Genomic DNA, 112,445 nt, shown 5'->3' on the forward strand with positions numbered 1-112,445 from the left:
GGCCACCCCGAAGTCGACCAGGACCACAGTGCCGTCGTCCTGCACCAGCAGGTTGCTCGGCTTCACGTCGCGGTGGACGATGCCGCGCCCGTGCGCCGCGTGCAGCGCCTGCGCCACCTGGGCCACGATCGACATGGTCTCGGCCACCTCGAGGCACCCGGCGTCCTCGATCCGCCGGGACAGCGGCTCACCGGCGACGAACTCCATCACCAGGTAGTCGGCCCGCCCGCCGCTGGGCAGATCGTCCTCGCCGCAGTCGAAGACCTGGACCACGCCGGGATGGCGCAGTGAGGCCATGATCCGCGCCTCGGCGCGGAACCGGGCGATGAAGTCGGGGTCGGACACCAGGGCGGGAAGCAGCACCTTCACCGCGACCGGACGGCCGAGGACCAGGTCGGTGGCACGCCAGACGTCGCCCATGCCGCCGGTGGCGACACGGTCATCCAGGCGGTACCGACCGCTGAGTACGACGTCTGAGGACAGCACCCCCATACCGTACCCACAGCGGGCGCGAAGTATTTCCCGCGAGATCCGTGCCCGGCTCCGGCTGCCCGATCGGCCGGGTGTCCGACAGCCGGTACGCCGATCGGCTGATCGTGATCGACCCGGTACGATCGGCCAGAAAGTCACCCGCCCCCGCGTGGCGGGTCCTCCCGCGGCGGCGCGGTCCGCAGCGGTGAGCGTCGCGGCCGCCCTCGGTGTTACCACGACACGCCGGAGTCGGCGCTAGACATTTCTCTCTGTTTTCCCGGCGGCCGACGCCTTGCCGACGCGCCCGCGCGGGTTCCCGCGTCGGCCCGACTCCCGGCCGCAGCCGGCCGCCGGTACGGTATGTCCCGCCGACGCCCGCTGCCGCGGGCGGTGTTCCATGGCGCACCGCACGCTCGTGCGCGTGCCTGATCAGCTCACCGGGGGGGCGAGTGCGGATGGCGGTGTGGCCACCGGCTGCCGTTGACGCCCGGCGCCGGGCCGTCAGCCGGGCCGGACGGCGCGCGTGACGGCCGAGCTGAACGAGGCGGTCGCCGCTGCCCAGGCGGGCGACGAGGAGGCGTTCCGATTCCTCTACCGCAGCCTGCAACCCGCCCTGCTGCGCTACCTGACCGCGCTCGTCGGGACCGACGCCGAGGACGTGGCCTCGGAGGCGTGGCTCCAGATCTCCCGCGACCTGCCGTCGTTCACCGGCGGCGAGTTCCGCGCCTGGGTGGTCACCATCGCCCGCAACCGCGCCATGGACCACCTGCGCCGGCAGCGGCGACGTCCCTCGGTGCCGGTGCCGGTGCAGGCGCTGAACGACCTGGCCGCCGACGTCGACACCGCCGACCGGGCCGGCGAGGCCATCGCCACCGAGAACGCGCTGGCGCTGATCCGTACGCTGCCGCCGGCGGAGGCCGAGGCGGTGATGCTGCGGGCCGTGATCGGCCTGGACGCGGAGACCGCCGGGCGGGTGCTGGGCCGGCGGGCCGGCGCGGTGCGCACCGCCGCGCACCGGGGCCTGCGCCGGCTGGCCGCGATGCTGGAGCGCTCGGCGGCGGCGCGGGCCGCGCCGGACGACGTCCGGGACGCCACCGCGCCGCGTCCCCGTACCGACCGCCAGGTGCCGCACGCGCCCGAGGCCGAGCCGGCGGAGGGCTGACGTGAGGGGAGACGGCATGCACGATCGCCGGTCCGGCGGGCCCGCCGACCGGGCGGAGTCCGACCGCCTGCTCGACGCCGCGCGCGCCGGCACGCCGCCGGCGGCCGACGCGGACCCGCTGACCCGGCTGCTGTCCGCCGCGGCCGGACCTGCGGAACCCGGCGAGGTCGCCGGGGAGGAGCAGGCGCTCGCCGCCTTCCGGGCGGCCCGGACGTCCGGGGCGTCACCGGCGGCCGGACCGGTTGCCGCGCCGCGTCCGCGCCGGCGCCTGCGGATCGCCGCCGCGCTGTCCGGGCTGGCCGCCACCGCCGTCGCCGGGGTGGCGTTCGCCGCGGTGCGCCTGGACCGCGAGCCCGAGCCGGTCCTCCCGCCCGCCACCACGGCCCGCCCCACCGGCGAGGGCCCGACCGGCGCCGGCCCCGCCGTCACCGGCCCCTCCCGGCCGGCGCCGAGCACACCGGCCGGCGACGCGTCCGACGCGACGTCACCGCCGGCTGCGACACCGAGCGTGACGCCGAGCGGCGCGACCCCGCCGTCCGCGTCCCCGACCCGCGGGAACAACAGCATGGCCGGGCACTGCCGCGCCTACCTGGCCAAGTCGGAGCGGCAGCGGGCGAAGGCGCTCACCGCACCGGGCTTCGCCGACCTGGTGACCGCGGCCGGCGGCCCCGAGCAGGTGGAGAGCTACTGCCGGAACCTGGTGGACGAGCCGGCGGAGGACCCGGACGACGAGGACGACTGAACGCCACCGCGCAATCAGATTCCGGACAATAATTCATCTCCCTGGGCAAGCGGATCTCATCTGTTAGACAGAGGATGGTGGGACGGCGTCCCGTGCCGTCCCGGCCGGGCCCGCCGCGACGACGTGGCCGCCCACCGCCGAGGAGGAGCCGTCCCATGGTGATGTCACCGGACCTGGACCGGGCAGTCGTCCTGGGGGGCGAGGAAGCGGCCCGGGGCCACCTCGCCCGGATCTGCTTCAAGACCGGTCCACCCGCACTCGTCGGCGTCGAACTGGAATGGACAGTGCACGACGCCGCGGACCCGGCTCGGCCGGTCGACCGCGAGCGACTACGCGAGGCGCTGGGGCGGCACAGCCCCGTGACCCTCGACCCCACCAGCCCGGCCGGCGAGCTCCGGCGCGGCGGCGCCGTGACCGTGGAGCCCGGCGGGCAGGTGGAGATCTCCGCGATGCCGCGCTCGTCGGTCGCCGCGCTCATCCTGGCCACCGAGGCCGACGTCGCCGAGCTGCGGGCCCGGCTGGACGCCGCCGGCCTGGTGCTCGGCCGCAGCGGGATGGACCCCTGGCGCCTGCCCCGGCCCGTCGTGGAGACCCCCCGCTACCGGGCCATGCGCCGGGCCTTCGACCGTCGCGGCCCGGCCGGACGGGCGATGATGTACAGCACCGCCGGCCTCCAGGTCTGCCTGGACGCGGGCGAGCCGCAGCACCTGGCGCAGCGCTGGGCCGCCGCGCACGCCGTCGGCCCGCCGCTGCTCGCCGCGTTCGCCACCGCCGACCGGCATGCCGGCCGCCGCACCGGCTGGGCGTCCGCCCGGATGGCAACCTGGCTGGCCATCGACCCGGCCCGGACCAGGCCGGTGTGGTCGCCGCGGCACGCCGACGAGGAGCCGGTGACGGCCTGGACCGGGTACGCGCTCGCCGCGCCGCTGCTGTGCGTACGCGGCGACGGCCCGGACTGGACCGCGCCGCCCGGTGTCACGTTCGCCGACTGGCTGGCCGGCGCGCTGCCCCGCCCGCCCACCACCGACGACCTGGAATACCACCTGAGCACGCTGTTCCCGCCGGTACGCCCGCGCGGCTACCTGGAGCTGCGCTACCTGGACACCCAGCCCGGCCCGGAGTGGACGGTGCCGCTGGCGGTGCTGGCGGCGCTCTTCGCCGACCCGGCCACCACCCGGGACGCGCTCGCCGTGGCCGGTCCGGTCGCCGACAGGTGGCACGCGGCGGCCCGGTGCGGGCTGGCCGAGCGTCCCCTGGCGAGCGCCGCGGCGGCGCTGTTCGACCTGGCCCTGACGGCCCTGCCCCGGCTCGGCCTGCCGGACGGCATCCACGACGAGACCGATCGAGCGATCCGGCGGCGCCGCGCCGCCGCGGAGAGGGGACACCGGTGACCACCACCGAGCGACTACGCGACCGGATCGCCGCGGAGCTGGAGCGGACCCGGGCCCGTACCGCCCTGCTGACCGACGCGGTGGACGACGACGACCTGGTCCGGCAGCACTCCACGCTGATGTCGCCGCTGGTCTGGGACCTGGCGCACGTCGGCAACCAGGAGGAGCTGTGGCTGGTCCGCGACGTCGGCGGCCGTGACCCGGTGCGCCACGACATCGACGACCTCTACGACGCGTTCAAGCAGCCCCGCAAGGACCGGCCGGCGCTGCCGCTGCTGCCGCCCGCCGAGGCCCGCGCCTACGTGCGGACGGTCCGGGACAAGGTGTTCGACCTGCTCGACGGCATCCGCTTCACCGAGCGTCCCCTCGTCGCCGACGGGTTCGCGTTCGGCATGATCCTGCAGCACGAGCAGCAGCACGACGAGACCATGCTCGCCACCCACCAGCTGCGCGCCGGCGCCCCGGTGCTGGACGCGCCGCCCCCGCCGGAGCCCCGGGCCCGGGTCGGCGGGGAGGTACGGGTGCCGGCCGGCCCGTTCACCATGGGCACCTCCACCGACCCGTGGGCGCTGGACAACGAGCGCCCGGCGCACACCGTCGACCTGCCCGCGTACCTCATCGACGCCGCGCCGGTGACGAACGGCCAGTACCGGGCGTTCATCGCCGACGGCGGGTACGACGAGCCACGCTGGTGGAGCGAGGCCGGCTGGCGGCACCGCGTCGAGGCGGGCCTGAGCGCGCCGATGCACTGGCGGCGCGACGGGGACGGCTGGGCGTACCGCCGGTTCGGCCGCTGGTCGGCGGTACGCGACGACGAGCCGGTGGTGCACGTCTGCTGGTACGAGGCACAGGCGTACGCGGCGTGGGCCGGCAAGCGGCTGCCCACGGAGGCGGAGTGGGAGAAGGCGGCCCGCTGGGATCCGGCGACCGGCCGGTCCCGCCGCTACCCGTGGGGTGACGAGGACCCGACCGGCGAGCACGCCAACCTGGGCCAGCGGCACCTGTGGCCGGCGCCGGTGGGCGCGTACCCGGGCGGCTCCTCGCCGCTGGGCGTGCACCAGCTCGTCGGCGACGTGTGGGAGTGGACCTCCTCGCCGTTCCGGGGGCACCCGGGCTTCACCGCGTTCCCCTACCGGGAGTACTCGGAGGTCTTCTTCGGCGACGACCACCGGGTGCTGCGGGGCGGCTCGTTCGGCACCGACCGGGCCGCCTGCCGGGGCACGTTCCGCAACTGGGACTACCCGATCCGGCGGCAGATCTTCAGCGGGTTCCGCTGCGCCCGTGACGCCGGCCCGGAGGAGTGAGCCGGCCCGATGTGCCGTCACCTCGCGTACCTCGGTCCACCGGTGCTCCTGCGCAGCCTGCTGTCCGACCCGCCGTACGGGCTGCTGCGCCAGTCGTGGGCGCCGCGTGACATGCGCGGCGGCGGCACGATAAACGCCGACGGCTTCGGCGTCGCCTGGTACCCGGACGACGGCGACCCGGTCCGCTACCGGCGGGCGCAGCCGATGTGGAGCGACACCACGCTGCCGGAGCTGGCCGCCGTGACGCGGGTGCGGGCGGTGCTGGCCGCCGTCCGCTCCGCCACCGTCGGGATGCCGCTGCACGAGACCGCCGCCGCACCCTTCGCCGAGGGGCGGTGGCTGTTCAGCCACAACGGCGTGGTGCGGGGCTGGCCGGACAGCCTGGTCCCGCTCGCCGCCGGCCTGCCCGTCCGCGACCTGATCACCCTGGACGTGCCGACCGACTCGGCGTTGCTGTGGGCGCTGGTCCGGCACCGGCTGCGCGCCGGCGCCCCGCCGGACGCGGCGGTGGCCGACACCGTCGCGGCGGTCACCGCCGCCGCTCCCGGCTCGCGGCTGAACCTGCTGCTCACCGACGGTACGACAGTGGTGGCGAACACGGCCGGGCACGCGCTGTCGGTGCGCCGCGGCCCGGGCTCGGTGCTGCTGGCATCCGAACCGTTCGACGACGACCCGGCCTGGCGGGCCGTGCCGGACGGCCGGCTCGTGGTGGCGACCACGGGCGGGCTCGACGTGCGGGAGACGACCGCCGCCTGACGATCCGTACCCACCGCAAGAGAGGACACTCGATGAGCGCGGAGCCGCTGGAGATCCACCTGGAGCAGCAGGACCTCGACCGTGGTCTGCGGGAGGACGTACGGGTCGGGCTGGCCGCGACGCCGAAGTGGCTGCCGCCGAAGTGGTTCTACGACGCCCGGGGCAGCGAGCTGTTCGAGGAGATCACCCGCCTGCCGGAGTACTACCCGACCCGGGCCGAGCGGGCGGTGCTGGCCGCGCACGCCGACGACGTGGCCACCATGACCGGCGCGAAGACGCTGATCGAGCTGGGTTCGGGCTCGTCGGAGAAGACCCGGCTGCTGCTGGACGCGTTCACCCGCCACGGCGACCTGGGCACCTTCGTGCCGCTGGACGTGTCGGTGAGCGCGTTGCGGTCGTCCACCGAGCAGATCGCCGCCGCGTACCCGGGGCTGCGGGTCCGGGGGATCGTCGGCGACTTCACCCGCCACCTGGACCGGCTGCCCACCGGCGGCCGGCGCCTGGTGGCGTTCCTCGGCGGCACGATCGGCAACCTGCTGCCGGCGGAGCGGGCCGGGTTCCTCACCGCGATGCGCGCGGCGCTGGAGACCGGCGACTGGCTGCTGGTCGGCACCGACCTGGTCAAGGACCCGGGCGTGATCGTGCCCGCCTACGACGACGCGGCGGGTGTGACCGCCGAGTTCAACCGCAACGTGCTCCGGGTGATCAACCGCGAGCTGGGTGCGGACTTCGACGTCGACGCGTTCCGCCACGTGGCCGTCTGGGATCCCGAGCGGGAGTGGATCGAGATGCGGTTGCGCGCCGAGCACCCGACCCGGGTGCGGGTCCTGGACACCGATGTGGTGTTCGCCGCCGGTGAGGAGCTGCGGACCGAGGTGTCGGCGAAGTTCCGGCCGGAGGGGATCGTCGCCGAGCTGACCGCCGCCGGGTTCGACAGGCGGGCGTTCTGGACCGATCCGGACGGGTTGTTCGGGGTGAGCCTGGCCCGGGCCGACTGAGGCTCGGGGTGGCCGACCACACCCGGTGACCGGCCGGGCCGGTGATCGGCTAGGCTGGTCGGCGCGAAGGGGAGTAGCCCCCAATGTCGTGGTCGACACACTGGTGCGTTCCGCACCCGGCCACGCGGCCCCGGTCCCCGGGGCGGGCGAGACCTTCGACTCAGGCTGTCGCAGCCGGGTCGAGGGCGCCCCCGTTCCTCCTCCCGGCTTGATCGGGAAGGTTCACATGGAGGGTTTCCTCGTCGCGCTGGTGGTCAGCTTCGGCGTCATCTTCGTGGCCGAGCTGGGCGACAAGTCCCAGCTCATGGCGCTGACGTTCGCCACGCGGTTCAAGCCGGTGCCGGTGCTCATCGGCATCACGATCGCCACCGCCGTCGTCCACCTGGCCTCGGTGGCCATCGGGTACGGCCTGGGCGCCGCCCTGCCCACCGGGTGGATCTCGCTCATCGCCGGTGTGGCGTTCCTCGGCTTCGGCGCCTGGACGCTGCGCGGCGACAAGCTGACCGAGGAGGAGAAGCGCAAGGCCGAGCGCGGCGGCAAGTCCGCCGTCATCGCCGTCGGTGTGGCGTTCTTCCTGGCCGAGCTGGGCGACAAGACAATGCTCGCCACCATCACGCTGGCCACCAAGTACGGCTGGTTCGGCACCTGGCTCGGCTCGACACTCGGCATGGTCGCCGCGGACGCGCTGGCGATCCTGGTGGGCCGGATGCTCGGCCGGCACCTGCCGGAGCGGACCATCCGCTACGGCGCGGCGGTGCTGTTCGCCATCTGCGGCCTGTGGCTGATCTTCGAGGCGGTCGCCGAGCTGAACTGACCGCAGCGACGCCGGCCGCCGTTCCCGCTGCGGGAACGGCGGCCGGCGTCGTCAGGCCGGGCCCTGCTGGTAGACGTCCGGTACGCCGTCACCGTCGGCGTCCCGGCTCTCGCGCTCACTGATCCGCCGGTAGGCCCGGTTGCGGCGGACCAGCACCACCGAGGCCAGCAGGGCGGAGGTGAGCGAGCCGAGCAGCACCGCCACCTTGACGCCGTCCTCCTCCGGGCTGCCGGGGCCGAACGCCAGCTCGCCGATGAGCAGCGACACGGTGAAGCCGATGCCGGCCAGCAGCGCGAGCCCGGCCAGGTCGGCCCAGGTGATCTCCTCGTCCAGTTCGGCCCGGGTGAACCGGGCGAGCAGGTACGTCGACCCGAACACGCCGATCACCTTGCCGAGCACCAGCCCGGCGGCGACCGCGAGCACCACCGGGCTGGTGAGCACGCCGCCCACATCCACCCCGACCAGCGTCACCCCGGCGGCGAAGAAGGCGAAGACCGGTACGGCCAGGCCGGCGGAGACGGGCCGCCAGCGGTGCTCCAGCCGCTCGGCCAGCCCGGGTGCGCCGTCGCGCCCGCGCAGCACCGGCACGGTGAACCCGAGCAGCACGCCCGCCACTGTGGCGTGCACACCGGAGGCGTGCACCAGCGCCCAGGCGGTCACCGCGAGCGGGATCAGCGCCCACCACCAGGTCCGCCGCTTCTGCACGAGCAGCCCGAACGCGGCGATCGGCAGCAGCGCGGCGAGCAGCGGCAACGGGTGGAACGCGTCGGTGTAGAAGATCGCGATGATGGTGATCGCGAAGAGGTCGTCGACCACGGCGAGGGTGAGCAGGAAGGCGCGCAGCCCCTGCGGCAGGTGGGAGCTGACCACGGCGAGCACGGCGAGTGCGAAGGCGATGTCGGTGGCGGTGGGGATGGCCCAGCCGCGCAGGCCGGTGCCGCCGGCGCTGAGCGTCACCGCCAGGTAGATCAGCGCGGGCGCGACCATGCCGCCGAGCGCGGCGATCACCGGCAACGCGGCCCGGCGGGGGTCACGCAGGTCACCGGCGACGAACTCGCGCTTGAGCTCCAGACCGACCACGAAGAAGAAGATCGCCAGCAGCCCGTCGGCGGCCCAGGTGCGCAGGTCGAGGTCCAGGTGCAGCCCGGCGCCGCCGGGCCAGGGCACCCAGTGGCTCAGTTCGGCGTACCCGGCCCGCCACGGCGAGTTGGCCCAGACCAGGGCGAGCACCGCGCCGAGCAGCAGCAGGCCGCCACCGACCGTCTCGGTGCGCAGCACGTCGGCCAGGAAGCGGGCCTCCGGCCAGGAACGGCGGGACAGCAGGCGGGGGCGGTGCGGGGTGTGCTGGCGCATGCGGGATCCGTTCGGAAGCTGGGGTCGGCGGAGTCATCGCCGACCAGGCTTCCCGGCACACCGGGACCAACCCTATCGGGCGTCCGCCACCGCCGGCGAGCCGCTCTCCGGCCGATGGGACGCCGATCCCACCTCCTGGGTACGGCGTCCCATCGGCCGCCGGGTCAGCGTTGCCCGGGCAGCGCCGGCAGGGACACACCGGCCGGCTCGCAGAAGGCGGCCATCCGCTTGACCAGCTCCTCCGGGTCGGCGTACGGGTCCAGCCCGCGCACCTCGTCCGGGTCCAGCGCGGGCACCGCGACGTGGGAGATCAACGGGTGCAGCGGACGGCTGTCCACCTCGTCGGCGCCGAACAGGTGCTCGTGCAGCTTCTCGCCCGGGCGCAGGCCGGTGAAGACGATCTCCACCGGCCCGCCCGCCTCGGCGGCCAGCCGGCGTGCCACGTCGGCGATCCGGACCGGCTCGCCCATGTCGAGCACCAGCGCCTCGCCGCCCCGGCCGATCGTCGCGGCCTGGAGCACCAGCTGCACCGCCTCCTGGACGGTCATGAAGTATCTGGTGACCTCCGGGTGGGTGACGGTGATCGGCACACCGGCCCGGATCTGCGCTTGGAACGCGGTGAGCACCGAACCGCGGCTGCTCAGCACGTTGCCGAAGCGGACGCTCAGGTATCTGCCGTCGAGCCGCTGCGCGTGGTACGCGGTCAGCCGCTCGGTGATCCGTTTGGAGTAGCCGAGGACGCTCGTCGGGTTGGCCGCCTTGTCGGTGGAGATGTTCACGAACTCGGCGACGTCCCGGCACGCCTCCAGCACGTTGAGCGTACCCAGGATGTTGCTCTTGATCGCCTCGCCGGGGTGGCGCTGGAGCAGGGTGAGGTGCTTCAGCGCCGCGGCGTGGAACACCACGTCGGGCTGCCGGTCGGCGACCACCCGGGCGATGCCCTCGGCGTCGCGGATGTCGGCCAGGATCAGCTCCGGGCCGTCCAGCAGCGCGCGCCCGTGCAGGGACATCTGCAGCGCGTGCAACGCGGACTCGTCGCGGTCGAGCATCATCAGCTCGTCGGGCTCGCAGCGGGCGATCTGCCGGCACAGTTCCGAGCCGATCGAGCCGCCCGCGCCCGTGACGAGCACGCGGCGGCCGGCCAGCCCGCCGCGTTCCACGCTCAGCTCGGCCACGCGGTGCGCGCGGCCCAGCAGATCGGTGAGCTGGAGGTCGCGTACGTCGGTGGCGGCCACCGGACGGTCGAGCACCTCGCGCACCGGCGGCAGGACCTTGAACGCCGCCCCGGCCTCCAGCGTGCGGGTGCGCACGTCGCGCAGCAGCCGCGGGTCGGAGCCGCTCATCGAGAAGATGACAGTGCTCGCCCGGGTGGCCCGGACGGCGGCGGCGATCTGCTTTCGGCCGCCGAGCACGCGCAACCCCTCCAGCCGCAGACCGCGGCTGTCGGGCGCGTCGTCGAGCAGTCCCACCGGCCGGTAGCTACTGTCCGGGTCCTGCAGCAGCACCCGGACCAGCCGCTCGCTCGCCGCGTCCACCCCGTAGACCAGGCAGCGTTCGGCGTGTCGCGCGGCGGTCGGCCGGCGGTCGGCGTGGGCCCGCCAGAGGCTACGGGCGGTCGCCATCACCACGAGCGCCACCGCGCCGCCGACCAGCGGCGTGCTGGCCGGGACCGGGTGCGGCGTCCACGGCAGCACGGTGGCGAAGCCGGCGGCCGCGACGAGCGCGACGGTGACGGCCACGCCCTGCGCGTCGCCGGCGCTGCCGATCGGATACCTGCCGTAGATCCGGAACCGCAGCAGCGTGAGCACTGCGTACAACGCCGCGCAGGCAAGCGCCAGGCCGAGGGTGCGGACGCTGACGGCGGCGGTGAGGTCGAACTCGTACCGGGTCCAGGCGGCGCCGAGAAAACCTCCGCACCACGCGGCCGTGTCCAGCGTTAACAGGGAGGAGGTGGCGGCGCGGTGGGTGATCCGGCCGGACGGTTGTGCGGCGGTGATCGCGTCACGATCCATGGGCTGCCTCTGCGTCCTATCCGTATTGAAAGGATTAGACCGTCTGTGTCTGTTCGGTCGTTTAATGTCGTCCAGTCACGTAACGTCGTGAATAGGCGATTCGATCCTGGCATGGCGACTGGGGTTTTTAGGGGGCTTTCGTGCAGTTTCATCGGCAGACCGGCGTGTCGCGAGGGGGAGCGTGATGGATGTTCTCGGCTACCTGCGCCTGGTCCGACGCCACTGGTGGATCGTGCTGGTGACCGTGATGCTCGGTCTGGGCACCGCCGCGCTGGTGACGGTCCGGACGGCGCCTCAGTACGAGGCCTCGGTGACGTTCTTCGTCACCACGCCCAGCCAGGGGGTCACCGACGCCTACCAGGGCAGCCTCTTCCTCCAGCAGCGGGTGAAGTCCTACGGTGACCTGCTCACCAGCGACCGGCTGGCGCAGAACGTGGTCGCCGACGCGCCGCTCGGCCTCACCGCCGACCAGGTGCGCAGCCGGATCAGCACCGCCACCACGACCGGCACGGTCCTGCTCAAGGCGACGATCACCGACACCGACCAGACCCGGGCGCTGAAGACCACCGAGACGCTCGCGACGAAGTTCACCGAGCTGGTACGCAAGGTCGAGACGCCACCGGACGGCAAGGCCCCGCCGATCAACATCGAGGTGGTGAGCGGACCTCGCGTCACCTCCAGCCCGGTCTCGCCGCAGCCCACCCGCAACCTGGTCCTCGGTGGTGTGCTGGGCCTGCTGCTCGGCGCCGGCCTGGCCGTGCTGCGCGGGCTGGCCGACGTCCGGATGCGCGACGGCGCCGGCCTGCAACGGGTGACCGGCAGTCCGCTGCTCGGCGAGATCCCGTACGAGACCGGCGCGCGGTCGGCGCCGCTCATCGTCGGTGACGCGGCCACCTCGGCCCGCGCCGAGGCGGTCCGCAAGCTGCGCACCAACCTGCGCTTCGTGGACGTGCACGAGCCGGCCCGGGTGATCGCGGTGACCAGCGCGCTTCAGGGCGAGGGCAAGACCACGATGGCCTGCAACACCGCCATCGCGCTCGCCGAGGCGGGCTGGCGGGTGTTGCTGATCGACGCCGACCTGCGCCGCCCCAAGGTCGCCGACTACCTCGGGCTCGACGGCGGCGTCGGCCTCACCGACGTGCTCGTCGGCGACGTGCAGGTCGGTGACGTGGTGCAGCGCTGGGGGGAGAAGTCGCTGCTGGTCCTGCCCAGCGGCGCCACCCCGCCCAACCCGAGCGAGCTGCTCGGCTCCAAGTCCATGGCGGACCTGCTGGTCGCGCTGCGGGACTCGGCGGACATCGTGGTCATCGACACCGCTCCGCTGCTGGCCGTCACCGACGGTGTGGTGGTGGCGGTGCAGGCCGACGGCGCGCTCCTGATCACCCAGCAGGGGCGTACCTCCCGCAGCCAGGTCGCCGCGGCGGCGCACGCGCTCAGCTCGGTCTCGGTGCGCCTGCTCGGCTGCGTGCTGAACATGGCCAAGGTGGGCAAGGCGGACGCCTACCAGTACGAGGCGTACAAGGTGGTCGTGCCCGCGACGCCCTCCGTACCGGCCGACCGGGCCGGCACCCGCCGGGGCGCGAAGCCCGTGGGCGACCGGACGCAGGAACTCACCCGGCTGTCGCGATGAGCGCGAGCACGGGCCGGATCGACAGCTCGATCTGCTCGGCGCACCGCCGGAAGTCGGCCGGCGAGCCGCCGATCGGATCGCGCAGGTCCTCCGCGTCGGGGGCGGCGGGTTGCAGCCGCCCCCGGGCGCGGACGGCCGCCGACACCGCCGCCCGCAACGGCGTGCCCGCCATCGCCTCCGCCTCGGCGGGGCGGGCCTCGGCCGCCAGCCGGGCGAACTGCCGCAGCGTGAACGTCCGGGCCAGCACGGCCGGGGCCAGCGCGGTACAGGCCGAGCGTTGTCGGCGGGTCGCGGTCAGCACCAGCGCCGCACCGGTCAGGTGCTCCGGGCGCAGCCGGCGGGTGCGGAAGGCCGCCGGGTCCGCGCCGTCGCGCGCGGTGACCTCGACCGCGTACGGGTGCATGGCCGCCCCGTCGATCGCGTCGGTCCCCGCGCTGGTCACCGCCAACGGCAGGCCGGTCAGCATCCGGCGGGCGATGAACTCCGCCATCGGTGACCGGCACATGTTCGCGTGGCAGACGAAGAGCACCTCGTCGACCATCTGCACCCCTCTCGTCGGCATTGTCGCGACGGAGGGTGCCGCGACGGCGTTCTTCCGGCAGTCGCGGCCGGACGCAGAGGGGATGCGGGAATGGTACGCGGTGCGGCGCCCGGCCGTCCGGAAAGCCGCGCCGGGAGCGCGGCCATGAGGGTCGGCATCCTCACCTACCACTTCCCGCCGGAGCCGGCGTTCGTCCCGGGCAGCCTGGCCGAGGAACTGGTGGCCCGGGGCCACGAGGTACGGGTGCTCACCGGGTTCCCGGACTACCCCGGCGGCCACGTCTATCCCGGCTGGCGACAGCGCTGGCGGCACCAGACGCACAGCGAGCGGCTGACCGTGCGCCGGGTGCCCCGGTACGCCGCGGGCGACGGTTCCGCCCGTGCCCGCACCGCGAGCTGGCTGTCCTTCGCCGGCAGCGCCGCGCTCGCCGGCCGGGGCCTGCTGCGCGACGTCGACGTGCTCTACGTCTACGGCCACCCGGCGGTCACGTTTGCCGCCACCGGGCTGCGACGGCTGCTCGGCCGCACGCCGACAGTCCTGCACGTGCAGGACGTGTGGACCGAGCGGGACGGGCGCGCGGAGGGGGACAGCGGGTGGCCGGCGCGGCTGGAGGCCGCCACCCGCCGCCTCTACCGGGAGGCGGCAGTGGTGGCTGTCGGTTCGCCGTCCATGGCGGATCTGGTCCGTGCCGGCGGGGCCGACCCGGGCCGGGTGCGCACCGCGCCGAACTGGACCGACGAGCGTGTCTTCCGGCCCACCCAGGCCGGTCCGGCCGTGCGGCGGCTGGTCCGCCGGGACGACCGCTGCGTGGTGATGCACGCCGGGACGATCGGCGCGCGCCAGGATCTGGAGACGGCGGTCCGCGCGGCGGCGGCCCTCGGCGACCGGATGGACCTGGTGCTCGTCGGCTCGGGTCCGCAGGAGCGGCGGGTGCGAGGGCTCGCCGCCGATCTCGGCGCGGACAACGTCCGGTTCCTGGAGCGGCGGTCCGCTGTGGACATGCCGCAGCTCTACGCCGCCGCCGACTACCAGCTCGTGGCCCAGCGCGACCTGCCGGAGCTGCGTGGCCGGGTGCCCGGCAAGCTCCAGGCCGCGCTCTCCTGCGCCGCGCCGGTGGTCGCCTCCGCCGCGGGGGAGACGGCCGAGGTGGTGGAGCGGGCCCGCGCCGGCCTGTCCTGCCCACCGGAGGACTGGGCGGCGCTGGCCGACCGCTTCTGGCTGGCCGCCGCCATCCCGCCGGCCGCCCGGCTCGACATGGGCAGGCGGGGCCGCGACGCGTACCTGCGGGACATGTCGATGCGGGCCGGTGTGGACCGGATCGAGGCGCTGCTGCACGAGGCGGCCGAGCGGACGTCGAACCGAACAAAGCTCGCACACAGCCGATAAATCGTCAGAGTGTTGAATATCGCCTCGAACATGCACTTTCCTGTGCTAAAAAGCACTCGATCGCGAATTGTGTCCGATTCGACCGACACGTAGGGGGAATCCGTGACCGGACCTGGTGCCACGCCCGGCCGGCGGCGCCGCTCGCGACGGCGCCGGCGCGCCCGGGTCCGCCGGATCCTGCTGACCGGGCTGGTCGTCGTGTCGGTGCTGCTCAGCGCCGGCGGCTGGGTCGCGTTCCGGGGCTGGCAGGCCCGCGCCCACCTGGTGAACGCCGCCGGGCTGGCCAGGGAGCTCAGCGCCCAGGTGCTCGATGGCGACGTGGCCCGGGCCCAGCGCACGCTCGCCGCGTTGCAGGAACAGGCCGCCGCCGCGCGCGGCGAGACCGGGGATCCGGTGTGGTGGGTCGGCCAGCAGACCCCGTACGCGGGGGACAACCTCGCCGCGGTACGGCAGATCTCGGTGGCGGTGGACGACCTGGCCCGGCTCGCGTTCCCCACGCTGCTGCGCGTCGACCTCGCCTCGCTGGTGCCGAAGCAGGGCAAGCTGGACCTGGCCCGCCTGCGCGCCGTCTCGGCCGAGGTCTCCGCCGCCGACCAGGCCGTACGCCGGACCGCCGACCGGCTGCGGAAGGTGCCCACCGGCGACCTCGTGACGCAGGTACGCGACGCGGTCACCGCGCTGCGGGCGGAGCTGGACCAGCTCGGCGAGCTGACCTCGGCGGCTGATCGCGGGGCGCGGCTGCTGCCGCCACTGCTCGGCGCGGACGGGCCGCGCAGCTATCTGCTGGTCTCGCAGAACCCGGCCGAGCTGCGCGCCACGGGCGGCATGTTCGGCGCGTACGCAGTCCTGCGTGCCGAGGGTGGGCGGATCCGCCTCGTGAAGCAGGGCAGTTCTTCCGACCTGCGGTTCTTCGACCCGCCACTGAAGGTCGACGCGGAGGCGAAGCGGCTTTGGGGCGATCTGCCGGGCATCTATCCGGCGGACGTGAACCTCAACCCGGACTTCCCGGCCGCCGCCGCGCTCTACCGGGACATGGTGCGCCGCCGGACCGGCACGACTGTGGACGGTGTGCTGGCGGTGGACCCGGTGGTCCTGTCCTACCTGCTCGGCGTCGTGGGCCCGGTCAACGTGTCGGACGGGCCGGCACTCGCCCCCGCCACCGCCGTCCGCACGCTCCTCAGTGACTCGTACCGGGACCTGGGCACGAAGGACCAGGACGAGTACTTCACCAAGGCGGCCTCGGGTGTCTTCGACACCCTGTTCACCAAGACGATCGACCCGCGTGCGCTTTTGACCGTTTTTATCCGTTCAATCAACGAACGTCGGATATTGTTCTGGAGTGTCCGATCTGAGGAACAGCGCGCACTGGCCGGCAGCCGGCTGGCCGGTCAACTTCCGGAGAAGGACACCGTGCCGACTGTCGGCGTGTTCCTCAACGACGGCAGCGGCGCGAAGCTCGGTTACTACCTCAGGTTCTCGGCCACCGTGACGGTCGGCGAATGCCAGCCGGACGGGCGCCGCGAGCTGCGGCTGAAGGTCACGGTGCACTCCACCGCCCCGAAGTCGGGCCTGAGCAAGTCGGTCACCGGGCTGGCCCTGTCCGGCGACAAGTACAACGCACGCACGTTCGTCTCCGTGCACACGCCCACCGGGGGCGCCGTCCTCACCGGGCGGCTCGACGGCCGGGACACCGCGATGGGCAGCGGCACCGACGGCCGCCGCCAGGTGGCGGTGGCGAAGGTCGAGGCCGGCCCCGGGCAGACCCGGACGCTCGACGTCACGGTGCTCACCGGCAAGACCGGCGCCGGGACGGCCGAGCTGGTGCACACGCCCACCGTCACCCCATGGACCACCCAAGTAGTCAACGCACCAAGCTGTGAACAGTAGGAGGGAAACCATCATGCGGCTATCCCGCATCATCATGGCGCTCACGGTGGGCCTGGCCGTAGCGGCCGTGCCGACCGCGGCCGGGGCGGCGCAGCCGCAGCCTCCGGTCTACCCGCCGGAAGTCGCCTCGCTGACCGTGTCGCCGCTGGCCGCCTGCCTCGGCGAGAAGTTCACCCTGCAGGGTTCGAACTTCGCGCCGAATGAGACGGTTCGCATCGACGTGGCGATCTCGGGCCTGCCCGTGGCCGCCCCGGCCGAGGGCACCGCGCGACGCAGCGACGGCAGCACGGTGGCGATGGCGCCCGTCGCCTACACGCCCAACCGCGCCCAGCCGCAGCCCGCGCCGACCACGTTCACCGTGACGGCCGACGCCAGCGGCAACTTCACCGTCACCTACCGGCCGACCCAGCCGGGTCGGTACACGTTCACCGCCACCGGTCTGACGTCCGGCCGGATCGCCAGCGCCACCGGCACCGTCTGTCCGCCAAAGCCGACCCGGCCGCCGCACAAGGGCGGCCTGCCGGTCACCGGTGACAGCATCGGCACGCCGCTGAAGCTCGGTGGTGGCCTGGCCGCCGCCGGTGCGGTGCTGCTGCTGGCCTCGATGGCCTGGCGTCGCCGTCGCCTCGGCTGATCCGAGGCGCGCCGGGGACGACCCGGCTCGATCGTGAGTGCCCGCCGGACCTCGTCCGGCGGGCACTCACGTGTCCGGGCGACACGACACAATGAGCCATGGACGCGACACCGTGGACCGACCAGGCCGGCCTGCTCACGCTGCCCGGGGGCGCCACCGTACGCGGGCGCCGGGTCGCCGAGCCCGGTTCGCCCGCCGACTTCGCCCTGCTGCTGGCGCCCGGTCCCGAGCCGGAGTGGCCGGTCCGGCGGGTCCGCTGGCCCGACTTCTGGATCCCGGCCGACCGCGCCGACGCCCTCGACGCGCTGCGCGAGGCGTGGCGGCGCGCGTACGCGGGCGAACGGGTCGAGGTGGCCTGTCACGGCGGCATCGGGCGGACCGGCACCGCGCTCGCCGCGTTGGCCGTGCTGGACGGGCTGCCGCCCGCGCGGGCGGTGGCCTGGGTCCGGTCCCACTATCACCGGCGCGCGGTGGAGACGCCGTGGCAGCGGTGGTGGCTGCGCGGCGTGCGCTGACACCCGGCCGGTCACCCACCGGCAGCGCCCGATCGGCGCGGCGTCACGACACCGGTGAGGCGTCCGGACCTGATCATCCGGCTCGGTAGGGTGCCTTCTCATGAGAGCCCGGGCCCTGGCCGTCGCCACCGCCGTCACCCTGCTCACCACCGGGGCACCCGCCCCGGCCGCCGCCGCCCCGGCCACCACACCCGCCGCCCCGGCCGCCGCGCCCGCACCCGCGGCGCCCTGCCCGCGCCTGCCCGCGCCGAAGGTCAGCCGGCCGCCCCGCCCGACAACGCCGGCCACGACACCCGAACAGGCGGCGGTGGGCGGCGAGGCGCTGGCCGGCACCGGCCTCGTCGTGCCACCCGGCAGCCCTGCACCCCCGGCGGTCACCGCGACCACCTGGCTCGTGGCCGACCTGGACACCGGCGCGGTCCTCGGCGCGTGCGGCGCACACGTTCCCGGCACCCCGGCGAGCACCCAGAAACTGCTGCTGGCCGCCACCATGCTGAGCCGGCTGGACCCGAAGCAGGTGGCCGTGGCGACCCGGGACGACCTGGACATCGAGCCGGGCAGCTCGGCCGTCGGCCTGCTCGTCGGCGGCCGCTACAGCGTGGCGACGCTGTGGCTGGGCCTGCTGCTCCAGTCCGGCAACGACGCCGCGAACATGCTGGCCCGCCTCGGCGCGGGCAGCGCGCAGGCCGGCGTCGCCGAGATGAACGCCGAAGCCCGCCGGCTCGGCGCCGGGCAGACGCACGCGGTCACCCCGTCCGGCCTGGACGGTCCCGGCCAGTTCACCACCGCGTACGACCTGGCGCTCATCGCGCGTGCCTGCTTCGCCGACGCCGCGTTCCGCCGGTACGCGCTCACCGAGCGCACGCAGATCCCGGCCCAGCCCGCGCTGAAGAAGGGCGGGTTCCAGATCCAGAACGAGAACCAGCTCGTCTACCGCTATCCCGGCGCGCTCGGCGGCAAGACCGGCTTCACCGAGCTGGCCCGGCACAGCTACGTCGGCGCCGCGCAGCGCGACGGTCGCCGCCTCGTGGTGACGCTGCTCGGGGCCGAGGCCCGCCCGGTACGCGGCTGGCAGCAGGGCGCCCAACTGCTCGACTGGGGCTTCCGGCTGCCCCGGGACGCCTCGGTCGGCCGCCTGGTCGAACCGGGCGGACCGGCCGCCGAGGCGGCGCGACCCGGGCCGGCGCCGGCCGCCGAGCCCACCCGTACCCCCGGCGAGCCCTGGCGCGGGCCGGGCGGTACGGCGCTGCGCCGCATCGGCGACGGGGACTGGCGGGTGATCGTGCCGGCCGCCGGCCTGCTGGCGCTGGCGGTCGGCGGGGTGGTGGCGGTCCTCGCCGCCCGTCGCGCCCGGGCCGGCCGACGCGGGCGCCGCCGCGCCTGACCCGGCCACCGGGCCGCGTGGACACCGATTCCGCGGGTATGCGCCCGGCATGGAGCACCCGGGCCGGATCGTGGTGGTCTCGGCGGACATCGGTGCCGGACACGACCGGGCCGCCGACGAACTGGCGCACCGGCTGCGTGCGCGGGGTTTCGCGGTGGACCGGCTGAACCTCCTGCACCTGCTGCCCCGCCCGGCGCACCGGGCGGTACGCGAGACCTACCGCAGGGTGCTGCACCAGCTTCCCTGGGGTTACCACGCGCTGTTCCGGCTCACCGGCAGCTCGCGGACCGCCGTGCGCGGGATCCGCGCGCTGCTGCGGCCGTTCCGCCACCGCCTGCGCCGCCGCATCCCACCCGACACGCGGGCCGTGGTCACCACCTATCCGTTCGCCAACCAGCTCCTCGGGCCGCTGCGGCGCCGCGGGCGGCTCCGTGTCCCTCTGATCACCTATGTGACTGATTTCGTGGTGCACCCGACCTGGCTCGCGCCGGGCGTGGACGTGTACTGCGCGGTCCGCCACGCCGAGACGGACGAGAACTGCGCCGCCGACGTCACTCGGGTCCAGCCGCTGGTGTCCCGCGCCTTCGCCCGGCCCGGCCCGGAGGACCGGCGGCGGGCCCGGCAGCGGTTCGGCCTCCCGGCCGACGAGGTGCTCGCGCTCGTCGTCGCGGGCGCCTGGGGGGCCGGCGAGGTGGCGGCCACGGTGGCCGAGGTCGCCGCGGCGGGCGTGCGGCCGGTGGTGGTGTGCGGGCACAACGCGGCGCTGCGCCACCGGCTGCGCGGTGCCGGCCGGCACGTGCTGGGCTGGGTGGACGACATGCCGGCGCTGATGCGCGCCGTCGACGTCCTGGTGGAGAACGCGGGCGGACTGACCTGCCAGGAGGCGCTGGCGGCCGGGCTGCCGGTGGTCACGTACCGGCCCATCGCCGGGCACGGACGCGCGAACGCGGCGATCCTGGCCCGCGCCGGCCTGAGCCGGTGGGCCGGCACACCGCAGCAGCTCGGGCCGGTGCTCGCGGCGGTGATCGGGACCGGACCGGTGGCCCCGCCCCGTGACGACGTGTCCGAGGACCCGGCCGGACTGGTCGCCGAGGCGGCCCGCCGGGCGCCGCCCGCCGGCCCGGCCGGTACGCGCCGCCCGCTGCTCGATCCGGTCGGCGACGCGGTGGCCGTCCTCGCCGCGCTGCTGCAGTCCACCGGGGGCCTGCGTTGAGACCGGCCACCCTCGCCCGGGCCGCCGCGCTGGCGCTGCCGGCGTTGCAGGCGGCACCGGCGGTGACGGCGCTGCCCGCCGTGCGGCGGCGGCTGCTGCCCGGGCTGCACGGGCTCGGGGCGCCCGGCCGGGTCGCGCTGACCTTCGACGACGGCCCGGATCCGGAATCCACCGGCCACGTCCTGGACGTGCTGGCGGCGCACCGGGTCCGTGCCACGTTCTTCGTGCTCGGCGCGATGCTGCGCCGCCATCCGGCGCTGGGCCGCCGGGTCGCCGGCGACGGCCACGAGATCGCCGTGCACGGCTGGACGCACGACAACCTGCTGCTGCGCGGCCCCGCCCGCACCGTCAGCGACCTGACCCGCGCGTACGCCCTGGTCGCCGACGTGACCGGCCGTGCCCCCCGGTTCCTGCGACCGCCGTACGGCGTGCTCACCACCGCCGCGCTCGTGGCCGCCCGGCGGCTGCGCCTGCGGCCGGTGCTGTGGAGCTGCTGGGGCCGGGACTGGACCGCCACCGCCACCGCCGACACCGTCGCGGACACCGTCCTGGCCGGGCTGGACGAGGGCGGCACGATCCTGCTGCACGACTCCTCCCGCACGGCCGCGCCGGGCGCCTGGCGGGCCGGTCTGGCCGCCCTTCCGCGCGTGCTCGCCGAGTGCCGCCGCCGGGGCTGGCACGTCGGCCCGCTGGCCGGCCACGGGCTCCGCGCGCGCTGATCGTCGAGCGGGCGAGCCTACCCGGTGGCGACAGTGCCGGGGCCCGAATCCCCGAGCCGGTGACCCGTTCGGGTCGGCGTGGCTAGCGTGCGGGTCATGAGGACCTGGGGATCCTTCGTGGCGCTGGCCGCCGCCCTGCTGCTGCCGGCGTCGGCGACGCCCGCGGTGGCCGCCGTCCGCACGCCGGTACGCCGGCTGCCGTCCGCGCCGCCCTGCCCGAACGTGCCGGCCCCGGCGACCCGGCCGCCGCAGCCGCCGCCGGCGCCCGACCCGGCCGCGCGGGCCGTCGGCGGCCCCGCGCTGGACACCGCCGGGCTGGTCGTCCCGCCCGCGTCGACCGCGCCGCCGGCGGTGACCGCCACCTCCTGGGTGGTCGCCGACCTGGACAGCGGCGCGGTGCTCGGCGGCTGCGGCCCGCACGAGTACGGGGTGCCCGCGAGCGTGCAGAAGCTGCTGCTGGCCGCCACGATGCTGCCCCGGCTGGACCCGAACCGGGAGGTGACGGTGACCGCCGGGGACCTGGCCGTCGAGCCGGGCAGCTCGACTGTCGGGCTGGTCGAGGGCGGGCGCTACCGGATCGAGACGATCTGGCTCGGCCTGCTGCTGCGCTCCGGCAACGAGGCGGCGAACGCGCTCGCCCGCCTCGGGGGCGGCCCGGACGGGCCGGCCGGCGGGATCCGGGCGATGAACGAGGAGGCGCACCGGCTCGGCGCCCGGCAGACGCACGCGGTCACCCCGTCCGGGCTGGACGGGCCGGGGCAGTTCACCAGCGCGTACGACCTGGCGCTCATCGCGCGGGCGTGCTTCGCCGACCCGGCGTTCCGGCGCTACGACACCACCCGGTCGGCGCAGATCCCGGCCCAGCCGGCGCAGCGGGCGAAGGGGTTCGCCATCTCCAACGACAACATGCTGCTGGACCACTATCCGGGCGCCCTCGGGGGCAAGACCGGCTTCACCGACCTGGCCCGGCACACGTACGTCGGTGCGGCCGAGCGCGGCGGGCGGCGCCTCGTGGTGACGCTGCTCGGCGCCGAGGTGACCACCCAGCGCGGCTGGCAGCAGGGCGCGGCGCTGCTGGACTGGGGTTTCGCGCAGCCGCGTGACGCGTCGGTCGGACGGCTGGTCGAGCCGGGGGAGCTGGACCGGTCCGCGCCACCGGCGGGCGGGGCGGCCTCGGCCCTGGCCGGGCACGCCGGCCTGCGCGGCGGCGGGGCGGCACCCGGACCACGGCCCGGCACGGGTGTGACGGTGGCGGTGGGCGCGGTGCTGACGGCCGGGGGAGCGCTGCTGCTGGCCCGGCGTCGCCGCAACGCCGCAGCCGTCGCCATGTCGACCGGGACGCCGCTGCGGGAGCCGGAAATTCCGGAACAGGACTGAAAGCGGCGGCCCGGATCAGCGGCAGGCGGGCCCGGCGGTGCTGTCCCGCACCACGAGTTCGGTGGCCAGCTCGACGCGGGGCGAGTCGATCTCCTCGCCCTGGGCCAGCCGCAGCACCGTGCGGGCGGCGAGCCGGCCCATCTCCACCAGCGGCTGGCGCACTGTGGTCAGCGGCGGTGAGGCCCACCGCGCCTCGGGCAGGTCGTCGAAGCCCACCACGCTCACGTCGTCGCAGACCCGCAGCCCGCGGCGGCGTACCGCCTCGTACACCCCGAAGGCCATCTGGTCGCTGGCGGCGAAGATGGCGGTGGGCGGGTCGTCGAGGTCGAGCAGCGCGCCACCGGCGGTGAACCCGGAGGCGTGGTAGAAGTCGCCGGGCTGCACCAGCCGGTCGTCGGCGGTGACCCCGGCGGCGGCCAGGGCGGCCCGGTAGCCGTCCAGCCGGGCCCGGCTGCACAGCAGGTGCGGCGGGCCGGCCACGAAACCGATCCGGCGGTGGCCGAGCTTGAGCAGGTGCTCGGTGGCGGCCAGGCCGCCGGTCCAGTTGGTGGCGCCGATCGCCGGCACGTCGGTGGCGGCCACGCCGGCGGCCGGGTCGACCACCACCACCGGCACGTTGAGGCGCCGCAGCTGGGCCTGCACGGCGGGGCTCAGGTGCGAGGTCACCACGATCACGCCGTCGGACGCGCGGGCGCGCAGGTTGTGCAGCCACTGCCGGGTGGAGCTGGACTCGCGGTGGATCGCCGAGACGACGGTGCCCACCCCGGCGGCATGGCTGACGTCCTCCACACCGCGGATGATCTCCACGGCCCATGGGCTGTCCAGGTCGTTGAAGACCAGGTCGACCAGGTCCGCCCGGCGCACCGTACGGCTGCCGCGACGCCGGTAGCCGTGGTGGCGCAGCAGCTCCTCGACCCGCTCCCGGGTGTCCGGCGCGACGTCGGAACGCCCGTTGAGCACCCGCGACACGGTCGGCACCGAGACGCCGGCCTCCCGTGCGATAGCGGTGATGGTCACCCTGCGCTCGTCGTCCGCGCTCACCCGTGTTCCCTTCGCCGGCTGCCGGAACCGACCGGTAGACCGTCCCGCCCCACGCACATCTTGCCGTACGGCGAGGGCTTGACGACAGGCCGGACCGGCCCTAGCGTTCGCACGAGTTGCGGAAACGTTCCGGAAACGCGCCAGTCATCTTCCGCCGGCTCGCCGTCCACCCCCGACGAACGACGAGGAATCCGAGGCGTGTTCACCGACCTGGCCGAGGCCGAACTCCGCGCCCATCGCAGCGACCTGCGCGAGCCGCCGGACTTCGACGCCTTCTGGGCTGACACTCTCGCACAGGCGCGCTCCTGCGGCGACCCCGTGTCGGCGACCCCGATGCCCACGCCGCTGGCCGGGATCGACGTGTTCGACGTGACCTTCCCCGGCTTCGCCGGCCAGCCGATCCGCGCCTGGCTGCGGGTGCCGCGCGGCGCGACGCAGCCGCTGCCCACGATCGTGCAGTACGTCGGGTACGGCGGCGGCCGCGGCCACGCGCTGGAGAACCTGCTCTGGTCCGCCGCCGGCTTCGCCCACCTCCAGATGGACACGCGCGGCCAGGGCTCGGGGTGGAGCCGGGGCGACACACCGGACGTCGCCGCCGCCGGACCGCAGGCGCCGGGCATGGCCACCCGGGGGATCGAGGACCCGAACCGGTACTACTACCGGCGCTTCCTCACCGACGCGGTCCGCGCCGTGGACGCCGCGTGCGAACTGCCCGCCGTCGACCCGGACCGGATCGCGGTCCTCGGGCACAGCCAGGGTGGCGCCGCCGCCCTCGCCGCCGCCGCGCTGGCGCCCCGGGTGCGGGCGGCTGTCGCGCTCGTGCCGTTCCTCTGCGACATCCCGCGCGCGATCACCATCACCGACGCCGCGCCGTACCGGGAGATCCGCGACTACCTGGCCGTGCACCGCGACCGCGAGGAGCAGGCGCTGCGCACGCTCGGCTACGTCGACGGCGTCGCGTTCGCCCGCCGCGCGGGCGTGCCGGCCCGCTTCTCCGTCGCGCTCATGGACGAGATCACGCCGCCGTCCACCGTCTACGCCGCCTACCACGCCTACCGGGGCGACAAGGACCTGACGGTGTGGCGGTTCAACGGCCACGAGGCGGGCGGCATCGACGACGACGCCGCCGCCGTCGACTTCCTGCGTACCGTGCTGGGCGGCTGACCACCGGTTCCGCCGATGCCGGCCCGCCCGGGCTGGTAGACACGGCGGGTGGGCACCGGCACGCGCGCGACGGCGGTCGTGGCCGTCGCGGCCACGCTGCCCGCCGCCGCCTGCCAGCGGCCCGCGCCGTCGCCGTCGCCGTCCGCGCCGCCGTCACCCACAGCGACCGGTCCCCGTGCCCCGGCGGACATCGTGGACCTCACCACCGTCGACCCCACCGTCCGCACCGACATCCGGTACGCGGGCCCGCACAACTTCGTCGGCCGCCCGATCGACGGGTACGCCGAGCCGCGCTGCCTGCTCACCCGGCCGGCGGCGGAGGCGCTGCACCGGGTGCAGACCGCCGCGCTCGCCGGTGGGCACAGCCTCAAGGTGTACGACTGCTACCGCCCGCAGCGCGCCGCCGACGACTTCGTGGCCTGGGCGAAGCTGCCCGGTGAGCAGCTGATGAAGGGGGAGTTCTATCCCGCCGTGCCGAAGGACCGGCTGTTCGCCGACGGCTACATCGGCGCGCCCACCGCGCACAGCCGGGGCAGCACCGTCGACCTGACCCTGGTGCCGGTCTCCGGGCCCTCGCAGGCCGCGTACACGCCCGGCCAGGCGCTCGTGCCCTGCACCGACCCGGCCGGACGCCGCTTCGCCGACGACTCGATCGACATGGGCACCGGGTTCGACTGCTTCGACCCGCGTTCCCACACCGCCGACGCGCGGATCAGCCGCACCGCCCGGACCAGCAGGGACCTGCTGCGCCGGCTGATGTCCGCACAGGGCTTCGAGAACTATCCGCTGGAGTGGTGGCACTACCGGTACGTCGACGAGCCGTACCCGGACACCTGGTTCGACTTCCCGGTGGCCGGTTCGTCACTGCGGTGACGCGGTCGTTCCACCATGATCGATTGTGCTAGGCTCGACGCTCATGGAGACCGGACGGATCGGCCCGCCGCTGCTGGCCGGCGAGCGGGAGTCGCTGCGCGCCTTCCTCGACTTCCACCGTGCCACGCTGGCCCTCAAGTGCGAGGGACTGACCGACGAGCAGTTGCGACGGGCGGCGGCGCCACCGTCCACGCTGTCCCTGCTCGGCCTGGTCCGGCACATGGCCGAGGTGGAACGCACCTGGTTCCGCCGGGTCATCGCCGCCGAGGACGTGCCGCTGGTGTGGTCGGACAGCGGCGACTTCCAGCAGGCGTACGACGCCCGCGACGCCGACGTGGCGGAGGCGTTCGAGGCGTGGCGGCGGGAGGTCGAGCACGCCCGGCGCGTCGAGCGGGAGGCCGCCTCGCTCGACGTGACAGGTCACCAGGCCCGCTGGGGCGAGGACGTCTCGCTGCGCCTGGTCATGCTGCACATGCTGCACGAGTACGCCCGCCACAACGGGCACGCCGACCTGATCCGCGAGGCGATCGACGGCACCGTCGGCGTCTGAGCCCGCCCGGTCAGCGCCCGCGCAGCGGCAGCCAGGCCAGCACGTCCTGAATGCGCGCGTCCCAGTACGCCCAGTCGTGGTCACCGGGACCGAAGTCGACGGTGACCGGCACGTCGCGTTCCCGGGCCACGTCGAGGAACCGCAGGTTGTCCTCGTACAGGAAGTCCTCGGTGCCGCAGGCGACGTAGAGCGCCGGCCGGTCGTCGCCGGAGCGCTCCAGCAGCCCCACCGTGTCGTCGTCGGCGGGCACCGGGTCGTCACCCCAGACGGTGTGCCACACCGCCGGGTCGACCGGACGGGTCGGATGGTGGCGGCGGCGCGTCACGTCCAGCGCGCCGGACAGGCTGGCCGCCGCCGCGAACCGGTCCGGGTGGCGCAGCGCCCACTTCATCGCCCCGTAGCCGCCCATCGACAGGCCCGCGACGAACGTGTCCTCCCGCCGGTCGGACAGCCGGAACAACGACCGGCACACCTCGGGCAGCTCCTCGCTGAGGAACGTCCAGTACCGGTTGCCGTGCGCCTCGTCGCAGTAGAAGCTCCGCTGCGCCTGCGGCATCACCACGGCCAGCCCCAGCGGCGCGACGTACCGCTCGATCGAGGTGCGCCGGGTCCACACGGTGTCGTCGTCGCTCAGCCCGTGCAGCAGGTACAGCACCTGCGGGTCACCGTCGGCGGCGGCACCCGGCACGCCGATCCCGGCCGCGCCCCGGTCGGGCAGCAGCACTGTCATCGACGTGCCCATGCCGAGCGCCTCGGAGAAGAAGTCACAGCGGATGTGCGCCATGAGGCGGCAGCGTACCCCGCAGGGGTTCGATGAGGGCGTTCCTATTGCCCCGGGACGGCCGCGCGGGAAAAGATGGCCGTGCGCGCCGGAAACGTGTTCGTAACCTGCGCGCTGCTGGTCTCTGTCACAAGGAAGTGGGAGTCAGTCATGAGCGACGTGTCGGCCGCACTGGGTGTGCGCCTCTACCCGGACCTGGTCGAGCCCGGCGGTCTCGCCCCCGCGCTCGTGGCGACAGCCGCCGCCCACCAGCTCGACGTCGGCGAGGTGACCGCGCCCGAGCAGGGGCGCAGCCGGTTCACCTGCGCCGAGATGACCTCCGCCCGCGGCGTGGTCTGCGTCAGCCTCGGCTCGCAGGCCCGCTACTTCATGATCGACCTGCGGGTGGACGGCGACGTCCAGGCCCGGGGCGACGCCACCGACCTGCTTCAGGTCGCGCAGGTGGCCGCCGCGTGGCGGGCCGGCATCACGCTCGCGGAGCTGACCGCGCGCTACCCGTTCATGGAGGAGATGCGCCGCCACCCGGTGGCACACGCCGGCTGACCACGAACGAATATCGTGTTGCCGCCCAGGTGTGGCGGCCGTACCGTGAGCGGGCAACGTCGATCTGATCCACCAGGGGAGTGCACCGTGTCGCAGCAGAACCGCACCCGCGCCGAGCGGCAAGCGCCGCGCGCCGGTGCCCTGCTGCCCGAGCCGGGCACGGGCCGCGAACGGCAGTGGCAACCAGGGTGGTGGCGCGTCTAGCGCCGGCGCGACGATCCGCGCGAACCGCCCGCCCCGAGACCGGAGCAGGGCGGTTCTCCGTTTCCGGGGCAGCTCCGCCGACGGCGTACGCCGTCCTGGGCCGTTGGAGCAACTGGCAGCTCACCCGGCTCTCAACCGGGAGGCTACGGGTTCGAGTCCCGTACGGCCTACGTCAGAAGGACATGAGCAAGGAGACGACGATGGGTTTCACCCCGCTGGCCGGTACCCGGGCGCCGGTCCGGGTCTGGACCGACCCGTACACGATCGAGGCGCAGGCGGCCCGGCAGCTGCGCAACATCGGCGCGCTGCCGTGGGTGCAGGGTGTCGCGGTGATGCCGGACGTGCACTTCGGCAAGGGCGCCACGGTCGGCTCGGTGATCGCGATGCGGCAGGCCGTGTCGCCGGCCGCGGTCGGCGTGGACATCGGTTGCGGCATGTCGGCGGTACGGACCTCGCTGACCGCCGCCGACCTGCCCGACGACCTCGCGCCGCTGCGCTCGGCGATCGAGGCGGCCATCCCGGTCGGCTTCGCGATGCGTGACGACGCTGTCGACCCGCGCCGGATCCGAGGGCTGGAGCAGTCGGGCTGGGACGACTTCTGGCGGCGGTTCGGCACGCTGGACCGGAAGGTGGCCCAGCTCCAGACGCGGGCGCAGCGGCAGCTCGGCACGCTCGGCGGCGGCAACCACTTCATCGAGGTCTGCCTGGAGCAGGGCGGCCCGGACGACGGCCGGGTCTGGCTGATGCTGCACTCCGGTTCCCGCAACATCGGCAAGGAGCTGGCCGAGCGGCACATGGCGGTGGCGCGCGGCCTGCCGCACAACACCGACCTGCCGGACCGGGACCTCGCGGTGTTCCTCGCCGGCACGCCCGAGATGGAGGCGTACCGGCGGGACCTGTGGTGGGCGCAGGAGTACGCCCGGCGCAACCGGGCGGTCATGCTCGCTCTGCTGAGCCAGGTGGTCCGGGTTGCGTTCCCGCACGTCGGCTACGACGAGCCGATCTCCTGCCACCACAACTACGTGGCGGAGGAGAGCTACGACGGGGTGGACGTGCTGGTGACCCGCAAGGGCGCGATCCGGGCCGGTAAGGGGGACCTGGGCATCATTCCCGGCTCGATGGGCACCGGGTCGTACATCGTGCGCGGCAAGGGCAACGTCGACGCGTACTGCTCGGCGTCGCACGGCGCCGGGCGGCGGATGTCGCGGGGGCAGGCGAAGCGGACGTACAGCACTGCGGATCTGGCCGCGCAGACCGCCGGGGTGGAGTGCCGCAAGGACGCCGGTGTGGTCGACGAGATCCCCGGCGCGTACAAGGACATCACCGAGGTGATGGCCCAGCAGGAGGACCTGGTCGAGGTGGTCGCCCACCTCAAGCAGGTCGTCTGCGTGAAGGGCTGAGCGGCAGGGCCGGCGTCGAGGGGGCGCCGGCCCTACCGGGTACGCCGGGCGACGCGCACGCCGACGGCGACCGCGCCGATGACGAGCAGCGCGGACAGGAGCTGGAGGCCGGGGGAGTCGTCGGCCTCCCCGTACACGAAGCCGGCGACGCCGAGCACGACGGCGAGCAGCGCCACGGCGGCGGCCAGGTGTCTCATCGTTGCGCCCCATCCTCGTCGGGGACCCATTCGAGCAGGTCGCCGGGCTGGCAGTCGAGCACCCGGCACATGGCCTCCAGGGTGCTGAACCGGACGGCCTTGGCGCGGCCGTTCTTGAGCACCGCCACGTTCGCCGGGGTGAGCCCGACGCGCTCGGCGAACTCGCCGACGCTCATCTTGCGCTTGGCCAGCTCCACGTCGATGCGCACGACGATCGGCATCAGATCACCGCTTCCATGTCGGTGCGCAGCGTGGTGGCCTGGCGCAGCAGCGCGCGCAGCACCACCATCAGCAGCCCCAGCACGCTGACGCCGGTGACCAGCAGGAACAGCAGCAGCGGCAGCCCCGGGTCGCCGGCGTTGAAGCCGACGTAGAGGAAGACGCCGACGAGCACCACCCAGGCGGCGGCGACCGCCCAGACGATGCCGTCGACCCAGCCCAGGGACGCCTCGGTGAAGATGCGGTCGCGCTTGACCAGGGTGAGCAGGTGCCAGGTGCAGACGATCACCACCTGCACGCACAGCACCCAGAAGATCGTCACCGCGGTGGCGGGCCACCGCAGGTACGCCATGTCCGGGTTCTCCCGCGCCATGTGCGCGAACTGCCCGGGCAGCGACATGGTCTGGAGCAGCACCAGGATCGCGAACAGCAGGACCAGGAAGGCACGGAGTGGTGTCACCGCGCGTTGCGCCGTAAGCATGCATCGACTATCGCGCGGAACCTATCGAAAGTCAATCGGTTCCGATCGTGGGTCGCTGTCGATAGGCTCGGTCCGGGATGCTCGCCCGGCTCCGGCCCACCCTGGGGAGGACGACATGACCGGACACCGCCGTCGCGCGGTCCGGCCGACGGCCCTTGTCCTGGCCGCCGCTCTGACCGGCGCCGCCTGCCAGCCGGGAGAGCCCGACCCGGCGGCCCCCGGCGCCGTGGTGATCGACCGCCTCACCGCGCCGGCCGAGCTGGCCGGTCTGCCCCGTCAAGACGCCGGCAGGGACCGCATACCGGCCCTGGTCGACGATCCGCCGGGTCTCGCCATGGTGATCAACGGGTACGGCGAGGCGACTCCGCCGCCACTGACCCTCGAGGCGTACTACGGCAACCGGGTGGGCATCGCGGCGGTGGGGCGGGCGTTGCAGTCGCGTCTCGGCGGAGGCACTGCCGCACCCGGCGCGGAGACCACCTGCCACAGTGGCGCCGACGGGTCTGTCACCTGCTGGCGGCGGGCGGACACGCTCGTCGTGACGGTCACCGCCCGCGACGGCCGGTCCGCCGAGCGGACGCGGGACGCCACCGAGCAGGCGTGGCGCGCCGTCACCGGCTGAGCGCCGCCGACGTCAATCGGTGCCCCTCGCTGGGCGGCCGACGGCGTAGCGGACGTGTACGGCGTACCGCGAGTGGTGCACCGCGCGGATCTCCAGGTCGACGTCCCGGTCGAAGCCCTCGAACAGCCGCTTCCCGCGGCCGAGGATCACCGGCGCGGTGGACAGGCCCAGCTCGTCGACGACGCCGGCCGCGAGCGCCTGCCGGATGACCTCGGCGCCCCCGCCTATGACCACCGCGCCGTCGCCGGCCGTACGCCGGGCCGCCGCCAGCGCCGCGTCGAACCCGTCGACCATGAGGAAACCGGCGTCCGGGTCGGGCTGGTCGGCGGTGCGGTGGGTGAGCACGACCAGAGGGGCCTGGAACGGGTTCCGGCCGCCCCAGGCGCCGGCGGCGTCGTACATGCCCCGGCCGCACAGCGCGGCACCGGCACCCGCCAGCAGCTCGTCGAAGTACGCCCGGTCCTCGTCGGTCATGCCGGCGCCGGCCTCACGCGGCGTGTCGTACGTCCACGGCCCGCCCATCACCCAGTGGTGCAGCCGTTCGCCGCCGACACCGAGCCCCTGGCCGGCCCGGTCGTCCGGGCCGGCGACGTAGCCGTCCAGGGAGACGGTGACGAACGCCCGCACCCGGCCGCGCCTTTCACTGGTGCTCATGCTTCCTCCCGGAGATCGGAACACTGACACTGGGAAGACCTCCGGCCGGTGCCGGACTCGTCGCCGCCTGGGGGCCGGCGTCAGCCGTACACCGGATGCTCGGCCTGGAACGCCAGCCGGCGGTCCGCGCCGGCGGCCAGCTCCGCGAGCACGTCGTCGAGGTCCAGGAACGTCTGCCAGCGCTCCTGGCCGGTGATGCCGGCGAGCCGGTCGACCACGAGCTGCTCCAGGTCGGTGACGCGCCGGCCCTTCCACACCTTGTCGGCCAGGCTGACCAGCAGGTCCTCCAGCTGCGCGCCGGGGGAGTGCCAGGCGGCGTGGGTGACGGCGAAGCGGGCCCGCTCCTCCGGTACGCCGAAACGCAGCAGCAACTGGTACCCGGCCTCCTCGTGCGCCGAACCGGGGCCGGTCAGCTCGGCCGGGTGCTCGACCTTGCCGAGATCGTGCACCGCCGCGCCGAACAGCACCGCCTGCCTGTCGAACGGCACCGCGCCGAAGCGGTCGGCGAACGCGGCCGTCAGGTGCCAGGCGACGTCGTGCACCAGCCGCAGGTGCGCGCCGAGGCGCGGCGGGGCGGCGAGGGCGTCCAGCAGCTCGACCGCCACGCCCGGGAGCGGGAGCAGTGGCGGGTCGCCCGCTTCGGTGAGGGCGCGGTGCAGCGCGTCGGAGGTCATCGGGGCGAGCGTACCGGTCCCCGGTGGGCTCACCGGCGGTGATGGACGAGTAGCCGAACGTGAAGCGGCCGCTCGTCCGATTCCGGTGCGTCGATCCACTCGGGAGGGTGGGGGCCACGTCTCTCACGGGGGTTGTCGAATGACCGCACTGAATCGTCGTGCCCTGCTGCGTACCGCCGCGCTGACCGGGCTCGCCGCCGCGACCGGGGTGGCCGCCGCGCCCCACGCCGCGTCCGCCGCACCGGCCGCCGCCGACGTGGTGAACGGGTCGTGGCTGGTCAGCGTCGGCTGGGGTGTGCTCCAGGTCGACCCGGGCCGCACCACGCCGCGCGAGCTGCTGCCGAACGGGGACCACGCCAAGTCCTCGCCGGACGGCCGGCACGTGGCCTGGGTCAACACGGCCCGCTCGGGCGACGGCACGCTGGAGCCGTTCGTGGCCGTGTACGACCGGGTCACCGGCCAGAAGCGCACGCTGCTCGCCGACCCGTTCGGTGTCCGCTACGGCGCGCCGACGTGGTCGCCGGACGGCACCGAGATCGCGCTCGTCACCGGGCAGGACAACGACCGGCTGATCGCTGTGGACGTGGTCACCGGCGCCACCCGCGTGCTGGTCGAGGGGCATTCCATGGCCGACCCGGACTGGTCCCGGGACGGCTCCATGATCGTCGTGCGGTGGCGCAGCCGTTCGCAGGGCTGGCAACTGCGGGTGCTGGAACTCGCGACCGGGACGGTGCGGCCCGTCTACACGCCGGTGGCGGGCGAGATGTTCATCTCGCCGGTCTTCATGCCCGACTCCGGGCGCGTCGTCTTCTGCACCAACCGCTGGCACCTGGACCGCGAGGTCTACAACCAGTCGCTCGCGTCGGTGCGCATCGGCGGCACCGGGCTGAAGAAGCTCACCGACGAGCCCCGGTTCTACCTGTCGCCGGTGTTCTCCCCGGACGGCCGCTACTGCGCCGCGCTGTCGATCCCGCCGGAGAACGAGTACCCGGACGGCGGCAACATCATCGTGTCCACCAGTGGCTTCGGCGAGCAGTGGTGGATCCCCGGCGACGAGTACGACGACAGCACCCGGCTGGACTGGGCACGGGCGATCTGACGTGCCGGGCGCGCGCATCACGGACCGGATGCGCGCCACCGGACGCCACCGGTGCGAGGCTTGGGGCGGACGTCGCCGACGGGGCCGGCGTCCGCTGTGGAGGGGTGATGGCCGAGCCGCCGACCGGGACGTCGTCGCACCGCGCGCAGGCGCACGGCAGGCACGCCAACAACCGCCGCTACCACGACGGCGCCGAGGTCGACGGGTACGTCGACGACCCGTACCACAGGGTGCGCCGCGCGGTCGCGGCCCGGCTGCTCGCCGAGGGGGTGACCGGGCGCGGGCCGGTGCTGGAGCTGGGCTGCGGGCCACGCGGCATGCTCGACCCGGCCACGCTGCCCGGCCCGGTGGTGCTCGCCGACGCGGCCGAGACGGCGCTGGGCACGGCCCGCGCGGCGGCCGGCGGGCGGGCGCTGCCGGTCTGCCTGGACGCCACCCGGGGCCTGCCGTTCCGGGCGGGCAGCTTCGCCGGGCTGCTCGCCGGGGAGCTGATCGAGCACGTGTACGACCCGCTGGCGCTGCTGCGGGAGTGTCACCGGGTGCTGGCACCCGGTGGCCTGCTGGTGCTCACCACCCCGAACCTGGCGCCGGTGCAGGACCGGCTGGCGTTCCTGGCCGGCCGGGCGCCACGCCAGATCGACCCGCTACACCCGTACCTGTGGCTGCACATCCGTCCGTTCACCGCCTCGCTGCTGCGCCGCGCCCTGCGCCGGGCCGGATTCACACCGGTGGCGCTGCGTTCCAACGAGGTCGGCTGGCGGCTGCCCGGCGGGCGGTGGGTGGCCTCGCGCCGGCTGGCCCGCGCCGCGCCCGGGCTCGGCGGCTCCCTGATCTGCGCCGCCCGCCGGCAGGGCGGGGCGTCACCGGCCCGAAACAGGGTGTGATGGCGACATTGACAGCGGGCTATCATGGAGGTTCCGTCGTCGACCGGGGGATGTCATGACGCGCCTGCTCGCCTGGGTCGTGACCAATCTCGACGCGTTCATCGGCCTGGTGCTGGCGCTCACGGTGTCCGTGCTCGGCCTCACCAACACGGTCAGCCAGGATCTGGTGAACAGCGCGATCCTGCTGGTCCTGGGTCTGCTCGCACAGGCGATGCTGCGCGACCGGCTGCGCCGGCGCACCACCGAGCGGGAGGTCCGCCAGGTCATCTCGGACACCCGCGACCGGCTGACCGACCTGGTGCCGCAGATGCAGGAGATCACCGGCCCGGAAGGCGCGCTGAACCGGGCCCGCGAGGCCATCGACAGCGTGTCCATGGTGCGGGTTCTTCACGGCAGCGAGGTCGGGCAGGCGCTCGCCGACGCGCGGCGGCACACCGACCAGTGGAGCTTCAAGGGCGGCACCGGCACCTTCCTGCGCGCGGTCACGCTGCCGGACTGCCTGGAACACGCCCGGCGGCGCAACGCCACGCTCACCGTCGCGATCGAGATCATCGACCCGACCGACGAGGAGGTCTGCGAGCGGTACGCGCGGTTCCGGCGCAGCCTCGACCCGGACGCGCCGGGCGAGCCGTGGACCGTCGACCGCACCCGCAAGGAGTCCTACGCGACGGTGCTGGCCGCCTGCTGGCACCTGCAACGCTCCGGCCTGCTCACCGTCGACGTCCGGCTCTCCGCGCAGATGACCACGTTCCGCTACGACCTCTCCTCCTCCTGCGTCGTCATCACCCAGGAGAACCCGCAGACGCCCGCGCTGCGCATCGACCGCGGCGAGGTCTACTACAACCGCTTCAACATCGAGCTGGACTACAGCCGCCGGCAGAGCCGGCGCGTGCCGATCGAGGCCGCGGCCCAGGTCAAGCTCGACGACGAGCCGTCGGTCGAGCAGGTACGGCGGTTGTTCGCCGCGCTCGGCCTCACGCTGCCCCGCTCCTTCGGCGACCGCGAGGTGGCCGACATCATCGGCAAAGCCGTCCAGGCGAGGAACCCCTACTCATGACCAGTTACACCGACCTCGAACGGGAGATCGACCGGGGCACCCGGCCGGAGCTCCTACGCGGCTGGGTGCTGGACGTGCTCGACGACGTCGCCGAGGGGCGGCGCCCGCTGCGCGCGGTCCGGCACCCGCTCGGCTTCACCTGCCTGCCGGTCGAACGCGACGGCCCCGACGGTGTCTGCGTGCACGCCTGGCCCGCCGACCCGCCACAGGTGCGCCCGACCACCTCCACCATGCACTCGCACAGCTGGGACCTGCTCAGCCACGTGCTGCACGGCACCGTCCGCAACGAGCTGATCGAGGTCGACGACGCGCCCGCCGACCCGTCCTGGCGGGTCTACGAAGTGCGCAGCCTCGGCGAGGTGGACGAGATGGCCGCCACCGACCGGCTGGTCACCGCGATGACCGCCACTGTGGAGACGCACTCGGCCGGCGACTCGTACGCGCTGCGCGCCGGCGGCTTCCACACCTCGGAGGTCGACGCCGGTGAACCGGCGGTGACAGTGGCGCTCGGCCGGACCACTCCCGGCACGTGCGACCTGAGCCTCGGCGCGGTGGACGGGCACAGCCACCGGGTACGCCGGGACCGATGCGACGCGGCCGAGACCGCGCGGATGGCGCGGGCGATCGCGCGACTTGTGGCACGGGGCTGACTGGCTGGAGGAGCCATGGACGTGGAGCCGAGCAGAGGCGGGCCCGACCTGCGCGAGGCGCACCGGTTCGCGGTGGAGGCCGCCCAGGCGGCGGGCCGGCTGCTGCGCCGGGGCACCCGGGGGGAGGTGCACGCCCGGGCCAAGAACGACACCGGTGACCTGGTCACAGACCTCGACCTGGCCGCCGAACGGCTCATCGTCGACCGGATCCGGGCCCGCTGGCCGGAGCACGGCGTGATCGCCGAGGAGGGCGGCGAGTACGCCCCGGACACCACCTGGGCGTGGCTCGTCGACCCGCTCGACGGCACAAACAACGTGGCGATCGGGCTGCCCGCGTACGTGGTCGGGATCGCCCTGTGCGACAACGGCTCGCCGGTGCTCGGCGTGGTGCACGACCCGGTCGCCGGCCGTACCTGGTCGGCGGTGCGCGGCCGGGGCGCGTTCGTGCACGCGTCCGGCCCGGCCGCGCGGCCGCTGCGCGCCGCGCACCGCCCGGTGCCGTCCGCGCCCGTGCTGGCCTGGACCCAGGGGCACGAGGTACGCCGGGACGACAGCACCGCCCGGGCGCTGAAGGTGGTGCTGGACACCAGCGCCCGCCGGGTGCTGCAACTGTGGGCGCCGCTGCTGTCCTGGGTGATGCTGGCCCGGGGCGACATCGACGGCATCGTCGGCTACCGCCCCGAGGCGGTCGACCTGCCGGCCGGGATGCTGCTCGCCGCCGAGGCCGGCATGGCGGTACGCGCCCTCGACGGCGGCACCTTCGACGACAGGTACGGCTGTCCGCCCGACCGGCGCAGCTTCGTGGCCGGGCCACCGGAGACCATCGACCGGCTGGTCAAACTGGTCACGGCGGCACAGTGGATCGAGCCGCAGGTGCGTCGCCTCACCCCCGTCGGCCTCGGCTCGGTCGGCTGGTGAGGCGCGATCCGCTAGCCTCGGCCGGATGGCCGCCAGACAGCTCAAGCTCGGGCTCCGGGTCCGCGACCTGGACCGCTCCCACCGGCTCTACCGGCGACTTGGCTTCAAGGAGATCCCGAACGCCGAGCAGACGAACCTGCGCTACCTGACCTTCGGTCACACCTGGCTGATCCTGTCCGACCTGCACCGCCACGGCCACCACAACGCGCAGCGGGAACGCGACGTCAAGGCCGGGCCGCCGGGGCTCGGTGTCGTGCTCACCGTGCCCACCGCGGACCTGGACGCCACGTACGCGCTGTGGTGCGACGAAGGGCTGCCGGTCACGCTCGAACCCGAGGACGTGGGCTGGGCGCGGATCTTCTACGGGCTCGACCCGGACGGCTACGAGGTGATGTTCGAGCAGTTCCGTCCGGCGTCGCGCTCCGCCGACGCCTGACGGGCGTCGCGGCGGGTCAGGGCCTTGACGGCGTCCGGGCGGCCAGGAAGTCCGCCCAGGTCCGCACGCCTCTCGCGGCGCCCGGCCGGGCCAGGTTCGCGCCCTGGCGGTACGCCCTGCCGGCCCGCCCGGGGATTCGGACCGGCAGTCGCGCACGGCGCTTCCCGGTGGCCGCCAGGTAGCCGGTCAGCAGCTCACCGATCCCGTACGTGTGCGGCCCGGCCAGATCCGGCACCAGCCCGGCGGGCGCGCCCAGCGTCAGCTCGGCCAGCCGCGCCGCGACCTCGGCGGCGTCGACCGGCTCCAGCCGCAGCCCGCCCGGCACCGGCGTCACCGGCAGCCGGGTCATCGCCGTCAGCATGGTCAGCACCAGGTCGTGCGCCTGCGCGGCGCGCAGCACCGTCCACGGGACGCCGGAGTCCGTCACCGCGCGCTCGGCGTCGAGCTTGGACCGGATCCAGGCCAGCGGCACCCGGTCCGCGCCGGTTACCGAGATGTGCACCAGGTGCGCCACACCGGCCCGGTGCGCGGCGCGGGCCAGGTGGGCGGTGGCGCGGTCATCGCCCTTCGCGCCGCCGGCCAGGTGCAGCACGGTTGACACCCCGCGTAGGGCGTCATCGAGGTCCGCGCCGCCGAGCAGGTCGGCGCGCACGTGGGTGACGCCGTCGCCGGACTGTCCGCCGCGCCGGCTGAGCACCCGCACCGGGTGCCCGGCGGCGCGCAGCAGCGGTACGACGTGCCGGCCGATCGTGCCGGTGCCGCCGGTGACCAGGATCTGTGGGTTCATCGTCTCGCCTTCCGTCGCCTGTGCTGCCATGTCGACCCGCGCCGGCCTGCCGACGTGACAGATGTGACGGCGGTCACTTCCGGTCACGTCGGCCGGTCGTGGCGGGTCGAGACGACGTGCGGGAGAGGGAGGCTCAGGTGATGGGGCACGGGCTGGCGGAGCGGTTCGAACGGGAGCGGCCGCGGCTGCGCGCCGTGGCGTACCGGCTGCTCGGCTCGCTCACCGACGCCGAGGACGCGGTGCAGGAGACCTGGCTGCGGCTGGCCCGTACCGACCCGGCCACCGTGGACAACCTGGACGCCTGGCTGACCACAGTGGTCGCCCGGGTCAGCCTGAACACGCTGCGGTCCCGCGTCGCCCGACGGGAGGACTCCCTCGACGTCCGCCTGCCCGACCCGGTGGTGGACACCGGCGCCGACGACCCGGCGCACGCCGCGGTCCTCGCCGACTCGGTGGGGCTGGCGCTGCTCGTGGTGCTGGACACGCTGAGCCCGGCCGAGCGGCTCGCGTTCGTGCTGCACGACATGTTCGGCGTGCCGTTCGACGAGATCGGCCCGCTCGTCGACCGCTCACCGGCAGCGGCCCGGCAGCTCGCCAGCCGGGCCCGCCGCCGGGTACGCGGACAGGCGCCCACCCCCGACCCCGACCTGACCCGGCAGCGGGCGGTGGTCGACGCCTTCCTCGCCGCCGCCCGCGACGGCGACCTCGACGCGCTGATCGCGGTGCTGCACCCGGACGTGGTGCTGCGTTCCGACGCGGGGACCGCCCGCGCCCGCCACACGGTCGTGCTCACCGGCGCGACGACTGTGGCGGCGCAGGCCACCACGTTCGGGCGGCTGTTCCCGCACGCCCGGCCGGTGCTGGTCAACGGCGCCGCCGGGGTGCTGGTGAGCGCCGGGGACCGTCCGCTGTCGGTGATGGCGTTCACCGTCACCGGCGGGCGGATCGCCGCCGTGGACGTGATCGCCGACCCGCGCCGGCTGGCCGCGCTCGGTCTCGCCGGCTGACCCGGAGCCGTCTCAGTCGACCAGAACCAGGTTGGCCATGTCGACCACCGGCCGGAAACCCAGCCCGGCATAGAGCCGGTTCGACACCGGGTTGGCCTGGTCGGTGAACAGGCACACGCGCGCGCCCTCGGCCGTGAGCAGCCGGCACACCTCGGCTACCGCGTTGCCGGCCCAGCCGCGCCCACGCTGCTCGGGTGGCGTGTAGACCGGCCCGATCCGGGCCACGCCGAACGACGGCGGGTTGGCGGCGGTCAGGTGCACCGGGACGCCCGACCCGTCGGTCCAGAACCAGACCCGCCCGTCCCGGATGCGGCGCAGCAACTCGGCGCGGTCGGGCGTCTCGTGTGCGCTGGTGCCGGGCGGGCGGCCCGCCTGCTCGTCGGCGTCGGCCGTGAACGCGCCGAACCACGCGGCGACCAGGTCGACCTCGTCGGGCCCGGCGGCCCGCAGCGCGCCGGGCACCGGGGCCGGTGGCGCCAACTGGTCCAGCACGTGCAGCCGGGTGTGCTGGCCGACCTCGACCCGGCCGCCGTCGAGGCGTGCGACCTCGTCGGCGCAGGCGCGCGCGGCGGGCAGCGCGCCGTTGACCGCGCGGATCCGTTCGCCGCGCCGGTGCCACGCCCGCGCCAGCGCCACGGCGGCCTCCGGCGGCATCGGCAGCAGGAACGCCGGCCGCGGCGGGAACGGCGCGGTACGCATCGCGGCGCCCACCACCGCCCCGGAGCCGTCGCGCACCACCAGCCACCAGTCGTCCTCGGGCAGCGCGACGCCCTCGGCGCGGCGGGCCGCCATCCGGCGCGTGACGCTGGCGACGACGGTGTTGATCACCGGGTCGGCGGCAAGGTACGCCTCGGCGGCGGCGAGGAACTCGTCCGGGTCGGTGCAGAAGTGCAGGGTGGGCGCGGCGGTCATGCGGGCACCGTAGTCACTGCCCTCGGCCGGGTCGTAGCGGTTTTCCCGCCCCCTGCTCAGGGGGCGATGCGCAGCCGGCGGATGTGGGTGTCGTCGTACTCCTCGAACCGGAACCGCAGCCCGGCGAACGGGCTGCCGGGGAAGTCGCCGCTGATCGTCGCCGTCACCACCGTGCCGGCCGGCGTCTGCTCGACGTCGGTGATTTCGTACGACACCAGCGGCGTGCCGCTGCGCCAGGCGCGGATCTCCGCGATCCCGCGGTGGGTGCGGCCCTCGTCCTCGACCACCGCGTCGTCGGCGAACAGCGCGAGGTAGGGCTCCTTGTCGGCCTGGCCGGCGAGCGCGAAGTAGCGGCGGACGATCTCGGGCGGGTTGCTCATGGGCGCGATGCTAGGCGCCGGGACCGACAAGAAGCGCCGTGACGGTGGCGGCGGTGGCCAGCACGGCGAGCACGGCGCTGGTCGCCACGAACCGGCCCAGCGGCACGGCCACCCCGGCGGCACGGCAGCGCTCGTACCAGATCAGGGTGGCCAGCGACGCCCACGGTGTGGCCAGCGGGCCCACGTTCGTGCCGATCAGCAGTGCCAGCAACTGGGTGTGCCGGTCGACGGCGATCACCGCCTCGCCGGCCAGGTACGCGGGCAGGTTGTTCACCGCGTTGCTGAACAGCGCGCCGACCGCGCCCGCCCGCAGCGCCCCCTCCGCGCCCGGGTCGGTGCCGATCAGCGTGCCCATCACCGTGTCCAGACCGTGCCGCCCGATGGTCTGCACGACCAGGAACAACCCGGTCACGAACACCAGCAGCCGCCACGGCACCAGCGCGAGCCGCAGCCGGTGCCGGGCCCGGACCGCGAAGCCCGCGACCAGGATCGCGGCGGCCACCCCGGAGGCGACGCCGATCTCCACCCCGGCGAGGATCCCGGCGACGAACAGCAGGCAGGCGGCGAGCGCGGTGCGGTAGAGCACGCGGTCCGGCGGCACGTACGGCCGCGGCGGGACGAACGGGTCGGCCCCGGCGCGCGCCGGACGCCAGTACCACCGCCACAGCAGCAGCGCGGTCACCGCGACAGCGACCAGTTGCGGCCACCACATCCGGGCCGCCCACGGCACCGGGGCCAGATCGACCCGGTCACTGGCCAGGATGTTCGTCAGGTTGGACACCGGCAGCAGCAGGCTCGCCGTGTTGGCCAGCCACACGGTGGTCATGGCCAGCGGTGTCGGCGGCACGTTCAGCGCCCGCGCCAGCGCGATCATCACCGGCGTGAGCAGCACCGCCGTGGTGTCCAGGTTGAGCGCGATGGTGGTCACCGAGGCGAAGCCGACGCAGAGCCAGAACAGCGCCCGGAAACTGCCCCGCGCGGTGACCGCCACCCGGGTCGCGAGCGCGTCGAACACCCCGGCCACGGCGGTGAGCTCGGCCAGCACCACCACCGTGCCGAGGAAGATCAGGATGGGGACGACCCGCCGCATCGTGCCCTCGGCGTCGGCGCGGGGCAGCAGCCCGGTGAGCACGCACACCACCCCGAGCACGGCCAGCCCGATCGCGATCCAGTCCAGCACGTGCAGGCGGCCCCAGCGGGAGCGGTCGGGCACGGCGTTCGGCGGATCGCCGGGGGTCTCCACGAGGGATGATCCTCGCACACGCCGGCGCGGGCGGAGGAGCCCGACGCGGCCACGATCCGAGCTGCCGACGGTGTCGATCCGTTGACCGTCGGTGGTCATAATGACCATGTGGTTGTAGGCGCGCACCCCACCCGGACCGACCGCCCCATCGATTTCTTCATCAGCTACTCGCCGGCCGACGAACGCTGGGCGACGTGGCTGGCGTGGGAGTTCGAGGCCGCCGGCTACCGCACGCTGCTGCAGGCGTGGGACTTCGTCGCCGGCACCAACTTCATCGACTTCATGGACCGCGGCGTCCGCGAGGCCGAGGTGGTGGTGGCGGTGCTGTCCGAACGCTACCTGCACTCCACCTACGGCAAGCTGGAGTGGCAGGCCGCGCTGCGCGCCGACCCGGACGGCACCGGCAACAAGCTCGTCACGGTACGCGTCGAGGACTGCCCGATCGACGGCCTGCTCGCCACCATCACCTATGTGGACCTGGTCGGTGTGGACGACCCGGCGCAGGCCCGCAACCGGGTGCTCGACCGCATCCGGGAGGCGCTGGACGGCCGGGCCAAGCCGATGCGGCAGCCGGCGTTCCCGCACCACCCGGCCGACCCGCACGGGGTGCTCGCCGCGCCCGCCACCGGAGCGCCGGCACCCCGCCGCGCCCGGCGTACCCCGATCAACCCGCCGCCGTTCCCGCCCGCCGCGACGGCCCCGCCGACGGCCCGGGACACAGTGACGGTGCTCCAGGTCGCCGGGCCGCGGTTCGGCCGGGGCGTGATCACGCCCGGTGCGCCGGTCACCCCGGGCGAGGTGCAGGAACACCTGATGGGGGACCTCACGCTGCTGATGAACGACGGCGTGCCCCGGCCGGACCTGCTCGTCGTCGCGGGCAACCTCACCGAGTCGGGCAGCCCGCGCGAGTTCTCCGACGCGCTGAGCTTCCTCACCGGCCTGCGGGTGCTGCTCGGGCTGGAGCCGCACCGCCTCGTGGTGGTCCCCGGCCCGCGCGACGTGACGATGGCGGCCTGCCGCGCGTACTTCGCCACCTGCGAGGCCGACGACGTCGACCCGCAACCGCCGTTCTGGCCGAAGTGGCGGCACTACGCGCGCCTGTTCGACGACCTCTACCAGGGCCTCGACGACCGGATCTTCGACAGCGAGCAGCCCTGGACGCTGTTCCCGGTGCCCGACCTGCGCGTGGTGGTGGCCGGGCTGAACTCCACCATCGCCATCACCCACCGTGAGGAGGACCGGTACGGCTTCCTCGGCGAGGCGCAGTCCAGCTGGTTCGCCCAGCGGCTGCGCCACTACCAGCAGTCCGGCTGGCTGCGGCTGGGCGCGATGGCGCACGCCCCCGGCGCGCGCAGCCCGTACGCCGACGAGGTGCCGCCGGACCCGGTGTCGCTGCGCGACCGGGGCTCGGTCAACCGGCTGGTCGGCCCGATGCTCAACCTGCTGCTCTCCGACGCCGCGCCGTCGGCCCGGGTCGACCCGGTGGTGCCGCTGGCCGCCGCGCCCCGCGACGGCCGGGCGCAGGTGCTGCGGCTCGGCGTCGACGGGATGACCCGCTGGGTGCTCGGCCGCGACGACCGGCTCGACGGCGGCACTGTCACCGCGGTGTCCTGGCCGCGCGCCGAGGCCACCTTCGGCGCGTCCGGTCCGGCCCAGGTGCCCGACCCGCGCCGCCCGGTCGCCGTCGAGGGGGCCACCCAGGGTGCGGCGGCCGCCGCCGCGCCGGTCGCCCCGGTGCGGCGGCTGCTCGACCGGCTCGCCGAGGTCTGCGAGGCGCGCTACGACCGGGTGGTGGTACGCCGCGTCGACACCGACCCGCCGCACCTCTACATCAGCTACCGCTCCGACGGGGTGGTCCGCCAGCAGCGCGTCGGCGCGCACGTGGGCACCCCCACCGCCGCCGACCTGGACGCCTTCGCCCGCCGGGTCCACGCCACCGACCCGGACATCGCCTCCGAACTGGTCTACGACGGCGACCGGGTGCCGCGCGGGCTGGCCGAGGAGGCGCAGCGCCGGGGCGTACGCGTGCTGCACCTGACCGAGTTCCAGGGCCTGCTCGACCTGCGCGAGTACGTCGCGGCGCAGACCGCCCGGCTCCAGGCCGACCGGCTCTACCCGCCCGGGCAGTACGTGCCGCAGCGCTACCGCCACCTGGTCGGCGCCGACCAGCGCGTGCGCGACGACGTGGTGGACGAGCTGCTGGAGACCGTCTCCGCGCCGGACGGCCGGTTCGTGCTGGTGCTGGGCGACTTCGGCCGGGGCAAGACGTTCGCCCTGCGGGAGGTGGCCCGCCGGCTGCCCACCGCCGCGCCCGACCTGATCCCGATCCTGGTCGAGCTGCGCGCGCTGGACAAGGCGCACTCCGTGGACGGCCTGGTCGCCGCGCACCTGGCCAACCACGGCGAGCAGGTGATCGACCTCAAGGCGTTCCGCTACATGCTGCGCCAGGGCCGCATCGTGCTGCTGTTCGACGGGTTCGACGAGCTGGTCGCCCGGGTGACGTACGACCGGGCGGCCGACCACCTGGAGACGCTTCTCCAGGCGGCCGAGGGCAACGCGAAGATCGTGGTGAGCAGCCGTACCCAGCACTTCAAGACCAACTCGCAGGTGCTGACCGCGCTCGGCGAGCGGGTCGGCCTGCTGCCGCACCGGCGCGTGCTGGCGGTGGAGGACTTCACCCCCGGGCAGATCGAGGCGTTCCTGCGCAACCGGTACGGCGGCGACGAGCGGGCCGCCCGCGAGCGGATGGACCTGCTCGCCGGCGTGAAGGACCTGCTCGGGCTCTCCCGCAACCCGCGCATGCTCGGCTTCATCGCCAACCTCGACGAGGGTCGGCTGGCAGCGGTGGCCGGTGCGGGCGGCACGTTCAGCGCCGCCGCGTTGTACCGGGAGATCCTGGAGTCCTGGCTGGACTTCGAGGAGCGCCGTACCCAGGGCATCCCGGGCGCCCCGGTGAGCCTGCGCCGGCCCGAGCTGTGGCAGGCGGTGAGCCGGCTGGCGTTCCAGCTGTGGGAGAGCGGCGAGGCCTACCTGCGTCTGGCCGAGCTGGCCGAGTCCACCGGTCAGCTCGCCGGGCGGGCCGACTCGCGGCTGTCCGGCCCGCAGGCGGCGCACGCCGTCGGCGCGGGCAGCCTGCTCGTCCGCACCGACGACGGCCTGTTCGGGTTCATCCACACCTCGGTGATGGAGTGGCTCGTCGCCGAGGGCGTGGCCGAGCAGATCAACAGGGGCGAGGAACCGGCCGCGCTCGCCGTACGGTCGCTGTCCGCGCTCGCCGTGGAGTTCCTCGGCGACCTCGCCGACCCGGCCCGCTGCACCGCGTGGACCGCCCGGGTGCTCGGCGACGAGTCGGCCGGGGAGACGCTGCGCGCCAACGCGCTGCGGCTGTCCGCCCGGCTGCGCCTGCCCGACCGGGCCGACCTGCGTGGCGCGGTGCTGCGTGGCGAGGACCTGTCGCACCGCGAACTCGCCGGAGCCGACCTGACCGGAGCCGACCTGACCGACGCGCGGCTGGTCGCCACCAACCTGACCGAGGCGCGGCTGGAACACGCCCGCCTGCGGGGCGCCCGCCTGGACCAGGCCCGCCTGGCCGGGGCGGACCTGCGTGACGCGGAGCTGGCCGGTGCGCGGCTGTTCCGTACCGACCTGCGCGGCGCCCGGGCCGCGGGCAGCAGCTGGCACCGCACCGCGCTGATCGACGTCAGCGCCGACGCGGCGCTGCTGCGCGCCCCGGAGCTGCGCGGCGCTGTCGTCGCGCCGGGCCGGCCGGTTGCGCCGGGCCTGGCCCCGCCCGCCGTGGGCGTCGGCTACGGCTTCGAGGTGGGCCGGCTGCCGGTGCCGGTGGCGTACAGCCCCGACGGCGCGGTGCTGGCGGTCGGTAGCGACGACGGCGGCGTGCTGCTCTGCGACACCGCCACCGGGCTGCCGGTGCGCACGCTCCAGGGACACCGGTCCCGGGTGTACGCGGTCCGCTACGACGCCGCCTCCCACCAGCTCGTCACCGGCTCGGCCGACCTGACCGTACGGCTGTGGGACGCCGACCACGGCGACGTGCGGCACGTCATCGAGGACGTCTTCGCCGGCTGGGTGTGGCCGCTGCTCACCGACGGCCGCCGGGGCCGCCTGGTGGTCGGCGACGCGGCGGGCGTGGTGCGGCTCTACGACACCCGCGGCGCCCGGCTGCGCCACGAGTGGCCCGGCCACGCCGCGCCGATCTGGGGCACCTCGTTCAGCCCGGACGGGCGGCGGGTGGTGGTCGCCGACAGTGCCGGCACCGTCCGCGGCTGGGACATCCCCACCGGCAAGCTGGCGTTCGAGGTGCAGGAGCCCGAGGTGGTCTACCGGGTGGTGCATTCGCCGGACGGCCGGCTGCTGGCCGCCGTCGGGCAGCACGGCCGGGTCTGGATCCGCCGGGCCACCGACGGGGAGTTGCTGCGCGCGCCGCGCGGCCACGAGGCCGACGTGTACGCCCTGGACATCAACCCGGACGGCACGCTGATGGCCACCGGCGACACACACGGCGCGCTGCGGCTCTGGGAGACCGAGACGGGCCGGCCGGTCCGGGTGCTGGGGCGGCAGCGGGGCGCGATCTACAGCGTCCGGTTCAACGGCGACGGCAGTCTGCTCGCCACCGCCGCCAGCGACGGCGCGATCCAGCTCTGGGACACCGACGACGGGCAGGTGCGGCACGAGCTGACCCGGCACCGCGGCTCGGTCTGGCCGGTGGTCTGGCGGCCGGACCAGAACCAGGTGGCGACCAGCAGCAACGACGGCACCACCCGGCTGTGGGACGTGCGTACCGGGCAGCTTCAGCACACGCTGCGCGGGCACGGCCGCAAGGTCACCGCGCTGTCGTTCCGCGACGACGGCGAGGTGCTGGCCGCCTGTGGCAACGACGGCGTGATCCGGCTCTGGGAGCCGCGTACCGGCCGCCTGCTGCGGCAGCTCGCCAGCCCGGCCGACCGGCTGCTGTCTGTCGTGTTCTGCCCCGAGGAGCCGCTGGTGGCCACCCCCAGCGGCGACGGCGGCGTGCACCTGTGGAACACCGACACCGGCGCCGACGAGCGCGAACTGAACGTGGACACCGACCACGTCTGGGCGGTCGCGTTCAGCCCCGACGGCGACGCCCTCGCGACCGCGAACGACGACGACACCGTACGCCTCTGGTACCGCCGTACCGGCCGGCACTTCGCCACGCTCACCCCGCACCGGGGGCGCGTGCGCACCGTCGCGTTCAGCCCCGACGGCGAGACCATCGCCACCGGCTGCGACGACCAGACGGTACGGCTCTGGGACGCCGCCACCGCCACCTGCCGGCTCACCTTGGAACACCACACCGACCGGGTCTACTCGGTCGGCTTCAACAGCGAGGGCACGCTGCTCGCCAGCGCCGGCAACGACGGCACGGCGGTGGTCTGGGACGCGGTCACCGGCGAGCGGCGCCTGGTGCTCACCGAACACGACGGCCGCCTCTGGTCCTGCGCGTTCAGCCCGGACGGCAACCTGCTCGCCACCGCCGGCGACGACCTGGTGATCCGGCTGTGGGATCCGGTCACCGGCCGCCTGCACGGCACGCTGGCCGCGCACACCCGACGCGTCTGGTCGGTGCACTTCAGCCCGGACAGCAGCCTGCTCGCCAGCGCCGGTGACGACGGCACGGTACGGCTGTGGGACGTCGCCGACCCGGAGCACGCCCAGCTGCGGACCACGCTCATCGGGCTGCCGGACGGGTGGGCGGCGGTCAGCCCGGACGGCCGGTACAAGCTGGACGGTGACCCGGGCGGCCAGTTCTGGCACGTGATCGGCACGTGCCGCTTCGAGGTGGGCGAGCTGGACCCCTACCTGACCCAGGTCCGCCGCCTGTCCGTGGACGCCCCCTTCTGACCTCGCCCGCCCCGTCGATCAAGGAGTTCGTGTCCGGATCGGACGTCGTCTCCGGCACGAACTCCTTGGTCAACTCGGGGCAGGCGGGGGAGGCGGGGCGGCAGGTCCGGTCCAGCGGATCTCGCCGTCGTGCCACACGTCGGTGGGGGCCAGGCCGCAGGCCGTGGCCACCGCGGCCGACGCGCGGTGGTCGGGATGGATGTGGGCCACGAGGGTACGCACACCGCGCCGCCCCAGCCAGCCGGCCATCCCACGGGCGGCCTCGGTGGCGATCCCGCGCCCCTGCCACTGCGTTCCCACCACCCAGGCGATCTCCGCGACCGGTCCCGCGGTGGCCGGTGCCGCCTCGTCGAGGTGCCGGTGTCCTACCGCCCGCGCGCCCGCCGTGGCGGCGTCCGTCACGGTCCCGTGTGGCTCGGTGACCGTGGCCTGGACGAAGCCGGCCAGCCGGCCGCCGTCCCGGAGCCGGATGACCCAGTTGCACCACGACTCGGCCGGGTCGGGTGAGCCGGCGACAAGCCGTTCGTAGCGGGCCCGCAACGCCGCGGGGGACGCGGGCTCGCCGCCGATGAAGGTGTGCAGCGCCGGGTCGGCGAGGACGGCGGCCATCTCCTCGGCATGCTCGACACTCAGCGGCAGCAGATTCAGCCGCGCGGTCGGGATCGGTTCCGGCGTGAACCCGCCCATCGACGCCGGCGCGCCGGTCACTTCATCCATGATCGCGCTTCCAGGAGATCGATGACCTGGTCTCGCGGCAGCGAAACGGACCTCACGGTATCCCAGCCCGCCCCGAGAAACGCAACGCCATTAGCGAACCACAGCCCCGGCCAGCCAGCCTCGATGATCTTGCAGTTTGTGCCCGGGTGAATGGGGCATTCGGGGCGCCGCTCGGGCCGAAAGTGCAAGATCGCGGGGAGAGAGGGAGGGGCGGGGGCGCCGGGGCGGGCGGGGTGCCGCCCGCCCCGGGTCGGGGCACCGGTCAGCGGCGCCACTTCTGGTTGGGGGCGCCGGTGCAGTCCCAGATCTGCAGCCGGGTGCCGTCGGCCGAGCTGGGACCGGTGGCGTCCAGGCACTTGTTGGCCTGCGGGTTGACGATGTCGCCGGCCGCGCTGAACACCCACTTCTGCGCGCCGGTGCCGTTGCAGTCGTAGAGCTGCACCTTGGCGCCGCTCGCTGTCGACCCGGCGGCCACGTCGAGGCACTTGCCGAGCGCGCGTACCGAGCCGTCGGCGTTCCAGGTCCAGCGCTGGGCGGCGGTGCCGTTGCAGGTCCAGAGCTGCACCGGGGTGCCGTTCGCGGTGTTGGCGCTCGCCACGTCGACGCACTTGTCGCCGTACCCGACGATCTGCCCGCCGGTGCCTCCGCCGCCGTTGTCCCAGGCCTGCACCCGGACGTAGTCGACGGTCATGGTCTGCGGGAACGTGGTGCCGCCGTCCGGCGAGCCGGGCCAGTTGCCGCCGACCGCCACGTTCATGATCATGAAGAACGGGTGGTCGAAGACCCAGCGGTTGCCGCCGATGTCGGCGGGCGTCTTGCGGGAGTACGCGACGCCGTCGAGGTACCAGGTGATCGAGTCCGGCGCCCAGTCCACGGCGAAGGTGTGGAAGGCATCGGCGAGCGCCTGGCCGCCGGGTAGCGAGGTGGACGCGCCAACGCCGCTGCCGCCGGAGTAGCCGGGGCCGTGCAGCGTGCCCCAGACGGTCGACGGGGCGTAGCCGACGTTCTCCATGATGTCGATCTCGCCGCTGCCGGGCCACGGGTTCGTGCCGATGTCGTTGCCGAGCATCCAGAACGCGGGCCACAGTCCCTGTCCACGGGGGACCTTGATGCGCGCCTCGAACCGCCCGTACGCCTGGGCGAACGTGCCGTTGGTGAGCAGCCGCGCCGAGGTGTACTGGCAGGTGCCGTACCAGCAGTTGTAGCCGCCGGGGTTCTCCCTGCGGGCGGTGATGACCAGGTTGCCGTTGCCGTCCAGCGCGGCGTTCCGGGTGCTGTTCGTGTAGTACTGCAGCTCGTTGTTGCCCCAGCCGCCCCCGCCGATGTCGTAGCGCCACTTGCTCGCGTCGGGGGCGGCGCCGGCCGGGCCGTTGAAGTCGTCGGACCAGGTGACCGCGCCGGGGGCGGCGATCGCGGGGGAGTCGGGGACGGCGGCGAGGGCGGCGGTGAGGCCGACCGCCGTCACCGCCAGGGCGGCGAGGGTACGGATGGTGCGCACGGGGCGCCTCCTGCGGGGGATGGTGGCCGTCACCGTCGCGGCGGCCGGCCCCGCCCAACGGTTAACAAACCATACAGATAGACTTCGATGAAGGTATGAACGAAGTCGGTCGATGTCAAGAGAGCGCTTCCCGCTGGGGCTCCGGCGTCGGCTCGGGCTCGCGCTGCCGCACCACGGTGGGCCGGCGCATGTCCCGCCACGGGCCGCCCAGCAGCGGAGTGAGCACGACCAGCAGGTAGCAGGCGCCCATCACGACGAGCGTGGACGTCGGGCCGAACCGGTCCGCGGCGAATCCCGCGCCGACCGCGCCGGCCGGCATGGCCGCCCATGCGCCCGCGCCGATCACGCCGTACACCCGGGCCCGCATGGCCGGCGGCACCCGCTCCAACTGGACCGCGCCCATCAGCGGATTGAGCGCGCCGGCGGCCAGCCCGGCCACCGCCACCACGGCGGCCACCACCGGCAGCGGCGGCGCGGCGGCGAGCGCCCACAGTGGCGGGGCACCGCACAGCACGTACGCGGTGACGAACGTGGCCCGGCGGGGCAGCCGGTGACCGATCGCGCTGAACACCAGCGAGCCGACCAGCGCCCCGCCACCCATGACGCCGACCAGCAGGCCGAACGCGGCCGGCCCGCCGAGTTCCCGTTCGGCGACCACCGGCAGCAGCACCTGGCTCTTGGCCGCGTCGAACAGGTTGGTCACCAACACCAGCAGGACCATGGCGCGCAGCAACGGCTCGCGGACCAGGAAGCGCAGCCCGGCGGCGAACTGCCGCCAGTAGCCTCCGGTCTCCGGCTCGCTCCCGTCGTCGGACGGTCGCAGGCCACGCGGGACCAGCAGCGTCACCACGAGCGCCGACACGGCGAACGTCACCGCGTCCAGCGCCAGCACCGGCACCGCCCCGAACACACCGACCAGCAGGCCGGCCAGGGGTGCGCCGATCATCCGGGCGCCGCGCGAGGTCGCGTCCTCCCACCCGGCCGCCCGCTCGATCGGCACCCCCGCCGCCGCCGCGGCCTCCGGCAGCAGCGCGGTGCGCGCCGTCTGCCCCGGCGTGTCCAGCAGGCCGCTGACGAAGACCAGGGCCAGCAGCGCCGGGAACGGCAGGCCGACCGTGGCGTGCAACAGGGGCACGGCGGCGATGGTCACGCCGGAGACCACGTCGGCGAGCACGCTGGAGCGCCGGTAGCCGATCCGGTCGACGAGCACCCCGCCGAACGCGCCGCCGAGCACCACCGGCGCGGTGGCGAACGCGCCGGCAAGCCCGGTGGCGGCCGGTGAGCCGGTCTCGGCCAGCACGTAGAGCGGCAGCGCGATGAGCGTGAGCACGTTGCCGGTCAGCGAGACGGCGTGCCCGATCAGCAGTCCGGCCAGGGGCCGGCGGTCGCGGGTCACTGCGGCCCCCGGTACGCCTGCCAGATCAGCGTGACCATCTCGGCGCCGGGCCGGCCGGGTGCGCCGCGCTCCTGCCAGCGCCGGCCCAGCGCGGACAGTTCGTCGCGCAGCTCGACCAGTTCCTCCGGCGTGAGGCGCAGCACCATGTCGCTGCTGGTGGTGCCGCGTACCCAGGCCGGGTCGAGGCTCGCCTCGGCGTCCAGGTACGCCTGGTAGCGGTCCGCGTAGCGTTGCATGGCGGCCTGGCGCAGCAGGTTGCCGGCGAGGTGGCGCTCCGGGTCGTCGAGCAGTTCGAGGGGATCCCAGTCGGTGGTGGCGTGCGCGGCCCGCCACCACCGCTCGCGCCGGTCCCGGGCCAGCTCGGGCGCCCCGGTGACGAAGCCGTGCTCGGCCAGCTTGCCGACGTGGTAGCTGACCGAGCCGACCGCCTCGCCGGTCCGCTCGCTCAGCATGCCGACCGTCTGCGGGCCGCGCAGGCGCAGCTCGCCGAGCAGTCGCAGCCGGGTGGGGTGGGCCAGTGCCCGCATGGCTCGCGGGTCGCTCACGCGCCGGTTGCCGGTTCCGTCGGTCATGCCGCCAGGCTAGACCGACAAGACATGATGTACAAGATGTCTTGTATTTATCGTGATGCCTCCGGGGTGTGGCGGTACAGGTCGCGCAGCAGGCACACCTCGGACAGGTGGTGGATCATCTCCCGGTTGATGTGCAGCACCAGCGTGGCCATCGGCACGTCGGCGAACGGCCCTTCGGCCGGGCCGCAGGGGCGGGACAGGCCCTCCTCGCCGAGCGCCTCGACCCCCGCCGTCCAGGCGGCGTACTCCTCGTCGAGCTGCGCCAGCGCCCCGGCGGCGGTCGGGGAGTAGGGGAACGAGCCGTAGTCGGTCGGCGCGCGGCCGAAGTGCGACGCGTTGCGCACGGCGAGCACGCCGACGATGACGTGGGCGAGCCGCCAGGCGATGGTGGTGAACGGCGGCGGATCGGGCTGCGGCATCGCGAAGTCGATCGCCGGGATGCCGCCGTCGCCGCGCGGGCGCACGCTCCAGCAGCCGGGGACCGGCTCCCAGAGGTATTCGTCGTCGGTCAGCCCGGCGAGGCGGTCGCGCAACTGGTGGGTCCAGTGCCAGGTGAGCTGTTCGCGGAGCAGCGGGTTCCAGGTCAGGTCGCTCATGCGCCTCAGGGTGCCACCGCCCTGGGACAGAAAGCGGCGCGCTCAGCCCCGCCGCGCCGCCGTCCGGCCCTTGAGCCGGCGGCCCATCTCCCGGGCGATCTCCCGCTTGGCGTCCCGTTCGGCAAGCGCCTGGCGCTTGTCGTACGACCGGCGGCCCCGCGCGAGGCCCAGCTCCACCTTGGCCCAGCCGTCCGCGAAGTACATCGACAGCGGCACCAGTGTGATGCCGCCGTCGCGCAGCTTCTCCAGGATCCGGGCGATCTCCACCCGGTGCAGCAACAGTTTGCGGGTGCGCCGGGGCGCGTGGTTGGTCCAGGTGCCGAAGCCGTACTCGGCGATGTGCAGGCCGTACAGCATGATCTCGCCGTCGCGCTCCTGGGCGAACGCGTCGACCAGCGACACCCGCCCCTCGCGCAGCGACTTCACCTCCGTGCCGGCCAGTACGATGCCCGCCTCGTACGTCTTGAGGATGTCGTAGTCGTGCCGTGCCTTCTTGTTCGAGGCGATCAGCTTGCGCCCGTTCTCCCTGGCCACGCGAGCAGGGTACCGGTCGGCGGCGGCTGCGGGCCGGTCGCCGGGCGCGTCGCGGCCACCCAGCCGGTGGCAATCAGCAGCAGCGCGGCACAGTAGGTGATCATCACCAGCAGGCCCCGCCCGGGCAGCTCGATCCCGGCCGCGCCCACGCCGATGAGCAGGTCGGAGACGAGGAAGAGCGCCCCGCCCACGGCGACCCGGGCGGACACCCCGGTCGCGGCGGCGGCCATCAGGCACAGCGCGAGGCTGTAACCGAGCACCGGCAGCCGCAGTGGCCCGAGCATGCCCCAGAGCAGCGCGTTCGCGCCCGCCCAGGCGAGCAGGTAGCCGGCCCACGCCACGGCCCGGGCCCGCCGGTACCGCACGAAGGCGGTGATGAACGCGATCTGGGTGACCAGGAAGAAGCCCATGCCGGCCAGGAACGCGGTGTCGCCCCGCAGGAGCAGGGCGACGTCGCCCGCGGTGGCGGCGACCAGGCCCACCGCCACCGCGTCGATGCGGCGCCGGTGCGCCAGGAGGTACGCCAGCAGCACCGGCGCCAGCAGCGGCTTGGCCAGCCACTGGAGCGGTGTCGAGTCGAGCGCGACGCCGGTCAGCTCGACGGCGGCGACCAGCCCGAACAGGGGCAGCAGCCAGGAGCGCCTCATCGGGCGGGCTGCCAGCCGGGACGGCCGAACAGGTAGCCGAGGCGGTGCCGCCAGCAGTCGGCCCGGCGTACGTCGGACCAGATGGCGGCGAACTCGTGTGTTGCCACCCGCAGCGGGTTGTAGGTGCCGATGTTCCGGGTCAGCCCGTAGCGCACGGTGGCGCGCTCGGGCTCGAAGCTGCCGAACAGCCGGTCCCAGACGATCAGGATGCCGCCGTAGTTGCGGTCCAGGTACTCGGTGTTCGAGCCGTGGTGCACCCGGTGGTGCGACGGCGTGTTGAAGATCCACTCAATCGGCCGGGGTAGCACGTTGACCCTCTCGGTGTGCAGGAAGAACTGGTAGAGCAGGCTGATCGACTGCTGCAGGAAGATCATCCACGGTGGGATGCCGAGCAGCGCCAGCGGCAGCCAGAACGGCAGCGAGGTCATCGGCGTCCAGCTCTGCCGCAACGCCGTCGACAGGTTGTAGTAGACGCTGGAGTGGTGCACGACGTGGCTGGCCCAGAGCACGCGTACCTCGTGGTGGGAGCGGTGGAACCAGTAGTAGGCCAGGTCGTCGGCGAAGAACAGGATCACCCAGGTCCACCAGTCGCCCGGGGACAGCTGCACCGGCGCCACGGTCCACAGCGCCGCGAACAGGCCGACGGTGAGCAGCTTCCACGGGAAGCCGATGATCTGGCTGCCCAGCCCCATGGACAGGCTGGTGGTGGTGTCGCGCAGCTCGTAGCCGCGTTCGTCGTCGTCGGGCAGGAAGCGGTAGGAGACCGCCTCGATCACGATCAGGAGCAGGAACGCCGGCACGGCGTACAGCACGGCGGGGATCATGCGCGCGCTTCCCTTCCGGGGGTGGGGGTGGTGGGGGTGGTGACCGGCGCGGTCAGCAGCGCCCGGGCGTGGCGGGCCGCCGCCGTGCCCTGACCGGAGGCGACGGCCGCGGCGAGACGGCGGTGCCCGGCGACGTCGAGCAGTTCGGCCGCGCGGGCGTCCGGGGGGACGTCGCCGACCGCGAAGGTGCCGGCCACCAGGCTGTTGAACGCGAGCTGGTAGGCGGTGTTGCCGCTGCCGCGCACGATCAGCCGCCAGACGGCGATGTTCGCCTCGTTCATCAGGTCCAGGTCGGGGGCGAGGTCGCCGTACTCCTCGGCGGCCCGCACCACGGCGGCGACCACAGCCGCGTCCGCGCGCTCGGCGCAGAGCCGGGCCGCGTCGATCCCGACGCAGGCCCGCATCTCCAGCATGTCACGCACCAGCGTCTCGACCGGGAGTACGTCACCGGAGCGCGCGAGGGACAGCGCCAGGTCCAGCCCGGCGTGCACCCGCCAGTCGAGCACCCTCGTCGCGCCGCCCTGGCTGACCCGGACCAGGCCGAGCTGTTGCAGGCGGCGCAGCGCCTCCCGGACCGCGTGCCGGTTGACGGCGAACGCACCGGCCAGTTCCCGCTCACCGGGCAGCGTCTCGCCCGGCGCGTAGCCGCCGGACACGATCGCGTCACGAATCCGGCCGAAGACGTGGTCGGAGACCGAGACACGAGGCGCGGGATCGAAGGCCATGCGCAGCAGTGTGGCCTCGGACACATCAACCCGTCAACTGGTTGTACCAGTTATTTCCGGTGGCCGGTGCGTGCCGTCCCGGTCACCCCTCGTATCCTTTCCGCCGTAGGCCGCCAGAGTGGAGGGGAGTCGGTGTGAGCGACCGGGTCGAGACGTTGGAGTTCCAGGCCGAGGCCCGTCAGCTGTTGCAGCTGATGGTGCACTCGATCTACTCGAACAAGGACGTCTTCCTGCGCGAACTGATCTCGAACGCGTCCGACGCGCTGGACAAGCTGCGGCTGGAGTCGCTTGTCGACAAGGAGCTGTCGGCCGACACCGCCGACCTGCACATCGAGATCGAGGTCGACAAGGACGCCCGCACGCTCACCGTGCGGGACAACGGAATCGGCATGACCCGCGACGAGGTGGTCCGCCTGATCGGCACCATCGCCAAGTCCGGCACCGCCGAACTGCTGCGCAAGCTGCGCGAGTCCTCCGACGCCGCCGCCTCCCAGGAGCTGATCGGCCAGTTCGGTGTCGGCTTCTACGCCACGTTCATGGTGGCCGACAGGGTGACGCTGCTGACCCGCCGCGCCGGGCAGGCCGGCGGCACCCGCTGGGAGTCCACCGGCGAGGGCACCTACTCGATCGAGGAGGTCGAGGAGGCGCCCCAGGGCACCTCGGTCACGCTGCACCTCAAGCCCGTCGACACCGAGGACAACCTGCACGACTACACGGCCGAGTGGACGATCCGCGAGATCGTCAAGCGGTACTCCGACTTCATCTCCTGGCCGATCCGGATGACTGTCGACAAGCCGGGCGAGGACGGCGCGACCACTCGCGAGGAGCAGACGCTCAACTCGATGAAGGCGCTCTGGGCGCGCTCGCGGGACGAGGTCGACGAGGCCGAGTACAAGGAGTTCTACCGGCACGTCGCGCACGACTGGGCCGACCCGCTGGAGACCATCCACATGCGCGGCGAGGGCACCTTCGAGTACGAGGCGCTGCTGTTCCTGCCCTCGCACGCCCCGCTCGACCTGTTCTCCCCGCAGGGCCGCCGCGGCGTGCAGCTCTACGTCAAGCGCGTGTTCATCATGGACGACTGCGACGCGCTGATGCCCAACTACCTGCGCTTCGTCAAGGGCGTGGTGGACGCGCACGACCTGTCGCTGAACATCTCGCGGGAGATCCTCCAGCAGGACCGGCAGATCCGCGCGGTGCGCCGCCGGCTGGTCAAGAAGGTCCTCGCCACGCTCAAGGACATGTCCGCCGAGTCGTACCGCACGTTCTGGACCGAGTTCGGGCCGGTGGTCAAGGAGGGTCTGCTGGAGGACCCGGACAACACCGAGACGCTGCTGGAGCTGGTGCGCGCCGCCAGCACCCACGACCCGGCCGAGCCGACCACGCTGCGCGCGTACGTGGAGCGGATGCGCGACGGCCAGACCGAGATCTACTACGCCACCGGCGAGAACCGGACCACCATCGAGAACTCGCCGCACCTGGAGGCGTTCCGCGCCAAGGGCTACGAGGTGCTGATCCTCACCGACCCGGTGGACGAGGTGTGGGTCGAGCGGGTCGGCGCGTACGACGGGAAGACGCTGCGCTCGGTCGCCAAGGGCCAGGTGGACCTGGAGACCGACGAGGAGAAGGAGAAGGCCGAGGCGGAACGGCAGGAGTACGCCGACCTGCTCACCTTCCTCGGCGGCGCGCTCGCCGACAGCGTCAAGGAGGTGCGCCTGTCCACCCGGCTGACCACCTCACCGGCCTGCGTCGTGGGCGACGCGCACGACATGACGCCGACGCTGGAGAAGATGTACCGGGCCATGGGCCAGGAGGTGCCCCAGGTCAAGCGGATCCTGGAGCTGAACCCGGCCCACCCGCTGGTCACCGGGCTGCGCAAGGCGCACGGGGAGGGCGGCGACCCGGCCGCGCTGACCGAGACCGCCGAGCTGCTGTACGGCATGGCGCTGCTGGCCGAGGGCGGCGAGCTGGCCGACCCGGCCCGGTTCACCCGGATCCTGGCCGACCGCCTGGCCCGCGGCCTGTAGCGGTGAGGCGGGGCCCCTTCTCGTCGCCGGCGCGACAAGAAGAAGGGGCCCCGCCTCACAACTGGCCGGGGAAGAACCCGTGCCGGGCCAGCGGCTCGACGATCTGGTGCTCCTCGTACGACAGGTGCGACAGCAGCGTGTCGGTGAGCAGGTCCACCGCCTCCTGGAGTCCGGTGAAGTCGCCGGGCCGGCGGACCAGCTCCACGAGCGCGCGGTCGACGCTCTCCACCACGCCGTGGATCACCACGTGTTCCTCCTCGAGGCGGTCCAGCACGGCGGCCAGCCCGGTCTCGGAGCGGCGCAGGTGCGGGAAGATCGAGGCGTCCTCAAGCCCGTGGTGCTGGGTGACCATGGTGCAGTACGCCGCGCAGTAGGCCCCGAGCGTCCAGTTGTTCTGCCGCATGGTCATCTCGTTCAGCGCGGCCCGCGCCCGGCCCGGCGAGACAGTGCCCTGCTTGACCTGTTCCAGCAGGTCGCGCACCTGGGCCAGCTCCTGGCGCAGGTGGTCGTGCACGTCCACCAGGTGCTGCCCGGCGGCCTGTCCCCGGGGCGGGTAGACGTGCCCGGCCGGCGGCGGCGGGGCGCTCGGGCGAGTGGACTCGTCCCAGGGGCGGCGCGCGCTCAGGCGTACCCCCGGGTCCGGGGTGGGCGTGACCCCGAGCGTGCTGGGCGCGCCGGCGGCGGCCTGTTGCCCGGTGGCCGCGCGGGGCTCGGGCGGGGTGCGCTCGGCGGCGACCAGCTCGCGCACGGCGGGCGCGACCTCCTGGCCGAAGATCTGGATCGCGCGCGGCTCGTCGCTGCCGAGGATGAACGTGGTGATGCCGTGCTCCAGCGTGAGCCCGGCCAGCTCCTCGACCCACTGTTCCGGCGGCCCGGCCAGGAAACCGGCCGACGAGCGGGCGAACGTGCCTGTCACGTTGAGCATGCGGCGGATCGTGGCCGGGTCGCGTCCGGCGGCCCGGGCGCCCTCCTCCACCAGCGCGTTCAGGGCGGGCAACTCGTCGGGACCCTTCGGCAGGTACGACAGCGACGGCAGCCAGCCGTCCGCGGCGCGGCCCACCAGGCGCAGCATGCGCGGCTTGTACGCGCCGACCCAGATGCCCACCGGGTGGGCGGGCGCCGGGCCGCGCTTGGCGCCGACCACCCGGTAGTGCTCGCCGTCGACACGGATCATGCCGCGGTGGCCGGTGTCCCAGACCTCGCGGATCACCCGGATCGCCTCGTCGAGGGCGTCGACGGCCGCGCCGGGGGACAGGCGCCGCCCGCCCGTTGCCTCGATCGCGTCCCAGAAGGCGCCCGCGCCGAGCCCCAGCTCGACCCGGCCGCCGGTGAGCAGGTCCAGGCTGGCGACGCTGCGCGCCAGCACCACCGGCTGGCGCAACGGCAGGTTGAGGACGTTTCCGGCCAGGCGGACGCGTTCGGTGGCGGCGGCCACGTAGGACATCAGCGTCCAGGTGTCCAGGAAACCCGGCTGGTACGGGTGGTCCTGGAAGGTGACCAGGTCCAGTCCGACCTGCTCGCAGAGCCGGGCCAGCGCCACCACCTGGTCCGGCTGCGCGGCGGCGGGGGTGAGGAAGCCGCCGAAGGTCAGCTCGTGTCCGTGATCGGTCATCCGTCCCGCCTCCCGTGATCTTGCCCAGTCCTGCCACGGTAGCGCCCGGTCGCCCGGCCGGGTGAAGGGCATCACAAGAAGTGGACGATCGGCGCAAAGCGCTCCTAGCGTCGGTTTCGTTCGCAGTAGCGGACACCGCGGGCCGGAAACGCCAAATCCCGCCGCCGGCCGCAGTCACCGAACCTCGTGCGGGAGCGGGGGAACCACACGTTCCACGGTGCATCGTCACCTCGGGGTGAAGCCGCCACCGGCGGCCGGGCTCCTCGGCCCGAACCCGACAGCTCACCTCGTCGGCGTGGAGGAATCCACATGGCAACCGAATACTCAGCCCGAAGCCGCCGTACCGCTCTCGGAGCGGTGATGGCCGGCGCCGCCCTCGGCGCCGCGACCCTGTTCGGCTCGGCCGCTCCGGCCAGCGCGGGCGTCAACTGGGACGCCGTCGCACGCTGCGAGTCGGGCGGGAACTGGAAGATCAACACCGGCAACGGCTACTACGGCGGGCTCCAGTTCTCCCGTGCCACCTGGAACGGCTACGGCGGCCAGAAGTACGCCGCCCGCGCCGACCTGGCCAGCCGGTCCGAGCAGATCGCCGTCGCGGAGAAGGTGCTGCGCGGGCAGGGCATCGGCGCCTGGCCGGTCTGCGGCAAGAAGGGCGGCTCGGCGAAGAAGAGTTCCGGGCCGGCTGCGGCCGAGAAGCGGTCAGGCGCGAAGAAGGCCGCGCCGCGGCGACCGGCCACGAAGAGGGCCGCGCCGGAGCGGGCCACCACCCTCGTCGCGCCACAGCCCAGGACCGGCACCGGGACGTACCTGGTCCGGCCGGGGGACACGCTGTCGGAGATCGCCGTGGCGCAGCGCGTGGACGGCGGCTGGCGTGCCCTGCACGAGCGCAACCGCGCGGTGGTGGGCGACGACCCGGGGCTGATCTTCCCCGGTCAGCGGCTGCGTCTGCGCTGACCGGTCTCGCGGACGCCCGGCCGCTTCACCCCGGCCGGGCGTCCGCGCCCGTGCGACACGCCGCGTTGCCGGTGTCCGGCCTGCTCGCGGCACCGGGACGCGGCCCGCGAGGGCCGGTAGGCGCGATTCGTCGGGGGCGGTTGCTAGGGTCACGGTCCTCGGCTAAGACGTGAAGAAAGCGCTGATATGACCAACGACCCGTTCTCGGCGGCGGCGAGCATCGACGAGCTGCTGACCCGTACGCAGCAGGCGCTCACCGCGATGCGCTCCCGGGCCTCGGCGCACGCCGACGGCGAGGCGGCCGACCTGCTGCGCGCCGAGGGCACGGCCGCCGGCGGCCGGGTCCGCGCCGTCGCCGTCCAGGGTGGCCGGCTGGATTCCGTGACGATCGACCCGGAGCTGGCCGGCGAGCCGCTGGACGTCCTCGGCGGGCACCTCGTCGCCGCCGCCAATGCCGCGCTGTCCGAGCTGGACGCCCAGGTCAGCGCATCTGCGCGGGCCGACGCCGATGCGCTCGCCGCCCGGCTCGGCAGCATGGGCGACCAGGCCGAGCTGTTCGGCCGCGCGATGCACGAGGCTGCCGCGCGGATCCACCGCGACCGCGGCACCGCGTCCCAGGGCGCCCGCCCGGCCTGACGAACCGGGTGCCCACCCGGACGACGCGACGAAGCGCCCGGCTCGACGCGATGCCGTCCGGCAAGCCGCGATGCCGTCCGGCCAGGCGCCGTGAGGGGCCCGGCCGGGCATGACGAGGCGGCCGGCCGTCGGGAGGACGACGACCGGCCGCGCTACGCCACGGTCAGCTCAGGGTGACCGCGGTGTCGTCGACGACGAAGGACGTCTGCAACGAGCTGTCCTCCACGCCGCTGAACGAGATGGTCGCCGTGGTGCCGGCCAGCGACGAGATGTCGAAGGACCGCTGCACGTAGCCGGTGGCCTTGTTCAGGTTGGAGTAGGTGGCCAGCGTGGTGCTGCCCGCCTTGACGGTGAGCTTGTCGTACGCGGTGCTGGTGGTCGACTCCGCGCTGTCGATGTGCAGCCAGAAGCTCAACGTCGCGCGGCATCCGGCCGGGATCGTCACCGACTGACTGAGCGTGTCGGTGTGCGACGAGCCGTACCCGTCCAGCCACGCCTTGTACGAGCCGCCGTGCGCGGCCTGGCCGCTGTCGGTGGTGATGACGCCGGACGAGGCGCTCCAGCTCACGTTGCCCGACTCGAAGCCCGGGTTGGCGAGCTTGTTGCCGGAGCAGCCGCCCGACGGCGGGGTGGTCGTGGTGCTCGGGGTGGGCGTCGGGCTGCCGCCGGAGCAGGTCGGGTCACCGGACTGGGCGGGCACGCTCACCGCGTCCCAGGCCGCCTTGACCGTGTTGAACTCCGTGCAGCTGCCCGGGTAGAGGTTCTTCGCCGCCTGCAGCGTCCAGGTGCGGTACTTCAGGTACGACGAGGACGAGGTCTTCAGGAGCATGCCGTTGTACATGATCTTGATGGCCTTCTGGATGCCCAGGCCGGTCACGCTGCTGCCGTTGCAGGTCGAGCTGGACGGCTGCCCGTTCGTCGGGCTGCTGCCGTTCGCCAGCAGGTAGAACCAGTGGTTGCCCGGCCCGGCCGCGGCGTGCACCTCGGTCGACGGGATGCTGCTGGAGTAGCAGTTCGGGTCGCCGAGCGCCGACGGGTTGTACATGTTGCGGATCGGGCCGGAGCCGACCAGGTTGATCTTCTCGCCGACCAGGAAGTCCGGCGCGTCGTAGCTGGACGGCTCGTTGGCGAACCACTCGGTGGCCGCGCCGAACGTGTCCGCCACGAACTCCTGCGTGCCGCCGCCGGAGATGCCGCCCGGGGTGTTGTCGTCGATGCCGTGGCCGATCTCGTGCGCCACCACGTCCAGCGAGCCGATCCACTGGCCGGCGGTGTTCTTGCCGATCTGCACCTGGCTGCCGTCGTAGTAGGCGTTCTGGTCGTTGAGGCCCACCCGGATCGGCCAGTAACCGCCGTTGCCGTTGGCGCCGTTGCGGCCCAGCCACTGGGCGAGCATCTTGTGCTCGGTCTGCGCGGAGAACAACGCGTCCACGCAGCCGGTCTCCTTGTTGGTGCCGGTGCCGTTGCCCCACACGTCGTCGGAGCCGCTGAACGTGGTGTTGTTCGCCGCGTCCTGGCAGCTCAGGTTCGTGACGGTCGGGTCCTTCATGGTGTACGTGGAGCCCGACTGGGTGGTGTTGAGCGTGAGCGGGCTGGGCCCGTTCCAGGCGCCGGTGCCGGTGCCGCGTACGACGTGTTCCTGCTTGCGCAGGACCGCGCCGGTGCGGGCGTCGACGTCGACGGTGAGCCGGCTGGGGCCGTCCGCGCTGGTGCCGCGTACCGTGGTCTCCCAGGCCAGCGCCGGTGTGGCGCCGAGCGTGTAGACCACGAGTGTGGTGCCCTCGACCGCGCTCACGGTCTTGAGCTGTGCGCGCGCCGTCTTCGTGGCGGCGGCCTGGGTGAGCGCGGGCGTGGTGGCGAGGGCGCCGATCGGGCGCTGCTGGGCGACCGAGGCGTACTTCAGGTTGCCGGCGGAGTCCGTGGCGAGCACGAAGTCGCCGCCGACCACCGGCAGCCCCTTGTAGGTGCGCTCGTAGGGAACGTACTGGGTGCCCTCGGAGGAGATGACCGGCTTCTGGACGAACGCGTCGTCGGTGCCGGCCTGCAGGTATGCGGGACGGTCCGCGACCAGCGCGCGGGCCGAGTCGGCGGCGGCCGCGCGGGCCTGGGCCGGGTTCGGGGCGGCGGGCCCGGGTGGCGCGGCCTGCACGGCCGCGGCGGTGCCGGCGGCGAGGATGCCGGCCGCGGCCGCGCCGGTGAGCGCGGCGAGGCGAGGTGAGAGTTTCACGGGGGTTTGCTCCTGTTCTACAGGCGCGCCGCACGGAGCCCGGTGGGGACGGGCGGCGCGGTGGTGCGAGGCAGGGTGACGGCCGGTCACCGGAGCTGCCGGCGTGGCTCCGGGTCGACAGATCGACCGTCGCGAGTCGCCGGGGGTCGGCGGCTCGCTGGTGCACAATCACACGCCGCGCGAGCCCGGAGCAATAAGTGACCTGGGCAACCACTGGCAGTCGGGCGTGTCGCCGCACGCGTCGATTCAGGCAACCATGATCTTCAATAGCCCCTGATCAGGGCGAACATTGCCGACGGTGGATGGGTGCCGGTGCAAATTGCGGACGTTGCCGCTGTGTGCGAATGGCGCGCATAGACGCGAGGCCGCCGCGCGTACCGCCGGGCGGCGGCCGAGTCGCCGCCCGGCCGGGTCAGCGCGGGCCGCGGGTCCGCGTCGGCGACACGGTGGGCGGCGGTGGCAGTGACGGCGTCAGCGTCGGCCGCGAGGTCGGCCGGCCGGTCGGGTCCGGGCTGGGGCTCGACGAGGAGGGGCTCGGGCTCGGGCTCGGCGAATCCGACCGCGTCGGCGCGGCGGTAGTCGGCGGCGGCGCCGAGCGGGTCGGCTCCGGGGTCTCCCCGGGGAACTTCGGCTCACCGAAGCGGTACTTCTCCGGGTCGAGCTTCATCGCCGCCGTCGCCCGGGTCATGAACTGCCGCCAGATCGGCGCGGCGCCGGTCGAGCCGTACACCTCGTAGCTGCCGTCAGTGGTCCGCAGCGGCTTGCCGTCGGTGGTGCCCAGCCAGACGGCCGAGGCGAGAGCGCCGGTCCAGCCCACCATCCAGGTGTGCACGTTCTGCGTGGTGCTCTGCCCGGCCTGCCAGGTGCCGGTCTTGCCGGCGGAGTCCCAGCCGTTGCCCAGCTCGGCGGCCCGCACGCGGCGCAGCGTCCAGTCGAGCTGGTCGATCGCCTCGCGGTCCAGGCCCAGATCCGTCGTACGGAGCTGCTCGGTCCACACGTCCTCGTCGTCCTTGCTCACCGACCGGACGAAGTGCGCGTCGGCACGCTTGCCGCCTGCGGCGAACGTGGCCATCCCGTTCGCGTGGTCCTGCACCGTGATGCCGTACTGCCCGATGCCGACCTCGGTGGAGAACCGCTTCGCGACCTCGTCGGCGGGGTCGCTGCGCAGGTCGACGCGCTGCGGCCGGGGATTGCCCCGGACCGTCTCCCACATCGACTCCACGCCGGCCTGCCGCGCCGTCTCGATCACCTTCGCGGTGCCCAGCTTCTCGGTCAGCTCGAAGTAGGTGACGTTCAGCGAGGCGACTGTGGCCTCCCAGAGCGCGCAGTCCGGCTGGCAGGCGGCGTGCTCGGCGTTGCGGATCGGCCCGGCCGCGCTGCCCTTGGTGCGCCCCGAGGCGGGGAACTCCTTGGTGTCCGGCGAGTCGAACCGCTGCTTCACCGAGATCCCGTCCCGGACGGCGGCGGCCAGGTCGTACACCTTGAACGACGACCCCGGCGGGTGCTGGCCGAAGCCGCGGGCCTCGCCGTTCTCGTCGGAGTACCAGCCGGCGTAGTCCGCGCCCGAGCCCTTGTCGCCGCCGTAGTAGCCGAGCACCCGGCCGGTCCCCGGCTCCACCGCCACCAGCGCCGCCTGCCAGTTGCGCGGCTGGCCGCGCACCGCCCGGGGCGCGGTGTCCCGCCGGATGTCCGCCGCCGCCTCGGCCGCGTCCTGCACGCGCTTGTCGATGGTGGTGACGATCCGGTAACCGCCGTCGCGGATCACCTCGTCGGGCTTGCCGCGGAACGGCTCGGTCTCACGCAGCTCGGCCAGCACGTGGTTGACCACCAAACCGGTCGGCCGGTCCAGGTCGGACCGGCCCGCGTCCTTGTCGATCGGCCGGACCATGTCCGGGTACGCGAGATCCGCCGCCTGCTGCGGCGTCAGGTAGCCGAGCTTGACCATGCCGTCGCGGATGTAGTTCCACCTGTCGATCGAGTTCTGCCGGGCCAGCGCGTTGCGGCGCGGGTCGTAGCCGGGCGAGCCCTCCGGGTCGGCCGGGTCCGCCTCCGGCTGCTTCACCATCGCGCAGAGCACCATCGCCTCGGCGGGCGTGAGCTGCCGGGCGGCGGGCGCGTCCCGGCGCACCGTCTTGCCGAAGTACGTCTGCGCGGCCGCCTCGATGCCGTACGCGCCCCGGCCGAACGGCACGGTGTTCAGGTAGAAACCGAGGATCTCCTCCTTGGAGTACGCGTCGTCGAGCTTCCACGCGATCACCGCCTCGCGCAGCTTCCGCGAGTAGGTGACCCCGCGCAGGTCGGCGGCGATGCGGGCGTACTGCTGGGTGAGGGTGGACGCGCCCTGCCGCTGCCCGCCGCTGACGTTGGCCCAGGCCGCGCGCAGCACGCCCTTGACGTCGATGCCCTGGTTCGTCCAGAAGGTGCGGTCCTCGGCCGCCACGATCGCCTGCTTCGCCGAGTCGTTCATCTGGTCGTACGGCACGATGGTGCGGTTCTGTGCGCCCAGCTTCGCCATCGGCGTGCGCCCGTCGGCGTAGTAGACGGTGGTGGACTCGGGCAGCGTCAGATCGCTCGGCGTCGGCACGCTGTCGAAGTAGTAGCCGCCGGCGACCAGACCGCAGCCGGCCAGCAGCGTGGTGACCGCGAGGACGGCGAGCAGACGCCGCCGCCTGCGCCGGGGACGCGCCGGGGCAGTGCCGCCCGGTTCCGGCGTGGATCCGCTGTTCCGCACGCGATACCTCCGACTGCTCGGCTGAGTCGTGCCCGGCTCGCAGGCTAACCGAGCCGCGCCGACCGCACCGGCCGACGACGGCTGCCGGTGTGGCGCGGGGCCGGGCCGGTGCGGAGTGCCGCCGCCCCGGTGGAGGGAACGGCCGTCAGCGCGCCGGCCGGCCGGGGATCCGGTCCTCGCGTTCCCGGCGGTCGGCCCGGCGGGTCCGCCACCTGTCGTTGCCGCCCGCGTGGAACGGCGCCGGCCGCCACAACGACCACACCCGTGTGCCGTCCGGGGCGGCGAAGGTCTCCCGTTCGGCGTACCCGAGCCGCCGCAGCAGCTCCTCCTGCTGCCCGGCGCACGGGTGCGCGTACGTGGGCAGGCTCAACGTGTCCATCCGGCGCTGCGCCGCGGTCAACGCCTGCGTCGCGCCGCCCCGGGGCGCGGCCAGCAGTGCCAGGTGGTTGTGCGCCTCCGCCGGCCGGCGTGCCGCCAGCCCGTCACCGAGGCGGCGGAACCGGTCCTCGTCCGGCCCGGCGGCGCCGGCGAGCCGGTCGGCGTACCGGTGGGGGGCGGGGATCGGCCGGTAGCGGTGGAACCACACGCTGGCGGCGCTGCCGTCGGGCAGCAGGAACGCGTCGCCGAACAGCAACGCGTGTTCGGTCCAGATCCGCGCCACGGCGGCGAGGACCGGCAGGCGGCGCGACGTGTCGGGGACGAGCCAGGCGGCCAGGGCGGTGGGCGCGAGGGCCTCGGCGACGAGATCGGCGATCCGGCCGATGTCGCACCAGCGGGCGCGGACGACGGGCAGGGCTGTGCTCATGGACGGACTCCTGTTTCCAGGGGTGGTCGGGTGGGGTCGGTTGCGGGCGCCGGACGACAGTCGACGGCGCGGCCGCGACGGGCGGCAGTCGGGCGGGGACGCGCACCGCTCCGGGCCGGAGACGGTGCCGGTGGACAGCCCGCTCAGGCGGGCCTGGTGTCGGGGCGCGACGTGCGCGACGGCGGTAGTGGTTCGGCCCCCGGCCGCGCGTACCGGTGGGTCGGTGTCGGCAGCCGCCAGCGGTTCGCGTCCGCGTCGGCGGCCTCGCTGTGCACCCCGCCGCCGCCGTGGGTGACCCGCTCGTGCCGTAGCGGCACGACGGGACCGGTCGTGGCGTGCGCCCGCGCGGGAGCCGGTGCCGGGGAGGCGACCGGACCGGCCGGATCAGTCGCATCGGTCACCACCTCGGGCATGTGGGTGAGGGCGGTGGCGGTGAGCGGGCCGGACGGCTGCCGGTCGGCGGCGAGCGCCTCCGGACCGGAGGCGACCCCCTGGGCGCCCCAGGCGACGGCCACGCCGCAGAGCAGCAGACCGAGGCGCAGCGTGTAGCGCGCCACCCGACCGGTCCGTCCCGACATTCCGCACCCTTCGGAGCCGCGCCCGGCGGCACGGATCGACGTCCCGCACTGTACCGAACGTGAGGGCCCGGGCACAGGAACGCCGCCGCCGGGGCGCCGGGCGCGTCGCGCCGGGCGCAGGCGTGGGAAACCGGCGGTCCGGGTACCAGCGGGGCCATGAACACGCGCACGGCCGAACGCCCGGACACCGCCCCCGCCCCCGCCGCGCCCCCGGCCGGTGTGGTCGCTGTCGTCGCCCACCGGAAGAAGACGTTCGGCGGCGGCCTCGACGAACTGCGCTCCCGCCTCGTCGGCGCCGGCGTCGGGAAACTGCTCTGGTACGAGGTGCCGAAGAGCCGCAAGGCGCCCAAGCGGGTCCGCGCGGCGCTGGACGCGGGCGCCGATCTGGTGCTCGTGTGGGGCGGCGACGGCATGGTGCAGCGGTGCGCCGACGCGCTCGCCGGCAGCGGCGTGCCGATGGGCATCCTGCCCGCCGGCACCGCCAACCTGTTCGCTGTCAACCTCGGCATCCCGGTCGACCTGCCCGAGGCGGTCCGCATCGCGCTGCACGGCCGCCGCCGCGAGCTGGACCTCGGCCGGATCAACGGCGAGCACTTCGCGGTGATGGCCGGCGCCGGCTTCGACGGCGACCTGATCCGCGACGCCGACCGGCAGCTCAAGGGCCGGTTCGGCCGGATCGCGTACGTCTGGACCGGGCTGCGGCACGTGCGCGGCGAGTGCGTACGCACCCGCGTCCGGGTCGACGGCGCGGACTGGTTCGACGACGAGGCGAGCTGCGTGCTGTTCGGCAACGTCGGCACCATCACCGGCGGCATCCCGGCCTTCGACGACGCCCGCCCCGACGACGGGGCGCTGGAGGTCGGCGTGGCCACCGCCAGCGGCGCTGTGGACTGGGCGCGCACGCTGGGCCGGATGGCCGCCGGGCGCTCCGAGGAGTCGCCGTTCGTCCGGATCACCCGGGGTCGCAAGATCACCGTGCGGTTCGACGCGCCGAAGACGTACGAGCTGGACGGCGGCGCCCGGGGCAAGGCGAAACGGCTCAAGGTCAAGGTGGTCCCGGGCGCGCTGACGGTGTGCTGCCCCGACCCGGCGGACTGACCGCGCCCGGGCCGGGGCAGGATGCCGGAATGCGCGACGACATCCGCGACTACCTGGCCGAAGTGGTCCGCCGCTCCCGGGACGTGCTCGGTGAGGACCTGGTCGGCGCGTACGCGGCCGGGTCGGTCGGGCTGGGCGCGTACCAGCCGGGACGCAGCGACGTGGACGTGGCGCTGGTGGCCGCCGGGCCGATGCCGGAGCCGGACAAGCGCCTGCTCGTGGACCGGCTGCGGCACGAGTCGCTGCCCTGCCCGGCGCGCGGCCTGGAACTGGTGGTCTACCGCCGTGACGTGGCCGCCTCCGGCACCTCCGAGCCGGGCTTCGAGGTCGAGCTGAACACCGGCGCGACGATGCCGTTCCGGGCCACGTACGACCCGGCGGACCGGCCCGCCGCCGACGGGCGGTTCTGGTACGCGCTGGACCGCGGCATCCTGCGCCAGTCCGGCCTGGCGCTGCTCGGCCCGCCCGCCGCCGACGTGTTCGCCGACCCGCCGCCGCAGGCGCTGCGGGCGCTGCTTGCCGACGCGCTGCGCTGGTGGCTGGCGCTGCCCACACCGCCCGGCGACGAACCGGCCCCCGGCACGGAGGACGCGGTGCTCGGCGCCTGCCGGGCGTTGGTGCGCCACCGCGACGGCGTCTGGCTGAGCAAGGTCGACGCCGGGCTGCGGGTGGCCGCCGACGACCCGGACGCCGTGCTGATCCACGCCGCGATCGAGGCCCGCCGGGGCGGCCCGCCGCCGTCCGGCCCTGCTGCCCGCGCGTTCCAGCGGCGGATGCTGGACCGGATCATCGCGGACTGAACCGCGACTACTGTGAGCCGGGGAGGTGCGGTGATCATGACGGAGCTGAGCGCGTCCGCGCGGGCCGGACTGGAAGCGGTCGTGCCCGGCGGCGTGGCGACCCGGGCCGCTGACCGGCTGCGGATGGCCCACGACGCCTCGCACTACCTGCTGCACCCCGGCGCTGTGGTCACGCCGCACGACGCCGGCCAGGTCGCCGCGCTGCTGGCGTACGGCGCCCGCACCGGCACCCCGCTCACGTTCCGCTCCGGCGGCACCAGCCTCAGCGGCCAGGCCGTCACCGACCGGCTGCTCGTCGACGTGCGGCGGCACTTCCGCGACCTGACGGTGCTCGACGACGGGCGGCGGGTCCGGGTGCAGCCGGGAGTGGTGCTGCGGCAGGTGAACGCGCGCCTCGCGCCGTACGGCCGCAAGCTCGGCCCCGACCCGGCCAGCGAGTCCGCCTGCACGGTCGGCGGCGTGGTCGCCAACAACTCCAGTGGCATGACCTGCGGCACCGAGTTCAACACGTACCGGACGCTGGACTCGCTGGTCCTCGCCCTGCCCAGCGGCACCGTGCTGGACACCGGCGCTCCCGACGCCGACGCCCGGCTGTGCGCCGCCGAACCGGACCTGCACGCCGGGCTGCTGCGCCTGCGCGACCGGGTACGCGGCAATCCCGACTCGGTGCGCCGCATCCGCGCCCAGTACGCCATGAAGAACACCATGGGGTACGGCGTGAACGCGTTCCTCGACCACGACGACCCGGCGGACCTGCTCACCCGGCTCGTGGTGGGCAGCGAGGGCACGCTCGCGTTCGTCGCCTCGGCGACGTTCCGCACCGTACCCGTGCACCGGCACGCCGCGACCGGCCTGCTGGTCTTCGAAACCCTGGGCGCGGCGATGGCCGCCATGCCGGCGCTGGTGGCCGCCGGGCCGGCGGCGATCGAGCTGCTCGACGCCGCCGCCCTGGGTGTCGCCCAGCGCGACCCGAAGGCGGACGCCGCGCTGCGTGGCCTGGCCGTGCGCGGGCACGCCGCGCTGCTCGCCGAGTGGCAGGAGTCCGACCCGGCGGCGCTCGCCGACCGGGTCGCCGACGCCGGGCCGGTGCTCGCCGGCCTGCCGCTCAGTGCCCCGGCCCGGCTCAGCGGCGAACCGGCCGCCCGCGCCGCGCTGTGGCACATCCGCAAGGGCCTGTACGCGGCGGTGGCCGGCGCCCGCCCGTCCGGCACCACAGCGCTGCTGGAGGACATCGCCGTCCCGGTCGAGGCACTGGCCGGCACCTGCGCGTCGCTGGCCGAGCTGTTCGAGCGCCACCGGTACGCCGACAGCGTCATCTTCGGCCACGCCAAGGACGGCAACCTGCACTTCATGCTCAACGAGCGCTTCGACGGCGGGCTGGCCCCGGCGCGGTACGCCGACTTCACCGAGGAGATGGTCGACCTGGTGCTCGGCCACGGCGGCACGCTGAAGGCCGAGCACGGCACCGGCCGGGTGATGGCCCCGTACGTGCGCCGCCAGTTCGGCGACGAGCTGTACGAGGTGATGCGCGAGCTGAAGACGCTCTGCGACCCGCACGGCGTGCTCAATCCGGGTGTGCTGCTCAGCGACGACCCGGAGATCCACATGCGGCACCTCAAGACCGTGCCGACGGTGGAGGAGGAGGTGGACCGATGCGTCGAGTGCGGCTACTGCGAGCCGGTCTGCCCCAGCCGCGACCTCACCACCACGCCCCGGCAGCGCATCGTGCTGCGCCGGGAGATCGCCGCCGCGCGGGCCGCCGGTGACGCCGCGCTGGTCCGGGAGCTGACCGGCGCGTACGACTACGACGCGGTGCAGACCTGCGCCGTCGACGGCATGTGCGCCACCGCCTGCCCAGTGCTGATCAACACCGGTGACCTGGTGAAACGGCTGCGGGCGGAGGAACACGGCCGGGCGGCGGGGACCGCGTGGCGCGGCGCGGCCCGGCGCTGGGGTGCCACCACCCGGAGCATGGCGCGCGGACTCGACCTGGCCGGGGCGCTCCCCTCCGCGCTGCCCGAGGCCGCCACCCGGGCGGCACGCGCGGTCCTCGGCGCCGACCGGGTGCCACTGTGGCAGCGGGACCTGCCCCGGGGCGGCACCGCGCGCCGCCCGCACCCGGCCGACGACCCGGACGCCGTGTTCGTCCCGTCCTGCCTGGGCACGCTGTTCGCCCCGGCGCAGGGCGGCACCGGCGTCGCCGCCGCGCTGCTCACGCTCGCCGAGCGGGCCGGCGTACGCCTGCTCGTGCCGGACGGAGTCGGCGACCTGTGCTGCGGCACCCCGTGGTCGTCGAAGGGCCTGGTCGAGGGCTACCGGGCGGTGCGCGACCGTGTCCCGCCGGTGCTGCGCGCGGCGAGCCGCGACGGCACGCTGCCGGTGGTCAGCGACGCCGCGTCCTGCACCGAGGGCTTCGAGCGGCTGCTCGACGGCGCCGGGGACCTGCGGGTGGTCGACGCGGTCGCGTACACCGCCGGTGAGCTGCTGCCCCGGCTGACGGTGCGCCGCCGGATCGGCTCGCTCGCGCTGCACCCGACCTGCTCGTCGGTCCGGCTCGGCCTGGACGACGCGCTGTTGACCGTGGCTCGCGCGGTCGCCGACGAGGTGGTGGTCCCGGAGGGCTGGCAGTGCTGCGGCTTCGCCGGTGACCGGGGACTGCTGCATCCGGAGCTGACCGCGTCGGCCACCCGGGCCGAGGCCGCCGCCGTGGCCGACCGCCCCTTCGACGGGTACGCCTCGGTGAACCGCACCTGTGAGATCGGGCTGGCGCGGGCCACCGGGCAGCCGTACCGGCACCTGCTGGAGCTGCTGGCCGAGGTGACCGCGTGACGCGCAGCTGGCGGCTCGCCGCTCTGATGCTCGTCGGTGTGGCGGTGGCCGCCGGTCAGGACACGCCGGTGTCGGCGACGGTGGGGTTCCTGGCGTTCGCCGCGCTGGCGGCGCTCTTCTCGCCGCTGGCGTTTCCCCGTTCGCTGACCTCGGCGCAGGCGCGGCGGCGCAGCGCCGACGACGGCCGGCCGGTGATCTACTGGCGGCCCGGCTGCACGTACTGCCTGCGTCTGCGCCTGCGGCTGGGCGGGCGGGCCCGGCGCGCGTACTGGGTGGACATCTGGCGCGACCCGGAGGCCGCCGCCGCCCGGGCGGTGACCGGCGGCGACGAGACGGTCCCGACCGTGGTGCTGCCGGACGGGGCCGTGGTCAATCCCGACCCGGCGTGGCTGCGGGCGCGGCTCGGCGCCTGACCTGGTGAACCCCGGCACGGGGCGGCCCGACGGGCATACCGTGCGAAGGGGGCGTCACGGACGGCGCCCGCGAAGGGGGAACGATGTCGGCCGGGATGTTGTCGGGGCGGGTCGCCGTGGCCACCGGCGCGGCGCGGGGGATCGGCCGGGCCGCGGCGGTGGCGCTGGCGCAGGCGGGCGCGGACGTCGCCGGGATGGACGTCGCCGGGCCGGTCAGCCCGATCCTGGACCTCCCGCCCGCCACCCCGGACGACCTGGCCGAGACCGGCCGGCGGGTCACCGCGGCCGGTGCCCGCTGGTCGGCGCACGTCGCCGACCAGCGGGACATCGGGGCGGTACGCGCGGTGGCCGAGGCGGTGGAACGGGAACACGGCGGCGTGGACGTGCTGTTCGCCAACGCCGGCATCCAGGCGTTCGCGCCGCTGCTGGAGATGACCGACCAGCACTGGCACGACCAGATCGACGTGAACCTCACCGGCGCCGCCAACGTGCTGCGGGTCTTCGCGCCGCTGCTGGTACGGCGCGGCGGCGGCCGGATCGTGGTCACGTCGTCCACGCAGGGGCAGCACGGCACCACGAACGGGTCCGCGTACTCGGCGTCCAAGTGGGGGTTGATCGGGCTGGTCAAGTCGGCCGCGCCGGAACTCGGGCCGCACGGCGTGACGGTGAACGCGGTGATCCCGGGCCTCGTCGACACCGCGCTGACCCGGCACCGGGACCGCTACGTGCAGGCGCTCGTCGAGGCGGGGAAGTCGCCGTCGGGCGACCTGGCCGAGGTGGAGCGGGAGGCGGTGGCCGCCCTGCGGGCGAAGACGCCGCTGGGCGTGCCGTGGGTGGAGCCGGAGGACGTCGCGCCGCTGGTGGTGTTCCTCGCCTCCGACGCGGCCCGGATGGTCAGCGGCACGTCGTTCGCCGCGACGGCGGGCGACAGCGCGCACGTGACCGCCTGACCTCACCGGGCTGCCGCTGCCGGCGGTCGTGGCTAGGCTCGGGCGATGCGTCGATCGAGCCGGCCGAACCGGAGTTCACCGGCCTGGCCGACGTGGTGCCGGGGCTGGTCACCGCCGTCCAGCCGGTCGACGACGCGCCCCGCTACCACCTCGACATCGAGACCGACGACGTCGCGGCCGAGGTCGAGCGGCTGTGCGGGCTGGGCGCCACGCCGGCGCCCCGGCCGCGAGGGCCGGGGCGCCGGTGCCGTACGTCAGGAGCCGTACGGCAGCGTGACCGTGGAGCTGTTGCCGACGCCGAGGATCGTGGGTGCGCCGCCGATGGCGTTCCACACCTCGACGCGTACCATGCCGCCGGACAGGTTGCCGAGCGTGCCGCTCGCCGAGAGCAGGCCCTGGGTCTGCCGGTAGCGCTCCGCGCCCGGGATCGGGTCGGTGGCGAAATAGCGGTAGGTCTCCACCCGCTCGACGCTGCCGTTGCCGGTCAGGTCGTAGGAGACCCGGATCTGGACGCCGTTGCCGACCGCGGTACCCGCGTCGACGGCCAGGTCGAAGGCGGTCGCCCCGCCGGTGTACGTGCCGGTCAGCCCGGTGGCGGTGAACACCTGCGGGTTTCTCGGCGTGCCGTCGGAGTTGCCGTTCGCCGCCGCCACGCTCACCGTGCCGCTCGTGCCGGCGGTGCCGTCCAGTCCGCCGCCGGAGCGCAGGTAGCGGACCGGCTTCAGCGGGGTGCCGCTGGTCGGGCTGGGGCTGGCGGTGGTCGGCTTCGGCGTCGGGCTCGCGCTGGTCGGGGACGCGGTGGGCGTCGCCGTGGACGGGGGACCGGTCGGCACCGTACCGCCGCCGGTGGCGTTGCCGCCGCTCCACGTGTACGCACCGGAGGTAGCGGTCTTCCCGGCCGGCACGGCGAGCGTGACGCCGTTGGAGAACGTGACGGTGAGCGGCCGGGCGGTGATGTTCGACGCCACGTAGGTGCGGGCGCCGTTCTTGACGAACACCTTCGCCAGCGGGTGGTTCGCGGTGACTGTGGTGTCCACGGTGCCGAGCGCGGCCAGGTTGCGGATCCAGTGGAACGTGTGCGCCTTGCTCTCGCCCTCCTCGCTGGTGAATCCGCTGTTCGCGCGGAAGTTGCGCAGTGCCTGCTCGCCGTCGCCGAGGGCCAGGAACTCCCAGACGATGTCCTGCCACACGGTCGGCGGGCCGCCCTTGTTGGTGACCAGCTCGGCGTAGTTGGCCTTGACGTACTCCGGGAAGTCGCCCAGGTAGAGGTGGCCGCCGGTGATCGGCAGCATGTTGATGCCCTGGATCATCTCCGGCGCGGCGGAGAACCAGGTCGAGTACGATCCGCCGTCGCCCCACACCATGCCGACCGTCCTGTGCCCGAACGCGGCCGGGAAGTTCTGGTCGTACACGTCGAACCAGTACTCGGAGATCGCCGCGGACTGGGTGGTCCACAGGTAGACCCCGGCGTCGCGGACGGCGGTGTCGCCGGTGGCCTGGCCCCACTGGATCAGCGCGTTGGCGAAGTTCATCCCCTCCGACGAGGACTCCTGGTTGTTGCCGGCGAAGAACGGCGCCAGCCCGGAGGCCCAGTCGTGCCCGGCGTAGATGTCGAAGTCCCGCAGGTAGGGGAAGCGGCTGTCGGAGCGGTCGTAGTTGTTGGCGTCGCGGATGAGCAGGTCGACCATGCCGCCGTAGCGGCTGTCGTCGGCCCAGCCCGGGTCGAACTTGGCGAGCGTGGCGGCGGCGGCGATGAAGTAGCCGTAGTGGAAGTGGTGGTCGTTGAGGTCCTCGTCGGAGCCGTACGACGCGGGGTAGCCGATCAGCGTGCCCCAGTTGCGGTCGTAGTAGAACAGCTGGCCGCTCTCGCCGGAGCCGGCGGTGAGCCAGTTGGTCAGCCGGTTCCGCATCGCGTTCAGCGCCGCGTCGCGGACCGACGTCTGCCCGAGCTGGTCGGCGATCTCGGCGAGCCGGGCGGCCCGGCCGAGCCCCTTGCCGGCCCAGTAGGTGTCGGTGCCGCTGACACCCTCCGGGTTGCCCTGCTCGGCGTTCAGGTAGCCGGTGACGGTGGACAGGTCCGCGCCGCTGGAGTCGCCCACGGCGGGCACCTCGGGCAGCACGCCGGTGAAGCGCATGGTGGTGGTGAACGACGGCACGCCGGTGAGCACCCGCATGGCGCCGCGCGCCGAGACGTACGTCTGACCGATCGGGGTGGCGCCGGTGAGGCTGCGCCACTGGTGCGGGTAGAGCGAGACAACGGTCTTCGCCTCGCTGCCCTCGCGGGGCGTGGTGGTGAACGCGTACGTGGTGCGTACCGTGCCGGCGGACGGGTCGTACGCGTAGCTCATCCGGGTGCCGGTGACGTGGGCGTGGGCGTACCGGCCGTAGGTGTCGGCGAGAGCGGCCCGGTCGCCGCCGCCGGGCAGCACCGCGACGGAGAAGTACCCCTTGCCGGCCAGCGTCGAGCTGATGCCGGTGCCGCTGACGGTCCAGGTCGCGCCGCTCGGGGCGTACGCGACGTAGTCGTGGTCGCGGACGGTGAAGCCGATGGTGGCGCCGGAGTTGCGCCAGACGGTGGGTGTCCCGGCGGTGGTGAGCTGCGCGGTGCCGCCGTTGACCGTGTAGTAGCTGAACGGCAGGCCGTGGCCGATGGTGGCGCGCATGGTGCGGCTGCCGTCGCTCCAGTCGGCCGTGACCGTCCAGTCGGTCCAGTCGGCGGCCCTCACCACCGGCGCGGTCAGCCCGGCCAGCCCGACGCGGACGTCCTCGGTGTACGGGTAGTGGAACTCACCGACGCCGGTCGCGGTGCCGCTGATCGCGGGCGTGGTGGTGTACGACAGTCCGAGCCCGTTGTTCTCCGCCTTGTAGGCCAGCGGGTGGGCGTGCAGGACCTCGCTGCCCGTGCAGTTGTTGCGCTTCCAGATCAGCGAGGACCACCAGTCGTTCGTGGGGATCGCGCCGGCCGGCGCGTCGGCGGTGGCGTACGTCCTCGGGTTGGTGCTGATCGCGCCGCAGCCCTTCGGCAGCAGGGCGCCGGCCGGTCGCGTCTCGGTGTAACTGCCCGCGCCGACGGCGCCGGCGGTGGCGGTGCCGCCACCGGCGACCACGACGCCGAGCAGGCCGGCGGCGAGCACTGCGGCGGCGACGAGGGCGGTGGCCCGCAGGCCGCGTCGGCGGGCCGGGGACGGGCCGGTCGCGGTCGGGGGCACGGGGTCGGGGGAGAAGTCCCGCAGGAGGGTCATGGAGGTCCCCTTCACGAGGAGAAGGCGGGGGTTCGGGGTGGTGGTCCGGTGCCGTGAGAGCGCTCTCTTGAGATGCGACATTAAGGTTCGGGTTACGGATCCGTCAATGTCTTGTTACCAAAGAGAGCGCTCTCCGGCGTTTGGGACCGATCCGCCGGTCCTCGTCGGAAGCGCTCTGACCAGTACCGACACGCGCCAGAGCGCCGCCCCCGGCCCAGGCGGCCGGGGGCGGCGTGAGGGACGCCCGCGTCTACCCTGAGTCAGGCTGCGGTGGCGGTGAGGCTGCGCGCCGCGACGGTGCCCGGCGTACCGCCGGCACCGGGCCGGTCGGCGCCCGGCTGCCCGGTGACGACGGGACGCGACGAGGCGGGCTGGCGGGGCGCGGCGGGCTGCCGCGGCGTCCGGGCGGCGCTCAGCCCCGCCTGCGCGTTGTCCCACGCGGCGCACGGCCACGCCGCCCCGGCGCAGCTCGGGCTGGCGCAGGCGCGCTCGTCGTCCGGCTGGTGCGCGTCGGCCACCGCGGCGGCCAGGTCCCACAGCAGCGGATCGGTCACCTCCGCGGGGCGGTCGGCGACGCGGTCTGTGCTGGCTTCGGACATGATTCGGTCCCCCTGTCGTGAACGGCCCCCACCTGTTTCCGGAAACCGCCCGGGCCAAACCTGCGCCCGCCCGGGCGCGGACATAGGCTGACCGGCGTGGCGAGGTACTACGACCTGCATCCGGACAACCCCCAGCCCCGCGTGATCCGGCAGGTGGTGGACCTGCTGCGCGCCGACGGGGTGATCGCCTACCCGACCGACTCCTGCTACGCGCTCGGCTGCCGGATCGGCAACCGCGACGGCGTGGAGCGGATCCGGGAGATCCGGCGGCTCGACGACAGGCACCCGTTCACGCTGATGTGCGCCGACTTCTCCCAGCTCGGCCAGTTCGTCAAGCTCAGCAACGCGGTCTTCCGGCAGGTGAAGTCCGTCATCCCGGGCAGCTACACGTTCCTGCTGCCGGCCACCGCCGAGGTGCCGCGCCGGTTGCAGGACCCGCGGCGGCGGGTGGTCGGCGCGCGTGTGCCCCGGCACGCGGTGACCCAGGCGCTGCTGGCCGAACTCGGCGAGCCGCTGCTGACCAGCACGCTGCTGCTGCCCGGCGAGGAGGAGCCGATGACCCAGGGCTGGGAGATCAAGGATCGGCTCGACCACCTCGTGGACGCCGTGGTCGACGCCGGTGACTGCGGGCTGGAGCCGACCACCGTCGTCGACCTGTCCGGACCGGAGCCGGAGATCCTGCGCCGGGGCGCCGGCGACCCGGCCCGCTTCGAGTAGCGATCACCGATTCCGTCCCGCCGGGCCGCCGCCGTGGGGCACGGTGGGACCGGCGGACGGTGACGGGGGTACGGCGTGGAAGCACTCGTGCTGATCACCGTGCTGGGCGCCACGGTCCTCGTCGGCACCACCATCGGCGGGCGGTACAGCGTCGCGCCGCCGGTCCTGCTGATCGCCATCGGCGCGCTGATCGGCCTGCTGCCGCCGTTCGACCACCTGATCCTCGAACCCGAGGTCGTGCTGGTGCTGTTCCTCCCGGCGATCCTCTACCGGGAGAGCCTGGTCGTCAGCCTGCGCGAGATCCGCGCCAACCTCACCGTGATCGTCGGGCTCGCCGTGGTGCTGGTGATCGTCACGATGGCCGCCGTCGCGTACACCGCGCAGGCCCTCGGCGTGCGGCCGGCCGCCGCCTGGGTGCTCGGCGCGGTCCTGGCCCCGACCGACGCCGCCGCCGTGGCCGGCCTGGCCAAGCGGATGCCGCGCGGCATCCTCACCACGCTGCGCGCGGAGAGCCTGGTGAACGACGGTACGGCGCTCGTGCTGTTCGCCGTCGCGGTCGGCGTGATCGCGGGCGGTACGGTGCCGGGCGCGTTGACGCTCACCGGCGAGTTCGTCGGCAAGTCGGCCGGCGGGGTGGCCGCCGGCCTGCTCGTCGGCGCGGTGGTGGTGCTGATCCGCAAGCACGTCGACGATCCGATGCGCGAGGGCGGGCTGAGCATCCTCACCCCGTTCGTCGCGTTCCTGCTCGCCGACGCGGTGCACGCCAGCGGTGTGCTCGCGGTGGTGGTGTCCGGGCTGCTGCTGTCCTACGCCGCGCCCCGGGTGATCCGGGCCCGCTCCCGGATCACCGCGTTCGCGTTCTGGGACCTGGCCACCTTCATGGTCAACGGCGGCCTGTTCGTGCTGCTCGGCACGCAGGTGCCGCGCTCGCTGCGCGGCATCACCAGCCACTCGCCGGCCGCGTCGCTCGGCATCGCGGCCCTCGTCGCGGTGGTCGTGGTGGTGATCCGGCTGGCCTGGGTGCACCTGTCGGTGTCGGTGCTGCAACGGGTGGACCGGCGGGGGTCGAGCCGGGCGCGGCACTTCGACGGCCGGATGCGCACCGCCGCGGGCTGGGCCGGCTTCCGCGGCGCCGTCTCGCTCGCCGCGGCGCTCGCCGTGCCGGTCACCATGCACGACGGGAGCCCGGTGCACGAGCGTGACCTGATCATCTTCGTCACCGTCGTGGTGATCGTGCTGATCATGCTGGTGCAGGGCACCACGCTGCCCGCCGTGGTCACCTGGGCGGGCCTGACCGGCGACCGGGAACGAGACGAGGAGGTGCGCTGGGCCCGGATCCGGGCCACCGAGGCCGCGCTGGAGGCGCTGCCCCGGGCCGCCGGCGAGGTGGGCGCCGCGCCGGACACGGTGGACCGGCTGCGGGCCGACTACGAGGAGCACCTGGCCGCCGTCCGCGATCCACCCGGCGAGGACGCTCAGGGGGAGCGGGAGCTGGCCCGGCAGCTGCGGCTGCGGGTGCTCGACCACAAGCGGCAGGAGGTCACCCGGCTGCGCAACTCCAACCAGATCGACGACGCGGTGCTGCGGCAGCTCCAGGCCGCCATCGACATCGAGGAGATCCGCCTACTCGGGCCGGAGATCGAGGAGTGAGCCGGCCGGCCGCCACCGGTAGGGGTGGCGGCCGGCGTGGCTCAACGCGGGTCGACAGCGACTACCGTGTACGGGGTGGTCGGCGTCGGCGGGGTGGTGAACCGGCCGTTCGGCAGGTAGAGCCGGCCGAGCGCGGCGGCCACCGTGGTCGGCACGTCGAAGCCCGGGTCGGTGATGACGCCGCGCGCCACGCCGGCCGAGCCGGAGCGGTTCAGGTCGACCACGGCGACCTGGTTGAGGAAATTCTGCACCACGTACAGCGTGCGGCCGAGCAGCAGCAGGCCGTCACCGTTGACGAAGGTGCTGCCGGGTACGTCGACCGTGGTGGTGACGCCGGTGGCCGGGTCCACCCGGAACAGCGTGCCGGTGTTCGACTGCACGACGATCAGCGCCCGCCCGTCCGGGGTGGGCACGATGCCGTTGAGGTTGACGCCGGTGCCGCTCTGCTGGAAGTCGCCGGTCAGCGGGAGCGTGGTGAAGCCGCCGGCGGGCGGCAGCGTGCCGCCGCGTCCCAGCGGCAGGCGGTAGAGCACCGGCCGGTTCGAATCGGTGAACCAGGCGGCGGCGCGGGTGAGCGTCACGTCGTTGACGAACGTCGGCGCCTCGGCGAACTGGTAGCTCGCGAGCACGGCGCCGGTGCGGGTGTCGATCACCCGGGCGTCACCGGCGGTGCCGCCGGCGACGAAGAGCCGGCCGCGCGGGTCGACCTTCAGGCCGAGCGACGGGGTGCCGGTGGCGGGGCTGACCTGCCGGCCCGCGCCGGTGATCAGGTCGGCGCGGTAGATCTCGCCGGTGGCCCGCGAGCCGAACCAGGCGTACCGGCCGGCGGCGGCGACGCCCTCCGGCTGGAAGCCGTCCGGCAGCGCGATGACCGTGGGACGGCGGTCGTGGGCAGCGGCGGCGGGGGCCGGCGCGGCGGTGGTGACGAGGGTGGCGGCCAGGGCGACGCCGAGGGTGGTCCTGATGCGTCGGTTCACTGTGGTCCTTCCGGGCGAAACGGTGGAACAGGACCTACCCCACTGTACGGTCGGCGCGCGGCGACCGCCGGGGACGCGACCCGGCACGGTGGCACCGTGCCGGGTCGCGCCGACGGTCAGCCGGCCGCGCAGGCCGGCGTGCCGGAGGGCGCCGTGCCGGTGCCCTGGAACCCGAACTCGGTGGTGCCACCGGCACCGACCTGGCGGTTGTAGTCCACGTTGCGGAAGGTCACCGCACCGGTGGTGCCGCTGGCCTGGGCGCTCCAGGTGTTCGTGACGGCCGAGCCCGAGGGCACGGTGAGCGACACGGCCCACCCGTTGAGCCCGCTGGAACCCGCGGTGATCCGCACGTTGGTGACGAAGCCGCCCGGCCACTGGTTGGTGGTGATCGTGGCGGTGCAGGCGCCGGTCGGCGGGGGAGTCGTCGGCGGCTCGCTGGTCGGCGGCGTGCTGGTCGGCGGCGTCGACGTGGGCGGGGTGCTGGTCGGCGGCGCGGTCGTGGGCGGCGGGGTGCCGCCCTCGTTCAGCGCGTTCAGCACCGCGGTGTACGCCTGCTTCTTGTTGCCGCTGCCGTCGAACAGCAGGGGGGTGCCGCTGGCCCGCCACGAGTCGGTGTCCCGGATGCCCCAGACCGTGATGCCGTTGCAGCGCGCCACGGCCAGGCAGTCCCGGGTCACGTTGCCGTAGGCGGTGGCCTGGCTGCTGCCCGAACCCTCGATGTCCAGCTCGGTGATCTGCACGTCGACGCCGAGCGCGGCGAAGTTCTGCAGCGTGGTGCGGTAGTTGCTCGGGTACGGCGACCCGCTGTTGAAGTGCGACTGGAGGCCGACGCAGTCGATCGGCACGCCCCGGGACTTGAAGTCGCGCACCATGTTGTAGACGGCCTGAGTCTTGGCCCAGTTCCAGTTGTCGATGTTGTAGTCGTTGTAGCAGAGCTTGGCGCCCGGGTCGGCGGCGCGGGCGGCACGGAACGCGGCCTCGATCCAGTCGCCGCCGGTCTGCTGGAGGTTCGAGTTGCGGCGGGCACCGTTGTTGCCGTCGTCGAACGCCTCGTTCACCACGTCCCAGGCGTAGATCTTGCCCCGGTAGTGGGTGGCGACCTGGGTGACGTGGTTCATCATCGCGTCGCGCAGCGCGCTGCCGGACAGGCTACCCGTCCACCCGGGCTGCTGCTGGTGCCAGAGCAGCGCGTGTCCGCGGACCCGCATGCCGTTGGCCTGGGCGTGCGCGACGAGCCGGTCGCCGTTGGTGTAGTTGAACTGGTTGCGGGACGGCTCGGTGGCGTCCCACTTCATCTCGTTCTCGGCGGTGACCATGTTGAACTCGCGGTTGAGGATGCCGACGTACGTGCCGTCGGACAACTTGTTCACCGCGACCGCCGTACCGAAGTAGCGGCCCTGTTCCGCCGCCGACGCGCCGAGCGTCGTGCCGGCGCTGGCACTTGTCGCCGCCGCTATCGTGGCGGCGACCACCGCGGCCCCCGCCATCATCGCGACCACAGCGGTTCGCGGGCGTGACCGGGCTGCCGCGCTCCCGCTGCCGCGGGCGAGCACCTTGTCCATCTGAACGCCTCTCTAGCCTGTCAATGGGATCGGCTCGCCTCGGCCACCGCCCGCCACGATGTCGGCTCCGCGCGGCCGCCCGGTGGCCGCGCCAGGTAGGGGAGTGACTCCCGCGCACATCGTGAGTGGATCGAAGCGAATCTCTGCCCGAAGCCTACCGGAAGCGTTCCGAAAAATTAATCACCTCGATGCGTCGACATCGCGGCGGGCGGCGCCGGCCGGACGGGGGGAATCCGCGGGCGGGCGCGGTGACCGGACGTGTGGGTGCCACCGGGCGCGGCTCCGGAAGTTTCGGTGGTCGCCGGTTCTGCCGCTTGAGTCGATCGCGCCACCGGGACGATGCTAGACGAATCGACCGCAGACGATGGGGAGGTCCCCGGATGCGCCGACCCGCGCTCGTCGTACTCGTCCTCACCGTGCTGCTCGCCGGCGCCCCGGCGGCCGCCCGGGCCGGCACCGCGCCGCCGCCCGTGCCCGCAGCGCTCGCCGCGATCCGCACGCCCGGCACCGCCTGGGGGCACGACCCGGCCACCGGCCGGTTGACGGTCGCCGCCGACGACACGGTACGCGGGCGCGAGCTGGCCGTGTTGCGCCGGACCGCCGCCCGGGCCGGCGCGGTGCTGCGCCACGAACCCGGGCGGCTGCGCCCGCTCATCGCCGGCGGCCAGGCCGTCTACGGCGGCGGTGGGCGCTGCTCACTGGGCGCGAACGTGCGCAGCGGCACCACCTGGTACTTCGTGACCGCCGGGCACTGCACCCGACTGGCCGCCACCTGGTACGCCGACGGCGCCGGGACGACGGTGCTGGGCAGCCGGACCGGCAGCAGCTTCCCCGGCAACGACTACGGGGTGGTCCGCTACACGGGCACCGTCGCCCACCCGAGCGCTGTCTACACCCACCCGGGGCAGGTCACCGTCACCGCCGCCGGCAGTGCGTACGTCGGGCAGGCGGTCTGCCGCAGCGGCGCCACCACGGGCGTGCGGTGCGGCTCGGTCACCGGGCTGAACGCGACTGTCAACTACGCCGAGGGCAGCGTCACCGGGCTCATCCGCACGAACATCTGCGCCGAGCCGGGCGACAGCGGCGGCCCGCTCTACGTGGCCGCGACCGGCACCGTCCTGGGCGTCCTGTCCGGTGGCAGCGGCACCTGCGTGAGCGGCGGCACCAGCTACTACCAGCCGATCCTGGAGATCCTCGCCGCGTACGGCCTGACGATCCCCTGACCCGGCGCGCGGGCGGCACAACGGACCCCGCGCCGGTCCCGTCAGCGGTCAGGCGTCGCCGGGCACTGCCATCTCGCCCAGGCGCGACCAGTCCTGCTGCGGCACCGTCACGTTGACGATCCGGGGCGTCTCGGCCAGGTGCGGCGGCAGCATGCGCTGGGCGGCCCGGAAGTGCTCCGACTGCACGTGAGCCGCGCCCGCCTCGTCGTCGCGGAACGCCTCGACCAGCACGTACTCGGTCGGGTCGTCCAGGCTGCGGGACCAGTCGAACCACAGGCAACCGGGCTCGGCCCGGGTCGCGGCGGTGAAGTCGGCGGCGATCCGTGGCCAGTTGTCGGCGTCTTCCGGGCGGACCCGGAACTTGGCGGTAATGAAGATCATGGGATCAGGCTACCCAGACCGGGCTGCCGCCGCGCCGCATCAGCTCCTGGCCGCCGGGCCGAGCAGTTCGGCCGCCCGCCGGTCGGCGAACGCGGTGACCGCCTGCTGCCCGGCGCCGAACACGATCGCCAGGCCGAGCAGCGCGGCGGTGCTGCTCACGCTGGTCTCCACCAGGCCGCCGACGACCAGCATGATCCCGACCAACGCCACCAGCGGGCCGATGGCGAGCTTCAGCAGCCCCTGCTGGAACGGCAGCTTGTAGGGCAGCCCGCCGGACCGTGCGGTGATCATCGACGGAAGCGCGCTGAGGAACGCGCCGAGCGCCCCGGCGATCAGCACGAAGGACAGCAACCGCCAGGCCGGCACGCCACCGGCGTCGCCCGGCGCCTCCAGCAGCCGCACGTCGGTGCTGCGCCACTGCACCAGCACCATCAGGACCTCTGCCACCAGCGCGAACACCGACAGCCCCAGGATCCGGTTCCGCAGCCGCCGGGCCGACTCGTGGAACTCGTCGGAGGCGGAGTGGTAGCGCGTCAGCAGCCCCTGCACCCGGGCGCGCAGCAGCGCCTCGGACATCCCGCCGGCCACCGGGTCGAGGTCGGTGAACACCTTGTCGTCCGGCGGCAGGACCTGTGCCGCCGCGCTGCGGTACGCGGGCAGCAGCCCGATCAGCTCGTCCCCGGTGCGCAGCGCCACCATGGCCCGCTCCACGGCATGAATCGTCTGCCACGCGTACTCCAGCTTGCCGCCGCGCAACCACTCGACCACGCCGCTGCGTCCGAGCACCCCCTCCACCGGCGACAGCAGCGCGCGCAGCGCCGATACCCGCTCGGGGTCGCGCTGGGACAGCGCGGTGAGCTGCTCGTACAGGTCGTCGAGCTTGGTCCGCACGCGGACCTGCCACACCGCGCGGGGAACCGGCGCGGCGGGTGGGGCCGGGTGGTCCTCCGGAGTGCCGCGGGGCCCGGGTACGGCCTGCGGCTGGGTCTCGTGTCCGATCATGTGCCCCACCTCTTTCCCCCCACCCGGCGCGGGGCGGGCGCGAGCCTGTCATCAGTATCCGCAGGTCAGCACCGTTCTCGCCAGACCACAACGGAGAGTCGTCGGGGCCGCGACGGCGTCCGGGCCGACCTGACGGACGACACCGCAGCCCTCGGGCGGTCGGTAGCCTGGGCCGGTGACCGTCTACGCCCTCGCACAGCTCACCATCCACGACCGGGCGCGCTACGACAGGTATGCCGCCGCCTTCCCGCCGGTGCTGGCCCGCTACGGCGGGAAGCTGCTGGCCGCCGACACCGCCCCCCGTGTGGTGGAGGGCGACTGGCCGCACCAGAAGGCGGTCCTGCTGTCGTTCGACAGCCGCGAGGACTTCGAGCGCTGGTCCACCTCGCCGGAGTACCGGGAGATCTCCCGCGACCGGGAGGCGGCCACCGAGGGCGTGGTGCTGCTGCTCGACGGGATCGGCCACGCCTGGCCGGCCTGACCGGGGCGGCGCTGTCCGGACCGCGCGCCGATTTCGCCACGCCGCTGGTTAGGCTGCCGGCATGGCAGATCCGTTCCGGGTACGCGTCACCGTGCGCGGCTACGAACTCGACACCCAGGGCCACCTCAACCAGGCGGTCTACCTCCAGTACGCCGAGCACGCCCGCTGGGAGTGCCTGCGCGCCTCCGGCATCGGCCAGGACCGGCTGCTCGCCGGCGGGGTCGGGCCGGTCGCGCTGGAGGTGACGGTGCGCTACCTGCGTGAGCTGCGCGGCGGCGACGAGGTCGACGTGACCTGCGAGTTCCACTGGGGCGAGGGCAAGACGTTCCGGATCGGCCAGGAGTTCACCCGCGCCGACGGCACCCCGGTCGCCTCGGTGAGCGGCGTCGGCGGCCTGCTCGACCTCACCGAGCGGCGGCTGGTGCCCGACCCGCGCGAGCGCTTCCGGGCGCTGGCCGCCGACCCCGTGCCGATGGGCCTGTAGCGCCCGGTCAGCCCGCCGCGCGCAGGTAGGCGAGCACGGCGAGCACCCGCCGGTTGGTGTCCTCGTCCGGCGGCAGGCCGAGCTTGGCCAGGATGTTGCCCACGTGCTTGCCGACCGCCGCCTCGGTGACGTGCAGCCGGGCCGCGATCGCGGTGTTGGAGTGGCCCTCGGCGATCAGCCCCAGCACCTGCCGCTCGCGCGGCGACAGCGCGGCGAGCGGGTCACGCGGGCGGCGCAGCAGGTGCCGCACCACGTCCGGGTCGACGGCGGTGCCGCCGGCCGCCACCCGGCGCAGTGTCGCGGCGAACTCCGCGACGTCGGCCACCCGGTCCTTGAGCAGGTAGCCGACCCGGTTGCCGTCGCCGCTGTCGAGCAGCGCGGCGGCGTACCCGCTCTGCACGTGCTGGCTGAGCACCACCACGGCGAGGTCCGGGCGTTCGGCGCGCAGCGCGACCGCCGCGCGCAGGCCGTCGTCGCGGTGTTGCGGCGGCATCCGGATGTCGGTGACCAGCAGGTCGGGACGGTGCGTGCGGACCGCGTCGAGCAGTTCCGGGGCGGAGCCGACGGCGGCGTCCACCGCGAAGCCGAACCGGGTCAGCAGGCCCACCAGGCCCTCCCGGAGCAGCACCTCGTCCTCGGCCAGGACGACCCGGGTCACGGACGGCACGGCAGCTCCACCCGCACGAGGGTAGGCCCACCGGGCGGGCTGGAGAGCAACAGCCGCCCGTCCACCGCCGCCACCCGGTCGGCGAGCCCGGTCAGGCCGGTGCCACGCGCCGGGTCGGCGCCGCCCCGGCCGTCGTCGCGCACCTCCACCACCAGCCGCCGGTCGTCGCGGGTCAGCCACACCTCGGCCCGCCTCGCCCCGGCGTGCCGGGCGACGTTGCCGAGCGTCTCGGAGACCACGTACCAGGCGGTGGTCTCCACCAACCCGGGCACCGGGCGGGTCAGGTCGGCGTGCACGGTGACCGGGACGACCGACCGGGTGGCCAGGTCGCCGACGGCAGCGGCCAGGCCGAGTTCGGTGAGCTGCGGCGGGCGGATGCCCTGGACGATCCCGCGCAACGTCACCATCAGCTCCTTGGCCTGCTCGTGCGCCGCCGCGAGCGGCCCCGCCGCGGGGGAGTCGTCCGGCACGTCGAGGCGGGCCAGCCCGAGCTGGAGGGTGAGGCTGGTCAGGCGCGGCTGCACGCCGTCGTGCACGTCGCGCTCGACGCGGCGGCGCTCGGCCTCGTAGGCGCTCACCAGGCGGGCCCGGGACCGGGCCACCTCGCGCAGCGCCGTCGCGCCGGGCGCGTCGTCGAGCAGCCGGCGGGCCACCTCCGCCTGGACCGCTACGAGCAGCCCGGCCAGGTAGACCAGGGCCGGGACCGCGAGCAGGCCGGCGATCGCGTACGGCACCGCCTCGGCCGGGGAGCCGACAGTCGCCCAGATCAGCACGATCCGGTCCTCGCCGCCGGCCAGCCACGGACCGGCCACCAGCGCCGCGTCCAGCAACACGAGCACACCGAACATCGCGTACGCCAGCGGCACCGCCACCCCCAGCACGGCCAGGTACGCGGCCTCCCGCCACCCGGCGGCGGTGGTGAAGCGGGCAGCGAGCCCACGCCACCTCGGCGCGGTCACCGGGCGGTCGTCGGCCACGCCGAGGCGCCACCGCTCCACCGCCGCCACCGGCGCACCGGCCAGCGGGGCCAGCGCCACCGTCAGCAGCGCCAGCACGGCCAGCACCGCCAGCGCTCTCGTGTCGACCGGCCGGCCCTGCCGCAGCGCGCCGGCCACCAGCAGCAGTGGCGCGGCGACCACGGCGGCGCCGATCGTCGCCGCGCCGGCCAGGGGCAGCGTCGTGACGGCGTACGCGAAGGCCCGCCACGGCCACGCGGACAGCAGGTAGCGGCGACCGCGCAGCGCACCGGCCAGCCCTTGATCAACGGTCATGGCTCGACGCTAGCCAGGCCGCACCCCCCGGCCCAGCCGGCTGGACCCCGCTCTGCGGGTAGGTCTGGCCCTACCCCGAACCGGCCCGCCACGCCCCGTGCGCCGGGGCGCCCCGAGGCGGTGCACTCGGCGGGTGAGAAACCGTCTCGCGGGCGCCTGCTGGCTGCTCGCCACCGCGTCGTTCCTGGCCGCCAACGTGCTCGTCGGCCTGGCCTGGGAGCAACCCCGGTTCAGCTGGGCTGAGCACAACATCAGCGACCTCGGCAACGTCACCTGCGGCGTGTGGGACACCAGCCGGCCGCGTCCGGTCTGCTCGCCGTGGCACCCGGCCATGAACGCCGTGTTCGTCGGCGCCGGGCTGCTGCTCGCGCTCGGCGCGCCGCTCGCACACCGCGCGCTGCGCCCGGGCCGCGCCGCGGCCGTCGCCGTCGTGTCGATCGTGGCCGCCGGCTTCGGGTATGTGCTGGCCGGAGCCTATCCGGCGGACGTGGACGAGAACTTTCACGTGCTGGGCGCGCTGCTGGTCTTCGCGCTCGGCAACGCGGCGTTGTTCGCCGCCGCGCTCGGCCGGTCGCCGCTGCTGCGCGAGCTGCGGGCGGTCAGCGCCCTCCTGGGCCTGCTCGGGCTCGCCGGCACCGTGCTGTTCCTGTCCCGGGTGGACACCGGCATCGGGGTGGGCGGCATGGAGCGTGTCGCCGTGTTCCCGTTGTTCGCCTGGGTGACGGCGGCCGGGCTGCGGCTGCTCGGGTTACGTCGGTCCCGGCCCCTATCCTGACCGGATGGAGCTGGCGTTCAGCGGCGAGGTGTGGTTCTGGCGCGGCCCGGCGCCGTACCACTTCGTCACGGTGCCCGACGAGCAGAGCGCGGCGATCGAGGCCGCCTCCGCGTCGGTCACCTACGGCTGGGGCATGATCCCGGTGACTGTGCGCATCGGCGGCACCGGCTGGCGGACGTCCCTGTGGCCCAAGGACGGCCGTTACGTCGTGCCGCTGCGCGTCGCCGCGCGCCGGGCCGAGGGGATCGAACTGGGCGACCGGGTCGACGTGCGGCTGACGGTGGACGTGTGAGCGGGACGGAGCTGGCCGAGGCGGGCCGGCTGCTCGCCGCCGCCCGGCGTCCGGTGGTGTTCACCGGCGCCGGCATGTCGGCCGAGAGCGGTGTGCCGACGTTCCGCGACGCGCAGACCGGCCTCTGGCAGCGGTACGACCCGCGGGAGCTGGCGACCCCCGCCGCGTTCCGCACCGACCCGGCCCTGGTCTGGGGCTGGTACGAGGCACGCCGTCACGGGGTGCGCCGGGCCCGGCCGAACCCGGGACACCTGGCCGTGGCCGCGATCCGGGCCCGGCTGCCGAAGACCGTGGTGATCACCCAGAACGTCGACGACCTGCACGAGCGCGGTGGTGTGCCGGCTCCGGTACGCCTGCACGGCAGCCTGTTCGCGCCCCGCTGTTCGGCCTGCGCCCGCCCCGCGCCGCTGCCGTCCGACCTGCCGCCACCCGCCGGCCCGCCGGTCCAGCACGCCGGGCCGGAACCGCACGCGCCGGCACCGCCGGACGGGCCGCTGACACCGCCCGCCTGCGCCGGCTGCGACGCGCCGGTGCGTCCCGGGGTGGTGTGGTTCGGCGAGGCGCTGCCGGAGGCCGCGCTGAGCGCGGCCGTCGAGGCGGCGTCCACGTGCGACCTGCTGCTGACTGTCGGCACCTCGGCGCTCGTCCATCCGGCCGCCGAGATCCCCCTCGTCGCGGCCCGCCTCGGTGTCCCGGTGGTGCAGGTGAACCCGGTGCCGACGCCGCTGGACGCGATCTGCGCGGTGAACCTGCGCGGCCCGGCCGGCGAGGTGCTGCCCGCACTGGTCCGCGCCGCCTGGCCGGACGCCATCTGACCGCCCGGCCCCGCCGCGCCTAAGGGGTGAGCGTCACGCGTCGCGCGGCGCCCGCTTCGGGAAGACGGTGTAGGCGACCGGCCAGAACACCAGCCAGGCGGCCATCACCACGGTGAGCCGGCCGGCCCAGGCCCACAGCTCGGCGGTGCGGTCGGTGTCGCCGACCACGGCTATGCCGGCGAGCAGCACGGCGCAGGCGACCGCCCAGCCGAGCATGCCCTTGCCCCACTCGCGCCACTCGTACCGGGCCCGCGCCATCCCGTACCGGGGTGCCCGGCGTGGGGGAGGGCCGCCGGCGAACCGGTGCGCGAACCGCTGGTCGGCCCAGCGCACCATGCTGTGCCCGAACGCCACCGAGAACCCGAGGTACGCGGCGGCGAGGCCGTGGGCGAACGTGGCGGTCGCGCCCCGGCGCAGGTCGATCATCGTGGCGGCCAGCAGCACGAGGTCGACCACCGGCACGGCGATCAGCAGGGCGGCGCCGAGGCGGGGCCGTCGCAGCGGGTAACGGGCGATCAATCCGGCGAGCAGCACCACCCAGAACGCCACCTCGCATCCGACGATCACTGCGACGAGCATGCGGCCCCCCTTTTTAGTACGCTGTGCGATAACCGTAACAGCGGCCGTCAACGAGGTTCCGGAGGGGCCCGTGCCCAAGATCGTCGACCACGACGCGCGCCGTGCCGAGCTGGCGCGGGCGATGTGGCGGGTCGTCTACCGCGACGGCGTCGGCGCCGCCACGGTGCGCAGCATCGCCGCCGAGGCCGGCTGGTCACCGAGCGCGCTGCGGCACTACTTCGCCACCCAGACCGAGCTGCTGCTGTTCGCCATGGAGCACGTGCAGGCCGAGGCGGCCGAGCGGATCGCCACCGGCGACCGCACCGGCAGCCCGCGTGAGGTCGCCCAGCGGATCCTGGAGCAACTGCTGCCCCTTGACCGCCAGCGCGTCCGTGAGGCCGAGGTGTGGCTGCTGCTCGCCGCGCGCGCCCAGAGCGACCCGGTCGCGCGGGCCCGGACGGCCGAGGCGGACGACGGCATCCGCCGCGCCGCCGAGTTCGCCGTCACGCTGGTCACCGGGGAGCCGGCCGCCGACCAGGACGCCGTCGCCCGGCTGCACGCCCTGCTCGACGGGCTCGCGTTGCACACGCTGCTCTACCCGGACCGGATGCCGCCCGGGCGTGCCCGGGAACTGCTCGGCGCGCACCTGGACGCGCTCGTCGCGTCCTGACCGCCTCAGTCGCCCGGCGGGCGGCCCATCGCCGCGCCCAGCTCGGCGCGACTGGCGATGCCCAGCTTGCGGTAGACCCGGGCCAGGTTGGCCTCCACCGTCTTCGGGCTGATGTAGAGCGCGTCGGCGATGAGCCGGTTGGTCTGGCCCCGCGCGGCGAGCCGGGCGACCCGCTCCTCGGTCGCGGTCAGCGCCGTCGGTGCCGGGGTGCGGGCGCCGACGCGGCCCAGCTCCGCCCGCGCCCGGTCGGCGAACGCGGACGCGCCGAGCGCGTCGAACTCGGCCACCGCCGCGTCCAGCGCCGCCCGCGCCTCCCGCCGGCGACGGACCCGCCGGTACGCGCGCCCGGCGGCGAGCAGGCAGCGGGCCCGGTCCAGCGGCAGCACCGTCTCCGGCACCGCCGCCCGGGCCTGGGCCAGCGCGTCCAGCGCGTCGCCCGGGTCCGCGCCGGTCGCCCCGGCCAGCAGCACCCGGCTGCGGGCCAGCCCGAGCGTCGTCCACGGGCGCGGCAGCCGGCGGTGGCGGCGGGCCAGCCGGTCCAGCGCGGCGTGCGCGGTCTCCAGGTCACCGGCGCCCACGCACGCCTCGATCCAGTCGGGTTCGAAGCGCTGCCCCAACGGTTCGGCGATGCCCGACCCGTCCAGGTCGGCGGCGAGCGCGCCGTACGCCGTCGCGGCGGTGGCCCACTCGCCGGAGGCCAGCGCCACCAGGCCGGTGAGCTGGTGGTGCAGCCGGCGGCTCCACGCGTCGCCGAGGTCGTCGTCGCGGCGCAACCCGCCGGCGGCGGCGCCCGCCCGCGCCAGCCGTCCCCGGTGCGCGTCGAGCATGCCGGCCAGCCAGCTCTCGCCCACCAGCCCGGTGCCCAGCTGCTCACCCAGATCCCGCGCCGCGGCGATGTGCGTGCCGGCCTCGGCGAACCGCCCGGCCAGCAGTTCCGTCTCGCCGAGGTGGGTGAGCACCTCGTGCCGCAGCGGGTCGTCGCCGCGCGCCACCGCCAGGTCCAGCATCAGGTGCAGCCGGGCCCGCGCCCGGTCGTGGTCGTCGACCGCCTTCCACCAGATCGCCGGCACCGAACCGGCCAGGTAGGACGGTTCACCCGCCTCCAGTGCCAGCGCCCGTTCCAGCAGGTCGACGGGGGCCGGGCCGCCGGCGCGTACCTCGTGGAAGAACAGCAGCAGCAGCGCGGCGGTGAGCAGCGGGCGGTGCTCGTCCCGGTCGGACAGCCGGGCGATCGCCGCGCGCGCGTGCCGGCGTGCGCTCTCCGGCTGGTCGTGGAACATGGTCAGGTGGGTGTGGATGCGCCCGGCCAGGTCCCCGTCCGGCCCGGCGGCGGCGAGCGCCTGCTCGGCCACGCGCACGGCGGTGACCAGGTCGTCGGCGCACCAGGCGACGAGCGCGCGCAACAGCAGGGCCTCGCCCCGCTCGGCGCCGGTCAGCTCGCCGGCCGCCGCCTCGGCGGCCCGGCCGGCCGCCGCGTAGTCCCCGCTGTCGATGCGGCACTGCACCGCGTCGAGGCGGCGCCGGTTCCGGTCGGCGGTCGCCGCCGGCGGGGTCAGCTCGGCCGCCCGGTCGTACCAGTCGGCGGCGAGCGCTGACGCGCCGCGCAGCCGCTGCCGGGCCGCCGCGGCGGCCAGGTCGGCGGCGACCGCGGCGTCCGGCGTGACGGTGCACCGGGACAGGTGCCGGGCCCGCTCGTCGGGGTCGGCGACCGCGGCCGCGAGCAGCGCGTGCAGGCGCCGCCGGGCGCCCGGCGGGATGCTCTCGCGCACCGCCGCCGCGTACCGGGGGTGCGCGAAGTCGATCCGGCTCGGCGCGACCACCACCAGCCCGGCGTCCTCGGCCGCGTCCAGCGCCCCGGCCGGCACGCCCGCCGCCGCCAGGTCCCGCGGCGTCGGCACGGTCAGCAGCGCGGCCAGCCGCACCGCGTCCCGGCTCGGGCCGGGCAGCGCCCGCAGCGTCTCGGCGAGCAGCAGGCGCAACGACGACGGTACGGGGAGGTCCTCGTCGTGCGCGGGCGGGCGGGGCAGCCGCAGCACCGCCCGGGCCAGTTCGATGGCGAGCAGTGGGTTGCCGTCGGCGTCGCGGGCCAGCCGGTCGGTGAGCGGGCGGCTGAGCGTGCCGCCGAGCCGGGCCGCCAGGACGCGGTGCAGGTCGGGCGGGGGGAGCGGGGGTACGTCGGCGCGTAGCAGCCGGTGCCGTCCGGCCGGGTCGTCGTCAAGCCCGAGCGGCACCGGGACCGGCGGGCTGTCCCCGGTGCGGTGGGTGGCCAGGACGGCGGGCCACCGGGTCAGCCGGCGCAGCGCGAACCGCAGCGCCCGGGCGCTCGGCAGGTCCAGCCACTGCGGGTCGTCGACCGCGAGCAGTACCCGGGGCGCGCCGGTGACCGCCGCGTCGAGCAGCGTACGGGTGGCCGCGCCCACCGCCCGCTCGTCCACCGCGCCGTCGTGCTCGCCGGTCAGCAGCACCATGTCGGCGGCGACCCGTTGCGGCGCGGGCAGCCCCGGCAGGGCGTCGGCGAGCGGGCGCAGCACGTCGGCCAGTGCCGCGTACGGCAGCGCGGTCTCCGCCTCGGTGGGCGCGGTGGACAGCACCCGCCAGCCGGCCCGCCCGGCGTGGGCGACCACCGCTCGCCACAGCGCGGTCTTGCCGATGCCGCTCGGACCGTCGAGCAGCACCGGCGTACCGGCGGTCAGGGCACGCCACACCCGCTCGACGACCGCGTCGCGGCCGACCAGTGCGGCGTCCATGGCGGGATGGTGGCACAGCCGCGCCCCCGAACCCAGCGTCGGCGCGGCCTAGCCCGGAAGCTGTCCGCATATCGAGACGGGCGGGATCACCTCCTGGTTGCGGTAGACGTCGGCGCTCCAGCTCGGCCCGCCCGCCGCCACTATCGGCGGTATCCGTGGCGCCCGGGACGGGCTGAGCAGGCTGAGGAACTTGTTGATCACCTGGACGACGGGTTCGAGGATGCGGTAGCCGATGCCGAACCGCGCCCGCACACCGAGCCCGACGCCACGGCACAGCGCGTACGGGGCGCCGAGCGCGGAACCGATCGTGGCGCCGTACGAGGTGACCAGCTCGAACCAGATCCCGGCGGTGAACAGGAACGCGCTGATCCCCATGGTGAACCGCACGCCGTGCCGGACGACCAGTCCCATCACACCCACCGGCACGCCGGTGAGCGAGTCGAGCAGGCTCACCCGGCGGGCGAAGCCCTACGTCACGCGCGAGCCCACCTGGCCGCCTGCGTAGCCGAACCCGAGCTTGCCCGCGAGCGCGTACTCGCCGGCGCCGCGGAACGTGCCCCGGCGCGCGCCGAACGCGGTGGCCACCTCGAGCGTCTGGTTCACCGTGAACGACAGCGGCAGGCCGGCGACCAGCCCGATCGGGAACGCGATGTCGACCGGGACCGGGAACGTGCGGCGGTGGTTCTGCCCGCCGTCGACGCCGGCGGTGAAGTCCACCCTGATGCCGAAGCCGCCACCGATCTCCAGTTCGGCCCGGTTCACCCGGCCGGCGCCGATGGCCAGGTGGAACGACGCGGTGGGCCGCCCGACCGTCAGTGTCACGGTGCCGGCCAGCCGGAGCCCGCCGTCGTCGTACGTGAAGTGCGTGCCGACGCCACCGGCGCAGCAGAACGTCCGTACCCGGTAGCCGTGGGCGGTGGCGCCCGCCTGCCCGCCCGGCGCGGGTGGCGGCTGCGCGGGCGTGACGGCGAGCGGACCGGAGCGGCCGAGCGTGCCACCTGCCGCCGCGACCTCCCGGGTCCACGACGGCTCACCCGCCACGTAGACGGTCGGGCGGTCGAGCGTGACGGCGTCGCCGCCGAACGTGCCGTCCCGGATCACCTCGGTCAGCGTGACCGGCCCGATCGTGACGACCAGGTCGCCGCCGTCCTCCGCCAGGTCGAGCACCCGGCCCACGCCGCGTCCGGTGAGGAACATGACGCGGCCGGGCGCGAGCCGGTCGGCGTCCCGCGCGTCCGGGTCGAGCCGCCAGGTCAGCCCGTCCGGGCTCACCGACCGCACGGTCCGGCTGCCGCCACCGACCAGCACCACGTCCGGTTGCAGCGTGACGTCCTTGCCCGGCGCCGGGGCCTGCCCGTACCGGGGCTGCTCCCCGTCGCCCGCTTCGGCCGGGCCCGGCGTGGGGCCGCCGCAGCCGGTCACCACGAGCAGCACCGCCACGCCGGCCGCGAGCAGCCGACGGCCGCGCACCGGCCGCCTCACATCCGGCCGGCGACGGTACGGGCGAGCCGTTCCAGCGGCGCCTTGTTCTCCTGCGGGTCGTTGAGCCGCACCAGCCGCACCGCGACCCACAGGTCGCCCTTGCGCAGGAAGAACGCCTCATAGGTGAGCAGCGCCTCGTCGGCCACGCCGGGCAGTTCGCGGATCTCGTGCCCGAGCTGCCGTTCGATGTCGAGGTACTTCTTGGCACCCTCGCCCACGAACGCCTCGACCTGGGCGGTCGGCCCGCTCGTCGGCCCGGTGTAGGTGCAGGACTGCCCGGCCACCACCGGTTCCTCCAGCGGCGTGCCGGCGAGGCGCTCGGCGTCGTCCTTCGACACCAGCGTGCACGCCTGCGGCGCATCGGCGGCGCCGTCCACCGGTTCGGCGCTCGGCTCGGCCGGCGCCGCCCCGGTCGGGTCCGCGACCGGCGTGCCCGCACCGGGTGCGGCGCCACCGGCAGCCGGCGGTTCGTCGCCGCCGCAGCCGGCGGACGCGGTGAACAGGATCGCGGCCAGCGCGAGCGCTGTCAGTCGGCGGGTTCGCATGGCCCCGCTCAGGCCGGGATCGCGTCGAGGGCGCGACGCAGGATCTGTTCGTTGCCGGCCGTGCCGCCGCCGAAGCTGCTGATGGTCACCGTGTACGTGCCCCTGCCGTCGATCAGCACCGCCTCGCCGCGCACGTCCTTGACCGCGAGGTAGCCCCGCTCGCCCCGGTCCAGGTCGACGACCTTCTCGTACTGCTGGCCGGCCTGCTCGTGCTGGTAGTCGTAGGTGGCCTTGCCGGCGGTGGCCGAGGCCGTGGTGACCGCCAGCTGGGCGATGCCGTCGCCGAACGAGCAGTTGCCCTCGTCGCGCAGCTTCCGGTCGACCAGTTCGGAGACCTGGGCGGCGGTGAACGGGCACGGTGGCCGGACGTCGTCCACCGCGCCCGCGTCCGGGTCGCCGCCGTCCTCGCCCGCCACGGCGCCCGCCGAGCCGCCGTCGAGCACGTCGCCGCCGGAGTCGCACCCGGCCGGCGCGAGCAGGGCGAGCAGCACCAGGGGCAGTGCCAGGCGGGCGCGGTGGAGACGGGCGGTCCGGACCGGTGTGAGCGCGTCAGTTGCCATGCCCGCGACGCTAGGCGCGACGTCACCGCCCGTAATCGGGGGTTTCCCTATGCGGTGACCTTGCCGACGGGCTCGCCCGCACCGGCGGGTGGCGCGTCCGCGCCGCCGCGCCGCCCCACCCGGATGGCGAGCCGATCCACGTAGCCGACCATGAGCGCGACGAACAACAACACGAACAGGATCAGCATGGGCAGCGGCAGGACCAGGCCCAGCGGAAGCTCGCCCCCGGCGCCGAAACTGCGATCGGCGACCATCTTCACCAGCGCGGGAGCGGTGAGGCTGTCCGGGCCCCGGCCCACCAGCGTCGCCCACAGCGGCGACTGGGCGTGCGTCAGCCAGGTCGGCAACGCGGTCACGGCCAGCATCGGCAGCGCCGGCAGCAGCAGCGTACGGACGACGCCGCCGCCGGAGCGCCACCGCTCGTGCTGGCCCCGGAACAGCAGCGTGAACGCGAACAGCGCGGGCACCGACAGCCAGGTCGGCGGCACCAGGCCGAGGAACAGGCCGAGCTGGCCGAGTTCCATGGTGCGTTCGAAACCGGCGATGGCGAGCGGGCCGATGCCGACGAACAACCACGGCGCGAACGGCACCAGCAGCAGTTCGCTGTAGCGCCCCAGCGGGCGCAGCGCGCCGATCCCGAACCCGGCCACCGCCGCGAGCGTGACCGCGACGAGTGTGGACAGCAGCGGCGGCACCCAGGTGTTGGCGAACAGGTTCGCGGTCCCGACCGCCTTGGGCAGGGGCCCGGTGTCGGCGGAGAAGTTGCGCAGCCACGGCAGCGACGCCCAGACGGTCACGCCGAGGACGACGACGAGCGCGACAGCGGTCAGCCCGACGAGCAGCGGCCGGCGGCTGGAGAAGGACTCCGCCTCCCGGACGGCCGGACGGTCCCGCCAGCCGTCGAACTCGATGCGCAGCCGGGTGGCCAGGATGAGCGCCACCGCGGCCAGCCCGAGCAGCCCGAGCAGCACCAGCAGCAGCGTCGACGTGGCCGATCCGACGCCCAGGCGCATCGTCCGGACCGAGGTCTGCGCGGCGGCGAACACCGGCGTCGCCGTGTCGTCGCCGCGCGGCCCGCCGCCGGTCAGGATCGTCGGGGCGGTGTAGGTCTGCACGGCGGCGGCGAGGACGCCCAGGCCGAGCAGCCCGCCGACGGCCAGCATGGCGGGCGCGGGCCGCTGGTCGGGGTCGCGACGGCGCAGGGCGCTGAGGTAGAGCGTCGCGGCCACCGCCACGACCACTCCGAACGTCACCTGTGCCAGCGCCGTGGCGAGGAACGTCCGGGGGGACTGCAGGTTCTGGGTGAGGGTGCCGTTCTCGATGTCCTCGGCGCGCCGGCCGAGGAACACCGCGACCGGCGCGTACGCGGCGAGCGGCAGGGCCAGCACGCCCCGGGTGACCAGGCGTGCGACCCGGCCGGCCCGGTCGGCGAGGACGGCGAGCAGCGGCGCGGCGAGCAGCGCCACCACCAGCGGGATCAGCCCGAGCAGCACCGCGAACCCGACCTGGCCGACGAACCCGTCGGTGAACACGGCCTCGTAGTTCGCCGTACCCGCCGACTCGCCCGAGCGGCGCGGCCCGTCCTGCTCGAAGCTGCGCGCCACAGTGGACAGCGTGGGCAGGACGTACGACCAGATCCAGGCGATCGCCGCCGGTACGATCAGTGCCAGCCCGATCAGGGTCCGGCCCGTACTGTTCGGCTGTGCGGGCGGGGGCACTGGCGCTGTCGCCTGCGGCGCTGCCGGCTGGCTCATCTGGGCATCCCCTCGAAGATCGACGATCACGGCCGCCGCGACGATAACCGATCCGGTCAATGCCGGCAGCGCGTCGGCCCGCTGCCCCCCGGGGGCGGATAGGGTCGCCACCGTGCGGACCAAACGGGAGCTGACCACCGCGATCCGGGAACGGCGGCGGGCGGCGCTCGTGGTCAACGCCCACTCCCGCCGTGGCCGGCGGCTCTACGACACCGTCCACTCGCGCCTGCGCGCGGCCGGGTTCACGCTGCTCGGCGCGTACCCCGTGGACCGGCCCGGCGAACTGGACCGGGTGCTCGCCGAGGCCGCCGGGCTGGGCCCGGACCTGCTTGTCACCGGCGGCGGCGACGGCACCGTCGGCGCGGCGGCCCGGCTGCTCGCCCACCGGGACGTCGCGATGGGCCTGCTGCCGCTGGGCACCACGAACAACTTCGCCCGCACCGTCGGCGTCCCCCTCGACCTGGACGCCGCGATCGGCATCCTCACCGACGGGAAGGTGATCGACGTCGACCTGGGCCTGATCGGTGACACCCGGTTCACCAACCACGTCGGGATCGGGCTGTCCGCCGACATCATGCGGGCCGCGCCGCCGCGGCTGAAACGGGTCGCCGGGCGGCTCGCGTATCCGCTGACCGGGCTGGGGCTGCTGGCCCGGCACCGGCCGCTGGCCGTGACGGTCCGCGCCGAGGGCCGTGAGCACACGTTCACCACCCACCAGGTGTACGTGGCCAACGGCGGCTTCCACGCCGGCCGCCCGATCACCGCCGACGCCACCGCCGACGACCGGCTGCTGGTCGCGTACCCGGTGGGTGGGCCGACCCGGCGCGGGCTGCTGCGCGAGACAGCGCGCAACGCGGCGGCCGGCCACCGCCGCACGCTCGGCGAGGAGCCGTTCCTGGCGGTACGCCAGCTGTGGCTGGACACCGACCGGCCGGCCCGCATCGAGGTCGACGGCGAGCCCTACGGGCGGACCCCGGTCCGCATCGGCCTGGACCCGAACGCGCTGCGGCTGATGGCCCGCCCGGACAGCCCGGATCACTGACCGGTCAGATACCTGGCGCTTTGGTCGGCGACCTCGCCGTACTCGGCCGGGAGTTGCCCGACGACCTGGGCGTAGGCGGCCGGGTCGACGGCGTCGCGCAGCACGTCGAACACCGCGGTGACCCCGTCCCGGGCGGCGTCGGCGTCCACGTCGGCGCGCCCGCTCACCCGCTCCACGAACACGTCGAGCCCGAACGGCTCGGCGTCCTCGACCGGGCCGAACGCGTACGCCCGGAGCGCCTCCGGCAGCCGGTCCGCGAGGTCGCGGGCCTCCCCGCCGTCGACGCGCTCGGCCAGCGTGGTCAACGTGGCCCGGGTGATCGCGGTGGCCTGCTCGGTGGACGCGCCGCACCGCTGGGCCACCGCGTCGATGAACTGATCATGGTCCATCTCGCCGCCTTCCTCCGCCGGGAGTGCGGGATTCCCGCCCTGGACCTCCGCAAACGGCCGGTCAGCCCTCGGGGTGCCGGCGTCGCCGAGCCCGGGTAGCGTGCAGCGCGAACCCGCAGCGAGGAGGCCCCGACAGTGCAGCCGACGACCGTGGACGTGCCCACCCCGGACGGGACGGCCGACGCCTATCTGGCCGTGCCGGAGGCCGCCGGGCCCTTCCCGCCCGTCCTGCTGTTCATGGACGCGTTCGGGCTGCGGCCCCGGGTGGCGGAGATGGCCGCCATGATCGCCGCACGCGGCTACGTGGTGCTGGCCCCCAACCTGTTCCACCGCTCCGGGCGCGCGCCGCTGGTCGACCTCGGCGCGCTCGCCGACGACAGCCGCCGGGGCGCCCTGTTCGAGCGGATCGGGCCGATGATGGCCGCGTTGACGCCGGATGCGGTGGCCCGCGACACCGCCGCCTACCTGGACTTCCTCGCCGCCCGCCCGGATGTCGCGCCGGGCCCGGCGGTGATCACCGGCTACTGCATGGGTGGCACGAACGCGCTGCGGGCGATCGAGGCGCTCCCGGACCGGATCGCCGCGGTGGCCGCGTTCCACGCCGGGCGGGTGGTCACCGACGCCCCGGACAGCCCGCACCTGGCCGTCGGCGCGGTGACCGGCGAACTGTACTTCGGGCACGCCGACGCCGACCCGTCGATGACCGCCGAGCAGATCGCCACGCTGGAGAAGACGCTGGACGCCGCCGGTGTGACCTACCGTTCCGAGGTGTACGCCGGCGCCCGCCACGGCTACACCCAGTCGGACACCCCGATGTACGACGAGCCGGCCACGCGGCGGCACTGGACGGCCCTGTTCGACCTGCTCGACCGCACGTTCGGGCGCTGACCCGCCACGGCGCCGGGAACCCGGGGGCGGCCCGCCGGACCCGCAGGCCACCGGGTGCCGACTGGCACCTGCCCGCGCCGCCGCGGCTGGCTAGCGTCGGCGTATGGACATCCGTCACGACGAGCCGGCCACGCGTTTCGCCGCGCTGAGCACCGCCCACGTCGCCGACGCCTGCCTGCGCGCCGGCGTCGCCGTCCGCTGCGCCCCGGCCGCCGTCGTCCCGGTGCTGCCCGGCCGGCGCCTGGCCGGCCCGGTGCGCCCGGCCCGGCACGCCGGCAGCGTGGACGTCTTCCTGGAGGCGATCGAGCAGGCCGCCGACGGGGACGTGCTCGTCGTCGACGACGGCGGGCGCACCGACCGGGCCTGCGTCGGTGACCTGGTGGTGCTGGAGGCGCGGGCCGCCGGCCTGGCCGGGCTGGTGGTGTGGGGCGCGCACCGCGACACCGCCGACCTGGTCGCGGTCGGCCTGCCGGTGTTCAGCCTCGGCGCCACCCCGAGCGGGCCGCTGGAACTGGACCCGCGCCCGGACGGGGCGCTGGAGCACGCCCGGGTCGGCCCGTTCACAGTCGGCCCGCGGGATCTGGCGCTGGCCGACGACGACGGCGTGCTGTTCGTACCCGCCGACCGGGCCGGGGAGCTGTTCGGCCTGGCCGAGTCCATCCGGGACACCGAGCGGCGGCAGGCCGACCGGATCCGGGCCGGGCAGTCGCTGCGCGAGCAGGTCGGGTTCGCCGCGTACCTGGCGGCCCGGACGGCCGACCCGGCGCTGACGTTCCGGGCGCACCTGCGCGCGGTGGGCGGCGCGATCGAGGAGTGACCCGGTCAGTCCGGCAGCCGGGGCGTTTCGACGCCGGGGTCGCGGCCGAGCAGCACGCCGCGGGTCAGCGCCCGTGATCCGAAGCGGTCCCGCACCGCGTCGACGGCGGCGTCCAGCGCCGGGCCGGGGTCGGCGGTGAACGGCAGGGCGAGCTGCGTGTGCCCGCCGCCGAGGTTGCCCACCGAGACGCCGAGCAGCGTGACACCACGTTCCGCGATCTGCGGCAGCGCGGCGCGCAGCAGGTCACGGGCGGCGGTCCGCAGCGGCCCGGTCTGCGCGGTCGGCTCGTCGAGCGTGTGCGACCGGGTGGCCCGGGTGTAGTCGGCGAAGCGCAGCCGCAGCGTCACGGTGCGGCCGGTGCGCCGGGCGGCGCGCATCCGCCCGGTGACCCGGTCGACCAGGCCGGCCAGCACCGCGTCCAGGTCGGCGGGGGAGTGCGGCCCGCGTCCCAGCGCGTGCTGCGCGCCCATCGACGAGCGGCGGCGGCCCACCCGCACCGCCCGGGGGTCACGGTTGTGCGCCAGGGCGTGCAGGTGCCGGCCGGCGCCCGCGCCGACCAGCGACACCACCGCCGGCGCGTCCAGCCGGGCCACCTGGCCGACGGTACGGATGCCGCGTTCGCGCAGCCGGGCGGCGGTGACCGGGCCGACGCCCCACAGCCGTTCGACAGGCAGCGGGTGCAGGAACGCCAGTTCCCGCTCCGGCTCCACCACCAGCAGCCCGTCCGGCTTGGCCACGCCGCTGGCCACCTTGGCGAGGAACTTCGTCCGGGCCACGCCGACGGTGATCGGCAGGCCTACCTCGCGGCGTACCCGCTCCCGCAGCGCGGCCGCGATGCCGGCCGGCGGCCCGGCGAGCCGCCGCAGCCCACCCACGTCGAGGAACGCCTCGTCGATGCTGAGCCCTTCGACGAGCGGGGTGGTGTGCCGGAAGATCTCGAACACGGCCCGGCTGGCGGCCGTGTACGCGGCCATCCGGGGCGGCACGACGACGGCGTCCGGGCAGAGCCGCCGCGCCTGCCGGCCGCCCATCGCGCTGCGCACGCCCCGGGCCTTGGCCTCGTAGCTGCACGCGAGCACCACGCCGCCGCCGACGATCACCGGCCGGCCGCGCAGCCGGGGGTCGTCGCGCTGCTCGACCGAGGCGTAGAACGCGTCCAGGTCGGCGTGCAGGATGGTGGCCTCGCTCGACACCTGGACATCTTCGCACAGGTGTTCGATTCGCGTGCGTAGCCTGCCCGGACACGGGAGGACGGCCGGCGGGAGCTCCCGCCGGCCGTCCGCATGACGTCACCGTCCGTAGACCTCGAACTCGTAGAGCGAGAAGCCGTACGAGGTGGCCCGCGTGACGCCGTACATCCGCACGTAGCGGGCGCTGACCGGGGCGAACGTCACGTTGTCGACGCCGCCGTTGCCGGTGGTGGTGCTGAACACCGGCTGCCAGGAGTTGCCGTCACCGGAGACCTCGATCCGGTAGCCGGTGGCGTAGGCGGCCTCCCACCGCAGCACCGCCCGGCTGATCGTGCGGGCCGAGCCGAGGTCCACCCGCAGCCACTGGTTGTCGTTGTAGCTGCTGGCCCACCGGGTGCCGAGGCTGCCGTCGACCGCCTTCGCCGGGGTGTTGCTGGTCAGGAACTGCGTGCTGGACGCGGTGGCGGTACGGCCCTGCGCCAGGTTGGTCACCGCGTCGCCCCGGCGCGCCGGGAACGAGACGACCTGCTGGTAGGTGGGCCGGTTCTGCCAGGCGATCAGCGGGTGGGTGATGCCGCCGAGCCCGGACTGGGCGATCGAGTCGGCGCACCACTGGTCGCCCGCCCCGCAGGACGAGTCGCCCGGGTAGACGGTGGTCGCCGGCGCCGCCGTGGCCTGGCCGAGCGTGTCGAGCAGCGCCTGCCGGCACGCGCCCAGGTTGCCGTTGCCGCAGTATGTGCGCCCGAGCCCACCGGCCACCGGGTCGCCGAGCACGGCACGCAGGTCCTTGTCGACGTAGCCCCACCAGCCGTACTGGAACGACGAGCCCTTGTGCGCCTGGCCCTGCGCCGCCCAGTTCACGGTGCCGTCGCGGGCGCCGTTCTGGCCGCCCGAGGGCGACTCGTTGACCTGGAGGGCGCCGACGAGCGCGCCGTACAGGTCGGGGCCGAGGCCGGGGCGGAACTGGGCCGAGGCCAGCAGCGGCCACCAGGCGTCGAAGATCCGGATGGCGTCGGCGTGCTGGTAGACCTTCGAGCCGGGTGACGTCTCCACCCGCCGCGACCCGGCCTGCTGCCAGGCCCGCAGCTTGCTCACCGCGGCGGCGAGCGCCGGGTCGGTGACCGGCGTGCTGTCGAGCACCCGCAGCAGTTCGCCGAGGACCTGCTGGCCGCGCAGGTCGGTCACCGCCGCCTCGGCGGTGATCCGGACGATGTCGGCGCGGCCGACCTTGCGCTGGGCGATGGCCGCGCGCACCGGACCGTCGAGCAGCTGTCCCCGGTGCACGGCGCCGTAGCTGAAGTTGCCGTCGGCCGCGCCGAAGTCGCGCGCCTGCTTGTTGTTCCAGCTGACGTAGTAGTCCTGGTTGACCGACTGCGGGTGGGTCGACGCCGGGGCGTACGTGGCGTCGTTGGTGTCCGGGTTCCAGCCGGCCCACTCGTACGCCGGCTCCGCCTTCGCGGGCAGGTTCGGGTCGAGCCCGGACGGGCGGACCGGGTTGGAGCCGGAGTTGTAGTACGCCGCCTCTGTCGAGTTGACGTAGAACCAGTTGAACGCGTACCCGACGCTGGCCGCGGACGCCTGGAACGCCGCCGCGCTGCCCATCGCCGCCGGGTCGTTGTACGCCTGGAAGCCGATCGCCGAGTCGGCCTCGTGCCGGTAGGTGGAGCGCAGCTTGGTGAACGCGGTGGGCTGCCCGTTCACCAGCCCACGGTAGGCCACCAGCCCGTACTTGGTGCGCAGCGAGCGCAGCGTGTACGCGCCGGCCGGGGTGGAGTCGGCGAGCGTCGGCGACCAGGAGTTGCGCTTCTCCAGCACCTCCATCGCGACGCACTGGCCGCGGTAGAGGTAGCGGTTGGAGCGCAGCGTCGGCGCGCTGCCGTCGGTGGTGCACAGCGGCACCGCGTACGTGTCGGTCAGGTCCTGGGAGGCGGAGGTGGCGCTCCACGCGTAGTCCTGGCCGCGGCCGAGCAGCACGTAGAGGTTCAGCCCGGCGAACGCGGCGCCGCGCGCGCTGATCCCCGGCCCCTGGAGTTCCTGGAGCATGAGCAGTTGCGGCGCGAAGTAGCCGGTCTGCGGGCCGAACACGGCCACCGGGTTGCCGGTGGTGGTGTGCCGGCCGGAGACCACTACCGCGTTGGACATGCCGTGTGCCCGCAGGTTGGACAGGCCACCGACCAGGTCCTTGGTGGCGGCGCTGCTGCCGGTGCGGGCGGCGGCCCCGCCGGTGGCGTCGTACGCGAGCGGCTCGGCGACCACCGTGCCGGCGTCGGGCAGCACCGCGCTGGTGGCGCCGGGCGGCGTCGCGCCGTACGGGAAGCTCTGCCCGTCGTGCAGCGTCAGCACGGTCTCCGGGTCGTTCTGCGAGCGGAACGCCGCCCAGACCCGGTCGCCCTCGGTGGGCCCGTACTTGGCGCGGGCGGCCACCCGGACCAGCGCGGACTGCATCTCGCTGCCGCCGCCCCCGCCGAACAGCCCGCCGATGACACCGGCGGTGGCGATCAGGTCGGTCATGGTGAAGTGCTTCGGCTTCCCGGCGCCGGTGAGCACGTACTCGCCGGGGTAGTTGTCGTCGGCGATCGACTTGTCGATGTAGGCGTTGATGCCGGCGATGTAGTCGACCACGTCGGTGTAGAGCTGCTGGCCCCGGGTGCCCTTGAGGCGCAGCGCGTCCACCTGGGCCTGGAGGTCCGCCTCGGTGTAGGGCGAGTTGGCCCAGACGCTCTGCTCCAGTTCCCGGTTGCCGGGGGCGCCGCCGGCGAACGAGCTGACGTTGCCGCGGCCGACGTGCCGCAGCAGGTCCATCACCCAGAGCCGGTCCTGGGCGCCGGCGTACCCGGCGCCGAACATGGTGCCGGAGCGGGTGGTGCCGGTGACGTGCGGGACGCCGGTGGCCTTGTCCCGCACGATGGTGACGTCCGAGCGCGGCGAGATCGTGCTCTCGACCTGCCCGTCGGGGACGCCGAACGAGGCGTCGTTGTAGAAGTGGGCGATCTGCTCGTCGGTCAGCCCGGCGTAGTTGTAGACCAGGTTGGCGTACTCGTCGAGCTGGTCGCTTGAGTGCGCGGGGCGGGTGCCGAGCGCCTGGTGGGCCAGGATGCCGGCGAGCGTGGCGTTGCCGTTCTGCCCGGGGGGCAGGATGTCGGCGCACTGGCCGAGGCAGTAGTCGTCGGGGGTGAACGTGGTGGCGGCGAGCGCCGGTGACGGCGGGGTGACCGTCAGGACGCTCGCGGTGAGGGCGGCGGCGGTGAGCGCCGCGAGGCGGGCACGGATGGCGGGTCGTGGCATGGCGATCCTCCGGGGACGCGGAGTCGGGCCGTTCGGTACGCCCGGCTGACGGCGTCTCGGCCTCCGCGCCGGGCGTCGTGCCCGGAGGTGAGAATGACTCATATCTATCTGCGGGCAATGATCGACGCATCACCGGCGTCCGGGATAGCCGTTGTTCACCAGCTGTCAATGCCGACGTTTCGCCGCCTTCCGTCCCACAACGACACGGTGGGGGTGGCGCGTCGCCACCCCCACCGCTCTCCCCGCCGGTGCGCCGTCAGTGCTTGTGGAACGACTGGCGCACCACACCCCCCACCAGCGCGCACCAGGTGGTGGTGCTGATCTTGCCGTTGGGCGGTAGTCCGTGCAGGCGCTGGAGGTCCTTCACCGCCGTGCGGGTGGCGTGGTCGTACTCGCCGGTCGGGACGACCTCGGCGTAGCCCTTGGAGGCGAGCATGAACTGCGCGGCGGTCACCGGGATCCCGCTCGACTTCTGGTCCAGCTCCGGCGCCAGGGTCTCCCAGGTCGGCGCCGTGAGCGTGGCGTCGACGTCGACCGGGATGCCGTTGCGGGCCTGCCAGTCCTGCACCGCCGCGACGGTGGCCGCGTCGAACACGCCGGTGACCGGCACGGTGTAGCCCTGGAACGTCAGCAGGTACTGCGCGACCCGGACCACCGGCCCGCCGACGAAGCGCCAGATGTCCGGCCAGCGGCGGGCCGGCGCGTCGCCCAGGTCGGTGCCGAGTTCGTTGAACACCGCGCGGCGCAGCGCCGGGAACTCGCGGTAGAACATCGCCCCCGGGCAGAGTGTGGCGCGGAAGTCCCAGTGGCCGAAGATGTCGTGCGCGTGCAGCCCGTACTGCCGGCAGATCGCGGTGCACAGCCGGGCGAGGGAGTCGAGCAGCTCCTCCGGCGGCGTCTCGGTGACGTACGTGCCCTCGTTCTCGATGCCGATGGCCCGCCCGTTCTCGCCCGGGCAGTGCGCGGCGATCATCTGCCGGTCACCGGCCCGCAGCCGGTCCAGGCTGCCGTGCCGTCCCTCCAGGACGTGACCGCCGCGGCTCACCGTGAAGTGCTGCCCGGTGTCGGACCAGCCGTTGCCGTCCATGTGCAGGTCCTGGCAGTCGCGGGCGAGCTGCCTGGCGTGCTCCTCGGAGTAGTCGGTGACGTTCGGGAACGCCATGTGGTGCACGATGATCTTGTTGGTCGGGATCGCGCTCACCGAGAGCGGGTCGGCCGGCGGGCGGGCGGCCCACCCGTCGCAGCTGATGATCCAGTCGAGGTCCGCGCCCGGCGCCGCCTGCGCGGCGGCCGGCAGGGCGAGCTCGCTCCCGACGACCGCGACCGCGACCGCGGCGGCGCCGAGGCCGGCCCGCAGCAGCGTACGGCGGTCCAGCTCGGGGTGGTCGAAGTGCATCTCGCCTCCTCGATGGCCCGACCCGCGCCGGGCGATGTAAAGGAACTGCAAGGAATGCGCGCGTGGTGGAGAATATTGCCAAGCGCGCGCGGTGCGCCAGAGGACAAAAGCGACGTTCGTCGGCCGTTCCTACCGCCGGAGTAGGCGATCTCACATCCGCTGACCGGGACGGACCATGTCCTTCCGCTACCTGCCGTGGCAGCCTGGGCCGATGCAGTCGCCCAGCCCGGCCGGGATCGTCGTGCTCGTCGCGGTGCTCGCGGCCGCCACCGCGTTCGGCTGGTGGCGCCGCCGCCACGACGGGCGGCTGCGCGCCGTCCGGAATCGCCCATCGACCGCCGCCGGGGCGCCGCACCGGGCCACCCTCACCGCCCTCGGGGTACGCCCCGGCGAGGTCACGCTGGTGCAGTTCTCCGCCCCGGTCTGCGCGCCCTGCCGGGCCGCCCGCCGGGTGCTCGCCGACGTCGCCGCCCGCCACGACGGCGTGACCGTGCTGGAGGTCGGCGTGGACGAACACCTCGACGCGGCCCGGGAACTGGACGTGTGGCGTACCCCGACCGTGCTGGTGGTGGACGCGGCCGGCCGCGTGGTGCGCCGGGCAGCGGGCGTGCCCGACCGCGACGACCTGACCGCCGCGCTCACCGTCGGAGCCGGGCGATGACCGGCGTACGGCTGACCCGCCGCCGGGTGGTGGACCACGGGCGGCTCGCCACGAGCCTCTGTGCGCCGGTCCGTCCCGCCTGACCGACCGCCCCCGCACGAACGGACCCACCCCATGCTGCTCGACCCCCGGGGACCGCGCTTCGCCGCCGTCCTCACCACAGCCGTCCTCGCGATCGTCCTCGTCACCGGCTCCGGGCTGCTCCTGCTCGCCCAGGCCGTCGTGTTCGCGCTGACCGCGCTCAACCCGCGCCTCGGCCCGTACGGCCTGCTGTTCCGCGCCCTGGTGGCGCCCCGGCTGGACCCTCCGACGGAGCTGGAGCCGGTCGCGCCGGTGCGCTTCGCCCAGGTCGTCGGCCTGGTCTTCAGCGTCGTCGGCGCGGCCGGCTGGCTCGCCGGACTGCCCGCGCTCGGCCTGGCCGCCACCGGCGCCGCGCTGGCCGCTGCCTTCGGAAACGCCGCGTTCGGGCTCTGCCTCGGCTGCGAGGCGTACCTGGCGATCCGGCGGCTGGCCGGGCGCCCGCTCGCCGCCCGGGTGGCGGTACCCCCGCGCTGATGTTCCGCACGTACGCTGGCCCCGGCGGGATGGGGGAGCGGCATGGCGGGTCGTGGACGGCTGGACCGGCGTAGCCTGCTCGTCGCCGCCGGTGGGCTGGCGGTCGCCGGGATCGGCGTGCCGGTCGGGCTGGCCGCCACCAGCGACCGGCCGCCGCCCCCGCCGCGCGGCCGGCGGCCGGTCAGCATGGCGATGCACCTGCACGCCTCGTTCAGCGAGGGCGTTGCCAGCTACGCCGCCCACCTCGACCAGGCCCGCCGCAACGGCGTCGACGTGCTCTGGTGGACCGACCACGACTTCCGGGTCGCCGCCCACGACCACCGCCGCGTCGTCCACTTCGACGGGCCGGAGGAACGCGAGGGCGGCCTGGCCTGGACCTGGCAGCCGGCCACCGAGGGGCGCCTGTCCGCCCCGGCCGCCGACTTCGTGGACGTGCCGGACGCCCCCGACGGCCCGGGCCGCGCGCTGCGCCTCACCGCCGCCGGTGCCGGCACCCACTGGTACGCGGGCAAGGCGTGGAACTGGACGCACACCTCCAACATCTCCGACACCACACTGCACCTCGACGTACGCCCCGAGGCGGCCGGCCGGGACGCCACGCTCACCGTGGAGCTGGCGCTCTCGCACCACCCGGCCGGACCCGGCCGGCCCGCCGGGCAGCTCGTGCTGCGCTACCGCCTCGGTGGCGTGGACACGACCCGGCACACGGTCGACGGCCGGCACGGCACTGTGGAACTGCCCGCCCCGGCCGGCGCCTGGCGGCGGCACACGTTCGACCTGCTCGCCGACGTACGTCGGCTGTGGCCGGACCTGGTCGCCGGGGACAACTCGCTGCGCGGGCTGCGCCTCGGCGTGACGGTGACCGGTGGCGCGCGCGGCGCGTATCTGGTGGACCGGCTCGTCTTCGACCGGGCCCGCCGCGCCGGGCAGGCGGGAGAGGAACTGCGCGCCGAGGTGCTGCGCGGCTACGACGGGGCGTATCCCGGCGTCACCCACCACCGCGCGTACGAGGTGTCCATGGTGCGGCACCTCAACTGGTTCGGCGGTGACGGCACGCTGCCGCGCTTCCCGTCCCCGCCGTACCGGGACAACGACGTCGACGCCACCGAGAAGATGGTGGAGTTCCTGCACTCGCACGGCGGCGTGGTCTGCTGGAACCACCCGCTGGACGCGGAGCGCCGCGAGTCGCTGGCCCGGCTGCTGGTGAGCCGCGACGCGCTCGGCGTCGACCTGATCGAGATCGGCCGGAGACCGGTCGAGGAGCACCTGTGGGCGTACGACGTGGCGGCCCGCAACGCGATTCCGCTCACCGCCGTGGGAGTCACCGACGACCACGACGGCACCGACTGGCGGGCCGGCCGGGACCGGAACGTCACATCGGTCTGGGCGGCCTCGACCGGCCGGGACGACCTGGTCGCGGCGCTGCGCGCCGGGCAGGCGTGGTTCGCCGACCTGGCCGGCTACCGGGGCGCGCTGGACCTGGAACTGGGCGGCCGCAGCGCCATGGGCGCCCTCGCCGTGCTCGCCGAGGAGGCCGTCACGGTGCGGCTGCGCGCCACCGACCTGCCGGCCGGGGCCACGCTGGAGACGGTCACCGGCGCGGTCGACCGGGCCGGTGTCGCGGACCCGACACCGGCGGTCCGGGTCGGGCAGGTTGCCTGGCGGCAGTTGCGGCAGGGCTGGCACGACCTGCCGGTGCGCGTCGGCGCCGGCACGTACGTGCGTACCCAGATCCGCGACCGCGACGGGGAGATAGTAGGCGCGAGCAACCCCCTCTGGCTGCTCCGCACCCCTCCACCCGCAGGCATCCCCCCAGCCCGCCGCTTCTGACCGCCCCCGGCCCCAGCCCGTCGACCATGAAGGTGGCGGCGATCTCCGTCCTCTTTGTCCCCGGCCAACTTCATGATCAACAAGGTGAGGGCGGTTGCCGGGGTCTGGTACTCGTGACGGTGTGTCCGATAACGACCAACTGCCGTGCGGTGCCGCGCCGTACCGGGAACCGGGCGCCGACCGGCGTCCGGAAGCAGCCGTTGCGGCGATGGCCGACGGCCGTGGCGCGGTGAGAATGACGACCGAGGCGGCACCCGACATCCGCCCGTGGGACGCCGTGGAGTCTGTCGCATGAGCGGCTGGGAACTGTCCGGATACACGCCGGTCCGCCGGCTCGGCGCCGGCGCGTCGGGCAGCGTCGTGCTCGCCACCCACGACCCGACCGGCACCCCGGTCGCGATCAAGTACCTGGTCCGCGACCTGGGCGCGGACTCGGCGTTCCGGACCGCGTTCCGCACCGAGGCCCGGCTGCTCGGCGAGATCGACGACCCGCACGTCAGCCGCCTCTACGAGTACGTGGAGAGCCCGCACGGCGCGGCCATCGTGATGGAGCTGGTCGACGGGGTCTCGCTGCGCCAGATGTTGCGCGAACACGGCCCGACCACGCCCGAGGCCGCGCTCTGCGTCCTCAAGGGCTCGCTCGCCGGCCTGGCCGCCGCGCACGCCCACGGAGTCGTGCACCGTGACTACAAGCCGGAGAACGTCCTGGTCACCGGCACCGGGCTGAGCAAGCTCGCCGACTTCGGCATCGCCATGCCGATCGGCCAGGGCTCCGGCGCCACTGTCTCCGGCACGCCCCGCTACATGGCCCCCGAGCAGTGGACCGGCGCCCCGGCCAGCCCGGCGTGCGACGTCTACGCCGCCACCGCCACGTTCTTCGAGTGCCTCACCGGCCGGCCCCCGTACCAGGGACCGGACCTGCTCTCCCTGCGCGACCAGCACGCCGGCGCACCGATCCCCGCCGAGGCGGCGCCCCCGCCGGTGCACGAGCTGCTGCGCCACGGCATGGCCAAACGCCCCGACGACCGCCCGCCGACCGCCGAGGCGTTCCTGGACCTGCTGGAACGGGTCGCCGGCATCGGGTACGGCCCCGACTGGGAGGAACGCGGGCTGCGGGAGCTCGCCCGGCGGGCCGCGCTGCTCGCCGCGCTGTGGCCGTTCCCCGAGCGGGCCGGGGGCGCCACCGCCGTCGCGCACACCGAACTCGGCACGACCACCGGCCGGGGCGGACGGTTCCGTCAGGGCCGCGCCCGTACCGCTCTGGCCGCCGGCACCCTGGTCGCCGCCGTCCTGGCCGGTGGCGCCGGCTACAGCTACGCCGCCAACGACGGCACCTCCGCTGCCGGCCCCACCGGCCCGGCGAGCGCTGCTCCCGCCACCGCCGCCGGCACGCCCGCACCGGACCCGACCGGCTCCGAGACACCCAGCCCGTCGCCGACACCCGGCCCGGCCACCGCGGCCGCCGCGCCGCCACCGCCCACGCCGGACCGGACCGGAACGCCGACCCGCACCGGCACGCCCACCCCCAGCGCGTCGCGCACCACCAGCCCGCCGCCGGACGTGACAGCGCCGGTTGTGGACGGCGTACGCGCCGATCCGGGGGAGCTGGACCCGAAGGGCTGCCCCTACGGCGCCAAGAGCAGCACCGTCACCGCCACCGTCACCGACGACCGCAGTGGCTCGGCCGCGCTCACCGTCACCTTCGGCTACACCCTCGACGGCGCCACCGGCACGATCCGGATGGCCGCCACCGGGCGCGGCGTGTTCACCGGCACGCTCGGCCCGCTGTCCACGCCCAGGAGCAGCACCCGGATCCCCATCCGGGTCACCGCCGCCGACGCCGCCGGCAACACGACCACCTCGGCGTCACCTGTGTATGTGACGCTCTACCACGACTGCACCCCCGGCTAGGAGTACGACAGTGCCCACCGTCCCGCACCGCGGCCCGTCCCGGGGAACCTCCGCGTGACCCGCCCCGACGAGCCCACCGAGGCGCTGCCCACCCGCGCCCTGCCGATCACCGGTGACGCGGACACCGCCGAGCCCACCGTCCACCTGGTCCGGCCGCGAGCCGACGCCGACTCGACGGTCCCGCTCGCCGTCACGCGGGCGGAGCAGACCGCCGAGAAAGCGGAGCCGACAGTGCCGCTCGTCGTGGAGCGGGCGGAGCCGCCCGCCGGCGGTGCCGAGCCGACAACCGTGCTGGTAATCGACAACGCGGAGCCGACCGTCCGGCTCGCCGTCGACACCCCGGCGGCGACCGGCAGGTCGGAGCCCACCGTCCACCTCCCCGGGGCTGCGGGTGACCAGCCACCGACCGCCGAACCCACGGTCCACCTGACGGCGATCCCCGGCGGGGACGACCGCACCGCAGACCTCGCCGCCCCGGCCACGCCGACGCCGCCCGATGCCGAGCAGACCGTGCACGTGCGCCCAGGCCGGGCAGACGACGCGGGCGAGGCGACGGTCCAGATGCGCCCGCCAGCCGGAAACGCGACCGGGCAGGCCACCGTCTACCCGCGCCCGACGGGGCGTCCCGGCGCGGAACCGACCGCATCATGGCAGCCCACCGCCTCCTGGCAACCCACCGGCGTGCCGCCTCGGGGTCACCACTCCGGGACGGCGGCGACGGACGGCGGGGCGTACCCGGATCGGCCCGGCGACGCGCGGGCGGTGAGTGGCGGGCCGGCCCCGGGTGGCGAGCTGCGCTTCGGTCCGGGCGTGCCGGCGACGCCGCCGCCCGCGCCGCAGTGGCCCACCGCGCCCCCGATCCGCACGCGTCCGGTCTGGCGACGCGTCGTCTCGGTGCTGTCCACGCTGCTCACCGCGGCGCTGCTGCTGGCGGCCGGCCTCTACCTGTGGCAGCGGTTGCATCCGCTGGAGGTCGAGGGGGTCACCGTCGCGGTGTCCCGGCCGGCCGGGGTGGCCTGTGACGTGACAGTCGACGTGGTCGCCACGGTGCGCACCAACGGGCGCGGCGGGACGATCCGCTACCAGTGGTTCCGCACCGGCGCGCAGCCCGGCGCCGTGCTCACCGAACGGGTCGGCAGCGGGCAGCAGACCGCCGCCCTCACGCTCAAGTGGACGTTCAGCGGTGTCGGGGCGACCGCCGCGATCGCCACCGTCAACATCATCGAACCGGCGCCGACGCAGGCCAGCACCCGGGTCGTCTACCGCTGCCCCGGCGGCTGACCGCGTTTCCCCGCGCGCGGGTCCGGGTAGCCCCACCCGAACAAACCTGGACCACGTACGTGGAGGCCCTTCGATGAGAGACAACTTCGGGGACGCGGTGGGCGACGCGTTCCGTTCGGTGATGCTGTTCCTGCCCAAGGCGGTCGCGTTCATCGCGATCCTGGTCGCCGGCTGGCTGATCGCCAAGGCCGTGCTCAAGCTCGTCGACAAGGTGCTGGAGCGGGTCCACTTCGACCGCGCCGTCGAGCGCGGCGGGATCAAGACCGCGCTGGCCCGCTCCAAGTACGACGCCAGCGACATCGTCGCCAAGCTCGCCTACTACGGGGTGCTGCTGGTCACGCTCCAGCTCGCGTTCGGCATCTGGGGCCCGAACCCCATCTCCGACCTGATCGCCGGCGTGATCGCCTGGCTGCCCCGGGCGTTCGTCGCCATCGTCATCGTGGTGGTCGCGGCGGCCATCGCCCGCGCGGTGAAGGACATCATCTCCAGCGCGCTCGGCGGCCTCTCGTACGGCCGGGTGCTGGCGAACCTCGCCTCGGTGTTCATCCTGGGTCTCGGTGTCATCGCCGCGCTCAACCAGATCGGCGTCGCCACCACGGTCACCACCCCGGTGCTGATCGCGGTGCTCG

Annotated in this window: 104 protein-coding genes, 1 tRNA gene, 1 pseudogene and 1 riboswitch (2 of these 107 running past the window's edge); of the genes and pseudogenes, 58 read left to right on the forward strand and 48 right to left on the reverse strand. The window is 74.5% G+C overall.

The window, feature by feature from the left end; all coding sequences use genetic code 11:
- Positions 1-492, reverse strand: partial view of a protein kinase gene (locus tag AB0B20_RS16055; RefSeq protein WP_357471340.1) — the 5' portion only. The gene continues 900 nt to the left of window position 1, outside the view; the window shows 492 of its 1,392 coding nt (coding positions 1-492); the start codon lies at positions 490-492; its stop codon lies beyond the left edge, outside the window.
- Between the two features lie 502 nt (positions 493-994).
- Between AB0B20_RS16055 and AB0B20_RS16060 the strand changes: the two genes are divergently transcribed.
- The 7 genes from AB0B20_RS16060 to AB0B20_RS16090 all read left to right on the forward strand — a co-directional run bounded on the left by AB0B20_RS16060 (position 995) and on the right by AB0B20_RS16090 (position 7,638).
- Entirely contained in the window at positions 995-1,633 is a 639-nt protein-coding gene (locus AB0B20_RS16060; protein WP_357391238.1) for an RNA polymerase sigma factor, read from the forward strand.
- 16 nt (positions 1,634-1,649) lie between these two features.
- A complete protein-coding gene (locus AB0B20_RS16065) occupies positions 1,650-2,375 on the forward strand; it encodes a hypothetical protein (protein ID WP_357471343.1) in 726 nt (241 codons plus the stop codon).
- A 155-nt stretch (positions 2,376-2,530) separates the two neighbouring features.
- Positions 2,531-3,766, forward strand: coding sequence for an ergothioneine biosynthesis glutamate--cysteine ligase EgtA (gene egtA, locus AB0B20_RS16070; protein WP_357471346.1), 1,236 nt, complete (start codon positions 2,531-2,533; stop codon positions 3,764-3,766).
- Positions 3,763-5,070 carry an ergothioneine biosynthesis protein EgtB gene (egtB, locus tag AB0B20_RS16075; RefSeq protein WP_357471350.1) on the forward strand — a complete coding sequence of 436 codons (1,308 nt, stop codon included), beginning with the start codon at positions 3,763-3,765 and terminating at the stop codon, positions 5,068-5,070. Before egtA ends, egtB begins: the two co-directional genes overlap by 4 nt.
- Before the next feature lie 9 nt (positions 5,071-5,079).
- Positions 5,080-5,826, forward strand: a complete 747-nt coding sequence (gene egtC / locus AB0B20_RS16080; protein ID WP_357471353.1) for an ergothioneine biosynthesis protein EgtC — start codon at positions 5,080-5,082, stop codon at positions 5,824-5,826.
- Positions 5,827-5,858: 32 nt separating this feature from the next.
- Positions 5,859-6,824: an L-histidine N(alpha)-methyltransferase gene (egtD, locus tag AB0B20_RS16085; protein ID WP_357471356.1), complete on the forward strand. Its 966-nt coding sequence runs from the start codon at positions 5,859-5,861 to the stop codon at positions 6,822-6,824.
- Between the two features lie 226 nt (positions 6,825-7,050).
- Complete coding sequence (locus AB0B20_RS16090; RefSeq protein WP_357391227.1) at positions 7,051-7,638, forward strand: TMEM165/GDT1 family protein; 588 nt, start codon at positions 7,051-7,053, stop codon at positions 7,636-7,638.
- 51 nt (positions 7,639-7,689) lie between these two features.
- Here the strand turns inward: AB0B20_RS16090 and nhaA are convergent, their stop codons facing one another.
- On the reverse strand, positions 7,690-8,991 hold the full coding sequence (gene nhaA, locus AB0B20_RS16095) for a Na+/H+ antiporter NhaA (protein WP_357471359.1): 1,302 nt from the start codon (positions 8,989-8,991) through the stop codon (positions 7,690-7,692).
- Positions 8,992-9,155: 164 nt separating this feature from the next.
- The gene (locus AB0B20_RS16100; protein WP_357471364.1) at positions 9,156-11,003 is read right to left on the reverse strand and encodes a nucleoside-diphosphate sugar epimerase/dehydratase; all 1,848 of its coding nucleotides are present in this window, start codon (positions 11,001-11,003) and stop codon (positions 9,156-9,158) included.
- Between the two features lie 184 nt (positions 11,004-11,187).
- On the opposite strand from AB0B20_RS16100, the gene AB0B20_RS16105 reads away from it, so the two are divergent.
- Entirely contained in the window at positions 11,188-12,633 is a 1,446-nt protein-coding gene (locus tag AB0B20_RS16105; protein WP_357471367.1) for a polysaccharide biosynthesis tyrosine autokinase, read from the forward strand.
- Here the strand turns inward: AB0B20_RS16105 and AB0B20_RS16110 are convergent.
- Positions 12,614-13,195 carry a low molecular weight phosphatase family protein gene (locus AB0B20_RS16110; RefSeq protein WP_357471370.1) on the reverse strand — a complete coding sequence of 194 codons (582 nt, stop codon included), beginning with the start codon at positions 13,193-13,195 and terminating at the stop codon, positions 12,614-12,616. The two genes, AB0B20_RS16105 and AB0B20_RS16110, sit on opposite strands and share 20 nt — an antisense overlap.
- 123 nt (positions 13,196-13,318) lie before the next feature.
- Here AB0B20_RS16110 and AB0B20_RS16115 point away from each other — a divergent pair, with 123 nt between their 5' ends.
- From AB0B20_RS16115 to AB0B20_RS16150, 8 genes are all read left to right on the forward strand, one after another.
- The gene (locus AB0B20_RS16115) at positions 13,319-14,560 is read left to right on the forward strand and encodes a glycosyltransferase family 4 protein (protein ID WP_357471373.1); all 1,242 of its coding nucleotides are present in this window, start codon (positions 13,319-13,321) and stop codon (positions 14,558-14,560) included.
- Between the two features lie 102 nt (positions 14,561-14,662).
- The gene (locus AB0B20_RS16120; protein WP_357471376.1) at positions 14,663-16,447 is read left to right on the forward strand and encodes a DUF4012 domain-containing protein; all 1,785 of its coding nucleotides are present in this window, start codon (positions 14,663-14,665) and stop codon (positions 16,445-16,447) included.
- 13 nt (positions 16,448-16,460) lie between these two features.
- The gene (locus AB0B20_RS16125; protein ID WP_357388773.1) at positions 16,461-17,081 is read left to right on the forward strand and encodes a hypothetical protein; all 621 of its coding nucleotides are present in this window, start codon (positions 16,461-16,463) and stop codon (positions 17,079-17,081) included.
- A 98-nt stretch (positions 17,082-17,179) separates the two neighbouring features.
- Positions 17,180-17,596 (forward strand): protein-tyrosine phosphatase family protein, encoded by a 417-nt coding sequence (locus AB0B20_RS16130; protein WP_357388771.1) that lies wholly within the window; start codon positions 17,180-17,182, stop codon positions 17,594-17,596.
- 100 nt (positions 17,597-17,696) lie between these two features.
- Positions 17,697-18,980, forward strand: a complete 1,284-nt coding sequence (locus AB0B20_RS16135) for a serine hydrolase (protein WP_357471380.1) — start codon at positions 17,697-17,699, stop codon at positions 18,978-18,980.
- A 49-nt stretch (positions 18,981-19,029) separates the two neighbouring features.
- Positions 19,030-20,193: a glycosyltransferase gene (locus tag AB0B20_RS16140; protein WP_357471383.1), complete on the forward strand. Its 1,164-nt coding sequence runs from the start codon at positions 19,030-19,032 to the stop codon at positions 20,191-20,193.
- Entirely contained in the window at positions 20,190-20,912 is a 723-nt protein-coding gene (locus AB0B20_RS16145; RefSeq protein ID WP_357388765.1) for a polysaccharide deacetylase family protein, read from the forward strand. The genes AB0B20_RS16140 and AB0B20_RS16145 overlap by 4 nt, the downstream gene beginning before the upstream one ends.
- 96 nt (positions 20,913-21,008) lie before the next feature.
- Entirely contained in the window at positions 21,009-22,289 is a 1,281-nt protein-coding gene (locus tag AB0B20_RS16150) for a D-alanyl-D-alanine carboxypeptidase (RefSeq protein WP_357471386.1), read from the forward strand.
- Between the two features lie 15 nt (positions 22,290-22,304).
- Here the strand turns inward: AB0B20_RS16150 and AB0B20_RS16155 are convergent, their stop codons facing one another.
- Positions 22,305-23,330: a LacI family DNA-binding transcriptional regulator gene (locus tag AB0B20_RS16155; RefSeq protein ID WP_357388761.1), complete on the reverse strand. Its 1,026-nt coding sequence runs from the start codon at positions 23,328-23,330 to the stop codon at positions 22,305-22,307.
- A gap of 198 nt (positions 23,331-23,528) precedes the next feature.
- Between AB0B20_RS16155 and AB0B20_RS16160 the strand changes: the two genes are divergently transcribed.
- From AB0B20_RS16160 to AB0B20_RS16170, 3 genes are read left to right on the forward strand one after another with little or no spacing between them, the layout of a single operon-like run.
- Complete coding sequence (locus tag AB0B20_RS16160) at positions 23,529-24,494, forward strand: acetylxylan esterase (RefSeq protein ID WP_357388759.1); 966 nt, start codon at positions 23,529-23,531, stop codon at positions 24,492-24,494.
- Positions 24,495-24,542: 48 nt separating this feature from the next.
- Positions 24,543-25,367: a M15 family metallopeptidase gene (locus AB0B20_RS16165; protein WP_357471390.1), complete on the forward strand. Its 825-nt coding sequence runs from the start codon at positions 24,543-24,545 to the stop codon at positions 25,365-25,367.
- Between the two features lie 43 nt (positions 25,368-25,410).
- The gene (locus tag AB0B20_RS16170; protein WP_357471393.1) at positions 25,411-25,917 is read left to right on the forward strand and encodes a DinB family protein; all 507 of its coding nucleotides are present in this window, start codon (positions 25,411-25,413) and stop codon (positions 25,915-25,917) included.
- A gap of 10 nt (positions 25,918-25,927) precedes the next feature.
- Here the strand turns inward: AB0B20_RS16170 and AB0B20_RS16175 are convergent, their stop codons facing one another.
- On the reverse strand, positions 25,928-26,701 hold the full coding sequence (locus AB0B20_RS16175; protein WP_357388753.1) for an alpha/beta hydrolase family protein: 774 nt from the start codon (positions 26,699-26,701) through the stop codon (positions 25,928-25,930).
- 147 nt (positions 26,702-26,848) lie between these two features.
- Between AB0B20_RS16175 and AB0B20_RS16180 the strand changes: the two genes are divergently transcribed.
- The 3 genes from AB0B20_RS16180 (at position 26,849) to AB0B20_RS16190 (ending at position 28,845) form a co-directional block, all read left to right on the forward strand.
- Positions 26,849-27,241, forward strand: a complete 393-nt coding sequence (locus AB0B20_RS16180) for a hypothetical protein (protein WP_013286540.1) — start codon at positions 26,849-26,851, stop codon at positions 27,239-27,241.
- 301 nt (positions 27,242-27,542) lie between these two features.
- Positions 27,543-27,615 (forward strand) — tRNA-Glu (locus AB0B20_RS16185).
- Positions 27,616-27,645: 30 nt separating this feature from the next.
- Positions 27,646-28,845: an RtcB family protein gene (locus AB0B20_RS16190; protein WP_357388751.1), complete on the forward strand. Its 1,200-nt coding sequence runs from the start codon at positions 27,646-27,648 to the stop codon at positions 28,843-28,845.
- Positions 28,846-28,877: 32 nt separating this feature from the next.
- Here AB0B20_RS16190 and AB0B20_RS16195 read toward each other — a convergent pair whose 3' ends face one another.
- From AB0B20_RS16195 to AB0B20_RS16205, 3 genes are read right to left on the reverse strand one after another with little or no spacing between them, the layout of a single operon-like run.
- A complete protein-coding gene (locus AB0B20_RS16195; RefSeq protein WP_357388749.1) occupies positions 28,878-29,042 on the reverse strand; it encodes a hypothetical protein in 165 nt (54 codons plus the stop codon).
- Complete coding sequence (locus AB0B20_RS16200) at positions 29,039-29,263, reverse strand: helix-turn-helix transcriptional regulator (RefSeq protein ID WP_357388747.1); 225 nt, start codon at positions 29,261-29,263, stop codon at positions 29,039-29,041. The genes AB0B20_RS16195 and AB0B20_RS16200 overlap by 4 nt, the downstream gene beginning before the upstream one ends.
- The gene (locus AB0B20_RS16205; RefSeq protein ID WP_357388745.1) at positions 29,263-29,742 is read right to left on the reverse strand and encodes a DUF2975 domain-containing protein; all 480 of its coding nucleotides are present in this window, start codon (positions 29,740-29,742) and stop codon (positions 29,263-29,265) included. The genes AB0B20_RS16200 and AB0B20_RS16205 overlap by 1 nt, the downstream gene beginning before the upstream one ends.
- A 115-nt stretch (positions 29,743-29,857) precedes the next feature.
- On the opposite strand from AB0B20_RS16205, the gene AB0B20_RS16210 reads away from it, so the two are divergent.
- Entirely contained in the window at positions 29,858-30,364 is a 507-nt protein-coding gene (locus AB0B20_RS16210; RefSeq protein WP_355508833.1) for a hypothetical protein, read from the forward strand.
- Positions 30,365-30,376: 12 nt separating this feature from the next.
- Here AB0B20_RS16210 and AB0B20_RS16215 read toward each other — a convergent pair whose 3' ends face one another.
- Positions 30,377-31,018 carry a dihydrofolate reductase family protein gene (locus tag AB0B20_RS16215; protein WP_357388743.1) on the reverse strand — a complete coding sequence of 214 codons (642 nt, stop codon included), beginning with the start codon at positions 31,016-31,018 and terminating at the stop codon, positions 30,377-30,379.
- 80 nt (positions 31,019-31,098) lie between these two features.
- Positions 31,099-31,692, reverse strand: a complete 594-nt coding sequence (locus AB0B20_RS16220) for an HD domain-containing protein (RefSeq protein WP_357388741.1) — start codon at positions 31,690-31,692, stop codon at positions 31,099-31,101.
- A 139-nt stretch (positions 31,693-31,831) separates the two neighbouring features.
- Between AB0B20_RS16220 and AB0B20_RS16225 the strand changes: the two genes are divergently transcribed.
- The 6 genes from AB0B20_RS16225 to AB0B20_RS16250 all read left to right on the forward strand — a co-directional run bounded on the left by AB0B20_RS16225 (position 31,832) and on the right by AB0B20_RS16250 (position 36,736).
- Positions 31,832-32,791 (forward strand): LpqB family beta-propeller domain-containing protein, encoded by a 960-nt coding sequence (locus tag AB0B20_RS16225; RefSeq protein ID WP_357388739.1) that lies wholly within the window; start codon positions 31,832-31,834, stop codon positions 32,789-32,791.
- Between the two features lie 107 nt (positions 32,792-32,898).
- Entirely contained in the window at positions 32,899-33,675 is a 777-nt protein-coding gene (locus tag AB0B20_RS16230) for a class I SAM-dependent methyltransferase (protein ID WP_357388737.1), read from the forward strand.
- 55 nt (positions 33,676-33,730) lie between these two features.
- Positions 33,731-34,732, forward strand: coding sequence for a hypothetical protein (locus tag AB0B20_RS16235; protein ID WP_357388735.1), 1,002 nt, complete (start codon positions 33,731-33,733; stop codon positions 34,730-34,732).
- Positions 34,729-35,382 (forward strand): hypothetical protein, encoded by a 654-nt coding sequence (locus AB0B20_RS16240; RefSeq protein ID WP_073828531.1) that lies wholly within the window; start codon positions 34,729-34,731, stop codon positions 35,380-35,382. The genes AB0B20_RS16235 and AB0B20_RS16240 overlap by 4 nt, the downstream gene beginning before the upstream one ends.
- A 15-nt stretch (positions 35,383-35,397) precedes the next feature.
- Entirely contained in the window at positions 35,398-36,300 is a 903-nt protein-coding gene (locus AB0B20_RS16245) for an inositol monophosphatase family protein (protein WP_357471397.1), read from the forward strand.
- A gap of 25 nt (positions 36,301-36,325) precedes the next feature.
- The gene (locus tag AB0B20_RS16250; RefSeq protein ID WP_073828533.1) at positions 36,326-36,736 is read left to right on the forward strand and encodes a VOC family protein; all 411 of its coding nucleotides are present in this window, start codon (positions 36,326-36,328) and stop codon (positions 36,734-36,736) included.
- A gap of 16 nt (positions 36,737-36,752) precedes the next feature.
- Here AB0B20_RS16250 and AB0B20_RS16255 read toward each other — a convergent pair whose 3' ends face one another.
- Complete coding sequence (locus AB0B20_RS16255; RefSeq protein ID WP_357471402.1) at positions 36,753-37,523, reverse strand: SDR family oxidoreductase; 771 nt, start codon at positions 37,521-37,523, stop codon at positions 36,753-36,755.
- Between the two features lie 140 nt (positions 37,524-37,663).
- Between AB0B20_RS16255 and sigJ the strand changes: the two genes are divergently transcribed.
- Positions 37,664-38,530 (forward strand): RNA polymerase sigma factor SigJ, encoded by an 867-nt coding sequence (gene sigJ, locus AB0B20_RS16260; RefSeq protein WP_357471559.1) that lies wholly within the window; start codon positions 37,664-37,666, stop codon positions 38,528-38,530.
- Between the two features lie 12 nt (positions 38,531-38,542).
- Here sigJ and AB0B20_RS16265 read toward each other — a convergent pair whose 3' ends face one another.
- From AB0B20_RS16265 to AB0B20_RS16275, 3 genes are read right to left on the reverse strand one after another with little or no spacing between them, the layout of a single operon-like run.
- The gene (locus tag AB0B20_RS16265; protein WP_357471405.1) at positions 38,543-39,442 is read right to left on the reverse strand and encodes a GNAT family N-acetyltransferase; all 900 of its coding nucleotides are present in this window, start codon (positions 39,440-39,442) and stop codon (positions 38,543-38,545) included.
- A gap of 56 nt (positions 39,443-39,498) precedes the next feature.
- Positions 39,499-39,822, reverse strand: coding sequence for a nuclear transport factor 2 family protein (locus AB0B20_RS16270; RefSeq protein WP_073828537.1), 324 nt, complete (start codon positions 39,820-39,822; stop codon positions 39,499-39,501).
- A 10-nt stretch (positions 39,823-39,832) separates the two neighbouring features.
- The gene (locus AB0B20_RS16275) at positions 39,833-41,065 is read right to left on the reverse strand and encodes an SLC13 family permease (protein WP_357471408.1); all 1,233 of its coding nucleotides are present in this window, start codon (positions 41,063-41,065) and stop codon (positions 39,833-39,835) included.
- A 108-nt stretch (positions 41,066-41,173) separates the two neighbouring features.
- Between AB0B20_RS16275 and AB0B20_RS16280 the strand changes: the two genes are divergently transcribed.
- Entirely contained in the window at positions 41,174-46,948 is a 5,775-nt protein-coding gene (locus AB0B20_RS16280) for a TIR domain-containing protein (RefSeq protein ID WP_357471413.1), read from the forward strand.
- 69 nt (positions 46,949-47,017) lie between these two features.
- On the opposite strand, the gene AB0B20_RS16285 is transcribed toward AB0B20_RS16280, so the two are convergent.
- The 9 genes from AB0B20_RS16285 to AB0B20_RS16325 form a co-directional block, all read right to left on the reverse strand.
- On the reverse strand, positions 47,018-47,665 hold the full coding sequence (locus AB0B20_RS16285; protein ID WP_357388717.1) for a GNAT family N-acetyltransferase: 648 nt from the start codon (positions 47,663-47,665) through the stop codon (positions 47,018-47,020).
- 262 nt (positions 47,666-47,927) lie between these two features.
- Positions 47,928-49,163, reverse strand: coding sequence for a family 16 glycosylhydrolase (locus AB0B20_RS16290; protein WP_357471416.1), 1,236 nt, complete (start codon positions 49,161-49,163; stop codon positions 47,928-47,930).
- A 115-nt stretch (positions 49,164-49,278) separates the two neighbouring features.
- Positions 49,279-50,559 (reverse strand): MFS transporter, encoded by a 1,281-nt coding sequence (locus tag AB0B20_RS16295; RefSeq protein ID WP_357471419.1) that lies wholly within the window; start codon positions 50,557-50,559, stop codon positions 49,279-49,281.
- Entirely contained in the window at positions 50,556-51,131 is a 576-nt protein-coding gene (locus tag AB0B20_RS16300) for a helix-turn-helix domain-containing protein (RefSeq protein ID WP_357388711.1), read from the reverse strand. Before AB0B20_RS16300 ends, AB0B20_RS16295 begins: the two co-directional genes overlap by 4 nt.
- 47 nt (positions 51,132-51,178) lie before the next feature.
- Positions 51,179-51,727: a DinB family protein gene (locus AB0B20_RS16305; protein WP_357388709.1), complete on the reverse strand. Its 549-nt coding sequence runs from the start codon at positions 51,725-51,727 to the stop codon at positions 51,179-51,181.
- Positions 51,728-51,769: 42 nt separating this feature from the next.
- Complete coding sequence (gene smpB / locus AB0B20_RS16310; protein WP_013286513.1) at positions 51,770-52,261, reverse strand: SsrA-binding protein SmpB; 492 nt, start codon at positions 52,259-52,261, stop codon at positions 51,770-51,772.
- Entirely contained in the window at positions 52,234-52,908 is a 675-nt protein-coding gene (locus AB0B20_RS16315) for a lysoplasmalogenase (RefSeq protein ID WP_357388707.1), read from the reverse strand. The genes smpB and AB0B20_RS16315 overlap by 28 nt, the downstream gene beginning before the upstream one ends.
- Positions 52,905-53,732, reverse strand: a complete 828-nt coding sequence (locus tag AB0B20_RS16320; RefSeq protein WP_357388705.1) for a sterol desaturase family protein — start codon at positions 53,730-53,732, stop codon at positions 52,905-52,907. Before AB0B20_RS16320 ends, AB0B20_RS16315 begins: the two co-directional genes overlap by 4 nt.
- Positions 53,729-54,457, reverse strand: coding sequence for a GntR family transcriptional regulator (locus AB0B20_RS16325; RefSeq protein WP_357388703.1), 729 nt, complete (start codon positions 54,455-54,457; stop codon positions 53,729-53,731). The genes AB0B20_RS16320 and AB0B20_RS16325 overlap by 4 nt, the downstream gene beginning before the upstream one ends.
- A 134-nt stretch (positions 54,458-54,591) precedes the next feature.
- Here AB0B20_RS16325 and htpG point away from each other — a divergent pair, with 134 nt between their 5' ends.
- The gene (htpG, locus tag AB0B20_RS16330; protein WP_357471422.1) at positions 54,592-56,484 is read left to right on the forward strand and encodes a molecular chaperone HtpG; all 1,893 of its coding nucleotides are present in this window, start codon (positions 54,592-54,594) and stop codon (positions 56,482-56,484) included.
- A 55-nt stretch (positions 56,485-56,539) separates the two neighbouring features.
- Here the strand turns inward: htpG and AB0B20_RS16335 are convergent, their stop codons facing one another.
- Positions 56,540-58,096 (reverse strand): LLM class flavin-dependent oxidoreductase, encoded by a 1,557-nt coding sequence (locus AB0B20_RS16335; protein ID WP_357471426.1) that lies wholly within the window; start codon positions 58,094-58,096, stop codon positions 56,540-56,542.
- Positions 58,097-58,261: 165 nt separating this feature from the next.
- Positions 58,262-58,407, forward strand: a riboswitch (cyclic di-AMP (ydaO/yuaA leader).
- Here AB0B20_RS16335 and AB0B20_RS16340 point away from each other — a divergent pair.
- Positions 58,406-59,050: a transglycosylase family protein gene (locus tag AB0B20_RS16340; protein WP_357388697.1), complete on the forward strand. Its 645-nt coding sequence runs from the start codon at positions 58,406-58,408 to the stop codon at positions 59,048-59,050. Its footprint overlaps the riboswitch before it by 2 nt.
- Before the next feature lie 186 nt (positions 59,051-59,236).
- A complete protein-coding gene (locus AB0B20_RS16345; RefSeq protein ID WP_357388695.1) occupies positions 59,237-59,686 on the forward strand; it encodes a YbaB/EbfC family nucleoid-associated protein in 450 nt (149 codons plus the stop codon).
- Between the two features lie 163 nt (positions 59,687-59,849).
- On the opposite strand, the gene AB0B20_RS16350 is transcribed toward AB0B20_RS16345, so the two are convergent.
- From AB0B20_RS16350 to AB0B20_RS16365, 4 genes are all read right to left on the reverse strand, one after another.
- On the reverse strand, positions 59,850-61,913 hold the full coding sequence (locus AB0B20_RS16350) for a M4 family metallopeptidase (protein WP_357388693.1): 2,064 nt from the start codon (positions 61,911-61,913) through the stop codon (positions 59,850-59,852).
- Between the two features lie 412 nt (positions 61,914-62,325).
- Positions 62,326-64,644, reverse strand: coding sequence for a transglycosylase domain-containing protein (locus AB0B20_RS16355; protein ID WP_357388691.1), 2,319 nt, complete (start codon positions 64,642-64,644; stop codon positions 62,326-62,328).
- A gap of 145 nt (positions 64,645-64,789) precedes the next feature.
- Positions 64,790-65,449, reverse strand: a complete 660-nt coding sequence (locus AB0B20_RS16360) for a hypothetical protein (RefSeq protein ID WP_357388689.1) — start codon at positions 65,447-65,449, stop codon at positions 64,790-64,792.
- Between the two features lie 143 nt (positions 65,450-65,592).
- On the reverse strand, positions 65,593-66,027 hold the full coding sequence (locus AB0B20_RS16365) for a hypothetical protein (protein WP_357471430.1): 435 nt from the start codon (positions 66,025-66,027) through the stop codon (positions 65,593-65,595).
- A gap of 156 nt (positions 66,028-66,183) precedes the next feature.
- Between AB0B20_RS16365 and AB0B20_RS16370 the strand changes: the two genes are divergently transcribed.
- The 6 genes and pseudogenes from AB0B20_RS16370 to AB0B20_RS16395 form a co-directional block, all read left to right on the forward strand.
- On the forward strand, positions 66,184-67,125 hold the full coding sequence (locus tag AB0B20_RS16370; RefSeq protein ID WP_357471433.1) for a diacylglycerol kinase family protein: 942 nt from the start codon (positions 66,184-66,186) through the stop codon (positions 67,123-67,125).
- Between the two features lie 29 nt (positions 67,126-67,154).
- Positions 67,155-67,925: a nucleotidyltransferase domain-containing protein gene (locus tag AB0B20_RS16375; RefSeq protein ID WP_357471436.1), complete on the forward strand. Its 771-nt coding sequence runs from the start codon at positions 67,155-67,157 to the stop codon at positions 67,923-67,925.
- A 36-nt stretch (positions 67,926-67,961) separates the two neighbouring features.
- Positions 67,962-70,754, forward strand: coding sequence for an FAD-binding and (Fe-S)-binding domain-containing protein (locus AB0B20_RS16380; RefSeq protein WP_357471439.1), 2,793 nt, complete (start codon positions 67,962-67,964; stop codon positions 70,752-70,754).
- Positions 70,751-71,167: a glutaredoxin domain-containing protein gene (locus AB0B20_RS16385; protein WP_357471442.1), complete on the forward strand. Its 417-nt coding sequence runs from the start codon at positions 70,751-70,753 to the stop codon at positions 71,165-71,167. The genes AB0B20_RS16380 and AB0B20_RS16385 overlap by 4 nt, the downstream gene beginning before the upstream one ends.
- Positions 71,168-71,250: 83 nt before the next feature.
- Entirely contained in the window at positions 71,251-72,117 is an 867-nt protein-coding gene (locus tag AB0B20_RS16390; RefSeq protein ID WP_357471445.1) for an SDR family NAD(P)-dependent oxidoreductase, read from the forward strand.
- 95 nt (positions 72,118-72,212) lie between these two features.
- A pseudogene (locus AB0B20_RS16395) lies at positions 72,213-72,347 on the forward strand (VOC family protein); the annotation flags it as partial.
- Between the two features lie 24 nt (positions 72,348-72,371).
- On the opposite strand, the gene AB0B20_RS16400 reads toward AB0B20_RS16395, so the two are convergent.
- Together AB0B20_RS16400 and AB0B20_RS16405 are read right to left on the reverse strand one after the other, a co-directional pair.
- A complete protein-coding gene (locus AB0B20_RS16400; RefSeq protein WP_357388675.1) occupies positions 72,372-75,359 on the reverse strand; it encodes a glycosyl hydrolase in 2,988 nt (995 codons plus the stop codon).
- 260 nt (positions 75,360-75,619) lie between these two features.
- A complete protein-coding gene (locus AB0B20_RS16405; protein ID WP_357471449.1) occupies positions 75,620-75,958 on the reverse strand; it encodes a hypothetical protein in 339 nt (112 codons plus the stop codon).
- A 96-nt stretch (positions 75,959-76,054) separates the two neighbouring features.
- On the opposite strand from AB0B20_RS16405, the gene AB0B20_RS16410 reads away from it, so the two are divergent.
- Both AB0B20_RS16410 and AB0B20_RS16415 read left to right on the forward strand, forming a co-directional pair.
- Positions 76,055-76,675, forward strand: coding sequence for an L-threonylcarbamoyladenylate synthase (locus AB0B20_RS16410; RefSeq protein ID WP_357391254.1), 621 nt, complete (start codon positions 76,055-76,057; stop codon positions 76,673-76,675).
- Positions 76,676-76,750: 75 nt separating this feature from the next.
- Positions 76,751-78,325, forward strand: coding sequence for a Na+/H+ antiporter (locus AB0B20_RS16415; protein ID WP_357391252.1), 1,575 nt, complete (start codon positions 76,751-76,753; stop codon positions 78,323-78,325).
- A 41-nt stretch (positions 78,326-78,366) separates the two neighbouring features.
- On the opposite strand, the gene AB0B20_RS16420 is transcribed toward AB0B20_RS16415, so the two are convergent.
- Positions 78,367-79,302 carry a superoxide dismutase gene (locus AB0B20_RS16420; protein ID WP_357471452.1) on the reverse strand — a complete coding sequence of 312 codons (936 nt, stop codon included), beginning with the start codon at positions 79,300-79,302 and terminating at the stop codon, positions 78,367-78,369.
- Between the two features lie 116 nt (positions 79,303-79,418).
- A complete protein-coding gene (locus AB0B20_RS16425) occupies positions 79,419-80,864 on the reverse strand; it encodes an endo-1,4-beta-xylanase (RefSeq protein WP_357390908.1) in 1,446 nt (481 codons plus the stop codon).
- Positions 80,865-81,244: 380 nt separating this feature from the next.
- On the opposite strand from AB0B20_RS16425, the gene AB0B20_RS16430 reads away from it, so the two are divergent.
- Positions 81,245-82,087 (forward strand): S1 family peptidase, encoded by an 843-nt coding sequence (locus tag AB0B20_RS16430; RefSeq protein WP_357390905.1) that lies wholly within the window; start codon positions 81,245-81,247, stop codon positions 82,085-82,087.
- Between the two features lie 48 nt (positions 82,088-82,135).
- On the opposite strand, the gene AB0B20_RS16435 is transcribed toward AB0B20_RS16430, so the two are convergent.
- Both AB0B20_RS16435 and AB0B20_RS16440 read right to left on the reverse strand, forming a co-directional pair.
- Positions 82,136-82,468: a putative quinol monooxygenase gene (locus AB0B20_RS16435; RefSeq protein ID WP_357390903.1), complete on the reverse strand. Its 333-nt coding sequence runs from the start codon at positions 82,466-82,468 to the stop codon at positions 82,136-82,138.
- A 39-nt stretch (positions 82,469-82,507) separates the two neighbouring features.
- Positions 82,508-83,470 carry a hypothetical protein gene (locus tag AB0B20_RS16440; RefSeq protein ID WP_357471456.1) on the reverse strand — a complete coding sequence of 321 codons (963 nt, stop codon included), beginning with the start codon at positions 83,468-83,470 and terminating at the stop codon, positions 82,508-82,510.
- A gap of 175 nt (positions 83,471-83,645) precedes the next feature.
- On the opposite strand from AB0B20_RS16440, the gene AB0B20_RS16445 reads away from it, so the two are divergent.
- Both AB0B20_RS16445 and AB0B20_RS16450 read left to right on the forward strand, forming a co-directional pair.
- Positions 83,646-83,951, forward strand: a complete 306-nt coding sequence (locus tag AB0B20_RS16445; protein ID WP_128138258.1) for a DUF1330 domain-containing protein — start codon at positions 83,646-83,648, stop codon at positions 83,949-83,951.
- Positions 83,952-84,012: 61 nt separating this feature from the next.
- On the forward strand, positions 84,013-84,435 hold the full coding sequence (locus tag AB0B20_RS16450) for a thioesterase family protein (RefSeq protein WP_357471459.1): 423 nt from the start codon (positions 84,013-84,015) through the stop codon (positions 84,433-84,435).
- 7 nt (positions 84,436-84,442) lie between these two features.
- Here the strand turns inward: AB0B20_RS16450 and AB0B20_RS16455 are convergent, their stop codons facing one another.
- Both AB0B20_RS16455 and AB0B20_RS16460 read right to left on the reverse strand, forming a co-directional pair.
- Positions 84,443-85,102 carry a response regulator transcription factor gene (locus AB0B20_RS16455; RefSeq protein ID WP_357390896.1) on the reverse strand — a complete coding sequence of 220 codons (660 nt, stop codon included), beginning with the start codon at positions 85,100-85,102 and terminating at the stop codon, positions 84,443-84,445.
- Positions 85,090-86,373: a histidine kinase gene (locus AB0B20_RS16460; protein ID WP_357390894.1), complete on the reverse strand. Its 1,284-nt coding sequence runs from the start codon at positions 86,371-86,373 to the stop codon at positions 85,090-85,092. The genes AB0B20_RS16455 and AB0B20_RS16460 overlap by 13 nt, the downstream gene beginning before the upstream one ends.
- 133 nt (positions 86,374-86,506) lie before the next feature.
- Between AB0B20_RS16460 and AB0B20_RS16465 the strand changes: the two genes are divergently transcribed.
- Genes AB0B20_RS16465 through AB0B20_RS16475 form a run of 3 tightly spaced genes read left to right on the forward strand, consistent with a single transcriptional unit; the run spans position 86,507 to position 88,255 of the window.
- Positions 86,507-87,148, forward strand: a complete 642-nt coding sequence (locus tag AB0B20_RS16465) for a DUF998 domain-containing protein (protein WP_357390892.1) — start codon at positions 86,507-86,509, stop codon at positions 87,146-87,148.
- A gap of 4 nt (positions 87,149-87,152) precedes the next feature.
- On the forward strand, positions 87,153-87,440 hold the full coding sequence (locus AB0B20_RS16470; protein WP_013286479.1) for a DUF1905 domain-containing protein: 288 nt from the start codon (positions 87,153-87,155) through the stop codon (positions 87,438-87,440).
- Complete coding sequence (locus AB0B20_RS16475) at positions 87,437-88,255, forward strand: Sir2 family NAD-dependent protein deacetylase (protein ID WP_357471462.1); 819 nt, start codon at positions 87,437-87,439, stop codon at positions 88,253-88,255. The genes AB0B20_RS16470 and AB0B20_RS16475 overlap by 4 nt, the downstream gene beginning before the upstream one ends.
- Before the next feature lie 33 nt (positions 88,256-88,288).
- Here the strand turns inward: AB0B20_RS16475 and AB0B20_RS16480 are convergent, their stop codons facing one another.
- Positions 88,289-88,834, reverse strand: a complete 546-nt coding sequence (locus AB0B20_RS16480) for a hypothetical protein (protein WP_357390888.1) — start codon at positions 88,832-88,834, stop codon at positions 88,289-88,291.
- A 70-nt stretch (positions 88,835-88,904) separates the two neighbouring features.
- On the opposite strand from AB0B20_RS16480, the gene AB0B20_RS16485 reads away from it, so the two are divergent.
- A complete protein-coding gene (locus AB0B20_RS16485) occupies positions 88,905-89,483 on the forward strand; it encodes a TetR family transcriptional regulator C-terminal domain-containing protein (protein ID WP_357471466.1) in 579 nt (192 codons plus the stop codon).
- Between the two features lie 5 nt (positions 89,484-89,488).
- On the opposite strand, the gene AB0B20_RS16490 is transcribed toward AB0B20_RS16485, so the two are convergent.
- From AB0B20_RS16490 to AB0B20_RS16515, 6 genes are read right to left on the reverse strand one after another with little or no spacing between them, the layout of a single operon-like run.
- Positions 89,489-92,230: a LuxR family transcriptional regulator gene (locus tag AB0B20_RS16490; protein ID WP_357471471.1), complete on the reverse strand. Its 2,742-nt coding sequence runs from the start codon at positions 92,228-92,230 to the stop codon at positions 89,489-89,491.
- A 48-nt stretch (positions 92,231-92,278) separates the two neighbouring features.
- Positions 92,279-92,683 carry a hypothetical protein gene (locus tag AB0B20_RS16495; RefSeq protein ID WP_357471474.1) on the reverse strand — a complete coding sequence of 135 codons (405 nt, stop codon included), beginning with the start codon at positions 92,681-92,683 and terminating at the stop codon, positions 92,279-92,281.
- 15 nt (positions 92,684-92,698) lie between these two features.
- Entirely contained in the window at positions 92,699-93,700 is a 1,002-nt protein-coding gene (locus tag AB0B20_RS16500; protein ID WP_357471477.1) for a hypothetical protein, read from the reverse strand.
- 8 nt (positions 93,701-93,708) lie between these two features.
- Positions 93,709-94,257, reverse strand: a complete 549-nt coding sequence (locus AB0B20_RS16505; RefSeq protein WP_357471480.1) for a hypothetical protein — start codon at positions 94,255-94,257, stop codon at positions 93,709-93,711.
- Positions 94,258-94,265: 8 nt separating this feature from the next.
- Complete coding sequence (locus AB0B20_RS16510; protein ID WP_357471483.1) at positions 94,266-94,817, reverse strand: hypothetical protein; 552 nt, start codon at positions 94,815-94,817, stop codon at positions 94,266-94,268.
- A gap of 47 nt (positions 94,818-94,864) precedes the next feature.
- The gene (locus AB0B20_RS16515; RefSeq protein ID WP_357471486.1) at positions 94,865-96,571 is read right to left on the reverse strand and encodes a sugar ABC transporter permease; all 1,707 of its coding nucleotides are present in this window, start codon (positions 96,569-96,571) and stop codon (positions 94,865-94,867) included.
- 112 nt (positions 96,572-96,683) lie between these two features.
- Between AB0B20_RS16515 and AB0B20_RS16520 the strand changes: the two genes are divergently transcribed.
- Complete coding sequence (locus tag AB0B20_RS16520; RefSeq protein WP_357471489.1) at positions 96,684-97,613, forward strand: diacylglycerol kinase family protein; 930 nt, start codon at positions 96,684-96,686, stop codon at positions 97,611-97,613.
- On the opposite strand, the gene AB0B20_RS16525 is transcribed toward AB0B20_RS16520, so the two are convergent.
- On the reverse strand, positions 97,607-98,002 hold the full coding sequence (locus AB0B20_RS16525) for a DUF2267 domain-containing protein (RefSeq protein WP_357471492.1): 396 nt from the start codon (positions 98,000-98,002) through the stop codon (positions 97,607-97,609). The genes AB0B20_RS16520 and AB0B20_RS16525 overlap by 7 nt on opposite strands.
- A 135-nt stretch (positions 98,003-98,137) precedes the next feature.
- Between AB0B20_RS16525 and AB0B20_RS16530 the strand changes: the two genes are divergently transcribed.
- Together AB0B20_RS16530 and AB0B20_RS16535 are read left to right on the forward strand one after the other, a co-directional pair.
- On the forward strand, positions 98,138-98,890 hold the full coding sequence (locus AB0B20_RS16530) for a dienelactone hydrolase family protein (RefSeq protein ID WP_357471496.1): 753 nt from the start codon (positions 98,138-98,140) through the stop codon (positions 98,888-98,890).
- A 103-nt stretch (positions 98,891-98,993) separates the two neighbouring features.
- Complete coding sequence (locus AB0B20_RS16535; RefSeq protein ID WP_357471499.1) at positions 98,994-99,707, forward strand: RraA family protein; 714 nt, start codon at positions 98,994-98,996, stop codon at positions 99,705-99,707.
- A 5-nt stretch (positions 99,708-99,712) separates the two neighbouring features.
- On the opposite strand, the gene dinB is transcribed toward AB0B20_RS16535, so the two are convergent.
- The 3 genes from dinB to AB0B20_RS16550 all read right to left on the reverse strand — a co-directional run bounded on the left by dinB (position 99,713) and on the right by AB0B20_RS16550 (position 105,578).
- Complete coding sequence (gene dinB / locus AB0B20_RS16540) at positions 99,713-100,900, reverse strand: DNA polymerase IV (RefSeq protein ID WP_357471502.1); 1,188 nt, start codon at positions 100,898-100,900, stop codon at positions 99,713-99,715.
- A 96-nt stretch (positions 100,901-100,996) separates the two neighbouring features.
- Positions 100,997-104,182, reverse strand: a complete 3,186-nt coding sequence (locus AB0B20_RS16545) for a penicillin acylase family protein (RefSeq protein WP_357471505.1) — start codon at positions 104,180-104,182, stop codon at positions 100,997-100,999.
- A 256-nt stretch (positions 104,183-104,438) separates the two neighbouring features.
- Positions 104,439-105,578, reverse strand: coding sequence for an N-acetylmuramoyl-L-alanine amidase (locus AB0B20_RS16550; RefSeq protein ID WP_357471509.1), 1,140 nt, complete (start codon positions 105,576-105,578; stop codon positions 104,439-104,441).
- A gap of 211 nt (positions 105,579-105,789) precedes the next feature.
- Between AB0B20_RS16550 and AB0B20_RS16555 the strand changes: the two genes are divergently transcribed.
- The 6 genes from AB0B20_RS16555 to AB0B20_RS16580 all read left to right on the forward strand — a co-directional run.
- Entirely contained in the window at positions 105,790-106,239 is a 450-nt protein-coding gene (locus tag AB0B20_RS16555) for a thioredoxin family protein (RefSeq protein ID WP_357471512.1), read from the forward strand.
- Between the two features lie 114 nt (positions 106,240-106,353).
- Positions 106,354-106,794 (forward strand): DUF4395 domain-containing protein, encoded by a 441-nt coding sequence (locus tag AB0B20_RS16560; protein WP_357471515.1) that lies wholly within the window; start codon positions 106,354-106,356, stop codon positions 106,792-106,794.
- Between the two features lie 42 nt (positions 106,795-106,836).
- The gene (locus AB0B20_RS16565; protein ID WP_357471518.1) at positions 106,837-108,624 is read left to right on the forward strand and encodes a hypothetical protein; all 1,788 of its coding nucleotides are present in this window, start codon (positions 106,837-106,839) and stop codon (positions 108,622-108,624) included.
- A gap of 291 nt (positions 108,625-108,915) precedes the next feature.
- Complete coding sequence (locus AB0B20_RS16570) at positions 108,916-110,535, forward strand: serine/threonine-protein kinase (RefSeq protein ID WP_357471521.1); 1,620 nt, start codon at positions 108,916-108,918, stop codon at positions 110,533-110,535.
- Positions 110,536-110,589: 54 nt separating this feature from the next.
- Entirely contained in the window at positions 110,590-111,816 is a 1,227-nt protein-coding gene (locus tag AB0B20_RS16575) for a hypothetical protein (RefSeq protein WP_357471524.1), read from the forward strand.
- Between the two features lie 73 nt (positions 111,817-111,889).
- A protein-coding gene (locus AB0B20_RS16580) for a hypothetical protein (protein WP_357471527.1) crosses the window boundary here: on the forward strand, positions 111,890-112,445 show its 5' portion. It continues 470 nt past the right edge of the window; only the first 556 of its 1,026 coding nucleotides appear in the window; the start codon lies at positions 111,890-111,892; the stop codon falls past the right edge of the window.

It is taken from the genome of Micromonospora sp. NPDC049151 (assembly GCF_040648395.1).
In the GTDB taxonomy this organism is placed as follows: domain Bacteria; phylum Actinomycetota; class Actinomycetes; order Mycobacteriales; family Micromonosporaceae; genus Micromonospora.

Coding starts and splice junctions, on each gene's coding strand:
- AB0B20_RS16380 (WP_357471439.1), top strand. CDS start 67,962: ATGACGGAGCTGAGCGCGTCCGCGCGGGCCGGACTGGAAGCGGTCGTG.
- AB0B20_RS16210 (WP_355508833.1), top strand. CDS start 29,858: ATGACCGGACACCGCCGTCGCGCGGTCCGGCCGACGGCCCTTGTCCTG.
- AB0B20_RS16400 (WP_357388675.1), bottom strand. CDS start 75,359: ATGACCCTCCTGCGGGACTTCTCCCCCGACCCCGTGCCCCCGACCGCG.
- AB0B20_RS16195 (WP_357388749.1), bottom strand. CDS start 29,042: ATGAGACACCTGGCCGCCGCCGTGGCGCTGCTCGCCGTCGTGCTCGGC.
- AB0B20_RS16240 (WP_073828531.1), top strand. CDS start 34,729: ATGACCAGTTACACCGACCTCGAACGGGAGATCGACCGGGGCACCCGG.
- nhaA (WP_357471359.1), bottom strand. CDS start 8,991: ATGCGCCAGCACACCCCGCACCGCCCCCGCCTGCTGTCCCGCCGTTCC.
- AB0B20_RS16215 (WP_357388743.1), bottom strand. CDS start 31,018: ATGAGCACCAGTGAAAGGCGCGGCCGGGTGCGGGCGTTCGTCACCGTC.
- AB0B20_RS16100 (WP_357471364.1), bottom strand. CDS start 11,003: ATGGATCGTGACGCGATCACCGCCGCACAACCGTCCGGCCGGATCACC.
- AB0B20_RS16200 (WP_357388747.1), bottom strand. CDS start 29,263: ATGCCGATCGTCGTGCGCATCGACGTGGAGCTGGCCAAGCGCAAGATG.
- AB0B20_RS16230 (WP_357388737.1), top strand. CDS start 32,899: ATGGCCGAGCCGCCGACCGGGACGTCGTCGCACCGCGCGCAGGCGCAC.
- AB0B20_RS16490 (WP_357471471.1), bottom strand. CDS start 92,230: ATGGACGCCGCACTGGTCGGCCGCGACGCGGTCGTCGAGCGGGTGTGG.
- AB0B20_RS16130 (WP_357388771.1), top strand. CDS start 17,180: ATGGACGCGACACCGTGGACCGACCAGGCCGGCCTGCTCACGCTGCCC.
- AB0B20_RS16090 (WP_357391227.1), top strand. CDS start 7,051: ATGGAGGGTTTCCTCGTCGCGCTGGTGGTCAGCTTCGGCGTCATCTTC.
- AB0B20_RS16565 (WP_357471518.1), top strand. CDS start 106,837: ATGGCGGGTCGTGGACGGCTGGACCGGCGTAGCCTGCTCGTCGCCGCC.
- AB0B20_RS16110 (WP_357471370.1), bottom strand. CDS start 13,195: ATGCCGACGAGAGGGGTGCAGATGGTCGACGAGGTGCTCTTCGTCTGC.
- AB0B20_RS16250 (WP_073828533.1), top strand. CDS start 36,326: ATGGCCGCCAGACAGCTCAAGCTCGGGCTCCGGGTCCGCGACCTGGAC.
- AB0B20_RS16555 (WP_357471512.1), top strand. CDS start 105,790: ATGCAGTCGCCCAGCCCGGCCGGGATCGTCGTGCTCGTCGCGGTGCTC.
- AB0B20_RS16270 (WP_073828537.1), bottom strand. CDS start 39,822: ATGAGCAACCCGCCCGAGATCGTCCGCCGCTACTTCGCGCTCGCCGGC.
- AB0B20_RS16365 (WP_357471430.1), bottom strand. CDS start 66,027: ATGTCGGGACGGACCGGTCGGGTGGCGCGCTACACGCTGCGCCTCGGT.
- AB0B20_RS16305 (WP_357388709.1), bottom strand. CDS start 51,727: ATGAGCGACCTGACCTGGAACCCGCTGCTCCGCGAACAGCTCACCTGG.
- AB0B20_RS16470 (WP_013286479.1), top strand. CDS start 87,153: ATGGAGCTGGCGTTCAGCGGCGAGGTGTGGTTCTGGCGCGGCCCGGCG.
- AB0B20_RS16425 (WP_357390908.1), bottom strand. CDS start 80,864: ATGGACAAGGTGCTCGCCCGCGGCAGCGGGAGCGCGGCAGCCCGGTCA.
- AB0B20_RS16440 (WP_357471456.1), bottom strand. CDS start 83,470: ATGATCGGACACGAGACCCAGCCGCAGGCCGTACCCGGGCCCCGCGGC.
- AB0B20_RS16450 (WP_357471459.1), top strand. CDS start 84,013: ATGGCAGATCCGTTCCGGGTACGCGTCACCGTGCGCGGCTACGAACTC.
- AB0B20_RS16340 (WP_357388697.1), top strand. CDS start 58,406: ATGGCAACCGAATACTCAGCCCGAAGCCGCCGTACCGCTCTCGGAGCG.
- egtA (WP_357471346.1), top strand. CDS start 2,531: ATGGTGATGTCACCGGACCTGGACCGGGCAGTCGTCCTGGGGGGCGAG.
- AB0B20_RS16225 (WP_357388739.1), top strand. CDS start 31,832: ATGACCGCACTGAATCGTCGTGCCCTGCTGCGTACCGCCGCGCTGACC.
- AB0B20_RS16390 (WP_357471445.1), top strand. CDS start 71,251: ATGTCGGCCGGGATGTTGTCGGGGCGGGTCGCCGTGGCCACCGGCGCG.
- AB0B20_RS16375 (WP_357471436.1), top strand. CDS start 67,155: ATGCGCGACGACATCCGCGACTACCTGGCCGAAGTGGTCCGCCGCTCC.
- AB0B20_RS16325 (WP_357388703.1), bottom strand. CDS start 54,457: ATGGCCTTCGATCCCGCGCCTCGTGTCTCGGTCTCCGACCACGTCTTC.
- AB0B20_RS16320 (WP_357388705.1), bottom strand. CDS start 53,732: ATGATCCCCGCCGTGCTGTACGCCGTGCCGGCGTTCCTGCTCCTGATC.
- AB0B20_RS16515 (WP_357471486.1), bottom strand. CDS start 96,571: ATGAGCCAGCCGGCAGCGCCGCAGGCGACAGCGCCAGTGCCCCCGCCC.
- AB0B20_RS16435 (WP_357390903.1), bottom strand. CDS start 82,468: ATGATCTTCATTACCGCCAAGTTCCGGGTCCGCCCGGAAGACGCCGAC.
- AB0B20_RS16360 (WP_357388689.1), bottom strand. CDS start 65,449: ATGAGCACAGCCCTGCCCGTCGTCCGCGCCCGCTGGTGCGACATCGGC.
- sigJ (WP_357471559.1), top strand. CDS start 37,664: ATGGGGCACGGGCTGGCGGAGCGGTTCGAACGGGAGCGGCCGCGGCTG.
- AB0B20_RS16510 (WP_357471483.1), bottom strand. CDS start 94,817: ATGGCAACTGACGCGCTCACACCGGTCCGGACCGCCCGTCTCCACCGC.
- AB0B20_RS16205 (WP_357388745.1), bottom strand. CDS start 29,742: ATGCTTACGGCGCAACGCGCGGTGACACCACTCCGTGCCTTCCTGGTC.
- AB0B20_RS16300 (WP_357388711.1), bottom strand. CDS start 51,131: ATGACCGACGGAACCGGCAACCGGCGCGTGAGCGACCCGCGAGCCATG.
- AB0B20_RS16430 (WP_357390905.1), top strand. CDS start 81,245: ATGCGCCGACCCGCGCTCGTCGTACTCGTCCTCACCGTGCTGCTCGCC.
- AB0B20_RS16135 (WP_357471380.1), top strand. CDS start 17,697: ATGAGAGCCCGGGCCCTGGCCGTCGCCACCGCCGTCACCCTGCTCACC.
- AB0B20_RS16480 (WP_357390888.1), bottom strand. CDS start 88,834: ATGCTCGTCGCAGTGATCGTCGGATGCGAGGTGGCGTTCTGGGTGGTG.
- AB0B20_RS16245 (WP_357471397.1), top strand. CDS start 35,398: ATGGACGTGGAGCCGAGCAGAGGCGGGCCCGACCTGCGCGAGGCGCAC.
- AB0B20_RS16140 (WP_357471383.1), top strand. CDS start 19,030: ATGGAGCACCCGGGCCGGATCGTGGTGGTCTCGGCGGACATCGGTGCC.
- AB0B20_RS16265 (WP_357471405.1), bottom strand. CDS start 39,442: ATGACCGCCGCGCCCACCCTGCACTTCTGCACCGACCCGGACGAGTTC.
- egtC (WP_357471353.1), top strand. CDS start 5,080: ATGTGCCGTCACCTCGCGTACCTCGGTCCACCGGTGCTCCTGCGCAGC.
- AB0B20_RS16190 (WP_357388751.1), top strand. CDS start 27,646: ATGGGTTTCACCCCGCTGGCCGGTACCCGGGCGCCGGTCCGGGTCTGG.
- AB0B20_RS16525 (WP_357471492.1), bottom strand. CDS start 98,002: ATGGACCATGATCAGTTCATCGACGCGGTGGCCCAGCGGTGCGGCGCG.
- egtD (WP_357471356.1), top strand. CDS start 5,859: ATGAGCGCGGAGCCGCTGGAGATCCACCTGGAGCAGCAGGACCTCGAC.
- AB0B20_RS16150 (WP_357471386.1), top strand. CDS start 21,009: ATGAGGACCTGGGGATCCTTCGTGGCGCTGGCCGCCGCCCTGCTGCTG.
- AB0B20_RS16405 (WP_357471449.1), bottom strand. CDS start 75,958: ATGTCCGAAGCCAGCACAGACCGCGTCGCCGACCGCCCCGCGGAGGTG.
- AB0B20_RS16545 (WP_357471505.1), bottom strand. CDS start 104,182: ATGCCACGACCCGCCATCCGTGCCCGCCTCGCGGCGCTCACCGCCGCC.
- AB0B20_RS16460 (WP_357390894.1), bottom strand. CDS start 86,373: ATGACCGTTGATCAAGGGCTGGCCGGTGCGCTGCGCGGTCGCCGCTAC.
- AB0B20_RS16065 (WP_357471343.1), top strand. CDS start 1,650: ATGCACGATCGCCGGTCCGGCGGGCCCGCCGACCGGGCGGAGTCCGAC.
- AB0B20_RS16125 (WP_357388773.1), top strand. CDS start 16,461: ATGCGGCTATCCCGCATCATCATGGCGCTCACGGTGGGCCTGGCCGTA.
- AB0B20_RS16255 (WP_357471402.1), bottom strand. CDS start 37,523: ATGAACCCACAGATCCTGGTCACCGGCGGCACCGGCACGATCGGCCGG.
- AB0B20_RS16220 (WP_357388741.1), bottom strand. CDS start 31,692: ATGACCTCCGACGCGCTGCACCGCGCCCTCACCGAAGCGGGCGACCCG.
- AB0B20_RS16115 (WP_357471373.1), top strand. CDS start 13,319: ATGAGGGTCGGCATCCTCACCTACCACTTCCCGCCGGAGCCGGCGTTC.
- AB0B20_RS16535 (WP_357471499.1), top strand. CDS start 98,994: ATGGACATCCGTCACGACGAGCCGGCCACGCGTTTCGCCGCGCTGAGC.
- AB0B20_RS16105 (WP_357471367.1), top strand. CDS start 11,188: ATGGATGTTCTCGGCTACCTGCGCCTGGTCCGACGCCACTGGTGGATC.
- AB0B20_RS16315 (WP_357388707.1), bottom strand. CDS start 52,908: ATGAGGCGCTCCTGGCTGCTGCCCCTGTTCGGGCTGGTCGCCGCCGTC.
- AB0B20_RS16175 (WP_357388753.1), bottom strand. CDS start 26,701: ATGGCGCACATCCGCTGTGACTTCTTCTCCGAGGCGCTCGGCATGGGC.
- AB0B20_RS16285 (WP_357388717.1), bottom strand. CDS start 47,665: ATGGATGAAGTGACCGGCGCGCCGGCGTCGATGGGCGGGTTCACGCCG.
- AB0B20_RS16560 (WP_357471515.1), top strand. CDS start 106,354: ATGCTGCTCGACCCCCGGGGACCGCGCTTCGCCGCCGTCCTCACCACA.
- AB0B20_RS16180 (WP_013286540.1), top strand. CDS start 26,849: ATGAGCGACGTGTCGGCCGCACTGGGTGTGCGCCTCTACCCGGACCTG.
- AB0B20_RS16370 (WP_357471433.1), top strand. CDS start 66,184: ATGAACACGCGCACGGCCGAACGCCCGGACACCGCCCCCGCCCCCGCC.
- AB0B20_RS16170 (WP_357471393.1), top strand. CDS start 25,411: ATGGAGACCGGACGGATCGGCCCGCCGCTGCTGGCCGGCGAGCGGGAG.
- AB0B20_RS16505 (WP_357471480.1), bottom strand. CDS start 94,257: ATGCGAACCCGCCGACTGACAGCGCTCGCGCTGGCCGCGATCCTGTTC.
- AB0B20_RS16335 (WP_357471426.1), bottom strand. CDS start 58,096: ATGACCGATCACGGACACGAGCTGACCTTCGGCGGCTTCCTCACCCCC.
- AB0B20_RS16570 (WP_357471521.1), top strand. CDS start 108,916: ATGAGCGGCTGGGAACTGTCCGGATACACGCCGGTCCGCCGGCTCGGC.
- AB0B20_RS16345 (WP_357388695.1), top strand. CDS start 59,237: ATGACCAACGACCCGTTCTCGGCGGCGGCGAGCATCGACGAGCTGCTG.
- AB0B20_RS16235 (WP_357388735.1), top strand. CDS start 33,731: ATGACGCGCCTGCTCGCCTGGGTCGTGACCAATCTCGACGCGTTCATC.
- AB0B20_RS16550 (WP_357471509.1), bottom strand. CDS start 105,578: ATGCACTTCGACCACCCCGAGCTGGACCGCCGTACGCTGCTGCGGGCC.